This is a genomic window from Pedobacter sp. GW821-FHT01D05, assembly GCF_059422505.1.
This window is the reverse complement of record NZ_JBWKXA010000001.1, coordinates 748857-864199: the sequence shown is the minus strand read 5'-3', so window position 1 is coordinate 864199 and position 115343 is coordinate 748857. Positions and strand designations below refer to the sequence as shown.

General features: G+C 38.0%; 114 protein-coding genes (1 of these 114 only partly in view). 58 read left to right on the top strand and 56 right to left on the bottom strand.

All coding sequences use genetic code 11. From position 1 onward, the window contains the following. A protein-coding gene (locus AC07VK_RS03540; RefSeq protein ID WP_492958365.1) for a tetratricopeptide repeat-containing sensor histidine kinase crosses the window boundary here: on the top strand, positions 1-1004 show its 3' end. Its footprint begins 1930 nt before the window's first position; the window shows 1004 of its 2934 coding nt (coding positions 1931-2934); its start codon lies off the left edge, out of view; it ends in the stop codon at positions 1002-1004. 45 nt (positions 1005-1049) lie between these two features. Here AC07VK_RS03540 and AC07VK_RS03535 read toward each other — a convergent pair whose 3' ends face one another. The 3 genes from AC07VK_RS03535 to AC07VK_RS03525 form a co-directional block, all read right to left on the bottom strand. After that, positions 1050-1832: an alpha/beta hydrolase gene (locus tag AC07VK_RS03535; RefSeq protein WP_492953292.1), complete on the bottom strand. Its 783-nt coding sequence runs from the start codon at positions 1830-1832 to the stop codon at positions 1050-1052. A gap of 190 nt (positions 1833-2022) precedes the next feature. Next, complete coding sequence (locus AC07VK_RS03530; protein WP_492958363.1) at positions 2023-2703, bottom strand: metal-dependent hydrolase; 681 nt, start codon at positions 2701-2703, stop codon at positions 2023-2025. 18 nt (positions 2704-2721) lie between these two features. Beyond that, on the bottom strand, positions 2722-3528 hold the full coding sequence (locus tag AC07VK_RS03525; protein WP_492958361.1) for an MBL fold metallo-hydrolase: 807 nt from the start codon (positions 3526-3528) through the stop codon (positions 2722-2724). Between the two features lie 600 nt (positions 3529-4128). Between AC07VK_RS03525 and AC07VK_RS03520 the strand changes: the two genes are divergently transcribed. From AC07VK_RS03520 to AC07VK_RS03490, 7 genes are all read left to right on the top strand, one after another. Then, positions 4129-5169, top strand: coding sequence for an alpha/beta hydrolase (locus AC07VK_RS03520; protein WP_492953289.1), 1041 nt, complete (start codon positions 4129-4131; stop codon positions 5167-5169). A 61-nt stretch (positions 5170-5230) separates the two neighbouring features. After that, complete coding sequence (locus AC07VK_RS03515; RefSeq protein ID WP_492958358.1) at positions 5231-6160, top strand: alpha/beta fold hydrolase; 930 nt, start codon at positions 5231-5233, stop codon at positions 6158-6160. 46 nt (positions 6161-6206) lie between these two features. Continuing rightward, on the top strand, positions 6207-6782 hold the full coding sequence (locus tag AC07VK_RS03510; protein WP_492958356.1) for a protoglobin domain-containing protein: 576 nt from the start codon (positions 6207-6209) through the stop codon (positions 6780-6782). Between the two features lie 110 nt (positions 6783-6892). Next, positions 6893-7672, top strand: a complete 780-nt coding sequence (locus AC07VK_RS03505; RefSeq protein ID WP_492958354.1) for an alpha/beta hydrolase — start codon at positions 6893-6895, stop codon at positions 7670-7672. A 614-nt stretch (positions 7673-8286) separates the two neighbouring features. Continuing rightward, positions 8287-9084, top strand: a complete 798-nt coding sequence (locus AC07VK_RS03500) for an alpha/beta fold hydrolase (RefSeq protein WP_492958352.1) — start codon at positions 8287-8289, stop codon at positions 9082-9084. After that, a complete protein-coding gene (locus AC07VK_RS03495) occupies positions 9074-10210 on the top strand; it encodes a PAS domain-containing sensor histidine kinase (RefSeq protein WP_492958350.1) in 1137 nt (378 codons plus the stop codon). The genes AC07VK_RS03500 and AC07VK_RS03495 overlap by 11 nt, the downstream gene beginning before the upstream one ends. 263 nt (positions 10211-10473) lie before the next feature. After that, positions 10474-10908: a glycosyl-4,4'-diaponeurosporenoate acyltransferase CrtO family protein gene (locus AC07VK_RS03490; RefSeq protein ID WP_492958348.1), complete on the top strand. Its 435-nt coding sequence runs from the start codon at positions 10474-10476 to the stop codon at positions 10906-10908. A 104-nt stretch (positions 10909-11012) separates the two neighbouring features. Here AC07VK_RS03490 and AC07VK_RS03485 read toward each other — a convergent pair whose 3' ends face one another. Continuing rightward, the gene (locus AC07VK_RS03485) at positions 11013-11786 is read right to left on the bottom strand and encodes a sulfite exporter TauE/SafE family protein (protein WP_492958346.1); all 774 of its coding nucleotides are present in this window, start codon (positions 11784-11786) and stop codon (positions 11013-11015) included. 60 nt (positions 11787-11846) lie between these two features. Next, positions 11847-13619, bottom strand: a complete 1773-nt coding sequence (argS, locus tag AC07VK_RS03480; RefSeq protein ID WP_492958344.1) for an arginine--tRNA ligase — start codon at positions 13617-13619, stop codon at positions 11847-11849. Positions 13620-14210: 591 nt separating this feature from the next. Between argS and AC07VK_RS03475 the strand changes: the two genes are divergently transcribed. From AC07VK_RS03475 to AC07VK_RS03440, 8 genes are all read left to right on the top strand, one after another. Beyond that, on the top strand, positions 14211-15662 hold the full coding sequence (locus tag AC07VK_RS03475; RefSeq protein WP_492958342.1) for an arginine deiminase family protein: 1452 nt from the start codon (positions 14211-14213) through the stop codon (positions 15660-15662). Positions 15663-15858: 196 nt separating this feature from the next. Beyond that, a complete protein-coding gene (gene ctlX, locus AC07VK_RS03470; protein ID WP_492958340.1) occupies positions 15859-16776 on the top strand; it encodes a citrulline utilization hydrolase CtlX in 918 nt (305 codons plus the stop codon). 20 nt (positions 16777-16796) lie between these two features. Continuing rightward, complete coding sequence (locus AC07VK_RS03465) at positions 16797-17111, top strand: hypothetical protein (RefSeq protein WP_492958338.1); 315 nt, start codon at positions 16797-16799, stop codon at positions 17109-17111. 414 nt (positions 17112-17525) lie between these two features. Continuing rightward, positions 17526-18104, top strand: a complete 579-nt coding sequence (locus tag AC07VK_RS03460) for a PhnA domain-containing protein (protein ID WP_492958336.1) — start codon at positions 17526-17528, stop codon at positions 18102-18104. 363 nt (positions 18105-18467) lie between these two features. Beyond that, positions 18468-19856 carry an arginine decarboxylase gene (locus AC07VK_RS03455; protein ID WP_029277861.1) on the top strand — a complete coding sequence of 463 codons (1389 nt, stop codon included), beginning with the start codon at positions 18468-18470 and terminating at the stop codon, positions 19854-19856. A gap of 98 nt (positions 19857-19954) precedes the next feature. After that, entirely contained in the window at positions 19955-20191 is a 237-nt protein-coding gene (locus tag AC07VK_RS03450; RefSeq protein ID WP_083488731.1) for a DUF433 domain-containing protein, read from the top strand. Continuing rightward, positions 20184-20537 carry a DUF5615 family PIN-like protein gene (locus AC07VK_RS03445; protein WP_492958333.1) on the top strand — a complete coding sequence of 118 codons (354 nt, stop codon included), beginning with the start codon at positions 20184-20186 and terminating at the stop codon, positions 20535-20537. Before AC07VK_RS03450 ends, AC07VK_RS03445 begins: the two co-directional genes overlap by 8 nt. A gap of 12 nt (positions 20538-20549) precedes the next feature. Beyond that, positions 20550-21446, top strand: a complete 897-nt coding sequence (locus tag AC07VK_RS03440) for a DUF72 domain-containing protein (RefSeq protein WP_492958331.1) — start codon at positions 20550-20552, stop codon at positions 21444-21446. A gap of 122 nt (positions 21447-21568) precedes the next feature. Here AC07VK_RS03440 and AC07VK_RS03435 read toward each other — a convergent pair whose 3' ends face one another. Then, positions 21569-22066 carry a DUF1579 domain-containing protein gene (locus AC07VK_RS03435; RefSeq protein WP_492958329.1) on the bottom strand — a complete coding sequence of 166 codons (498 nt, stop codon included), beginning with the start codon at positions 22064-22066 and terminating at the stop codon, positions 21569-21571. 95 nt (positions 22067-22161) lie between these two features. Here AC07VK_RS03435 and AC07VK_RS03430 point away from each other — a divergent pair, with 95 nt between their 5' ends. From AC07VK_RS03430 to AC07VK_RS03405, 6 genes are all read left to right on the top strand, one after another. Further along, the gene (locus AC07VK_RS03430; protein ID WP_492958327.1) at positions 22162-22875 is read left to right on the top strand and encodes a 3'-5' exonuclease; all 714 of its coding nucleotides are present in this window, start codon (positions 22162-22164) and stop codon (positions 22873-22875) included. Then, a complete protein-coding gene (locus AC07VK_RS03425; RefSeq protein WP_492953274.1) occupies positions 22876-23139 on the top strand; it encodes an Imm32 family immunity protein in 264 nt (87 codons plus the stop codon). It abuts the gene before it with no gap. Then, positions 23139-24845, top strand: a complete 1707-nt coding sequence (locus tag AC07VK_RS03420) for an ABC transporter ATP-binding protein (RefSeq protein WP_492958325.1) — start codon at positions 23139-23141, stop codon at positions 24843-24845. The genes AC07VK_RS03425 and AC07VK_RS03420 overlap by 1 nt, the downstream gene beginning before the upstream one ends. A gap of 6 nt (positions 24846-24851) precedes the next feature. Continuing rightward, positions 24852-25886, top strand: a complete 1035-nt coding sequence (locus AC07VK_RS03415; RefSeq protein WP_492958323.1) for a sialidase family protein — start codon at positions 24852-24854, stop codon at positions 25884-25886. A 319-nt stretch (positions 25887-26205) separates the two neighbouring features. Beyond that, positions 26206-28338, top strand: coding sequence for a ribonuclease R (gene rnr, locus AC07VK_RS03410; protein ID WP_492958319.1), 2133 nt, complete (start codon positions 26206-26208; stop codon positions 28336-28338). Between the two features lie 46 nt (positions 28339-28384). Then, on the top strand, positions 28385-29359 hold the full coding sequence (locus AC07VK_RS03405) for a polyprenyl synthetase family protein (protein WP_492958317.1): 975 nt from the start codon (positions 28385-28387) through the stop codon (positions 29357-29359). 144 nt (positions 29360-29503) lie between these two features. On the opposite strand, the gene AC07VK_RS03400 is transcribed toward AC07VK_RS03405, so the two are convergent. The 3 genes from AC07VK_RS03400 to rplU form a co-directional block, all read right to left on the bottom strand. After that, entirely contained in the window at positions 29504-30349 is an 846-nt protein-coding gene (locus AC07VK_RS03400; RefSeq protein WP_492958315.1) for a hypothetical protein, read from the bottom strand. A gap of 291 nt (positions 30350-30640) precedes the next feature. After that, on the bottom strand, positions 30641-31069 hold the full coding sequence (gene rpmA / locus AC07VK_RS03395; protein ID WP_492958314.1) for a 50S ribosomal protein L27: 429 nt from the start codon (positions 31067-31069) through the stop codon (positions 30641-30643). Between the two features lie 52 nt (positions 31070-31121). Beyond that, positions 31122-31433 carry a 50S ribosomal protein L21 gene (rplU, locus tag AC07VK_RS03390; RefSeq protein ID WP_025146774.1) on the bottom strand — a complete coding sequence of 104 codons (312 nt, stop codon included), beginning with the start codon at positions 31431-31433 and terminating at the stop codon, positions 31122-31124. An 878-nt stretch (positions 31434-32311) separates the two neighbouring features. Here rplU and AC07VK_RS03385 point away from each other — a divergent pair. Both AC07VK_RS03385 and AC07VK_RS03380 read left to right on the top strand, forming a co-directional pair. Next, positions 32312-33268, top strand: coding sequence for a GLPGLI family protein (locus AC07VK_RS03385; protein ID WP_492958312.1), 957 nt, complete (start codon positions 32312-32314; stop codon positions 33266-33268). Continuing rightward, positions 33265-35925: a TonB-dependent receptor gene (locus AC07VK_RS03380; protein ID WP_492958310.1), complete on the top strand. Its 2661-nt coding sequence runs from the start codon at positions 33265-33267 to the stop codon at positions 35923-35925. The genes AC07VK_RS03385 and AC07VK_RS03380 overlap by 4 nt, the downstream gene beginning before the upstream one ends. Before the next feature lie 139 nt (positions 35926-36064). Here AC07VK_RS03380 and AC07VK_RS03375 read toward each other — a convergent pair whose 3' ends face one another. The 4 genes from AC07VK_RS03375 to AC07VK_RS03360 all read right to left on the bottom strand — a co-directional run bounded on the left by AC07VK_RS03375 (position 36065) and on the right by AC07VK_RS03360 (position 40209). Then, a complete protein-coding gene (locus AC07VK_RS03375; RefSeq protein ID WP_492958308.1) occupies positions 36065-37561 on the bottom strand; it encodes a M56 family metallopeptidase in 1497 nt (498 codons plus the stop codon). Positions 37562-37566: 5 nt separating this feature from the next. Continuing rightward, positions 37567-37929 (bottom strand): BlaI/MecI/CopY family transcriptional regulator, encoded by a 363-nt coding sequence (locus tag AC07VK_RS03370; RefSeq protein ID WP_108201046.1) that lies wholly within the window; start codon positions 37927-37929, stop codon positions 37567-37569. A 305-nt stretch (positions 37930-38234) separates the two neighbouring features. After that, complete coding sequence (locus AC07VK_RS03365; protein WP_086546640.1) at positions 38235-38735, bottom strand: hypothetical protein; 501 nt, start codon at positions 38733-38735, stop codon at positions 38235-38237. Between the two features lie 97 nt (positions 38736-38832). Next, on the bottom strand, positions 38833-40209 hold the full coding sequence (locus tag AC07VK_RS03360; RefSeq protein WP_492953260.1) for a dicarboxylate/amino acid:cation symporter: 1377 nt from the start codon (positions 40207-40209) through the stop codon (positions 38833-38835). A gap of 305 nt (positions 40210-40514) precedes the next feature. On the opposite strand from AC07VK_RS03360, the gene AC07VK_RS03355 reads away from it, so the two are divergent. The 3 genes from AC07VK_RS03355 (at position 40515) to AC07VK_RS03345 (ending at position 42284) form a co-directional block, all read left to right on the top strand. Next, positions 40515-41012, top strand: a complete 498-nt coding sequence (locus tag AC07VK_RS03355) for an RNA polymerase sigma factor (protein WP_010601992.1) — start codon at positions 40515-40517, stop codon at positions 41010-41012. Then, positions 40999-41598: a hypothetical protein gene (locus AC07VK_RS03350; protein WP_492953259.1), complete on the top strand. Its 600-nt coding sequence runs from the start codon at positions 40999-41001 to the stop codon at positions 41596-41598. The genes AC07VK_RS03355 and AC07VK_RS03350 overlap by 14 nt, the downstream gene beginning before the upstream one ends. Before the next feature lie 119 nt (positions 41599-41717). Further along, entirely contained in the window at positions 41718-42284 is a 567-nt protein-coding gene (locus tag AC07VK_RS03345; protein WP_492958306.1) for a DUF922 domain-containing protein, read from the top strand. On the opposite strand, the gene AC07VK_RS03340 is transcribed toward AC07VK_RS03345, so the two are convergent. From AC07VK_RS03340 to AC07VK_RS03315, 6 genes are all read right to left on the bottom strand, one after another. Then, on the bottom strand, positions 42273-42644 hold the full coding sequence (locus AC07VK_RS03340; RefSeq protein WP_492953257.1) for a diacylglycerol kinase family protein: 372 nt from the start codon (positions 42642-42644) through the stop codon (positions 42273-42275). The genes AC07VK_RS03345 and AC07VK_RS03340 overlap by 12 nt on opposite strands. A gap of 123 nt (positions 42645-42767) precedes the next feature. Then, the gene (locus tag AC07VK_RS03335) at positions 42768-43364 is read right to left on the bottom strand and encodes a hypothetical protein (RefSeq protein WP_492958304.1); all 597 of its coding nucleotides are present in this window, start codon (positions 43362-43364) and stop codon (positions 42768-42770) included. A gap of 55 nt (positions 43365-43419) precedes the next feature. Next, positions 43420-45330: a beta-N-acetylhexosaminidase gene (locus tag AC07VK_RS03330; protein WP_492958302.1), complete on the bottom strand. Its 1911-nt coding sequence runs from the start codon at positions 45328-45330 to the stop codon at positions 43420-43422. Between the two features lie 754 nt (positions 45331-46084). Further along, the gene (trxB, locus tag AC07VK_RS03325) at positions 46085-47041 is read right to left on the bottom strand and encodes a thioredoxin-disulfide reductase (RefSeq protein ID WP_113951968.1); all 957 of its coding nucleotides are present in this window, start codon (positions 47039-47041) and stop codon (positions 46085-46087) included. A 258-nt stretch (positions 47042-47299) separates the two neighbouring features. Next, complete coding sequence (locus AC07VK_RS03320; protein WP_492958300.1) at positions 47300-48463, bottom strand: dipeptidase; 1164 nt, start codon at positions 48461-48463, stop codon at positions 47300-47302. Between the two features lie 224 nt (positions 48464-48687). Then, positions 48688-50316 carry an acyl-CoA carboxylase subunit beta gene (locus tag AC07VK_RS03315; protein WP_492958298.1) on the bottom strand — a complete coding sequence of 543 codons (1629 nt, stop codon included), beginning with the start codon at positions 50314-50316 and terminating at the stop codon, positions 48688-48690. A 240-nt stretch (positions 50317-50556) separates the two neighbouring features. On the opposite strand from AC07VK_RS03315, the gene AC07VK_RS03310 reads away from it, so the two are divergent. After that, positions 50557-51000: a DUF2721 domain-containing protein gene (locus AC07VK_RS03310; RefSeq protein ID WP_492953251.1), complete on the top strand. Its 444-nt coding sequence runs from the start codon at positions 50557-50559 to the stop codon at positions 50998-51000. Position 51001: 1 nt separating this feature from the next. Continuing rightward, on the top strand, positions 51002-51466 hold the full coding sequence (locus tag AC07VK_RS03305; RefSeq protein WP_492958296.1) for an iron chaperone: 465 nt from the start codon (positions 51002-51004) through the stop codon (positions 51464-51466). Here the strand turns inward: AC07VK_RS03305 and AC07VK_RS03300 are convergent. The 5 genes from AC07VK_RS03300 to guaB form a co-directional block, all read right to left on the bottom strand. Beyond that, positions 51463-52002 (bottom strand): hypothetical protein, encoded by a 540-nt coding sequence (locus AC07VK_RS03300; protein WP_492958295.1) that lies wholly within the window; start codon positions 52000-52002, stop codon positions 51463-51465. The two genes, AC07VK_RS03305 and AC07VK_RS03300, sit on opposite strands and share 4 nt — an antisense overlap. A 60-nt stretch (positions 52003-52062) precedes the next feature. Next, the gene (locus AC07VK_RS03295) at positions 52063-52524 is read right to left on the bottom strand and encodes a MaoC family dehydratase (protein ID WP_492958294.1); all 462 of its coding nucleotides are present in this window, start codon (positions 52522-52524) and stop codon (positions 52063-52065) included. A 145-nt stretch (positions 52525-52669) separates the two neighbouring features. Then, positions 52670-53263, bottom strand: coding sequence for an LOG family protein (locus AC07VK_RS03290; RefSeq protein ID WP_492953248.1), 594 nt, complete (start codon positions 53261-53263; stop codon positions 52670-52672). Between the two features lie 376 nt (positions 53264-53639). Then, on the bottom strand, positions 53640-56219 hold the full coding sequence (locus AC07VK_RS03285) for a TonB-dependent receptor (RefSeq protein ID WP_492958292.1): 2580 nt from the start codon (positions 56217-56219) through the stop codon (positions 53640-53642). Between the two features lie 394 nt (positions 56220-56613). Further along, entirely contained in the window at positions 56614-58083 is a 1470-nt protein-coding gene (gene guaB, locus AC07VK_RS03280) for an IMP dehydrogenase (RefSeq protein WP_492953246.1), read from the bottom strand. Between the two features lie 228 nt (positions 58084-58311). Between guaB and AC07VK_RS03275 the strand changes: the two genes are divergently transcribed. Together AC07VK_RS03275 and ppnP are read left to right on the top strand one after the other, a co-directional pair. Beyond that, positions 58312-59319 (top strand): sterol desaturase family protein, encoded by a 1008-nt coding sequence (locus tag AC07VK_RS03275; protein ID WP_492953245.1) that lies wholly within the window; start codon positions 58312-58314, stop codon positions 59317-59319. 34 nt (positions 59320-59353) lie between these two features. Continuing rightward, positions 59354-59635, top strand: a complete 282-nt coding sequence (ppnP, locus tag AC07VK_RS03270) for a pyrimidine/purine nucleoside phosphorylase (protein ID WP_492953244.1) — start codon at positions 59354-59356, stop codon at positions 59633-59635. Positions 59636-59789: 154 nt separating this feature from the next. Here ppnP and AC07VK_RS03265 read toward each other — a convergent pair whose 3' ends face one another. Both AC07VK_RS03265 and AC07VK_RS03260 read right to left on the bottom strand, forming a co-directional pair. Next, positions 59790-61061, bottom strand: a complete 1272-nt coding sequence (locus AC07VK_RS03265; protein WP_492953243.1) for a M16 family metallopeptidase — start codon at positions 61059-61061, stop codon at positions 59790-59792. Further along, positions 61054-62298, bottom strand: coding sequence for a M16 family metallopeptidase (locus AC07VK_RS03260; protein ID WP_492958290.1), 1245 nt, complete (start codon positions 62296-62298; stop codon positions 61054-61056). The genes AC07VK_RS03265 and AC07VK_RS03260 overlap by 8 nt, the downstream gene beginning before the upstream one ends. Positions 62299-62450: 152 nt before the next feature. Here AC07VK_RS03260 and AC07VK_RS03255 point away from each other — a divergent pair, with 152 nt between their 5' ends. Then, a complete protein-coding gene (locus AC07VK_RS03255) occupies positions 62451-63575 on the top strand; it encodes a CofH family radical SAM protein (protein ID WP_492953241.1) in 1125 nt (374 codons plus the stop codon). A gap of 326 nt (positions 63576-63901) precedes the next feature. On the opposite strand, the gene AC07VK_RS03250 is transcribed toward AC07VK_RS03255, so the two are convergent. Both AC07VK_RS03250 and AC07VK_RS03245 read right to left on the bottom strand, forming a co-directional pair. Further along, positions 63902-64795: a ferritin-like domain-containing protein gene (locus AC07VK_RS03250; RefSeq protein ID WP_492958288.1), complete on the bottom strand. Its 894-nt coding sequence runs from the start codon at positions 64793-64795 to the stop codon at positions 63902-63904. 19 nt (positions 64796-64814) lie between these two features. Then, positions 64815-65540: a ferritin-like domain-containing protein gene (locus tag AC07VK_RS03245; protein WP_492953239.1), complete on the bottom strand. Its 726-nt coding sequence runs from the start codon at positions 65538-65540 to the stop codon at positions 64815-64817. Positions 65541-65664: 124 nt separating this feature from the next. Between AC07VK_RS03245 and AC07VK_RS03240 the strand changes: the two genes are divergently transcribed. The 5 genes from AC07VK_RS03240 (at position 65665) to AC07VK_RS03220 (ending at position 71733) form a co-directional block, all read left to right on the top strand. Continuing rightward, entirely contained in the window at positions 65665-66450 is a 786-nt protein-coding gene (locus AC07VK_RS03240) for a LytR/AlgR family response regulator transcription factor (protein WP_492958286.1), read from the top strand. Beyond that, complete coding sequence (locus AC07VK_RS03235; RefSeq protein WP_492958284.1) at positions 66440-69445, top strand: ligand-binding sensor domain-containing protein; 3006 nt, start codon at positions 66440-66442, stop codon at positions 69443-69445. The genes AC07VK_RS03240 and AC07VK_RS03235 overlap by 11 nt, the downstream gene beginning before the upstream one ends. Before the next feature lie 251 nt (positions 69446-69696). After that, entirely contained in the window at positions 69697-70263 is a 567-nt protein-coding gene (scpB, locus tag AC07VK_RS03230) for an SMC-Scp complex subunit ScpB (RefSeq protein ID WP_492958282.1), read from the top strand. Positions 70264-70350: 87 nt separating this feature from the next. After that, the gene (locus AC07VK_RS03225; protein ID WP_057935224.1) at positions 70351-70542 is read left to right on the top strand and encodes a hypothetical protein; all 192 of its coding nucleotides are present in this window, start codon (positions 70351-70353) and stop codon (positions 70540-70542) included. A gap of 72 nt (positions 70543-70614) precedes the next feature. Next, positions 70615-71733 carry a GNAT family N-acetyltransferase gene (locus tag AC07VK_RS03220; RefSeq protein WP_492953235.1) on the top strand — a complete coding sequence of 373 codons (1119 nt, stop codon included), beginning with the start codon at positions 70615-70617 and terminating at the stop codon, positions 71731-71733. A gap of 256 nt (positions 71734-71989) precedes the next feature. Here the strand turns inward: AC07VK_RS03220 and AC07VK_RS03215 are convergent, their stop codons facing one another. The 8 genes from AC07VK_RS03215 to AC07VK_RS03180 form a co-directional block, all read right to left on the bottom strand. Then, positions 71990-72919 carry an EamA family transporter gene (locus AC07VK_RS03215; protein ID WP_492958280.1) on the bottom strand — a complete coding sequence of 310 codons (930 nt, stop codon included), beginning with the start codon at positions 72917-72919 and terminating at the stop codon, positions 71990-71992. A gap of 4 nt (positions 72920-72923) precedes the next feature. After that, entirely contained in the window at positions 72924-73403 is a 480-nt protein-coding gene (locus tag AC07VK_RS03210; protein WP_492958278.1) for an Lrp/AsnC family transcriptional regulator, read from the bottom strand. A 119-nt stretch (positions 73404-73522) separates the two neighbouring features. Further along, positions 73523-73843 (bottom strand): helix-turn-helix domain-containing protein, encoded by a 321-nt coding sequence (locus AC07VK_RS03205; protein ID WP_492958276.1) that lies wholly within the window; start codon positions 73841-73843, stop codon positions 73523-73525. 114 nt (positions 73844-73957) lie between these two features. Next, on the bottom strand, positions 73958-75310 hold the full coding sequence (locus AC07VK_RS03200) for a UDP-N-acetylmuramate--L-alanine ligase (protein WP_492958274.1): 1353 nt from the start codon (positions 75308-75310) through the stop codon (positions 73958-73960). A gap of 121 nt (positions 75311-75431) precedes the next feature. After that, positions 75432-76271 (bottom strand): 50S ribosomal protein L11 methyltransferase, encoded by an 840-nt coding sequence (prmA, locus tag AC07VK_RS03195; RefSeq protein WP_492958272.1) that lies wholly within the window; start codon positions 76269-76271, stop codon positions 75432-75434. Then, entirely contained in the window at positions 76272-77033 is a 762-nt protein-coding gene (gene tpiA, locus AC07VK_RS03190) for a triose-phosphate isomerase (protein WP_492953230.1), read from the bottom strand. It abuts the gene before it with no gap. Positions 77034-77080: 47 nt separating this feature from the next. Next, positions 77081-78247 (bottom strand): putative sugar nucleotidyl transferase, encoded by a 1167-nt coding sequence (locus tag AC07VK_RS03185; protein WP_492958270.1) that lies wholly within the window; start codon positions 78245-78247, stop codon positions 77081-77083. A gap of 73 nt (positions 78248-78320) precedes the next feature. Further along, the gene (locus tag AC07VK_RS03180; RefSeq protein ID WP_025142617.1) at positions 78321-78569 is read right to left on the bottom strand and encodes a type B 50S ribosomal protein L31; all 249 of its coding nucleotides are present in this window, start codon (positions 78567-78569) and stop codon (positions 78321-78323) included. A gap of 319 nt (positions 78570-78888) precedes the next feature. Between AC07VK_RS03180 and AC07VK_RS03175 the strand changes: the two genes are divergently transcribed. Both AC07VK_RS03175 and AC07VK_RS03170 read left to right on the top strand, forming a co-directional pair. Continuing rightward, positions 78889-79056, top strand: coding sequence for a hypothetical protein (locus AC07VK_RS03175; protein WP_157258143.1), 168 nt, complete (start codon positions 78889-78891; stop codon positions 79054-79056). Between the two features lie 9 nt (positions 79057-79065). Then, positions 79066-79755: a hypothetical protein gene (locus tag AC07VK_RS03170; RefSeq protein ID WP_492958268.1), complete on the top strand. Its 690-nt coding sequence runs from the start codon at positions 79066-79068 to the stop codon at positions 79753-79755. 10 nt (positions 79756-79765) lie between these two features. Here the strand turns inward: AC07VK_RS03170 and AC07VK_RS03165 are convergent, their stop codons facing one another. After that, a complete protein-coding gene (locus AC07VK_RS03165; protein WP_492958266.1) occupies positions 79766-80050 on the bottom strand; it encodes a hypothetical protein in 285 nt (94 codons plus the stop codon). Positions 80051-80315: 265 nt separating this feature from the next. After that, positions 80316-80723 carry a methylmalonyl-CoA epimerase gene (mce, locus tag AC07VK_RS03160; RefSeq protein WP_492953226.1) on the bottom strand — a complete coding sequence of 136 codons (408 nt, stop codon included), beginning with the start codon at positions 80721-80723 and terminating at the stop codon, positions 80316-80318. Positions 80724-80840: 117 nt separating this feature from the next. Between mce and AC07VK_RS03155 the strand changes: the two genes are divergently transcribed. The 4 genes from AC07VK_RS03155 (at position 80841) to AC07VK_RS03140 (ending at position 85010) form a co-directional block, all read left to right on the top strand. Beyond that, a complete protein-coding gene (locus tag AC07VK_RS03155) occupies positions 80841-82052 on the top strand; it encodes an IscS subfamily cysteine desulfurase (protein WP_492953225.1) in 1212 nt (403 codons plus the stop codon). A gap of 112 nt (positions 82053-82164) precedes the next feature. Further along, positions 82165-82578 (top strand): Fe-S cluster assembly scaffold IscU, encoded by a 414-nt coding sequence (gene iscU / locus AC07VK_RS03150; RefSeq protein ID WP_025142622.1) that lies wholly within the window; start codon positions 82165-82167, stop codon positions 82576-82578. 78 nt (positions 82579-82656) lie between these two features. Beyond that, positions 82657-82983, top strand: a complete 327-nt coding sequence (locus tag AC07VK_RS03145) for a HesB/IscA family protein (RefSeq protein ID WP_025142623.1) — start codon at positions 82657-82659, stop codon at positions 82981-82983. Positions 82984-83093: 110 nt separating this feature from the next. Beyond that, entirely contained in the window at positions 83094-85010 is a 1917-nt protein-coding gene (locus AC07VK_RS03140) for an AMP-dependent synthetase/ligase (protein WP_492953224.1), read from the top strand. A 70-nt stretch (positions 85011-85080) separates the two neighbouring features. On the opposite strand, the gene AC07VK_RS03135 is transcribed toward AC07VK_RS03140, so the two are convergent. Beyond that, the gene (locus AC07VK_RS03135) at positions 85081-85770 is read right to left on the bottom strand and encodes a DUF2461 domain-containing protein (protein ID WP_492958262.1); all 690 of its coding nucleotides are present in this window, start codon (positions 85768-85770) and stop codon (positions 85081-85083) included. 232 nt (positions 85771-86002) lie between these two features. Between AC07VK_RS03135 and AC07VK_RS03130 the strand changes: the two genes are divergently transcribed. From AC07VK_RS03130 to AC07VK_RS03120, 3 genes are all read left to right on the top strand, one after another. Next, positions 86003-86329 (top strand): MGMT family protein, encoded by a 327-nt coding sequence (locus AC07VK_RS03130; protein ID WP_492958260.1) that lies wholly within the window; start codon positions 86003-86005, stop codon positions 86327-86329. Positions 86330-86607: 278 nt separating this feature from the next. After that, positions 86608-88317 (top strand): lysine--tRNA ligase, encoded by a 1710-nt coding sequence (gene lysS / locus AC07VK_RS03125; protein ID WP_492958258.1) that lies wholly within the window; start codon positions 86608-86610, stop codon positions 88315-88317. 136 nt (positions 88318-88453) lie between these two features. Continuing rightward, on the top strand, positions 88454-88666 hold the full coding sequence (locus AC07VK_RS03120; RefSeq protein ID WP_492958256.1) for a hypothetical protein: 213 nt from the start codon (positions 88454-88456) through the stop codon (positions 88664-88666). 85 nt (positions 88667-88751) lie between these two features. On the opposite strand, the gene AC07VK_RS03115 is transcribed toward AC07VK_RS03120, so the two are convergent. Beyond that, on the bottom strand, positions 88752-89306 hold the full coding sequence (locus tag AC07VK_RS03115; protein ID WP_492958254.1) for a pyridoxamine 5'-phosphate oxidase family protein: 555 nt from the start codon (positions 89304-89306) through the stop codon (positions 88752-88754). Positions 89307-89463: 157 nt separating this feature from the next. On the opposite strand from AC07VK_RS03115, the gene AC07VK_RS03110 reads away from it, so the two are divergent. After that, entirely contained in the window at positions 89464-89961 is a 498-nt protein-coding gene (locus tag AC07VK_RS03110) for a YdeI/OmpD-associated family protein (RefSeq protein ID WP_492958252.1), read from the top strand. 100 nt (positions 89962-90061) lie between these two features. On the opposite strand, the gene AC07VK_RS03105 is transcribed toward AC07VK_RS03110, so the two are convergent. Then, positions 90062-92083: a M3 family metallopeptidase gene (locus AC07VK_RS03105; RefSeq protein WP_492958250.1), complete on the bottom strand. Its 2022-nt coding sequence runs from the start codon at positions 92081-92083 to the stop codon at positions 90062-90064. A 116-nt stretch (positions 92084-92199) separates the two neighbouring features. Continuing rightward, positions 92200-92739, bottom strand: a complete 540-nt coding sequence (locus tag AC07VK_RS03100; protein WP_029280631.1) for a DUF2892 domain-containing protein — start codon at positions 92737-92739, stop codon at positions 92200-92202. 114 nt (positions 92740-92853) lie between these two features. On the opposite strand from AC07VK_RS03100, the gene AC07VK_RS03095 reads away from it, so the two are divergent. From AC07VK_RS03095 to AC07VK_RS03080, 4 genes are all read left to right on the top strand, one after another. Then, complete coding sequence (locus AC07VK_RS03095) at positions 92854-93372, top strand: thioredoxin family protein (RefSeq protein ID WP_215128348.1); 519 nt, start codon at positions 92854-92856, stop codon at positions 93370-93372. A gap of 203 nt (positions 93373-93575) precedes the next feature. After that, entirely contained in the window at positions 93576-94256 is a 681-nt protein-coding gene (gene ung / locus AC07VK_RS03090; protein ID WP_492958248.1) for a uracil-DNA glycosylase, read from the top strand. Further along, positions 94256-94903 carry an alpha/beta fold hydrolase gene (locus tag AC07VK_RS03085; RefSeq protein WP_492953215.1) on the top strand — a complete coding sequence of 216 codons (648 nt, stop codon included), beginning with the start codon at positions 94256-94258 and terminating at the stop codon, positions 94901-94903. Before ung ends, AC07VK_RS03085 begins: the two co-directional genes overlap by 1 nt. Before the next feature lie 65 nt (positions 94904-94968). After that, positions 94969-95382, top strand: coding sequence for a GxxExxY protein (locus tag AC07VK_RS03080; protein ID WP_494939777.1), 414 nt, complete (start codon positions 94969-94971; stop codon positions 95380-95382). A 121-nt stretch (positions 95383-95503) separates the two neighbouring features. Here AC07VK_RS03080 and AC07VK_RS03075 read toward each other — a convergent pair whose 3' ends face one another. Beyond that, the gene (locus AC07VK_RS03075; protein WP_025142637.1) at positions 95504-95974 is read right to left on the bottom strand and encodes an Lrp/AsnC family transcriptional regulator; all 471 of its coding nucleotides are present in this window, start codon (positions 95972-95974) and stop codon (positions 95504-95506) included. 127 nt (positions 95975-96101) lie between these two features. Between AC07VK_RS03075 and AC07VK_RS03070 the strand changes: the two genes are divergently transcribed. Together AC07VK_RS03070 and AC07VK_RS03065 are read left to right on the top strand one after the other, a co-directional pair. Next, positions 96102-96764 carry a metal-dependent transcriptional regulator gene (locus tag AC07VK_RS03070; RefSeq protein ID WP_492953213.1) on the top strand — a complete coding sequence of 221 codons (663 nt, stop codon included), beginning with the start codon at positions 96102-96104 and terminating at the stop codon, positions 96762-96764. Further along, positions 96751-98616, top strand: a complete 1866-nt coding sequence (locus AC07VK_RS03065; protein WP_492958244.1) for an Nramp family divalent metal transporter — start codon at positions 96751-96753, stop codon at positions 98614-98616. Before AC07VK_RS03070 ends, AC07VK_RS03065 begins: the two co-directional genes overlap by 14 nt. A gap of 127 nt (positions 98617-98743) precedes the next feature. Here the strand turns inward: AC07VK_RS03065 and AC07VK_RS03060 are convergent, their stop codons facing one another. After that, entirely contained in the window at positions 98744-99223 is a 480-nt protein-coding gene (locus AC07VK_RS03060) for a TlpA family protein disulfide reductase (RefSeq protein WP_492953211.1), read from the bottom strand. Positions 99224-99533: 310 nt separating this feature from the next. Here AC07VK_RS03060 and smpB point away from each other — a divergent pair, with 310 nt between their 5' ends. Beyond that, positions 99534-99983: an SsrA-binding protein gene (gene smpB / locus AC07VK_RS03055; protein ID WP_492958242.1), complete on the top strand. Its 450-nt coding sequence runs from the start codon at positions 99534-99536 to the stop codon at positions 99981-99983. Positions 99984-100063: 80 nt separating this feature from the next. Here smpB and AC07VK_RS03050 read toward each other — a convergent pair whose 3' ends face one another. From AC07VK_RS03050 to AC07VK_RS03040, 3 genes are all read right to left on the bottom strand, one after another. Next, positions 100064-100720 carry a protein-L-isoaspartate(D-aspartate) O-methyltransferase gene (locus AC07VK_RS03050; protein WP_029279871.1) on the bottom strand — a complete coding sequence of 219 codons (657 nt, stop codon included), beginning with the start codon at positions 100718-100720 and terminating at the stop codon, positions 100064-100066. A gap of 91 nt (positions 100721-100811) precedes the next feature. Next, positions 100812-103292 (bottom strand): replication restart helicase PriA, encoded by a 2481-nt coding sequence (gene priA, locus AC07VK_RS03045; RefSeq protein ID WP_492958240.1) that lies wholly within the window; start codon positions 103290-103292, stop codon positions 100812-100814. Further along, positions 103292-103678: a DUF423 domain-containing protein gene (locus AC07VK_RS03040; RefSeq protein ID WP_029279875.1), complete on the bottom strand. Its 387-nt coding sequence runs from the start codon at positions 103676-103678 to the stop codon at positions 103292-103294. Before AC07VK_RS03040 ends, priA begins: the two co-directional genes overlap by 1 nt. Before the next feature lie 90 nt (positions 103679-103768). On the opposite strand from AC07VK_RS03040, the gene AC07VK_RS03035 reads away from it, so the two are divergent. Next, positions 103769-105337 carry a hypothetical protein gene (locus AC07VK_RS03035; RefSeq protein WP_492958238.1) on the top strand — a complete coding sequence of 523 codons (1569 nt, stop codon included), beginning with the start codon at positions 103769-103771 and terminating at the stop codon, positions 105335-105337. Positions 105338-105366: 29 nt separating this feature from the next. Further along, entirely contained in the window at positions 105367-106776 is a 1410-nt protein-coding gene (locus tag AC07VK_RS03030; protein WP_492958236.1) for a DUF5723 family protein, read from the top strand. Between the two features lie 5 nt (positions 106777-106781). Here the strand turns inward: AC07VK_RS03030 and tsaB are convergent, their stop codons facing one another. The 8 genes from tsaB to AC07VK_RS02990 all read right to left on the bottom strand — a co-directional run bounded on the left by tsaB (position 106782) and on the right by AC07VK_RS02990 (position 112060). Continuing rightward, positions 106782-107477 (bottom strand): tRNA (adenosine(37)-N6)-threonylcarbamoyltransferase complex dimerization subunit type 1 TsaB, encoded by a 696-nt coding sequence (gene tsaB / locus AC07VK_RS03025; protein ID WP_492953207.1) that lies wholly within the window; start codon positions 107475-107477, stop codon positions 106782-106784. A 332-nt stretch (positions 107478-107809) separates the two neighbouring features. Then, on the bottom strand, positions 107810-108040 hold the full coding sequence (yidD, locus tag AC07VK_RS03020; RefSeq protein WP_108201106.1) for a membrane protein insertion efficiency factor YidD: 231 nt from the start codon (positions 108038-108040) through the stop codon (positions 107810-107812). Beyond that, positions 108024-108422, bottom strand: coding sequence for a ribonuclease P protein component (locus AC07VK_RS03015; RefSeq protein WP_492958234.1), 399 nt, complete (start codon positions 108420-108422; stop codon positions 108024-108026). Before AC07VK_RS03015 ends, yidD begins: the two co-directional genes overlap by 17 nt. 67 nt (positions 108423-108489) lie before the next feature. Further along, the gene (rpmH, locus tag AC07VK_RS03010) at positions 108490-108648 is read right to left on the bottom strand and encodes a 50S ribosomal protein L34 (protein WP_010601723.1); all 159 of its coding nucleotides are present in this window, start codon (positions 108646-108648) and stop codon (positions 108490-108492) included. A gap of 513 nt (positions 108649-109161) precedes the next feature. Beyond that, complete coding sequence (locus AC07VK_RS03005) at positions 109162-109896, bottom strand: LytR/AlgR family response regulator transcription factor (RefSeq protein ID WP_492953205.1); 735 nt, start codon at positions 109894-109896, stop codon at positions 109162-109164. After that, positions 109874-110935, bottom strand: a complete 1062-nt coding sequence (locus AC07VK_RS03000; protein ID WP_492953204.1) for a sensor histidine kinase — start codon at positions 110933-110935, stop codon at positions 109874-109876. Before AC07VK_RS03000 ends, AC07VK_RS03005 begins: the two co-directional genes overlap by 23 nt. Further along, a complete protein-coding gene (locus AC07VK_RS02995; protein WP_492953203.1) occupies positions 110925-111272 on the bottom strand; it encodes a DUF4288 domain-containing protein in 348 nt (115 codons plus the stop codon). The genes AC07VK_RS03000 and AC07VK_RS02995 overlap by 11 nt, the downstream gene beginning before the upstream one ends. Positions 111273-111295: 23 nt before the next feature. After that, entirely contained in the window at positions 111296-112060 is a 765-nt protein-coding gene (locus AC07VK_RS02990; RefSeq protein ID WP_492953202.1) for a LiaF transmembrane domain-containing protein, read from the bottom strand. Positions 112061-112192: 132 nt separating this feature from the next. On the opposite strand from AC07VK_RS02990, the gene AC07VK_RS02985 reads away from it, so the two are divergent. After that, positions 112193-113065 carry a ChaN family lipoprotein gene (locus AC07VK_RS02985; protein WP_492958232.1) on the top strand — a complete coding sequence of 291 codons (873 nt, stop codon included), beginning with the start codon at positions 112193-112195 and terminating at the stop codon, positions 113063-113065. A gap of 39 nt (positions 113066-113104) precedes the next feature. Here the strand turns inward: AC07VK_RS02985 and mscL are convergent, their stop codons facing one another. Continuing rightward, positions 113105-113554: a large conductance mechanosensitive channel protein MscL gene (gene mscL / locus AC07VK_RS02980; RefSeq protein WP_492953200.1), complete on the bottom strand. Its 450-nt coding sequence runs from the start codon at positions 113552-113554 to the stop codon at positions 113105-113107. 167 nt (positions 113555-113721) lie between these two features. On the opposite strand from mscL, the gene rpoN reads away from it, so the two are divergent. After that, a complete protein-coding gene (gene rpoN, locus AC07VK_RS02975) occupies positions 113722-115194 on the top strand; it encodes an RNA polymerase factor sigma-54 (RefSeq protein WP_029280404.1) in 1473 nt (490 codons plus the stop codon). Positions 115195-115343 lie beyond the last annotated feature (149 nt).

Genomic DNA, 115343 nt, shown 5'->3' with positions numbered 1-115343 from the left:
ATGATAATATCCGTTTTTTGAACCAAAGTGCAGAACTACTCAAACAAACCGCCCAAAACCAGGAGGCACAACTAAAGGAAGCCAGTTTAATTGCACTTAAAAACATTAGCGATTTAAAGTTAAAGCAAAAAGATATCGACCTTTTAAATCAAAAATCGAAACTGCAGTTAAGTAACATGCAAAAACAGGAGTTTCAACAAAAAGTGGCTATCGGGGCGGCAGTTATGTTATTGCTGCTCACCTTGTTGTTATATCGTTTATACCATTTAAAACGAACAGGTAATAAACAACTGGAAATACAGCAGCATAAAATTGAGCTCAGTAACAATAAACTGAGAACCCTACTGGAAGAAAAAGAGTGGCTGTTAAAAGAAATCCACCACCGGGTTAAAAATAACCTGCATACGGTAATGAGTTTGCTCGAATCGCAATCGGCCTATTTGGAAAACGATGCACTAGAGGCAGTCAGAAACAGCCAGCACCGCATATTCGCCATGTCACTTATCCATCAAAAACTATATCAAACGGATGATGTAAAAACCATTAACATGGCCCAGTACATACCAGAACTGGTTAATTATCTGAGCGATAGCTTTGATACAGGGAGCAATATCCAGTTTAACTTAGCTATTGAAAACATTGAATTTGGGGTATCAGAAGCTGTTCCGCTTGGCTTGATTATTAACGAGGCGATTACAAACTCATTGAAATATGCCTTTAAAAACGTTCCCGTTGGTCAAATCAGCATTAGTTTACAAGAGATCAGCCCGGAAATTTACGAATTAACGATGCAGGATAACGGAATTGGTCTGCCAGATGATTTTGAACTAAAAAATGTAAAATCACTCGGAATAAAACTAATTAAAGGCTTAACCGGGCAACTGGAAGCCGACTTACGGATAGAAAACAATAAAGGGACAAAAATTACCATTTCTTCGCTTTCCCTGCACAATCCGTTCATTAAATCGATGCAAAACAATGCAGACCTGGAGTCGGTAGCTTAAAATTAACAAAGCATAAGGCCGCCGCCCTATGCTTTGCTGGTTAATTTATTTGGCAGCGCCCTTTGCTGCTTCTTCAATTACCTTAGCCACGGCTTCGGGCTGTGACATAAACACCAAATGACTGCCTTTAATTTCGCTCACCTTAGCACCAGCCCTTTTTGCCATAAAGCGTTCGGCATCTGGCGGAATGGTATTATCTTCGGTGGCTACAATGTACCAGCTGGGCTTTGTTTTCCAGGCTGCATTTTTGATGGCATGGCCAAATACAGCTGCCGAAACCGGAATCTGTGAGTCGGCAAGAAATTCTGCTTTTTCTTTTGGCAGATCAGCACAAAAACCAACATGAAATTTAGCCTTATCGTACCAGATATAGCCATTTTCTGGTGGTAATATGCCCGACTTTGGATTTGGTGGTCCTGATTGCAACAATTTCAATAAGGTTTCGCCATTATCGGGCACAAAAGCTGCAATATAAACCAAACCAACTACATTCTCGGCGCTACCAGCTTCGGTAATAATTGCACCGCCGTAAGAGTGGCCAACCAGTAAAACCGGTCCCTGTTGTCTTTTTAATACCAGCGAAGTTGCCGCTACGTCTTCGGGCATCCCTGTATTGGGGTTGCCTACCACGCTTACCTGGTAACCTTTCTTTTTCAAGATTTTGTACACTGCTTCCCAGCCCGATCCATCAGCAAAAGCACCGTGCACCAGTACAATATTTTTGACTGGCGTTTGGGCATATGTGTTTAAGGCAAAAAACAGCAGCCAAACTAGTAAGGCAATGCTCATTAGCCATTTAATTTTCCTGGTAAACATTTCTTTTTCCATTTTTTTTAGTTTTTAGGTTTAACATTTTCATCAAGTTATACCATTTTTATACCGAATAAACAAAATACTGATTAACAAGTAATTACATTAAAAACAACAATTTAAGGACAACGATATATCACTAAAAAGCGAAAATACAATCAAGGATCGGCTATTCAGCTATCTGATATAAAGGCTTTTAATTTAGTTTTCAAATGGAAACAGTGTTCCCAATGGGCACTAAAAGTAATTCCATTCCTTTTGCGCTAAATTTTTGCAGTGCTGCTTCATGATCGAGAATTATATAGTCGAAGGTATCGTAATGTACGCCCATTACCTTTTTAACCCCTACCATTTCGGCAGCGATAATGGCATCATCAACACCCATGGTTAAATCATCGCCAATTGGAAAAACGGCAAAATCGAGCGCGGCCCATTTAGGGATCAGTTGCATATCCATGGTCAATGCCGTATCACCACTGTAATAAAATTTGCCTTCCGGGGTATCCAATACAAAACCACTGGCTACCCCACCGTAACTACCATCGGGCATACTGCTGGAGTGCTGTGCAATTACACATTTCACTTTTCCAAAATCAAAAGTCCATGTTCCCCCGGGGTTCATCGGGTGTGTATTTTCTACCCCGTTTGCATTAAGCCAATCTTTAACCTCCCAGGTGGCTATAACTTTTGCACCTGTATTTTTTGCTATCCTTTCCACATCTAAAATGTGATCGAAATGTCCATGCGAGATAAAAATATAATCGGCTTTAATGTCGTCGATCTTAATTTCTCGGGCCAGCTCATTTTCCGTAATGTAAGGATCGAATAGGATGTTTTTATTGCCTGCTTTTACCGAAAAGCAGGAATGACCGTAATAAGTAAGTTCCATGTTTTTGTTTATTTAAGATTAAAAATGGTTTTTCATTAATGGATAAACGGGTGTACGCTGCCCTGACGTCAGAAAAAAGGTTCTTTTATTCGTGCGCAAATCACCAGCGACGAGCCTTTTCAAATCGGTTTCGTTTTCTTTAAAGTGTGTCCATCCACGGGTATGCACCGGAAATACTTTCTTTGGATTCAATACACTTACGGCTTGCAACAACTCTTTACCATCCATGGTATATTTGCCCAAACCGGTCAGGTAGCGGAACTGCACTCCACCCACGTTTAAAATCGCGATATCAATTTTAAAGCGCCTTGCTATTTCTTCAATCCCCTTAAAAAATACGGTATCACCAGAAAGGTAGATTACCCCGTTTTCTTGCTCATCAAACTCAATAACAAAACCGATAACCTTGCCCGAAACAAACTCCGGTAGCCACCAGGGCCTATGTTGTGCCGGCGTTGCCGTAATTTTTAGTCCCTTTACCTTATTGTTGTAAATGTGGTAGGTATCCCAGTTGTTCAGCCCGGTCACTCCCGCCAAAACCTTACTGGCTGGCACGGTAGAAATAATTAAGCCTACATTTTCCAAAAATGCCTTCCCGGCAGTATCCAGATTATCTTTATGCTGGTGATGACTGAGCAATACCAGGTCGATATTCTCCAGTTGTGAGGCCGTGAGCCCTGGATTTTCTGTCTTTCGGGATACTGCCCCATAACCATGATAATAAAGTTTGCCTGCCAGGTCTAAAGTAGGATCGGTGAGAATCCGGTAGCCATTTATTTCTAAAAGGATACAGGCTGTATCGATATGGGTGATATTGATTTGCACGTGAGTAATATTAGCTGAATTGGACCATTGCAAAATGCCTACCAACAAAATAAAACGCTATATAACAACACTTTACAGAAATTACTCATCTTATACGCATAGCGATATTTAAACATTTATCGATAAGCCAGTCTGTAAACATCTACCTCTAGAGCTGCCGGTACCTTAAAGGTTTGTCTACCTACCCTATCTGTTCTTTCATTCATTGAAGGGTAATTATTGAATTGTTGATACAGCGAACTTTTTGTAAACATGGTGAAGCGAAACCAATAACAAAACACTCATTAACAAGCAAATACAACCATACAATCCATTCTAATGATATCGCCATATCGAAAATATGCTTGTGTATCGGTAATCAGCCTTTGATAGCCATTTAAATCGATCAGAGCAGTACGAACCAGTAGGTTTCTCCATACCTTAAAAGTCCATATTTCAACTTTTAGCGGAATTTCGTTTATTTCACAAAATGCTAAAATACAACAAACAATCTGACTATCAACAATTTAAGCAATCGGCATGTATTTGGCTAATTGGGCTGCACAGATTGACCTGAATGCAATTTGAAAACTTAAAACCTCCAATTAAACCATTACAAAAATGAAAATCCCAAACCACAACTTGCTAAAAAAGACCGCTTTCCTCATTACCTTCATATTACTAAGTTACAAGGTCCGGGCCCAGGTAGATTATTCAACCGACCCACACCTTTCGCCAGCGGTAAAGGCTTTTTTGAAGCCACTTAACAGCGGTGGCCAGCCGCTTGAAACCATGTCTGTAGCAGATGCCCGAAATGTTTTAGTCGGCGCACAGGCGGCTTTTAAAGTTGATTACTCCGGGATAACCGAATCTGAAAAAGTTATTGATATCAATGGCATAAAGATTACACTAAATATTGTCCGCCCTAAAAACAGCAGTGGCAAAATCCCGGCGTTTTTATTTATTCATGGTGGTGGCTGGGTGCTGGGCGACTACCCTACTCATAAACGCATGGTAAGAGACTTAGCTGTACTCACTGGTTTTGCCGGTGTATTTGTAAACTACACGCGGGCACCCGAAGCAAAATATCCACAACCCGTTAACGAGGTATATGCTGCAGCCAAATGGCTAAAACAACATGGTAACGAACTGAATATTGATGGCAATAAAATGGGAATAGTAGGCAACAGTGCCGGCGGGAATCTGGCCACAGCATCTACATTAATGGCCAAGGCCAACGGCGAAAATTTATATCAGGTACAGATTTTATTCTGGCCGGTAACCAATGCCGAATTTACCAACACCTCCTATCAACAATATGGTGCACAGCGGTTTTTAACTACCCCATTAATGAAATGGATGTGGGATCAATATATTCCGGCAGACAAGCGAAATGAAATTTATGCATCGCCATTAAAGGCGTCTTTGCAGGAACTTAAAGGCCTGCCTCCAACGCTGATCCAGGTGGCTGAGAATGATATCCTGCGTGATGAAGGTGAAGCCTACGGAGTAAAGCTTAGCGAAGCAGGTGTTGTGGTAACGACGGTACGTTATAACGATGTGATCCACGATTTCGGCCTCCTTAACGGGCTTGCAGAAATTCCCCAAACCAAATCGCTGTTTTTGCAGGCTGCTGCTGAATTGAAAAAATATCTTAAATAAAAATCAAAGCCCCGTTTAGCCGATGATGCACCGGTCAATGATTCAACAAAATTCAAAAATCATGTCAATCCAAAAATTTACTTCCCTGATCATTATTGGCCTCCTAACCCATGCGTTGGGAACGAGCGCCCAATTGCAAAAAACTGATGGAAAGCAGGCGCTTGCCGTTAATACACCCACGCGTTACATCAATACAGCAAACAGCAGGATTGCCTACCGAACATTTGGCCGCGGAGCACCAATGATTTTGTGCAACAGACTGAGGGGCATATTGGATACCTGGGATCCTGCCTTTTTAGATCATCTTGCAAAAAATAACACCCTTTATATTTTTGACTACCCGGGTATTGGCCTTTCCACAGGTAAACTTGCGCCAACCATGGCTGAGGTTGCCAGAGATGTTAAAAATCTTGCCACTGCATTGAAAATCAAAATGTTTAATTTGCTGGGTTGGTCTTACGGTGGCGCAGTTGCGCAGTCGTTTACGGCACATTACCCTGAAATGGTAGCTCACCTCATTCTGATTGGTGCGAATCCCCCAGGGAAAAACAACCAGCCTGTAGAGCAGGCTTTTCTGGACGCTGCTTTTAAGCCCGTAAACGATCTGCAAGATGAACAGGTACTTTTTTTTGAGCCCGCTTCTGCAAAGAGTGTCACAGCCGCTAAACGATCCCACCAGCGTATAGCATCCAGAACGAAAGATCTGAGCCAAATGGTTCCGCCGGATAAATTCGGAGACTATTTCATAGGAATTGGAGATTATCAGCAAGATGCCAACCAATCGAGAGAAAAACTGGCCGATACCAAAGTGCCAATCTTCATCTTAATGGGCGACCACGATCCCAGTTGTCCGGTTGAAAACTGGTATCCCATCATCAGGAAATGGAAAACAGCCAATTTATTGATAATTCCACAGTCCGGACATGGCGTACAACACGAATATCCCGGACTTTCGGCTCAATATATCCAGCTTTTCATCACCCGGCTATAAATAACAGACAAATACCGACCGCATTAAACCGAACTAAAAGAAAATTATGACAGAAAATATTAAAGGTTATGGCTACGGCCAGGCCGGTCAATCGCCCGTAAGTGAAGCAGAACTCCACCTTTTGAAGAAAACAATCTTCTTCACTGAAGAAGATGTAACCAACTTGAAACTGGCAGGAGAAATTTTACAAAACCAAACTGACAGGATTCTGGATCTCTGGTATGGTTATGTGGGTAGCCACGAGCACCTGCTCCTTTATTTTTCTAAAGGTGGTCAACTCAATTCCAGTTATCTTGCAGCAGTTAGGGAGCGTTTTAAGCAGTGGATCCTAGATCTCTGTTTTAAGCCATTTGATCAGACCTGGTTAAATTACCAGCACGAAATCGCACTGAGGCACCTGGTCAAAAAAAACGTGACGGATGGTGTAGATACTGAACCATTTGTACACTACCGGTATATGATTGCTTTTATTTTGCCTATAACCATAACGATAAAAGGTTTTTTAGGTAATAAAGGGCACGATGCCAATACTGTGGATGCCTTGTACAATACCTGGTTTAAAGCCATTGTACTAACCACCATTCTGTGGACTTATCCTTATGTAAAGGAAGGCAAATTTTAACTGGCTTAAGTTAAAAACTTGCTAATTAAGAACCACAGTAACTGAGTATATTTAGTAGCTGTTTAAAATGTTAATCCCTATTTACCACATTGAAATTAAATAACATTATCATGGCCAAATCGAAAACCATCATCCTGATTCATGGAAACTTTGTAAACAATAACTGCTGGATAGACTGGAAAAAATACTATGAGCAGAAAGGATACACAGTGTATACGCCTGCAAACCCGGGACACGGAGGTAACCCCACTGAACTCAGGAAAAAAGTACATCCTGATCTGGTTAAGACAGGATTTATTGATATTATTGAAAACATTGCCGAGCTGATCGGCACCCTCCCTGAAAAACCGCTGATTATTGGCCATTCCATGGCAGGGATGGCTGTTCTTAAACTCGTTGAAATGGGGCTTGCCGAAGCTGGTGTAAGCATAGACGGGGCACCACCAAAAAATGTCTTCCCGCCTTTTCAAACTTTGAAAACCGTTATACCCGCTTTTGGATTTTTTACCTTTAAGAAATATTTTATGGGAAGCCGGAAATGGTATGACTATGCCTTCTTCAATACCATTTCTGATGCTGAGAAAGAACTTGCTTTCGAAAAACTGGCAGTACCAGAAAGTTTTAAAGTAAGTAGGCAACTCGTTCTCAATTCTTTTTCGAACATTGATTTTAAGAAACCACACGCTCCCCTTTTATTTATCGGCGGCGGCAGCGATCACATTTTTCCACCTGTGCTAACCAAAACTATCGCAGGCCGATATAAAGATCAAGCAAGCCAGGTAGATTTGAAAATTTTTGAGGGCAAGAGCCACTTTATCTGTGGTGAACCAGGCTGGCAAAAAATCGCTGACTACATATTAGATTGGTTTGAAAATAAAGTACCTGAATAGCGCTCCAACATTATCAAATTCAGTTTATTCCAAAAAGAGACTGTCTATCTAAGACAGTCTCTTTTCTATATTTAAAACAGACCCTAATTCCTTGCCAGGAGTGATGATGAAATGCATATTAGAATTTATGGGATCTGCGAAAAAGCATATCCTGGATTCAAGATAAGAACTCAGTGCCTCACTTGAATCATCTCGATTTTGCTATAAGATACCAATAAAAAATAGGTTGACACTCGCAAAGCTTTGCAGTTCAGACAACACTACACGCCGAAGTGCTATTGACAGGAATTTCTGGATAGCAATAGAAACTGCACCTACTACAGCAATGCCCTAGCCTAAATGGATCAATAATCAGCAAGTTATCAACAACACGGGCGAGATAACTACCGATGTTATTTTAGTTTCCGCGTTGCAGCTTTTTCCATATAAAAAATTGATTTTAAGCGCGTTGCATTTCCTGTATAGGCAAATAATCGCCCAAAACAGCTATTAATTTCGACAACTGAAGCAAATTTTTAGATGATGCATTATACTGGCATTTTCTATTAATATCCTCCGTATATAACATAGCATATTCAGTTTGAAAAATTATTATCTTTACTGACAATCGAAATATGGACGTAATTGAAAGAAACAATGTAATTGTCAAAGGAGCTGGCGCAAATGTTATGATGTTCGCACACGGTTTTGGCTGTGATCAGAACATGTGGCGTTTTGTTTATCCTGCTTTCGAGGCTGAATACAAGATTGTATTATTTGACCATGTTGGCGCTGGCAGCTCAGATCTTTCTGCTTATTCTTACAAGAAATACGATAATCTTGATGGTTATGCCCACGATATTATAGAGATTGCAAACGTACTGGAAGTCAAGGATATGGTTTTTGTTGGGCATTCGGTCAGCGCAATCATGGGGCTTATTGCAACGAATATCGCTCCTGAACTGTTCAAAAGCATTATTCTGGTTAGTCCTTCCCCATCTTATATCAATGATGAAGGATATACCGGTGGTTTCGACAGATCCGAGATTGACGAATTACTCGAATCATTAGAAAATAACCACCTTGGCTGGTCCATGGCGATGGCTCCGGTCATTATGGGCAATCCCGATAGAAAAGAGCTTGGAGATGAATTATCTAATAGCTTCTGTAAAACAGATCCCGAAATTGCCAAACATTTTGCCCGTACCACTTTTCTAACCGATAAGCGTGAAATACTTCAACAGGCCAAGATACCGACACTGATTCTTCAATGCAGTGATGACGTAATCGCACCTGTGGAAGTGGGCCAATATATGCATGAGCGTATGCCAGACAGCAAACTTGTCATCATGAATGCTACAGGTCATTGCCCAAACCTAAGTGCTCCCGAAGAAACCATTGCTACCATCACTAGCTATCTCCATGGACTATAAACTGTTTCCCGATTTGTCACCATTGGCAAAGGATTTTGAAGATTTTTTTGAAACCTCGCTATGCGGTTTTGTGATCACCGACGGAGAAGGAAAAATTGTCAAAGTAAATAGGCGCACCGCGGAATGGCTGAACAGCACTCCGGATCAATTTCTGGGCAAACGTTTTTCTGATGTCCTGGCCGTTGGCGGCAGGATTTATTTTGAGACACACCTTTGGCCTTTACTTCGTATGCAAGGGTATTTTGATGAAGTAGCTGTTGAACTTGCCAATTCAGGTGATGGAAAAATGCCTGTCTACATAAACGGTTATGAAAGAAAAGGAGACAATAACAAACCTCTTTTCATGCGTTTTACCTTATTTAAGGCATCAGACCGAAGGCTGTATGAGGAAAATCTCCAGATTGCTAAACAGCTCGCTGAAGCCAAGTTAAACATTGAACAGAAAAATGCGCAGATTAGGGAACAGTTTATTGCGGTGTTGGGACATGACCTGCGTAACCCATTAGGTGGAATTATGAGCGCAGCTCAGCTGCTTGCAAGAACAGGACTTAACGAGCGCGAAGAAAGGCTTGTCAATATCATACAGTCAGGTTCTAAAAGGATGTATGAGATGATTAACAACATCATGGACTTTGCCCAAGGTCGCTTAGGTGGAGGCATTCCCGTAAACCCTGTGGCAGTTGATCTTGAAAAACTGCTTAACCAGATAAGTGATGAATTAAAGGTGGTATGGCCGGGTAGACAGATTGAGTCTGATTTTGAAATCGGTAAACCTATAGAATGCGATCCCGGACGAATCTCTCAGTTAGTATCCAACCTGCTCGCCAATGCAATTATACATGGATCAACCGAAACGCCTGTATTCTTGAAAGCGTTTGTAAACGAAACCTTCTGGGAGATTTCTGTTGCCAATAATGGAAGTCCAATCCCTAAAGAGGCAATGGCTCGGGTTTTCCATCCATTCCATAGAGAAGATGCACAATCAAGTCAGAATGGTCTTGGACTGGGATTATATATTGCCTCTGAAATAGCAAAGGCACATAATGGAACTTTGACAGTGACTTCAGACGACCAGCAAACCTGTTTTACATTCCGTGCTCCCTTTGGGATTTTGTTAACGGAGTAGAATGCGCAGCAGTAAAAGCCAAACTGGGTAAAAAAAATCAATGTACCTGTTAACCTGGCTAAGTCCACACTTTTCTATATGAGCAAGAACCGTTTAACAGGAATTGTATATACTTTGGCACACTGCTAATTGTATCCATAAATGTTTTTTGCAGTTTAAAATATCAATTAATCTCATACTTTTATATTTTAAACATTTTCGCTCCACCTTAAAAAAACAATGATAAAATATCTCACTTTTAGCTTTGCCATTTCTGTTATATCATGATAGTTGGTATGGTTGTGAATGCAGGCTTAATAAAGACACCATTTTATAAACAATACCTCACAAAGCTTAATTTCATTACAGATGAAAACCTGAATAGGTATATCGGGATAGGAATATTCAAATGGATCATTATTCATTCACTGTTTAAATATTTCAATCCCAAACTGTCACTTAAAAAAAAGATAATGGCATCGGAATTACCAGACCTGCGCAACGAAATGACAATTGCCGAAATCAGCCACCTCATCGGATTTGTTTTTGTGATAGGTTTTGTTTTAGTAAAAGTTGGACAAGGCTACTATTTATTTGCCTTGGTTATTCTGATCGTGAATATACTGATGAATTTGTACCCTACGTTGTTACAGCAGCAGAATAAAAGAAGAATCGATAAGTACCGTAAAATACTGGCGGTAAGAGGCCAATCTAAATAGAAAGTACCTCGACATCTTTCAATATAGATGTTGCCTTTATACCTCCTGACCAAGAAAATGATCTCACAACAAAAACTGGTGAATTTATTATTTTACATTTCCTTTTACACGGCATATGCTTTCAAAATATCGTAAGCAAAGCGCAGAATCGTTCCGAAAACAACGATCAGAAAAAATACACGGACAAATTTATTTCCTTTAAGTAAGGCTAGTTTTGTACCGAAGAAAGCACCTGTTAGGTTAAACAGCGCCATAGGGATGGCGTATTGAAACAGGATATGGCCTGTAGAACTGAAATAGATAATGGCAGCTAAATTAGTGGCCATATTCACGATTTTGGCATGTGCACTGGCTCCAATAAAATCGAAGCCCAATACCGCAATAAAAACCAAAATTAGAAAAGAACCAGTGCCGGGGCCGATTAAGCCATCATAAAAACCAATCAATATCCCAAACAAACCGGCCATTAAAACTTGTTGCTTAAGCGAATGGTCTTTCTCCTGATGGATACCAAACTGTTTATTAAAATAGGTATAAAGTGCAACTAAAATCAGCACCACGAGGATTACAGGTTTGATGACCGAATTATCGATCCTGCTGACCAGGAACGCACCCAGCAATGCTGCTAAAAATGCAGTTAACACACAAGCCGCAAGTACTTTGTAATTAAAACGAACCTGTTTTGAATATTTGAAAGCGGCTAGTGTTGTACCCGCCATTGATGGGATTTTGGTAGTGCCTAAAAGTGTGGCTACGGGATAATGCGGCAAAATAAGTAAAATGGCGGGCGTTTGTAATAAACCACCGCCACCTACAATAGCATCTATAAATCCGGCAGCAAAAGCCACCAGACAAAGTAAAATAAGTTCGTTAACCACTAATCAGATTTTTAAATCAATCCTTCCGAATTTATTAACGCTGGCTTCAGCAAACAGTATCTACATACGCTCTGGCGAAGTAATTCCTAAAATCAGCATTCCGGCATGAATGATATCAGCCGTTTTTTTGCTCAGGTTTAAACGGAACTGTTTTACCTCACCTTCTTCCGTTTTTACAATTGGCGGTACCTCATGGTAAAACTTGTTGAACAGCTTAGCCAGTTCGTATAAATAGTTAGCCAAACTTGCCGGACTATAGGCCTTAGCTGCAACAGCAATTTCTGCAGGGTATTTTGCCAATTGCAGAATCATTTCCAATTCTACATCCGATATTCCTGAAAACTGCTCACTGCCAACTGCAAACTTGTAATCCGACTTACTCAACAGCGATTTAATCCGTGCATGCGTATACTGGATAAATGGCCCGGTATTTCCTTGAAAATCGATACTTTCAGCAGGATTGAACAACAAACGTTTCTTAGGCTCTACTTTTAGAAGGAAATATTTTAAAGCGCCTAAACCTATATTTTTATACAGTTCTTCTTTATCTGCTTCACTAAAATCGTTGGTTTTACCCAATTCTTCTGTTTTTTCGCGAGCCGTAGTTACCATGCTTTCAATCAACTCATCAGCATCTACAACAGTTCCCTCACGGCTTTTCATCTTACCGTTTGGCAAATCGACCATTCCGTACGATAAATGGTATAAACCTTTTGCCCAGCTTTTGCCTAGCTTTTCTAAAATCAGGAACAACACTTTGAAATGGTAATCCTGCTCATTTCCTACCACATAAATCGACTCATCCATATTGAAATCATCGTGTTTCATTTCGGCAGTGCCTAAATCCTGTGTAATGTAAACCGAAGTTCCATCAGCACGTAAAACCAGTTTCTGGTCTAAACCATCGGCAGTTAAATCGATCCACACCGAACCATCTTCTTTTTTAAAGAAAACGCCTTTGGCCAAACCTTCATCAACCGTACCTTTTCCTAACAGGTAGGTATTGCTTTCGTAATAGAATTTATCAAAATCTACCCCAAGGTTTTTGTACGTTACATTAAAACCAGCGTAAACCCACTCGTTCATGGTTTTCCAAAGCGAAACTACTTCCTCATCTCCTTGCTCCCATTTCAAAAGCATTTGTTGCGCTTCTTTAATTAATGGTGCATTTTTTTTGGCCTCTTCTTCTGTTTGTCCTTCCGCTTTTAAGGCATCAATCTCTTTTTTATATTCTTTATCAAAAATGACATAGTATTTTCCAACCAGGTGATCGCCTTTTAAGCCAGTACTTTCGGGTGTTTCGCCATTACCCCACTTTTGCCAGGCCAGCATCGATTTACAGATGTGGATACCACGATCGTTAACCAGGTTTACCTTCACTACATCGTAACCGTATGCTTTAAGCAGTTCAGAAACCGAGTAACCCAATAGGTTATTACGCACGTGGCCCAGATGAAGCGGTTTATTGGTATTTGGCGACGAATATTCGACCATTACCTTTTTACCGTTCGGTGCATACACGCCGAAATCAGGCGATAAAATTTCTTCGTTAAACTGTTTTAAGAAATAACTTTCGGCAATACTTAAGTTCAAAAAGCCTTTAACCACATTAAATTTAGTAATATCGGTTACGTTGGCAACCAAATATTCGCCAATCTCAGTAGCAGTTTGCTCTGGCGATTTTTTTGAAATTTTAGTAATCGGAAAAACAACAATTGTTGCCTGTCCTTCAAATTCTTTACGTGTTTCTTGTATGTTGATTACACTTTCGGCTACTTCTTCCTTGTAAAGTTCAAAAATCGCTTTCTGTGTTTCGGCAATAATAAAGTTCATGCGCCAAAAATATGTAAAAAAGGTGGAAGGTGAAAGGTTTAAGGTGGAAGGTTTTCGAGCTTTTAAAGGGTTTGGAAAGCTAAGTAGTGCCAGTCGGTTACGATAGTCCTTCTTTCTGCTATAGTCCAGACGAAAGGAATCGGCTATGTTATTGAGTTAAGGGATAAATTGTAAAAAGATGTCACTCTGAGCGTAGTCTAAGGGCATTTATTTGCGTTTTATCAATCTCAAGAAGTCTTCGATTCCGCTCTCCACAGGAGTCCTTTGGACAGACTGACAACCGCGGTGCTTCATGCGTCAAAAATGAAAAAAAAGTCTCGGAGTCCGAAGTCCAAAGATTTTTTAGCCTAAATTTCAGTTTTCATGGTTTTTAAAGGGTTAGGAAAGCTGCTGTAGTGCCAGTCGGTTCCGATAGTCTTTCTTTCCGCAATAGTCCCGATAGAAGGAATCGAGAGCTGCCGCTTCAATAAGGTTTATTTAGTTGGTTCTATGCAATAAATAAACCTATCTACGTATTCGTCTATCTCAAATCTGCCATCTCAATTCTCATATCTGAATTTTTCTAATAGATTTGCAATAACTAACTTTTTTATGAGCGAGCAGAACCCAAATTTTAAAGTGAGCGTAAACACCGAAATCGGCAGGTTGCGTAAATTATTAATACATAGTCCTGATAGTGGATTAGGCAAAGTAGTACCCTCAAAGGCACAAGATTGGCTTTTCGAAGATATTGTACATTTAGATACCATCCGTAAAGGCGAATACGATTATTATATTAAACTGTTGATGTATTTTCTTGACCCTGAGAAGATTAAAGGAAAACTGGCCGAAATAGATTCGGAAGCATCTAACCGTAATTTTTATAAACCCAATCACCCCGATTTTCACAATTCTCAATCGGTAATTGAGATTCAGAACCTGTTAAGCGAAATGCTGGAGAACGAATCCATCCGTAAAAAACTGGTGGCTGCTGTTTGTGCGATTGAAGGCTGTACATATAAGGTTCAGTTGGAATTAACGAATACCGATCCGAAACAATTGGCAGAGATTTTTATCTCCGGAACATTGGCCAACGATATCATGATTTTTGCGCCCATCCCTAATTTAATTTTTACCAGAGATGTGGGCACAACCATTAACAACCATATCCTGTTAAACAAACCGGCAAAAAAAGCCCGTGTGCGCGAAACACTTTTAATGCGTTATATTTTCTTCAATCATCCTTTGTTTGAGGACTACCGCAATAATATTCTCGAAATTCCGGATGTGACCATGCACTTTTTAAGACCAGGTGACGAACCTGCTTTCAGTACCACTTTAGAGGGTGGCGATGTGATGATGGTGAGTCCTAAGCACGTATTAATTGGCTGTAGCGAAAGAACTTCTGAACATGGTGCCAACGAAGCGATTAAATTATTGTTCGACCAGGATGTGGTAGAAAAAGTTACCGTGGTAAAAATACCAAGCAAACGTGATTACATGCACCTGGACACGGTCTTCACACAAGTTAAACGCAATACCTGGGTAATCTTGAATTCAATTGCCCATTCGCCGAAATATAATCCTTACGAGCCGATCAACTTTTTAAAGGAACCAGAAAAATTGGAGGCTACCACAGCTATTCAGTTTACAAAAGCAAACCCAAGTGAGCCGAAACACTTCGAACACGTAGAAGCCTTATTGGATGATATTAGCCAGAATGATTTAAAAAGCAGTGAGCCAACTAAAATCATCTACAGTGGAAACAATCTCTTCCCTTACGATTCGCGCGAGCAATGGACCGATTCATGTAACCTTTTAGCCATTAAAGAGGGTGTTGTTTTAGGCTACGATAGAAACGATAAAACCGTTGAAGCCTTTAAAGCTGCCGGTTTTAATGTGGTAGATGTGAAAGATTTGATCCAGGATTTAGAAAGTGGCAAAGTAAATGCCGAAACTATAACCGATACTTTGATTTTAATGCCTTCGGCAGAATTATCGCGTGCCCGTGGTGGTTTCCATTGTATGAGTTTACCGATACTTAGGGATAATTTGGTTCAATAGTTCATTAGCCATTGGTTCATTTGTTTTGGTACAGATAATAAATAGCGATAACTTTATAATGCACCGGTGAATGAATGAACCAATTAACACATTATTTGGTTTGGGGCTTGGTGTTTAGCATCAATTAACCGATATCAACAATTAACCGATATCAACAATTAACCGATTTACGAATGACTAATGAACAATTGAACTAATGAATCAATCTACCAACCATATCCTCATGATCCGCCCTGTTGATTTTAAATTCAATGAACAAACGGCCGGAAATAACAAGTTTCAAATTGCATCTACTGAAACCAATGTACAAACAGAGGCCTTAAAAGAGTTTGATGCCTTTGTTGATTTATTAAGAAAAAACTATGTAGATGTAACGGTTGTAGATGATACTTTACAACCTGAAACACCTGATTCTATTTTCCCAAACAATTGGGTCTCTTTTCATGATGATGGCTCAGTATATCTTTACCCAATGTTTTCTGAGAACCGTAGGTTAGAACGGAGAAAAGAAATACTGGATGGGTTGAAAGAAAACTTCGACGTTAACCACATCAGCGATTTAAGCTTTTACGAACAACAACATGCTTTTTTAGAAGGTACCGGAAGCATGGTATTAGACCGGACCAACAAAATTGCTTACGCCTGCTTAAGTGTGCGCACTGATGAAGAAGTGCTGAACAATTTCTGCATGCTTACCGGATATGAACCAGTGGCTTTTCAAGCGGTAGACGGATCAAATTTCCCGATTTACCATACCAATGTAATGATGTGTATTGGCGATCGTTTTGCAGTAATCTGTCTGGATTCGATTAGAAATCCTGAAGAGAAATTAAATGTAACCATCAGTTTAAAAGGCAGTGGAAAAGAAATCATCGAAATCAGTCTGGAACAGATGAATAAATTTGCGGGTAACATGTTACAGGTTAGCAATGCAGATGGCGAAAGTTTATTGGTGATGTCAGAGCAGGCTTATCTATCCTTAACTGCTGAGCAGATTGCTACACTAGAACAGTACAGCAGAATCATTTACGCACCACTTTACACGATTGAAAAAAATGGTGGTGGCAGTGCAAGGTGCATGCTGGCTGAAATACATTTGCCGGTTAAGGAATAACAGATTGCATATCTATTTTAATGGAATCAGATTTAACAGAAAAAGAATTGCGTTTAGCAACATTTATGAGTGAAATTTCAGAATATTGTTATTCTGCATGTTGGATGCAGAATTTAGAATATGCCCTATGGAATGCGGTAATAAATGGTGAAAGGAAATATGGACAGTCCTACATCACCGAAGATGATATCTCCACATTGATTAAGCTTTCTACAGATGCAAATGCCTGGATCGTATATAATGACGATAAAGAGGAAACAGCTTTGAGCTTAAAAGAATGGATAGAAAAGTTTAAAAAGGATGTGGAGCAAAACAAAGGAATTATAAAAGGTTAATAGCTTTATTGGTTGGTGTCCCCTCGCCGTGGTTCGTGTCTCCAAGAACCATTTTTATTTTGCCACGGAAAACCCCATCTCACAAATCTACACTCGCTATTCAACCTTACATAGTAACACTCCCCCTAATTTAATAAACCTGATCCCTCGCCGTGGTTCGTGTCGCCACGAACCATTTTATTTTTGCCACGGAAACCCGGAGCGCACGGAAAACCCCATCGGACAGATGTACACTCGCTATTCAACCTTAAATAGCAGCACAACCTTAATTTAATAAACCTGCTCTCCAAATGATTAGCAAACATGCTCTCCTTCTCCAATGCCGTCGAAATGATAATCTATATTTACTTCTCCCCCTTTACAATCATCTATTCCAATTAGTTTTATTACTTTCGCCAAAAATCCAGTATCAATATGTCTTTAGCACAAGAATTACAGACCCGTTCGGGCAATAAATGCGAATTATGCACCGCTGAAACCAATTTATCGGTATACGAAGTTCCACCAACCAGCAATGCCAATAGCGATAACAGTATTTTAGTTTGTAAAACCTGCTTAGATCAGATTGAAAAAACGGAACAGCTTGCCCCAAACCATTGGAAAATATTAACAGAAACCATGTGGTCGGAATTTGCCCCGGTACAGGTTGTTGCCTGGAGAATGTTGAGCAGGTTAAGGAATGAAGGCTGGGCAGCTAATAGTCTGGATATTTTATACCTTGATGATGAAACTTTGGAGTGGGCTAAAAAAACCGGCGACCATGAGCAAGACGGAACTGTAGAATTTCATCAGGACAGCAATGGCACGCGTTTATTTGAAGGTGATACCGTGGTTTTGGTTAAAACGCTGGATGTTAAAGGCTCAACTTTGAGCGCTAAATTGGGTACTGTAGTTAAAAATATCCGGTTAGTTCATGATAACACCGAACAGATTGAAGGTAAGGTGGAAGGACAAACCATTGTAATTTTAACCAAATACCTCCGCAAAGGATAAAACATTATTTGATTATTTACTCATGCCTCATTAGGCCATTCGCTATCAAACCCCAAATAGCAGAACGGTCTTTGCCAACTAAACCTGATCGGAACGAACACGAGTGCAACGAGTAAAGTGGAGAGCAGGGCCAACCCTAACCTATAAAAACAGAAACCTGCTTTCCAAATCTTAAAACTTAAAAATATTATTTGCTCCTGTTTTCCAGATCATTACCAAAATAGAACCACCCACTTTCTCTTCAAAACAATTTACCGGCATTTTTTGTAGTTAGGCTAAGCGTTTCCTTACAGTAAAAATATTTTCAATACCGTTTAATTCTCGATTTAAAATTACATTTTTGCAAAAATTATTTAAAAGTAAATGCAGAGTTACTCAGAATTTCTTGATCTAAGTGTTGGTTTCCCTCAGGAGGGTTTCGATGTTATAGATGATGAATTATATTTTCAGGATTTAAACCTGATGGAAATGATCGAAACTTACGGTACTCCCCTACGTTTCACGTACTTACCCATGGTAAGTAAGAAGATTCAGCAGGCGAAGATTCTTTTCCAAACCGCTATTTTAAAGAACAATTATCGTGGCGATTATAAATATTGCTACTGTACAAAAAGCTCGCATTTTAAGCATATTGTAGAAGAAGCTTTAAAAAACAATATCCACCTGGAAACTTCTTCGGCTTTTGATATGCCGATGGTTGATGCTTTGGAGAAAAAAGGTGTGTTAACGAAAGATACCACCATTATCTGTAACGGCTTTAAAACCTACCAGTACAAACAATATATCATTGATATGTTGCACGATGGCTATACCAATATTATCCCTGTTTTAGATAACAAAGAAGAGTTTAATCTTTTTGATGATGAGGTTGATATCGATACTCCTTGTAACTTAGGTATCCGTATCGCTGCTGAAGAGCAGCCAGATTCGCAGTTCTATACTTCGCGCTTAGGTGTGCGTATGGAAGATATTATTGATTTTTATAACAACAAAATCGTTCACAACCCTAATTTCAGGGTTAAATTATTGCACTTTTTCATTAACTCTGGTATTACCGATTCGCCATATTATTGGAACGAGTTAGAGAAATACGTAACGTTGTATTGCAAATTCAAAAAAATCAATCCTGATTTAGATACCCTCGATATTGGTGGTGGCATGCCATTTAAAGATTCGTTGGTTTTCGATTTCGATTACGAATACATGGTAAACGAAATTGTAAAAAGGATTAAAGAAATCTGTGCCATTCACGATGTAATGGAACCAGATATTATTACCGAATTTGGTAAATATACGGTTGCTGAGGCTTCTGGTATCCTTTATAAAGTACTGGGCCGTAAACAACAGAACGACCGTGAGCGTTGGTTAATGCTGGATGGTTCTTTTATTACCAACTTACCTGATGTTTGGGCATTAAATCAAAAATACATTTTATTACCAATTAACAATTGGGATGCTGAATATGAGCGGGTTAACTTAGGTGGCATTACCTGCGATGGGCAGGATTATTACAACCAGGAGGCCCATATGAACAGTGTATTTATGCCAAAAACGCGTAAGGTGCAGTATTTAGGCTTCTTCCACACGGGTGCTTACCAGGAAGTATTGAGCGGTTATGGCGGTATCCACCACTGTTTATTGCCAAGCCCGAAACATGTTTTGATCCGCAGAAACCGCGATGAAAGTTTCAATTTCGAGGTTTTTGGAGAAGAACAGAACAGTAAGCAGGTATTGAAAATTCTGGGTTACTAATTCAATTCTCAATTTGAGATACGTAAAAATAAAATCACATATTACAACATACACATACCTCAGTTTTTTTACTGAGGTATTTTTTTTTATATTTGAGTATGGCACATGAACAAATTAAGTTATTCGATCGGATCATTGCTACAGATGGTTTGATGGGAGGAAGACCTACAATACGTGGGTTGAGATTTCCAGTTTCTGATGTACTTGAATTATTAGCAAGCGGCATGAGTGAGGAACAAATTCTAGAGGAACATCCTATCCTAGAAAAGGAAGATATTAGAGCTGTTCTCTTATATAGTGCACAAAAAATAAATGAGGACTTAATGTATGAATAATTGGGAAATTTGGACCGACACCAATATATCCCCTATAATTGCCAAATGGCTTTCAGAATACACAAATTTTAAAACAAGATCTTCTTTCACTCTAAATTTACATTCAGTAGATGACTTGACCATTTTTAGAATGGCTCAAATTAAAAAGAATGTCATAATTGTTTCTAAGGATTCAGATTTCAAAGAATTAATCGATTGGTTTGGTGCTCCTCCAAAACTTATTCTTATTAAATTTGGGAATTGTTCAAATAAACTATTTTGGCAAAAGTTAGAACCAAAGATTAACTCAGCATTAGAAGTTCTTTTAAATAAAAAAGAGGAAGTTAATGTAATTAGTATCACATAACATATTTTAAAAATGCAATTCGGTAAAGTAGACGACCCTTCGATTATAGATTATACCCTTCCTGCTGATGCTCCTGAAACAGCAGCAATTTTAGCAGCAAATAAACCTAAACAATCTTTCCAGGCCTATGTGGGTTGCGCCAAATGGAATAAAGCCGATTTAAAGGGGTTTTATCCAAAAGGAACTAAGGATGAATTGACTTATTACTCTACTCAATTTAATTCTATTGAGCTTAATGCCACATTTTATGGTATGCCAAGCCGTGAACAGGTAATCACCTGGACGCAAAAAACACCTGTAGATTTTAAGTTTTTCCCAAAACTGACCAATACCATCAGTCACTTTAAAAGGTTGATCAACGTTAAAGAGCCTGTAGAACAGTATTGCGATGCTATCAGTAATTTTGAAGATAAATTAGGAATGGCTTTTCTTCAATTGCACGATAACTTTAAACCTAAAGATTTTGAAAGGTTAAAAATCGTAATCAACGAATTTCCTAAAGTAATTCCTTTGGGTGTTGAAGTGAGAAATGAAGAATGGTTTTCAAATCCGGCCATTGCCAACGAATTTGCACAATTATTTCAGGAAAATGGTGTAGCCAATATTATTGTTGATACTGCAGGTAGAAGGGATATGCTGCATATGCGTTTAACTTCGCCAACGGCCTTTGTACGTTTTGTTGGTGCAAACGATGATGATATAGATAAAAAACGCTTAGACGATTGGATTGAAAGAATTGTAAGCTGGAAAGAACAAGGCTTGCAAAACTTATATTTCTTTGTCCATCAAAATGTTGAGCTATCTTCTCCGTTATTTTCGGCTTATTTTACAGCGAAACTGAATAAAGCTGTTGGAACTGATTTAAAAATCCCGGTAATGGCCAATCAGTCTTCGCCAAGTTTATTTTAGTTTTTTTGTACGTCATTCCCGCGTATGCGGGAATCTTAATGCATTTTACGTCAGGCATTAAGATTATCTTCGATGAGCACTTCGTGGTTCCCAATCAAGTTGGGAATGACGATCCTTCTAATTTATTTCCTTCTATAAACCGTTTCCGTAGCTTTTGCTTCTTCCCCTTCTGGCGAAACATTATAAGCCGTTAATACGATTTCATTTTCGTTAATTATTTCAAGCGCTGTTCTCCAGCCCCAAAGCTGCTCGCCATATTCCGGGCTACCATATTCTCCAAACACAGAAAAACCATTGGCAATAGCTTCACCGCTCGAAAGCATAATCTGTGTGCCCATATGGAAACTATCGATCCAGCTTGTGGTAAATCTTTGGTAGGGAATATCGAAACCGACAATCATTTTGCCCTCAAAAGCTTTTCCTTCCAAACTTCCCTGGTAATCGATAGAAATAAAACGGTTACCCAAAATTGAAGTGATTTTTGCTTCAACTGGAGATTCATCTGCCAGCACATCCTTTTCGAACCAGGTTTTGGTTATTCCATTCCAGTTACCAGTTAAACCATGAAGCTTTTGGTGAGCACCATCTGCTAAAGATTGCTCGAATTTACTTATCGCCATAACCCAAACTTATAAAATATAGTTTAATGTTTAATGGTTTGCATAGAAGATTTTTGAATTGAAAATTGTAAATTGTTATTGTAAACTATCTGTGTATGCTAAAGGCGTTAGATCTCAATCAGGTAATGGTTATCGATATCGAAACCGTGCCTCAATATTCATCTTTTCAAGATGTACCTCCCCATTTTCAGGAACTTTGGGAGCAGAAAACACATTATCAAAGAAGTTCAGACCAAACTGCCGAAGAATTTTATGAAAAAGCCGGCATTATGGCCGAATTTGGTAAAATTATCTGCATTAGCATGGGCATTTTCAATGTTCAGGGCAAGTCATCCGCTTTACGCATCAAATCTATTTTTGGCCATGATGAAAAAGAAATGCTATTACAGTTTTCTGCTTTGTTGGGTAAACAAATGCCCACCCTAATGTTCTGTGCGCACAATGGAAAAGAATTCGACTTTCCCTATTTGTGCCGACGGTTATTGGTTAACGGCATAGAAATCCCGGTTCAACTACAACTTTCGGGTAAAAAACCCTGGGAAATAAACCATATCGACACAATGGAACTTTGGAAATTCGGCGATTACAAACATTTTACTTCTTTAAACCTGCTGGCTGCTATTTTAGATATTCCTACACCTAAAGATGACATCAACGGTGCGCAGGTAAGACAAGTTTATTATGAGGAAAAAAATATCGATAGAATTGTTACCTATTGCCAGAAAGATGTAATTACCACCGCACAGGTATTGTTAAAATTTAAAGGTATGGATATAATTCCGGCAGAAAACATTACAATTGTATCCTAAATGATAGTCGAAGTAAAACTGGAAATTCCAAAATATAACGATGAAGTAGGATTGCAATCTAGCTGGGTAGATGGGTTCATTCTCCAAACAGATATAATTGAAAATCAAATCCAAATTCATGCGAATAAAGCAGGGCTCATTTCCCTTGCAAAACAACTACTTTACTTAGCTCAAGATGAAACTCCAATTGGCTGTCATTACCATTTAGATGATTACAATAGCCTGGAAACAGGCTCAAATGAACTTATTATTTCAAAAATTTGATGCTAAACGTAGAAAACCTAAATATCGATTTCTATAACCAGGACGAAAAAACCTGGTTTAAAGCTGTAAAACAGATCAGTTTTAATGTAAAAAAAGGAACCGTTTTAGGTATTGTTGGCGAATCTGGTTCTGGAAAATCGGTTACATCTTTCTCCATTATGCGCTTGCATGATGAACGTGCGGCAAAAATTACCGGAGAAATAGATTTTGAAGATATTAGTCTGCTCAATCTCAGCTCAAATGAAATCCGCCAGATCAGAGGAAACCAGATCTCGATGATTTTTCAGGAACCCATGACTTCGCTCAATCCTGTTTTTACCTGCGGATACCAGGTGGCAGAAGCCATCATGTTACATCGAAAGGTAGATAAAGCGGAAGCAAAAAGACATACTATTGCATTGTTTAACGAGGTGCAATTACCCCGACCAGAAAAAATATTTGATAGTTACCCACACCAAATATCAGGCGGGCAAAAGCAAAGGGTGATGATTGCCATGGCCTTAAGCTGTGATCCGAAACTATTAATAGCCGATGAACCCACCACAGCATTAGATGTAACCGTTCAGAAAACAATTTTACAGCTCCTGTTAAAACTGAAACAGGAACGGAATATGGCGATGATCTTTATCTCGCATGATTTAGGCGTGGTAAATGAAATTGCTGATGAAGTTGCTGTAATGTATAAAGGCGAAATCGTAGAGCAAGGTCCAGCAAAATCTATTTTCGAAAACCCACAACATCCCTACACCAAAGGTTTGCTTGCCTGTCGCCCCTCGCCTAGTCTACAATTAAAAAAATTACCGGTGGTGGCCGATTTCCTTACCGGAAAAATTGATGATGCTTCAGCACATTTACAGGCTTCAAACCAACTAACAAAGACAGAAATAGCCACGCGCAGAGCGCAACTTTACGCCCAGAAACCTTTACTTCAGGTTAAAGACCTATGTACCTGGTATCCTATCCACAATGGTCTTTTTGGCAAAACGACTGATTACGTTAAAGCTGTTGATCAGTTGAATTTTGAGGTTTTTCCTGGTGAAACCTTAGGTTTGGTTGGCGAATCGGGTTGTGGCAAAACCACGCTTGGCCGTACCATTTTACGGTTGATACAACCTACTTCTGGTGAAATTATTCTTAATGGAGAAAACATTACACACATCGATAAAACGGCCTTACGGAAGTTAAGGAAAGATATTCAGATTATTTTTCAGGATCCTTACGCTTCATTAAATCCAAAATTAAGTGTCGGTCAATCAATTTTAGAGCCATTACAGGTGCATAAATTATACCGTAACGATAGCGAGCGTAAACAAAAAGTGCTGGAATTACTTGATAAAGTAGGTTTAAAAGAAGAGCATTTTAACCGGTATCCGCATGAATTTAGTGGCGGACAAAGGCAGCGTGTGGTTATTGCCAGGGCTTTGGCTTTACAACCTAAATTTATCATCTGCGACGAATCGGTATCTGCTTTAGATGTTTCCGTTCAAGCGCAGGTTTTAAACTTAATCAAAGATCTCCAACGCGAATTCGGACTCACTTATATATTCATTTCTCACGATCTTGCTGTTGTAAAGCATATTTCTGACCGTATTTTAGTGATGAATAAAGGAAAAATCGAGGAAGAAGGTTTTCCAGAACAGATATTTTATGCGCCAAAAGCAGCTTATACCCAAAAACTGATCGAGGCTATACCAGGACACCAATAATAGAAAATGCATAAACATCTTTCAATTGCTTTTATACTGATTATTCTTTCTTTAAACGTTTTTGCGCAAAAAGTAGAAATCATTCAGCAGACTAGTATTTTTGAGAAGGCTCCGTTTGAGGCCTGCCATGCCTCAACGCTGGTTGATTTGGGTAAAGGAAAAATAATGGCAGCATGGTTTGGCGGTAAACACGAAGGAAGTAAAGACGTAGTAATCTGGTCGTCAATAAAAACCGGAACGCAATGGAGTTTACCAATCGAAATCGCGAATGGGATAATAAATGATACGAACAGATTTGCCTGCTGGAATCCTGTTTTATTTAAAGCCAAAAACGGCACATTATTTCTGCATTATAAGGTTGGTGCAAATCCCAGGACATGGTGGGCAGAATATAAAACATCTGTCAATGATGGAAAAACATGGTCGAAAGCACAGAAATTGCCTAAAAATTTCTTAGGTCCAATTAAAAACAAACCTCTTCAATTACCTAATGGAACAATCCTTTATCCATCAAGTACGGAAAGTTTGGATGAAAAAACATGGGCAATCCACATTGAGAAATCAGATGGCAAAGGGAAAAACTGGAAAAAGATTGAAATTAACTGCGATACCTTTGGTGTAATCCAACCTTCTATTCTCACCTATCCAAAAGGGAGGTTACAGTTATTATGCAGAAGCAGACAGAATGTGATTGTAGAAAGCTGGTCGAAAGATAATGGTGAAACCTGGTCAAAACTTAAGGCTACTCAATTGCCTAATCCAAATTCGGGTAGCGATGCCGTAACCTTAAAAGATGGGCGGCAATTACTTGTTTACAACCCGCTAACAGCCGGCAAAAACTGGTGGGAAGGCAGATCAGTATTAAAACTGGCTATATCAATCGATGGTGAAAACTGGCAGGATATTTACACATTAGAAAACCATGCTAAAGGCGAATATAGCTATCCGGCCATTATTCAGGATAGAAGCGGCAACATACATTTGAGCTATACCGCCGGGCGGAAGAAAATTACTTACACGGAAATCAGGGTTAGTCCATAGTCCATAGTCCATAGTCCATAGTCCATAGTCCATAGTCCATAGTCCATAAGGTGGAATGAAGGTCAGAAATAAGGTTTAATCTGGAATATTATTTATTTGGTTAATGGTTAATCCCTAATAGTTAGTAACAATTTTCTCTACTCCGCCTTGGCTATCAACCATGCGCTATTAAGCCATCAGCAGGTAACTTGTTACCTTACTAATAAACCAATGGCCAATGAACAAATGAACTATAAACCATCATCCATTTTACATATTGTGCCCTATATTTTCCATCCTGAGCATCTTTTCTGTATCTTCGGTAAATTCAGTTTAGCATATGGCAAAGAAAAAATCGGCAAATATAAAATTGGTTCTGAATCAATTGGTTAGTGATGTTTTTGAAAAAAACAATAATCAGCTGCTTAATTACAAGCAGGTTTCGGCCAAATTAAATTTGAACGATCAAGAATCCAGAGAAACCATTCTCGAGATCTTAAAAGAAGGAAAAAGTGCAGGGATTTTCTTAGAACCAGAAAAAGGTAAGTTTAAACTTAAAGAACTTCAAAACTTTATTATCGGTACGGTTGATATGACTGCCGATGGATCTGCATATATCGTTCCCGAAGATGAATTTGAAAAGGATATTTTTGTAGCCCCACGAAAACTCAAAAATGCATTGCACGGTGATACCGTAAAGGCTTATGTTTTCGCGAAGAAAAGCGGCCGTAAAAATGATGGCGAAGTTGTCGAAATTATTAAAAGGGCAAAATCAGATTTCACAGGTGTAATCAAAATATCAGATCGTTTTGCATTCGTTATTGCGGATGATAAAAAAATGATGCACGATATTTTTGTGCCGCTGGCCGATACCCACGAAGCCAAAAATGGTCAACGCGTATTGGTAACGCTATCAGACTGGCCTGAAAGTGCTAAAAATCCGATCGGGATTGTTAAACATGTACTGGGTAACCAGGGCGAAAACAATACCGAAATGAATGCTATTTTAGCGCAGTATGGTTTTCCATTAGAATTTCCACCTCAGGTAGAGCGCGAAGCCAACGCCATTCCTGAAGAAATTCCTGCAGCTGAAATTGCCAAAAGAAAAGATTTTAGGAACGTATTAACTTTTACCATAGATCCGGCAGATGCGAAAGATTTCGATGATGCCATCTCCTACCAAAAACTTCCTAATGGAAACCATGAAATTGGCGTGCACATTGCCGATGTTTCACATTATGTAATTCAGGGGACCGAACTGGATAAAGAAGCCTACAGCCGTGCAACCTCTGTTTATCTGGTAGACCGTGTAATTCCGATGTTGCCAGAGCGTTTGAGTAATGGTGTATGTTCATTACGTCCACATGAAGATAAATTGTGTTTTGCAGCAGTTTTCGAACTGGACGAGCAGGCCAATATTCAATCAGAGTGGTATGGTAGAACAGTAATCCATTCTGACAGAAGGTTTAGTTATGAAGAGGCTCAGGAAGTAATCGAAAATAAAGCAGGCGATTACGCTCAAGAAATATTGAAACTGAATGAATTGGCTTACATCCTTCGCGATCGTAAATTTAAAAACGGTGCCATCAGTTTCGAAAGTACCGAAGTTAAATTCAAACTGGATGAAGCTGGTAAACCAATTGGTGTTTATGTAAAAGAGCGTAAAGATGCCCATAAACTGATTGAGGATTACATGCTTTTGGCCAACCGTAAAGTTGCCGAGTTTATCGCCAAGAAAACTAAAGGAAAAGACAAACTGACCTTTGTTTATCGCGTGCACGATTCACCAAATATGGAAACCCTGAATACTTTCGCAACCTTTGCTTCACGTTTCGGTTATAAAATCAATACCAAATCGGATAAAGAAATTGCCAAATCGTTAAATAACCTAATGAATGATGTTGAAGGGAAGAAAGAACAGAATATTCTAACTTCGCTGGCCATCAGATCAATGGCAAAAGCAATATATTCTACTAAAAAAACCAGCCATTATGGTTTGGCTTTCGAATATTACACCCATTTTACTTCCCCTATCCGCCGTTATCCGGATGTAATGGCGCACAGGCTTTTACAGACTTACTTAGACGGCGGTAAATCGGCAGATATGGAGTTTTACGAAGTGGCCTGCGTTCATTCTTCAGCTATGGAGAAAAGAGCTGCTGATGCCGAACGTGCCTCTATTAAATACAAACAGGCCGAATACTTAGAAAATAATATCGGTACGGAGTACAAGGGTATTATTTCGGGTGTTACCGAATGGGGCATGTATGTAGAGATTGAAGAAAACAAATGTGAGGGTATGATCCGTTTAAGAGACATATCAGACGATTTTTATGTACTCGATGAAAAAAATTACTGCATAGTAGGCCAACGCAAAAAGAAAAAATACCAATTGGGTGATGAAGTGATGATCAGGGTGAAAAAAGTAGATCTTTCTAAACGTCAAATCGATTTTACCCTAATTCCAGATTAAAAATTTAAAATTGTGCCTTAAACACAGTGTTTACGCAATAATTACAATGCATACTACAGAAGAATTACAACAAATTTTAGATACTGCAATACAAAATTTAAAGTTTCCGGATCATCCTAAACAGCTTTACGATCCGATAACTTATATCATTAATCTAGGTGGTAAACGGGTAAGGCCACTACTGGTTTTAATGGCGACAGAGTTGTTTGGTGAAGATGCCAATAAATCGATCGATGCCGCTATGGCCATTGAGATCTTTCATAATTTTACGCTGGTTCATGATGATATTATGGACAATGCGCCACTCCGCCGCGGGAAAGCCACTGTACACGAAAAATGGAGCACCAATATTGCCATTTTAAGTGGTGATGTGATGATGGTGGAAGCAAATAAAAACCTGGCAAAAGTAAATCCAGCTTTTCTTGCTCCTGTGTTGAATACCTTTAATGCAACCGCTCAAGGGGTTTGCGAAGGTCAGCAGCTGGATATGGAGTTTGAAGACCGTGATGATGTAAGTATTGAAGAATACATCAACATGATCAGGTTAAAAACGGCAGTGCTTTTAGGTGGTGCCTTAAAACTTGGGGCCATTATCGCTGGCGCCTCAGAAAAAGATGCTGATTTAATTTATCAGTTTGGCGAAAATATCGGCATTGCTTTTCAGCTACAGGATGATATTTTAGATGTATACGCTGATCCTGAAAAATTTGGGAAACAGGTTGGCGGTGATATTATTGCAAATAAAAAAACCTTCCTGCTGCTAAAAGCTTTCGAACTTGCCGATGGAGAAACCAGGGCATCATTAGATACCTGGACCGCATATAAAGAATTTAATGTGCAGGAAAAAGTAAATACTGTGCGCCAGGTATACGATACATTGGATATCCAGGATATTGCTAAAAAAAGCATGAACAATTACCTCAACAAAGCTTTAGCTGTATTTGCGCAGATTAATGTGAGTGAGGAGAGAAAATCAAATATTTTAATGCTCACCGAGCAATTGATGGCCAGGGAGTATTAAGGTATTCGTCATTTCGACTGAAGCATAGCGGAATGGAGAAATCTATAAAATTGATTTTTATTAAAATAGATTTAGCTTCGCTGAGCCTTCGGATTCTCGGATTCGTTGCACTTCGCTCGAAATGACGCACTTATATATCCTAGCTTATGCCTTTACCAACTTGTACTTGATCCAAAAATCAGAAGATTTAGCTGCCGATTCGCCGCCTTCTGATGGCCGTTGACCGCCTCCCCCCATTCTTCCTCCACCACCCATACCGCCACGGCCGCCACCGCCCATACCCCCGCCTCCCATTCCACCTCTACCACCCAATCTGCCTTTACCACCACCTGCACCTTCAGGCCTAGCTTCTCTTTTAAAGCCAGATTTATTCGGCTCATTAATTTTAATATTGTAAACCAACGGCTTTTTAAGGTCTAATCCTACCTGTAACTGGGTTAATGGAATACTTAATTCGTAAATAAGGTCTCTGTTGGGATGAATGCTCATTCCCGTTTCAATACCGTACTGGTTTATTGCTGGCAGTTCACCATCAGCTATATTTTTAAAACCAGAAACACGGATACTTTTGTTCATCGTTACAGGATCTTGTGCGGCTCCATCTGGCGATAAAGCAGCATGACCATGGTGTTCCTCTCCTTCTTTAGCCATTGGTGGTCTTTCCATCAAAGGAAAGGTTAACTTAATACCATCTTTCTTTTTACCCTCAGTGTTGATATTCAAGGTAATGCTACCTCTTAGCACGCTAAAAGTGGTTTGCGGATCTAACGATTCGATAATGATGTACAGGTTTTTGTCATCGTTGGCCAGGGCGAAAGCCAGTTTGGTGGCGTCGTTGTATTGGTTAAGCGGTTCGTTCCACTCGTTCGATATACCATCGGCCTTAAAGGGTTTCACCATGCGGATATTCTCTTCTACATCTTGTGCTTTAACCGAAAAGCCGACTAACATAATAGAAAAAACAGGTAAGCTGAGTATTTTAAAATTCATCGCAAATAATTAAATAATGATATACGAATGTATCGCGATGAATTGTTAAATTTTGTTATTTAACAGGCTTTAACAATTGGTTGGAGTTGGGGGATTTGGTTAGGAGCTGATTAATCGGTCCCCACAATATGTCACCCTGAGCGGAGTCGAAGGGCAATTAACCGGTTTTGAGTTGAGCGCCAATTAACCGAATTGACCAATGAACGAATGACCAATGAACCAGTGTGAACCACATAAAAACAAAAAAGTCCCGATTTGCATCGGGACTTTCCTTTATAACTTTGATACTAATTATTCTGCAGGTGCAGCTTCTTCAGTAGTTTCGTCTTTTTTAGCTGCTTTTTTTGCAGGTGCTTTTTTAGCAACCGGAGCTGCTTCAACAACCTCTTCAGTTACAACTTCTTTTTTCGCAACCGCTTTTTTAGCAACTGGTGCTTTAGCTACTGCTGCTTCAATTTCAGCTTCAGTGATAGGAAGAATAGAAACATAAGATTTGTTATCTTGTTTCTTTCTGAAAATTACAGTACCATCAACTAAAGCAAATAAAGTGTGGTCTCTACCAATACCAACACCTTTATCAGGGTGGTGTTTTGTTCCACGTTGACGTACTAAAATGTTTCCAGCGATAGCTAATTGCCCACCGAAAATTTTAATACCTAAACGCTTACTATGCGATTCACGTCCGTTTTTCGAACTACCGGCTCCTTTTTTGTGTGCCATGATTTTATATTTTGTAACTCGCTAAAAAGCGAATTATTGGGTTAACAATTAATTATAGAGTGATGTCAGAGATCTGAATCTTAGTGAAAAACTGGCGGTGACCATTTTTCTTTTTGTAACCTTTTCTACGTTTTTTGTGGAAAATAATTACTTTATCACCTTTTAAATGAGATACGATCTTAGCTGAAACTTTAGCACCTTTAACTGCAGGAGCACCTACAGTAATTGCACCACCGTTGTCAACCAACAATACATTATCAAATTCAATACTAGCGCCTTCATCTCCTTGTAATCTGTGTACAAAAAGGTGCTGGTCTTTAGCAACTTTAAATTGCTGCCCTGCTATATTTACTATTGCGTACATTGTTTAAATATTAGTTTTTTAATTTTTATTTAACGAGGTGCAAATATAGAACAAATTCAATTAACACACAAATACATAACGAAAATATTTTTCACTAAAATCATACAGGATCAGGATTCGGAGAAATTAAGGATTTCAAGATCGATTTGCCAAGTATTTTAATTGCATTTTCCGAAAATCAGGCTCAATAATTCTTAGGTTAAACCTACCCTACTGCCCAACGTCGTTAAGTTAAGTCATACGGCACAAGCAAAAATATTTAACCACAGATAAAAAGGATGCACACAGATATGAAAATCCGTGTTTATCTGTGATTAACAGCGCTGAACTTAATAACATTTGGGGTAACGCTGCAACCGGGGCTATTGGACCAAAACAGTATTTCATTTTCGGGGTTGCCGGGTGCAGAAACCCTTGTTCCTAAACCCGATTGCAGTGGTTCCGATTCTTTACCGATAACTCGGTACTAAATTAGCATCAGAAAGAACGGAAAGCGGGACTGAAGCCTGCCAAGAACCACCACCTCTTCATTTTCAAATAAGAATTAAACATCTACGAGCATACTATTAGGTTTCGGTCGGTGAGACACTAACCGATAGATTTAAACCCGACAGCAGCGACAGCCTCCGATTCTTCCATCGGAGCTACAGCGAATGGCGGGGCTAAAAACCTCCAAGAACCACAAGCCGCTCATTTCCGAATCGTAAAAAACTTTCTGTGTATTTGTCTTAAAAACTAAATACGTTATCATCCCATTATCCATCATCCATTTCACATCTCTCACCTTCTCTTCGTTAAAAAATGTTAAAGCACTTTTCTTATTACGAATATTTCGTAGATTTACGAAAATTAAATAGATAACTTTAAAAATAAAACTCATGAAACTAACCCTAACCATCTGTTTAGCAACCGCCTTAACCATTTCGGCAAAAGCCCAAAGCCCTGATAAGGCTTTAGCAAGAGTAAGGTATACTTTTACACATATCCAGGATACTACGCAGCGTGATAAACCGAAAACCGAAAACATGTTACTTGTAACCGGAAAAAATGCTTCTGTTTACACCAGTTACGATAAGCTGAACCAATCACTCAATACCCAAAAACAGATACAGGAGCAGATGAAAAACCAAACAGGCAACTCCAATATCAAAATCGAGGTGAAAAGTGAAATGAAAGTTCCATTAACACAGGAAGATTATTTCTTTTTTGCCAATGAACATAAAATGATTACCAAGGAGCGCCTGTTTAACAATTATCTTATCGAAGAAACTGCTGCGCAAATTGACTGGAAGATTTTAAAGGACACCATGAGCTTTTCGGGAATAGCCTGCCAGAAAGCTACCACGAACTTTAAAGGTAGAAACTGGATTGCATGGTTTGCTACAGAAATACCTTTTCAAAGTGGTCCGTGGAAATTAAACGGGTTGCCAGGCTTGATTATAGAGGCTTATGATGAGAAAAAAGAAGTGAAATTTACATTCGCTGGCCTTGAAAACGTAAAAGACGATGCCAACCAAACAAACTCAGGCGAGGATGGCAAAATTGTAATGCCAAATGGCACAGGTGTAGTTAAAATGGTGGGAATAGATGTAAGCACCTCTTACCTTGGATCGGAGATTAAATTACCTGCAGATGCCATCAAAACCACCAGAAAAGAATTAGATAAACTTAAAGCAGCAAGAGATAAAGATCCTCAAGGTTTTATGCAGGCTCAAATGGCCGCAAGTGGTATGCAAGGTTCTTTTAAGGCTAATCCTGCTTCCCGCCCGGCTGGAGGCACAACGATAAGCAAACCTGAGATCAACAATCCAATCGAAATTCCAGAGAAAAAATGAGAAAATGTGCTATAATGCTGATGTTTTTGCTCACTACTTTTTCGGCTTTAGCACAAAAACCGATCAAGGGTTTGGTTAAGGACAGCAATGGAAAAGCGATCGAGTCTGTTAATGTCAGTTTAAAAGATCCTGAGGGGAACATGATCAATTTCACCAGGACTAACCGCAATGGCGAGTTTAGTATTCCAATAAAAAACGATCAGATTACCGGCTATAAAATAGAAGCTTCGAGCATTGGTTATAAAAAACTGAGCACGGTTGTGGCAGATGTAAACAAAAGTTACGATCTCGTTTTACAAAACAGTGAAACAGCGTTAGAAACCGTGACGGTAAAAAACCGGCCTTCGTTAACAGCAAATGGCGATACTTTAAATTACAGGCCATCTGATTTCGCCGATAAGCAGGACCGGAGCATTGGCGACGTACTCAAAAAAATGCCGGGGATCGAAGTTGCAGAGAATGGAAAGATCAGCTATAACGGAAAAGCCATTTCTAACCTCTATGTAGATGGCGACAATCTTTTGGACGACAAGTATAACATCGGCACTAAAAGTATCCCACAGAGCGCTGTAGACAAAGTACAGGTGATCCAGAATGATCAACCGATTAAAATGATGCGCAAAAACAACATGAGCGATGATGTTGCACTCAACCTCGTGATTAAAGACGATGCTAAACTGAAGGTAATGGGCGATGCCACCATTGGCGCTGGGATGCCGGCTCGCTTTGACGAAAACCTAACGGCCATGTTATTTAATAAAAAGCTGAAGTTTATCAACAATATCAAAGGCAATAATATCGGTAACGATCCGGGGATCGACCTTACCTCGCATAATTTATCGGATTATTTAAAACGCCTCGATAATGATAAACCAAGTGGATTGCTATCAACAGGGGCTGCTGGTGTACCTTCTTTACCGCAAAGCAGGTATCTTTTTAATAAAGCTGGATTGATCAATCTAAACAACTTATATAAGTTTAACCAGGACCTGCAATTGAGGGCAAACCTTTCGTACTTATATGATCAGCGCGACCAGCAATACAGCAAATTTTCGGAAACTTACCTTTCAGGCCAAAACATCAGTTATTCAGAATCGCAGAACAATGCCATCAATCCGCAAAAACTCCGTACGCAGTTTAACCTGAATGGAAATGCAGATAAATATTACCTGAACAATAATTTTGTATTGGATTATGTACCTTATAAAACCTCTTCAGGCTTTGTAATCAATAATGTTGCGGCAAATCAGGTACTTCGGCAGGAAACACTTGATATTTCCAACGAATTTAATTACCGAAAAAAATTGAAGTCGGAAGATGTAATCAACCTCTACTCCTATTTAAACCGCACAACACAGCCCGAAACGCTAAACATTACACCGGGACTTAATGCCGATATCTTAAACAACGGAAACAGTTACCTGGGTTTAAACCAGTACATTAGAATACCAACCTGGTACACCAATAATTATGTATCATTCGCTTTTGTAAAAAACAATTTCGTACAAACTTACAAGGCAGGTTTTAACGTACAGCAGCAACAACTACTTTCAGAGCTTTACCGTACACAAAATAACCAGCAAACAGAACTGGTTTCGGGTAATGCGGTAAATGACCTGGACTGGCTTAAAACTAAGCTCTATACAGATGCGACCTATGAATTTACAAACGACAAATTGAAAGCAGGATTGAGTTTACCCTTGAGTTACAACCAGATCAATTACAGTGATGAGGTAAATCAACTAGACAAAAGCTTGCATAAATTATTCCTAAACCCTTCATTTAATTTAAAATATCAAACCAGTCCGGAGAATTATGTAACGGCAAATTATGCCTTCCGAAATGATTTGGGAGGAATTGACGATGTTTACCGCGGTACAGTTTTAAAAAATTACCGCTCGCTTTTCGCCAATAATGCCCCTATTTCAGAATCGAAAACCCATAATATCGGAGCTGGATTTAATTTTAGAAAAGCGATGCAGATGTTGTTTATTAATTTAACCGCTAACTTTAGCGATGCCGAACTAAACACCATTTCTTCATACAGTTTAAGCAATAATATTCAGCAAAGGGTTGTACTGCCGCTAAGCAACCATATCCGTACGCTTTCGTTTAGTGCAAACGCAAGTAAATATCTTTTCGATCTGAGAAGTACAGTGAGTGGAGGCGTAACTTTTTCGCAGAGTAAATACGATCAATTGCAGAACAACGAACTGTTTGCCTTTAACGCCCAAACCGTCTCTTATAAAGCAGGCATAGAAGCAAAACTTACCAATTTCATCAATTGGTCTTACCTTGCCAATTTCTCGGTAACCGATAATAAAGCTCAAGCTGCTAATGCGATAAAAACAAATTTCCAACAGCTTAGACAGCAATCTACCCTGGCCATTACCACCGTTAGAAATGTGTATTTAAATTTATCGGCCGAGCATTTATTTACGCATCAATCTACCCAGCCTAGTCTGAAATATCTTTTTGCAGATATGAACATCAGATACAAACTCTTAAAAATGAAAACAGATTTAGAATTTGGCGTAACGAATCTTGCCAATATCAAAAGGTTTGATGCGATTTATCTTTCAGCAAATTCACTGACCACTGGAACGTATTATATACCGGGAAGAGTGGCTATGCTGAAAGCTACTTTTAATTTTTAATAAATAGATTCGTCATTGCGAGGAGGAACGACAAAGCAATCTTTCATGCTAGTGATTCTTGCCATAAAGATTGCTTCGTCGGCTGAAAAAGCCTTCTCGCAATGACGACTTTTTTTAGAATTTAATTATTTCAAAACGATTATAGCTTCGTACTAATCTGAATCGCCTGATTATTTCTATCAACTTTGAGATCAGAAATCTTATTCGCATTTAATTTATCAAGCTCCTCTTTCGAGATTTTATTACCATTTAAAAAATAGGTTGTGGTTTCATTAACCATAGTCCCATTGCCTGTTACATCTTGGTTTCCATCTTTAGCAGCTGGGGTTTTGCCCGTTGATTTTAAAAAATAAAACATCGCAACACCATTTTTCCCGGGCATTGGCAAATGCTCAAAGCCAGCTTCTTTATCAGCTAATACATTGATTACAATATTTCTATGGTCTGCATTTGTGGTATCGGTAAAGCTGAAATGTTGTTCAAAAGTTTTGCCTTTAAAATTTCCATTCGTTTTAAAGCTCATGATCTTTACTTGCTTACCTAAACCTTTTAAGGTCTCTTCTATCGATTTACGCGAAGAATCTGCACCGTCTACAATGCTTTTAAAAATAAAAGTCATTTTGGTAGCAGTATCAGGTCTTTTCAGTGTATCAATAAAAATTTTATTTTTGAATTTAGGCTTTAAAACTGTTTTTGGCTGTACAGCTACTTCAGCAACCTTTTCTGGTAAAACATCATTTACCATTTTGGTTAGGGGCGCTAAACTTTCCTTTACCTCCTTTTTATCGATGGTGAACGCTAAAGTAACGCAAAGCAATACAGGTAATACGAATAAATAGCGGGTTAAATTTACTTTTGATGAACGTTTCGCGTTCATCATTTTAATGCGTTTTTTAAGATCGGATAGATTAAAATTATTCACAATAGCTACGGATGGTTGTAACGCTCCAACACCTAACAAACTGTATTGATAAGCTTTTTTATCGATTCCTTTTTTTAAAATTTTGGCATCGGTAATAAATTCAATGTTTTCTCTGACGGCCTTTTTCATCAACCAAACACCTGGATTAAACCAATAGAAAACCACACAGATTTCGGCCAGAATAATATCTAAAGTATGCCATTCTTCTACATGTACATGCTCATGCTCGAGGATATTGCTTAAATCTTGTTTCTTATGCAAACGCGGATTGATATAAATGGTCTGCCAAAAACTAAATGGACTTACTTCATCATTTAAAATCCGTACTTTATAATCGTTTAACTGGTCTGGTGAAGACTTTTTATGCATTCTGTAAAGTGAAATAAACTGCACCAGTAACCTTATGGCCATTAATACCACACCAATATAAAAAAGCCCGGTTAAACCTTGCCAAAATATCGAAGTGGCATCCCGTTGTACCAATTGACTTACCTGCTGATTGAGTTGCGGAACAAAGGCAGGTACGGCTTTTTGAGCAGAAAAAAACTCCGTAAGGTTTATAAATGGATAGGCAGAAGAAAAGATGATCCCAAACAGCAAAAATATCCGGTTGATGGAGTAGAAAGTTAGCCTCCGCAACACCACGTAATAGGTTGCTGAAAATAAGATCAGCACCAGGTTAATTTTCAATAAAATGATAAAGAAATGTGGCATGGCATTTACTTTTCAGGGTTCTCAATTAAATTTATAATCTCTTTAAGTTCCTCCGCACTGATTTTTTTATCCTTTGCAAAAAAAGCAACCAGTTCTTTATAAGAGCTTTGGAAATAATTATTTACAAAACCACTCATAAAACGCTTTTTATACTCTACCTCCTTAACCTTTGCACTATAGCGGTTAGCATTGGCAAAACGTTCGCTCATCAGATAACCCTTACGCTCTAAATTCTTAATGGTAGATGCCAATGTAGTATATGGTGGTTTCGGATCGGGAAGTACATCCATAAAATCTTTGATAAAGCCCTTTCCTATCTGCCAAACAGCCAGCATGGCCTCCTCTTCCTGTAATGTTAATTTTTCCATTATTACGAATATATCGTAAATATACGAAAACATCCTAAAAGAAAAGAACTAATGAGTTGCGGTTCATTAGTTCCTTTGTTAATGGTTCATGATTGATAGCCTTGCTGTTAGCCGGTTAATTATCTTAGTCTGTTTAAGGATCTAATTGTCGAGTTTTAAACTCAGAACTATTCATCCAGCCCTTCGACTCCGCTCAGGGTGACATATTGAGTGGACAGCTTAATCGACTCCAAACCTCAACATCAGACTAATTTAAATGCAATTTGGCTTCGGACCCCGGACTCCTAACCTCAGACTAACTCCAACTACTTCCCGCTTCTTTTTTCGGCTTGTAATAAAGTTTCCTGAATGATTTTTCTCATTTGAACAGCTGCATCCAATAATTTTGGATTGCCATCAAAGTCGCCATAAATGGTTACATGTTTTGATTTTTTTTTATAATTGAAAGTTATATCATAACGCGGCACCAACCTGGATTTATCACTTTTTTTACCAATAGTATCTGGAAAATTCCAAAGGCCGATTTCATTTGCCTTTCTATGCATATATAACACATCATTGCTCTTTAAAAAGAACTTTTTGGTCACCACAGAGTCCTTATTATTTACATACTGATAAACACCAGTCTTTGAATCATATGTGTTTTCCAAAGTATCTTTTAAGCCATAACTATACTGCATTGACACAAAATCATCCTTGCGGAAAGGTGCATTCTGTATAATCGGTTTATAATAGATGTAGCAATAAATGATCATCGGAACAATAATGGTAATGGCTAAGAATATTTTTTTTCCTCTACTTGACACTTGATATTGAGTTATTGAATGAATATTTAATTATTGAATGAGAGAATTGTTGAATGATTGAGTGAGACTATTGGACTCAAGACTATTGACTACAGACTCAGGACTCCTTAAGCTCCCCTTCCCACTTACTTACCACTGCTGTTGCGATGCTATTTCCAACAACATTAGTTGCAGAACGGCCCATATCCAATAATGGATCGATACCGATTAACAGCGCTAATCCTGCTTCCGGAATATTAAAGCTCGCGATAGTACCGGCAATTACCACTAATGATGCCCTTGGCACACCAGCAATCCCCTTACTCGTTAACATGAGGATTAAAAGCATAGAAATTTGCTGTTCAAAACCTAAATGAATACCATACGCCTGTGCTATAAATAAAGAAGCAAAGGTCATGTACATCATCGAACCATCCAAATTAAATGAATAACCCAAAGGCAGTACGAAACTTACGATTTTATCTTTGCAGCCAAAACGCTCTAAAAGCATCATTGTTTTTGGATAAGCCGCTTCACTACTTGCCGTACTAAAAGCCAGGAGCGCAGGCTCCTTCATATCGTTTACCAAGCGGAAAATACGTTTTTTCAATACCAAAAATCCTAAGAAAATTAACAACGCCCAGAGTATGACTAATCCCAGATAAAATTCGCCTATAAATATGGCATAGGTATTTAATACGTTAAGTCCTTGTTTGGCCACAATGGCGGTCATGGCTCCAAAAACCGCCAGAGGCGCGAAATTCATCACATAACCGGTCATCTTTAAAATTACGTGAGCAATGGCATCAAATGCTTTAATCACAATCTGGCCTAAATCGCCAATGGCAGCTGTTGCTACACCAAAGAATAAAGAGAATACAACAATCTGCAAAATTTCGTTGGTTGACATCGATTCGGCAATACTTTTTGGAAAAACGTGCGCAATAAAATCTTTCACACTCATCGATGCTTTCTGGATACCGGTATTTACCAATTGATCTGGCAATGATAATTTCATATGTCTTCCGGGTTCGAATAAGTTTACTAAAATCATACCCAACACCAGCGACATTAACGACATGGCCAAAAACCAGCCCAGTGTTTTACCGCCAATTCTGCCCACTGCTTTAATGTCGCCTACTTTGGCTACACCGACCACTAAGGTTGTAAATACCAATGGCGCAACAATCATTTTAATCAGGCGAAGAAAGATATCGCTCAATAACGTAAAATATTCTAATTTTTTTTCTCTGATATCTTCGTTTTCTTTCTTGATTTTAGCGTTTGCTTTTCTTTCGGCCTTAAGTTGTGTATAGCCAATACTTGTGGTATCGGTAGTTTTGGCAATGCTTACCTCTATACTTTTAACTTTCGCATCGGCGGTGAGTATTTTCTGGTTATAGACATCGATTGAATTGACATTTAAAATATAGCCCAATGCAATACCCGCAATCAGCGCTAAGAAAATGAAAAGCGTGAGTTTGTTTTTTTTCATGAATAATAAAAAGTTTGTGGTACTCTTAATTTGGTAAAACTACGATATTTACGGCGTGTAACAAATTTTGATATCAGGTGAGATTAAAAAATATAACAACGTGGTTAAGTTAAACCATTCGACAGCGCAGAAATAATTTAACCACAGACAGAAAGGATGCACTCAGATGTGAAAATCCGAGTTTATCTGTCTGCATCTGTTGCTAAAAACTTTTAACTCAATGACATTAAAAAATATATTATTTTTGATTTCTGTTGTAACAAAAAACGCACATCACTATCTAAAACGCAACTATAAACCCCTAAATGGAACAAAAAGACAAGTTATTTAAAGAGATCTTCGATTCAAATTCCAAAAAGATATTCCATTTATGTTATGGTTATACTGGCGATACCGACGCTGCAAATGATCTTCTGCAAGAAACTTTTTTAAAGGTTTGGCAAAATCTGGATAAGTTCAGAAACAAATCTTTAATTTCTACGTGGATTTATAGAATTGCCGTGAATACCTGTTTAACTTATTTGAGATCGGAAAAAAGACAGGCGAAAGATGAATTAACAGAGAACATCATAGAAAATAAAATAGAGGAATTTTCAGAGAAAAATGAACAGGTTGCCCTACTTTATAAATGTATATCCAAGCTCGAAGAGAATGACCGTTTGATTATTACAATGGTACTTGATGAATTACCATACCATGAAATTGCCGATATATCTGGAATAAGCGAAGGCAACCTGAGGGTAAAAATTCACCGCATTAAACAAAAATTAACAGAACTATATAACCAGTATGCAAGCGTTTGATCAAATACAGGAGTTGTGGCAAAAGCACGAGGTAGAAGTTAAGGTTTCTGCTGATGAAATGCTGCAACAAGCGAAGAAAGAAGTAAATGGATTAAAGCTAAAATCTGCTTTAAACATTTTGGGGATGCTGGCATCCTTTATTGCCATTGCTGCGTTATGGATATTTTTTCACTTCGAATCGTGGACTACACACGTCGGAATCAGCATCACCATTATTGCCATTGGCGTATATACCTTAATTCTGTACCGCGATTACAGGTTAATTTCGAAAACCGATTTCACCGCTCATCCGCACAAATATTTAAACAACTTAAAAACCTATCAATTAAACCGTTATAAACTTTACAACTCTTTATATTGGTTTTATATGATTGCACTTTCATTGGGCATCATATTTTATTTTGTAGAAATTCTTGCACACTTTAATCTTGTTCAAAAAGTTTTAGCTGTAGGCTTAACGGCACTATGGATTTTATTTTGCTCAACAATATTAAGAAAGGCTGTAATGAGTAGGGAAAAAGAACGGATAGCTTTATTAATCGAGAAATTTGAGCGCATTAGCGGACAGATTTCTACTCCTGAATAATTTTAGGCACGGTTTTTTCATTGTAAAAATCAACACACGAAACCATCCTGATTTATCATTCAACAATGGTATAGATAAATCAAGATAGTTTCAACACCGTTGAAACTAAAATTACACAGGTGAAAACACGAATAATTGCCCTTTTATTTTTGCTGGCATTGCCATGCACATTTGCCTTTAAACAGGATTTTTCCGGGCCCATTCAATTGAATTGGGAAACGCATTTTAAAGGTAAAGCCGATATGCGGTCGCCATTTTTTGCGCTGACTGCAATGACATGGAAATACAGTTACTCCAGCACTGTTTACCGTAATCGCGTTGCCATTAAGCTTAAAAATGATGTGAGCATTGATAAAACGAGATCATGGGTTAAGTGGGACAAAATTAAAGACCCTGAAATTAGGGCAAGTCTTTTACACCACGAACAGGGGCACGCCGATATCCATTATATTTTATTATTGGAGGCCGAAAGGGTATTAAAAAACCGGAACTATGCCGTAAGCAACTATAAAGCCCAGATATCAGAACTCGCCAATCAGATCAGCAATTATTTCGATACCATGCAACGTAACTATGATGAAGAAACCGAGCATGGCAGCAACCATAAAATGCAGGCCCGATGGGATGACATTATACAGGATAAGATTGAAGAATCGAGGACAGCAATGGCCGAATTACAAGAATAGTTTTGGAATAAAGACAAAAAAACCAACGGCTACCGCCAGAAATGCAGCCACCAAAACCGCAGCAGCAGCTAAGTCTTTTACCATTTTAATTTTGGGATGATACTCCGGAGAAACCACATCGGCCAGTTTTTCTATAGCTGAATTTAAAATTTCGGCAACAAAAACAGCCGAGATAACAGATAAAATAGCAATCCACTCTGAACTGGAAATTTTCAGGTAAAAAGATAGGCCAATAGCGATGATTGCTGCAAACAGATGAACCCTACCGTTATGGTCGTTAACGAAAAATAGTTTCAGGCCATTAAAAGCATATTTAAAGCTCTTGATCCGATCGATGATAGAAAATTTTTCGTTGTTCATTGTTTTTTTAAATTGCATGATAGATCCTGAATCAAGTTCAGGATGACGATTCTTCAAGAAATAACTCCTCGCCTTACTCCACACGCGCTACGCCTTCCACCCTTATACCTTCCGCCCTCTACCTTACTTCACCTCGCTTGTAGAAAAACCATTTCCGCTTAATTTATATTGATAGGTCCTGGTAATTGTTTTAGTACTATCTGCTGCATCTTTTACGGGAAAAGAGCGGAACAGGTCACCATTTTTGATAAAAAACTGATCATTACCTGAATAACCTTTTTTCTGATTTGAACTTAATGATGGAAAACTGATTTTGTTAAAATCGCCTCCAGCATATTCAAAAACATTTAGATCTGAAACTGTCTTTTTGCTCAATAATTGAATGTACAATTCAGGATTTCCGTCATTGTCTAAATCCATATTCCAGGCATCGGTGATAATGCCTTTGCGATCTACAGCGGCCGACCTATAGTTATTACGAACAGAATCAGACATTAAAATCTGATAGCCTCCGATAGAGTCTACCCCTTTTCCCCAGCTTACAATTTCAAAATTTAATCCGGGTTTTACTTCTATATCCCTGTAAAAACGAAAAGGGTTCTTTTCAACTTTTGCGGTCTCAGCTTTAACTTCTTTCGGTTTTTCTTCTGTGCATGCAAAACAAAACAGCATCCCTGTAATTAACAAGAGATGCTGTAATGTATATTTCTGTAATTTCATTTATTTAGGACATTTTGGTTGCCCCAAATTAAGGATTTTAGCTTTTTAAAGCAATTTATTTCTTACCATCCGTTTTAACTTCAGGTGCTCCGTTATTTAAAACCGTTTCTGTAGTTACACTTCTTCTGCCGCTTGGTGCAATAACAATGGTTTTTAATACCCTCTTTTCGCCTTGAGGTACTGTAATTTTAATTGGCGAGGTGTACAAGAATGCATTTTCTGATGGACGTGACAGATCAATCGAATAATAAATTTTAGCTCCGGTAACAGGCGCTTTTAAATCAATTGTAAATTCTCCGCCTGTTAAAGGTTTATCGCTCTGACCAATTGGTGTAGGTACCCAAAAATTTACATTCATTTTATCTAAACGGGCCAAATGAGCTGGTAAACGTTGTTCAGAAAAATTCTTTAAATCTTTACGGTCAACCGGCGACCATGCAATTTCAGATAGAGCCAATAAACGAGGGAAAGCATGATTTTCTGCTTTTGCCGTGGTTTTAATATACTCAGACCACATGTTTGCCTGCACACCTTTTATGTATTTTCTTTCATCAGCGGTTAACACTTTCGGAATCGGATCGTAAGCATAAATCTTTTGATATGGCGCGAATCCGCCAATGGTTACCGGCTCATCAGGAGAATTAGATTGTTTATGGTCGATATATAAACCCATAGATCCTGGGGTCATAATTACATCGTGTTTCTGCTGTGCAGCTGCAATTCCGCCATCTTCACCTCTCCAGCTCATTACGGTTGCATTAGGCGCCAAACCACCTTCTAAAATCTCATCCCAACCAATAATCGAGCGTCCTTTTCCGTTTACATGTTTTTCTATCGTCTGGATAAAATAGCTCTGTAATTCATGCTCATCTTTCAAACCTTTCTCCTTCATCAGGTTCTGGCAGAAGGTAGATTCTTTCCAATAGGTTTTAGGTGCCTCATCACCACCGATATGAATGTATTTTGATGGAAAAATAGCAATAACCTCATCCAGAATATTATTCAACATGGTAAAAGTATTTGCTGATGGCACAAAAATATCATCAAAAACACCCCAGGTTTGCTGTACCTGTTTACCTTTTCTGCTGCCCGCCCATGGCGTTTTATCGCTGATAAAAGTATCACGATCAGGGAAACAGCTTAATTCAGGATATGCTGCAATTGCTGCTGAGGCATGGCCCGGCAATTCAATTTCGGGTATTACCGTAATGTATTTAGCAGCTGCATATTTAACAATGTCTTTGGCTTCTTCTTGTGTATAATAACCTTTAACCGGTGTAAGATAATTGCCATTACCTGGGTAATTACCAATAATCGATCCATTACGTGAAGAACCGATTTCTACCAGTTTTGGGTATTTTTTAATCTCCAATCTCCAGCCCTGATCGTCAGTTAAATGCCAATGGAAAGTATTTATTTTATAATAAGCTAACTGATCGATGTATTTTTTGATAAAAGAGATCGGGAAGAAATGGCGGCTTACATCCAACATCGTTCCACGGTAAGCAAAACGTGGATAATCGTTAATATCAACTGCCGGGATGGTAATTTTATCAGCCAATTTATCAGGCATCATCTGCATAGCAGATTGAACCGCATAAAAAAGGCCTGCGCCTTTTCCTGTTAAAATAATTTGTTTTGGGGTAACTTTAATCGTGTAACCTTCAGCTGGCAATTGATCTGCTCCAACAGATGTTAAAACAATTGCTTTTTGGTTTGGTTGGGTAATTTTAGTTTCACGTAAGGCAAAACCTGCCTTGGTAACGATAAAAGCATTTAATAAATCAGCCATCTTTGCGCCGTCGATGCTCTGATTTACTAAAACTGTGGTTTTATCTAAAATGAAATTTCCGTTTGCCCTGGTAATGGTTACAGGTGCAGGTATGATACCCAGGTTAGGATCACTCTGCGCAAATGCACTCGTGCTGATTAATACTCCAATAAAAATCGATAATGCTTTGTTCATGTTGTGTTTAGGTTTTTTATAGACTTATTTGATTGTTGGAACCAAGATAGAGATTATGGCCAGATTCCGAATCTCACATTCTTGTTACAATCTAGATCAACCGTTTGACTATGCTGCATAACGCATATAAATCTTAATATTCAGAAGTCTATATTTTATAGCTTCCACACAACAGATTTCTCCATTTCACGGCGTTTCAGTCGAAATGACGACTACTTTTATGAAAATCAGGCGCAGAAGCGTTTGGGTTACGATAGCCCTGTCATCCGTTATAGTCCCGATGAAATATCGGGAGCTGCCACTACTGCCAGGTTTAAGTGGCACGGCCATTTTAACTATTTGGGGTTGCAAAGCGTAGAAGAACTATTCTAGGCAGCATGCTGTTCAATTTTAAATAGTAGCAGAAACCTAAGTATTTAAACCTGATTGAAGTGGAAAGCACGCAAGCGAGGAACGAGTGCGAACTTGTAATGAAAAGCAGGACTAACAATAAAAAGAGCTGCTGCACTTGCTTTCCAAAAAACATCAATCACAAAAAAAGAGAAACCATCTCTTAGAACTCCTACTGATAGATCTCTCCATTTCACTGTGTTCCAGTCGAGATGACGATTTTAACAAAAAAAGAGAAACCATCTCTTAGAACTCCTACTGATAGATCTCTCCATTTCACTGCATTCCAGTTGAGATGACGATTTTAACAAAAAAAGAGAAACCATTGCTGATTTCTCTTCTTCAAAATATTTTGAAATTATTTTTATGCTTCAACAGGATGTTCCTTAGCAGCCAAGTACCTTTCGGCATCGAGCGCTGCCATACATCCAGAACCTGCAGCAGTTACCGCCTGTCTATAGTACATATCCTGCACATCGCCACAGGCAAAAACGCCTTCGATATTGGTTAAAGTAGAACCTGGCTTGGTAGCTAAATAACCTGTTTCATCCATATCCAACTGACCTTTAAAAATATCGGTATTCGGTTTATGACCGATAGCTACGAAGAAACCTTCTACTGCGATATCAGATTCAACACCGGTTTTGTTATTTAAAACTTTAACTGCAGTTACATTTTTACCGTTACCTAAAATCTCCTGGGTTTCGGTATTGTAATGCACCACAATATTCGGTGTAGCTAAAACGCGACTCACCATTGCTTTAGAAGCCCTGAATTCATCTCTACGCACCAATAAATGAACGGTTTTACATAATTTGGCTAAATATGTTGCTTCTTCGGCAGCAGTATCTCCAGCACCTACAATGGCAACATCTTGTCCTTTAAAGAAGAAGCCATCGCACACGGCACAGGCCGAAACTCCAAAACCATTGTATTGTTGCTCACTTGGTAAACCCAGCCATTTTGCTGTAGCGCCTGTAGCAATAATTACGGTATCAGCTGTAATGGTTTTAATTTCATCAACCACTACTTTATGTGGTGTTGAAGAGAAATCTACCGAACTTACATAACCAAAACGGATATCGGTACCAAAACGCTCAGCCTGCTTACGGAAATCTTCCATCATTTCTGGCCCCATAATTCCTTGCGGGTAACCTGGAAAATTTTCTACATCTGTAGTCTGAGTAAGCTGCCCACCGGCTTGCATTCCGGTATACATAATTGGTTTTAAATCAGCTCTGGCAGCATAAATTGCAGCAGTATAACCTGCAGGACCTGAACCTATAATTAAACACTGAACGTGTTCGTTTTCTTGTGACATTATATTGTGTGTTTGAAATTCATTAATCGTAGCGCAAATTTAATGCTTTAAATATTTGTTGGCAAGTGCACATTGTCAACATAGTTTACTTATTAACACCTAAGCTTAGCGCAGAGTGCCTGGTGAAGAGATTCGTGGTGTCAGATGTTTCCATCTGATACTGATTACCTATTTCGTGATTGTTTTTTCGCCTGTCAGATGGTAACATCCGACAGCACAATAAAGTAACATCTGACCGCACGATAACAGCACAATAAATCATTTCCCTTTATTCGCTCTGATCAACCGAATTATATTGTCTCCCAGAATTTTCTTGATATCGTTTTCCGAATATCCGTTTTTAATCAGCTCATCGGTAATTTTAGGATAATCTGCTACGCTGTTTATACCTAAGGGAAAAGATTCGGCGCCATCAAAATCTGCGCCCAAGCCAACATGATCTATGCCGATTAATTTCACTACGTGGCTAATATGTTTAACCAAAAGTGCAATTGGTGGTCGTGTGGCATCGGCATCAGCCTGATGGTTGAAAATCAACGTATCAATGGCATTGCTCCTGCCATATTTAGTGCTCAACGTTTTTAGTTCACCATCATATTTTGCAAAGAAAGCTTCTTGTTTCGTATTAAAAGTAGAATCTAAAAAACCGCTATAAAAATTAATACATACTACACCCCCATTTTTACCTACAGCTTTAATCTGATCATCTTTTAAATTTCGTGGAACCGGATTTAGCGCGTAAACACAGCTATGGGAAACAATTACGGGTTTAGCAGATGCAGCAATGGCATCATAAAATGTTTTTTCGCCTACGTGCGATAAATCGACCATTACGCCAAGTTTATTCAAACGTTTAACTACCTGTTTTCCGAATTTGTTTAAACCCGCGTTTTCGGGTTTCACTTTACCAGAAGTTTCTTCGGCTGCCGAACTGGACCATGGATTACTGTTGTTCCAGGTTAAAGTAAGGTAAGCCATTCCCCGCTTGGCTAAGCTATCAATATAATCCAAACGGTTTTCGATCATATGGCCACCTTCTACCCCTATCATCGCAGCCAATTTTTGTTGCTTAACAGCCTGCTCCAAATCTTTGGCGGTGGCAACCAACTGGATTTTATCGGGGTATCGTTTAATTAAACTATAAAGTGAATCTATTTCCTGGTTAGCTACAGCATATCCACCCTTTTCATCACACCAGATGGAAAAAAACTGAACATCCAATCCGCCTTGTTTGGCCCTTACCAAATCGAAATTACCTTTAAGCTGAAGCTTGCCAATATCGATACCCGATTTGATCTGATTGAACAGTATATCTCCATGCGTATCGATTACAATCGCATTTTGATGAATTTTATCTGAATTTTGGGCAAAGAGATTGATCTGCAATAGTGTAAGGACAAGAAAAAGATAAAGATTTTTCATGCGCTAAATATAATATTAATTGTTTTGATCACTTCAGGCACTCAAGTTCATTTATTTTTTCACCACCAAGAAAGAAAGGCACAATATGTTTTAAATGTTTTGACCGCCTTGGATAATTAGTTCATCATAGATGGTTAATTATGCTCAAAACTCAGGTACTTCCAGCGGTAAAAAAATGATATAACGTAACTGTCAGATGGTAACATCTGACAGCACATTGGACCCTAAGTTTGTATAATCCCAACATTAAATTTCTTTGTAATCGGCGATTGGTTGGCGGCCTCAATCCCCATCGAAATAACCTTTCTGGTTTCTAACGGGTCGATAATACCATCTACCCAAAGGCGCGATGCAGCATAATAAGGTGTGGTTTGGCTATCGTATCTATCAGTGATTTCTTTTAACAATTCGGCTTCTTTTTCCGCAGTAATCACCTCTCCTTTAGCTTTTAAAGAGGCTTCCTGAATCTGAAGTAAAGTTTTTGCAGCCTGCGAGCCGCCCATCACTGCAATTTTAGCCGTTGGCCAGGCATAAATCAATCTAGGGTCGTAAGCCTTACCGCACATGGCATAGTTGCCTGCACCATAAGAATTGCCCAATACAATTGTAAATTTTGGCACCACAGAATTGGCCACAGCATTAACCATTTTAGCACCATCTTTAATAATGCCACCATGTTCTGATCGGCTGCCTACCATAAAGCCAGTAACATCTTGCAAAAATACCAATGGGATTTTCTTTTGGTTACAGTTCATAATAAAACGGGTAGCTTTATCGGCGCTATCAGAATAAATTACACCGCCAAACTGCATCTCTCCTTTTTTCGACTTCACCACTTTACGCTGGTTGGCTACAATACCTACTGCCCAGCCATCAATACGGCCTAAACCACAAACAATGCTTTGTCCATAGCCTTTTTTATACTCTTCAAATTCAGACTGATCAACCAAGCGGTTAATGATATCCATTATTTCGTAAGGTTTATCTCTGTTTTCGGGTAAAATACCATACAGTTCTTCTTCGTTTTCTTTTGGTTTTGCTGGTTTAATCCGATCAAAACCTGCGTTTTGAGGCGCACCCAACATACTCATGATGTTCCTTATGCTGTCTAAGCAGGCCTGATCATTAGGATGTTTATAATCGGTAACACCCGATATTTCGCAATGAGTTGTGGCTCCGCCCAAAGTTTCATTATCAACCTCCTCACCTATGGCCGATTTTACCAGGTAAGAACCCGCTAAAAAAACCGATCCGGTTTTATCAACAATCATCGCTTCATCGCTCATGATGGGTAAATAGGCTCCACCAGCAACACAAGCGCCCATGATGGCCGAAATCTGTACAATTCCTTCCGACGACATAATGGCATTGTTACGGAACATCCTTCCAAAGTGTTCTTTATCGGGGAAAATCTCATCCTGCATCGGAAGATATACACCAGCGCTATCAACCAGGTAAATTACCGGCAAGCGGTTCTCCATAGCAATTTCCTGCGCGCGCAGGTTCTTTTTTGCAGTCATCGGAAACCAGGCACCTGCTTTTACAGTGGCATCGTTGGCTACAATCATACATTGCCTTCCGCTTACATAGCCAATACCGCACACCACTCCGGCCGAAGGACAGCCACCTTGTTCGGCATACATGCCATCAGCTGTAAAAGCACCTACTTCTAAAAAGTCGGTATCTTTATCAATTAAATAAGCAATGCGCTCGCGGGCCAATAATTTTCCCTTTTCCTTTTGTTTGGCAGCATTTTTTTCGCCACCACCTAAATATATTTTTTTGAGTCTGGTTTTCAGTTCGTATACCAACTGTTTATTTACATCCTCATTTTTATTGAATTCGATATTCATGGTGGCAATTTAAATTTAATTTTAGAAAAACAATATTGACCAAAACGGTTTCTGGTCTAACGGTAGCTTAACCGCAAAGTGCGCTATGCTTTTTAACCACAAAGTACACAAAGAAAAAGCAATGAAAAAATACAGATTTATACTTCAGCTATAATAAATCTCTTTGCGAAAACTTTGCGTCCTTCGCGGTTAATGTGAAAGATATCCGTTTAAAATGATATTTTTGGGTAAATCCGAAAAATGGAACTAACCATCAATATTCCTGCGCTATTGTTTCCTGCCATCAGCTTAATTATGCTGGCTTATACCAATCGTTTTTTGGCTTTGGCCAGTTTAGTGAGAAGTTTAAAATCGAAATATGAGAATGGCGATAAAAATGCAGCCCTTCATAAACAGATCGAAAACCTGCGTTACCGCTTAAGACTGATCAAAAACATGCAGGCTTTTGGTGTACTTAGCTTTGCCAGCTGCCTTTTTTGTATGTTTTTTATTTATTTGGAGTGGAATACCTTTGCTGAAATTCTTTTTGCACTGAGTTTGATATTTTTTATGATATCGTTAATCATTTCGTTAATAGAAATCCAGATCAGTACAAAAGCACTGGAGCTGGAATTGAGCAGTTTAGAGGAGCTCGATAATCCATCAATTGTAAGTAGGTTTAAAAAGAAATTTGATAAAGATTGATATGCAACCATCTGTTATTAATACACCTGAGGAATATTTCAACAACCTCCCTGAAGAAAGGAAAGCGTCTGTTTCGAAATTGAGAGATACTATTTTAGAAAACCTGCCAGCTGGTTTCGAGGAACAGATTACCTACGGCATGCTGGGATATGTTATTCCACTCGGGCTTTATCCTCCAGGTTACCATTGTACACCAGAACAGGCTTTACCTTTTATCAATATTGGTTCGCAAAAGAATTTTATTGTTATGCATCACTTAGGGTTGTATGCTTTTACTGATTTACTGGAATGGTTTCAGGCTGAATATCCTAAACACGCTATATACAAACTCGATATGGGCAAAGGCTGTGTTCGTTTTAAAAAGCCTGATGATATTCCGTATGCACTAATTGCCGAGCTCACCAGAAAGGTTACACCAGCACAATGGATTGAACAATATGAAAAAGTATATAAACGTAAAGGCTAATTTTGATAAACTACACCATCAATCTTCAGCTTTTTAAACTTTTCGGCCCAGCCTTTACCTTTTATGTATTTTACCTGCGATGGGTATCCTTTTAAATTTGGATGATAAATCGGATCAAACGAAAAAGTAATTTCCGTATCCGATTTTTGAATAACAGTTACTTCGTTATCATTTTCATCCTTTTCTCCTGTCGTGAAAAACTTATCGCCAATTTTTGCATTGAAATCAGCTCTGGTATAAGTTTTCAAAGGACTATCGGGATAGCCCTCAATTAATTTATTCTGCTCGTCTATCCTTAAATAAACTGTACTCACTGCATCGCCACCAACCAAAGAATAAAACTGGTAAAAAAGCTTTTTATTGATGCGAACAGTATCCTTGATTTCGGTGTAGGATTGGGCATTCATATACCATAAATTGCCAATCTGCATGGGCAAAAATGAATCAGCAGCCCTGTTTTGAGCCTTATTCTTCTGGCAAGAAAGGATAGCGAAACTAATTAAAATAAAACTTAAAGATTTCCAGTTTACGATCATGATGCATTTGTTTTGCCTTATTTAATTTTAAAGATAAACAATGCGCTGCATTGTAAACTATTAATTCACAAAATGATACAAGAAAACGACCTCTCCACTAAAGGCAGGCTTCTTTTGATTTTCAATTTCCATTTCGATAGCCATATTTACCTTGGTTACTCCCCGAAGATTAATAATAGAAGCCAATTTTGCTTTTAACCTTACCTTACTGTTAACGGTAACTGCTTGCGCAAACCTTAAACTTTCGATACCGTAATTGATCTCCATTTTTAATTTTTGGATATCAACAATTTCTTTCCACAAGTAAGGGATTAACGAAAGCGTTAAATAACCATGCGCTATGGTTGCTTTAAAAGGGCCTTCATTTTGGGCTCTTTCTTCATCGACATGAATCCATTGATGATCTAATGTGGCATCGGCAAATTTATTAATCTGTTCTTGTGTAATGGTATGCCATGAAGAAACGCCTAATTCCTTGCCAAGGTATTGTTCAAATTCTGCGTGGGAGGTAATGATTTGCATTTTGATATATATTTTAGTGCCAAGCGTTATGCGGCTGGCGAATTAATAATTATTTTTTAATTCTGTTTAAAAGGCATTTTTGGGTTAATCGTTTATAGTAGATGGCCAATGGCCTAACGATTAACCATAAGCACCTTGCTGTAATTTAACTCAAGTTCCGCTCCCTAAACCAGACCTCATCTGGAATGGCAGAAAAATCATCCATTTTATCGATTAAAGTTTCGGCATTTGCTTCATTAAAAACTAAATCACGATTGGCCGGTTTCAAAAATTTACTTTGCACCATCATATCCATTTGGGCAAATAAGGGATCGTAAAAACCATTTACATTTAATACGCCGATTGGTTTTGTGTGCAGGCCGAGCTGCAACCAGGTTAACACTTCAAAAAACTCTTCAAGGGTACCGAAACCTCCTGGCAAAATTACAAAACCATCACTTAAATCGGCCATTTTCTGTTTTCTTTGATGCATATTTTCAGTTACGATCATTTCGGTTACCCCTTTATGACCAACTTCTTTATCCATTAAAAACTGTGGTATTACACCGGTAACTAAACCGCCTAACTCGAGTACATCATTGGCTAATACACCCATCACGCCTACACTTCCTCCACCATACACCAATCTGATCTGCTGTTTTACAAGTGTTTCTGCCAGTTGCTTTATTGCGTTACGAAGCGCTACATCGCCATTAAAGTTTGAGCCACAATACACACAAACTGATTTAAGCTTATTCATTTAGTTAAAATTTACCGAAGTTAAGACTTTATCGGCTTTCTGTAAATTTTAATTCTGCACAAAGCTGTTACAGGACTTATTTTAATTAAACCTCGCAGGTTTTAAAAACCTGCGAGGTTTGATCGTATAATTTTCTTTCCAAGAACCACCGCCTTTGTTAAATAAACCTGATAAAACGGAAAGCCCGGAGCAAAGCAATGAGCGAGGACTTGGAGGGATAGCAGGACTGACTCTAAAATGGAATTCTGTCTTTGCTTTTCTAAATAATATTGACCACTTGAGGATACTTAAGTATTTTTTAGCACAAAAAAGGAGCAGCATTAACGCCACTCCTTTTAACCAAATATAAGAGAAAAGATTTTTTAGTTAAACGATCTTAGAAAGCATAACGGATTGTTGCACCGTAAGTTCTTGGATCTCCGAGTACACCTGCATATAAGCCTGAGTTACCTGCTGCAGCCTGCAATTGTTCATAATAGTTTCTATTTGCAATATTTCTGCTCCAAACAAATAAAGAGAACTTATCTGATTTGAATCCTAACCTTGCATTAAATAAAGCATATCCTTTAACATTTAAGATGCTTGATGGTGTAGGGTTTGAAGAATATTCTGAACGGTAACTCGCATCGCCTGCAATAAAATATCTGCCAGCCCTGGTTGCTAAATTACCAGGGGTACTAAATTCAGAACCTCCAGAAATATTCCATTTAGAAATACCTGGCAATCTGCCTCCCGAAGCATCTTTAAATGCCACTTGGGTAGCTACACCGTTTATTAATTCAGTATGGCCGGTTTCTTCTAAAGGAAGTGGTGCATTGGTGAATTTCACATATTTACCATCAAGGTAAGCAACGGCTGCATTTAAAGTTAAGAACCTTTCCAATTGATAAGTTCCATCAATTTCTAAACCTTTTACTTTAACCTTTTCAGCATTAGCAAGATAACCTCTGTTTACACCCAGCTGTGGAGATTGAACATTGGTTTGGTAATCTTTAATATCGGTATTAAAAGCGGTAATATTTAATATGGCACCTTTAACCGGTTTTGTTTTTAAACCTAATTCGTAATGTTGAACATATTCTGGCTTTACAACAGCAACTGATAAGTCTGCTTGTCCGGTTGAAGTAGTTGGCAACCCACCTACGTTAACACCAACTGGTTTGTAGGCGGTAGAGAAAGTTCCGTAAACATTTAACTTCGTGTTAGGGCGGTATGAAGCCGTTAAGTTACCCGATAGGTTATTGTTATCTACATTGGTAGTGAATTGCTGGTTGCTGTATACGGCAGCTTTAAGTGCAAGTAAAGCGGCATCTGTAGTCTGCAATCCGCCATAAGTTACCCTGTCGTAATCCACATCTTTTTTATCGTAGGTGTATCTTAAACCAGGTAATACGTGAAAGTGTTCTAAAAATTCCCAGTCAACCTGAGCAAAAATAGCTGCACTTAACGATTTGATGGTCGAATTGGTTTTGATCCCAAAGCCATCTAATAAACCCGGTGTTGAGTATAAAGCCTGACTACCCGTATTGCTGGTTTGTACAAATCTCCATTGATCTTTACCTACTTCTTCGGTTTGAGCCAAACCTTTTAAGTTCTGAGCAAGGGCAAACACACCAATTACACCACTTAATTTATCGGTGATATTACCAGCATATCTAATTTCCTGTGAATATTGATCATGACGGGAGTTACCTTGAGACTTGGTTAATGCAGACAGTTCAGAGAAATCCCTGTCGTTGGTAGGATCCCAGTTCCAGAATCTCCATGCAGTAGTAGAAGTTAATGTTCCGCCACCAATCTTATAATCCACATTTAAAGATATACCTCCGATCGACTGATTGTGTCTCCAAGGGGTATTGGTATTGATCTCTCTGGAAAAAGGATCAATTTTTGGTTGTTGGTAGCCTAAATCAGAAACAATTTTGGCATACTGACGGTAAGCGCTTCTTTCTGTCTGCGCTACACCAGCAATTACCAATGGGTAACCTGCAGGATGTTGAATACTTACATCACTACTCAACAATATCTGTAACCTATCTGAAGGGGTAAAATATAACTGACCTTTAAAGCCAAGGTTGTTTTGTCCGCTATATCTACGTTCTTCTCTGGTATTCCATATTGTACCATCGCGTTGGGTACCGGAGATTGATATTTTTGCAGCAAGATTTTTTGCTACTCCTCCCGAAACTGACGTTTTTGCCTGGATAAAATTATAATTTCCTACACTTAGTTCTACTTTGGCACTTGGTGTTTGTGTTGGTTTTGAGGTAGTAATGTTAAATGCACCTGCGGTAGTATTTTTACCAAATAACGTACCTTGAGGACCACGGATTACTTCTATTTGTTCTATATCCAGGAAATCGGTTGAGGTAGCAGCCGGACGCGCATGGTAAACACCATCTACGTAAAAACCTACACCCGGATCGATACCATCATTAGTTAAACCGAATGTTGACCCCAAACCTCTAATATTAAGTGTTGTATTTCTGGCATTCGAGGCATACAATTGTACAGACGGTACCAACTCTTTTAAACGGTTAACGTTAAAAGCACCCGCATTTTCTGCTGCCTGGCCGCCAATTACAGTAATTGGAATAGGCACATCCTGTAAAACCTCCGAACGTCTTCTCGACGTTACAACGATCTCATCTAATAATGCATTTTCTACGAGAACCAATTCTATTGGGCTTTCCTGAAGTTTTAAAATCTGAAAATCCTGCGGTTTATAGCCAACTGAGCTCACTTGAAGGTAAAATGGAGTCTCTTGTCTTACATTTATGCTGAAAACACCATTATCATCGGCCACTACGGCTTGGTTTGTTCCTCTTACCTTTACAGTAGCATGTGGTATTGTACTGCCATTTGTTGTTTTAATTACACCTGTTACTGGGCTTTGGGCAAAGGCAAAACTTGCCGAAAGTAAAAATGAAAAGAGAATTAGTAAACTTTTGTTCATGATTAGTTATATAGTTTGTTTAAATGTTGTTGATTAATGACTCGTTCGAAAGTATTCGATTACTGTTTTAGAGTGGCTACAACAACAATACGAGCGTGTTTTTTGATTTGTTTTCATAATTATTATATAAATCCTATAGATTTAGTCGACAAATATATTAAAAAATTTTAGGTGCCAAATTTTATTTTGTGATTTTTCTATTTTTAATTAATTCTCCAGACCTTATAGGTTTTAAAACCTAAGGTCTAAAAACAAAAACGGGGCTATCGTAAACGATGCCCCGCTGTAATTATCCTTAAATCCCCTAAAGGGGACTTTAGCTATTATATTCTTTTCTTAAAATTTTGAGTAGTTAGATCTTCTTCACTAAGTTCTCGACCTTACACCCTAAACCCTATCTGGTATAATTAGGTGCTTCTTTAGTAATTGTAATATCGTGCGGATGGCTTTCTCGCATACCTGCAGCCGTAATCTGCACAAATTGTGCTTCTTGTAATGCCTCGATATTTGCTGCACCGCAATAGCCCATACTTGCACGTAAACCACCAATGTATTGATACATTACTTCCGCTAAGGTACCCTTAAATGGCACACGGCCAACAATTCCTTCAGGAACTAACTTTTTAATATCATCTTCCACATCCTGGAAATAACGGTCTTTAGAACCTTGCTCCATTGCTTCAATTGAGCCCATTCCACGGTAAGATTTAAATTTACGTCCTTCGTAGATAATGGTTTCGCCCGGTGATTCTTCAACTCCGGCAAATAACGAACCTGCCATTACCGTACTTGCTCCAGAAGCAATTGCTTTGGCAATATCACCTGTGTGTTTAATACCACCATCGGCAATAACAGGAACACCTGTACCTTTTAAAGCTTTGGCACATTCGTAAACCGCATATAATTGAGGAACACCAACGCCGGCAATAATTCTGGTGGTACAGATAGAACCAGGACCAATACCAACCTTAACGGCATCAGCACCGGCATCGGCTAAGAATTTTGCAGCAGCACCAGTTGCTATATTTCCAACGATAACCTGCAAATCAGGATATTTAGCTTTAACTTCTTTTAATTTATCAACTACGCCTTTAGAGTGACCATGAGCAGTATCAATGGTAATTACATCAACACCGGCATGAACTAAGGCATCAACACGCTGTATAGTATCAGCCGTTACTCCAACCGCAGCACCTACACGTAAACGGCCACGTTCGTCTTTACAGGCTGCAGGATAATTTTTAACCTTCGAAATATCTTTAAAAGTAATTAAACCGCTTAGGTAACCATCTTTGCTCACTACAGGAAGTTTCTCGATTTTATGGTTCTGAAGAATTTCCTCTGCCTGAACCAAAGTAGTTCCTTCTGGTGCAATGATTAAATTTTCTTTAGTCATTACCTCAGAAATCGGTCTTTTCATATCCTTTTGGAAACGTAAATCCCTGTTTGTAATAATACCTACCAATTTATTATCGCTGCTTACAACAGGAATACCACCAATTTTATGCTCTTTCATAATCTTGAAAGCATCAGACACAACAGCTGTTTCCAATAAGGTTACTGGATCCTGGATCATACCGCTTTCAGAACGTTTAACCTTACGTACTTCTTCGGCTTGTCGTTCTATAGTCATGTTTTTGTGTAACATACCAATACCACCGTTTTGCGCGATGGCAATGGCTAGTTCGGCTTCTGTTACAGTATCCATCGCGGCAGAAATCAATGGAACATTAAGTTTAATTTTTTTTGTTAAAAAAGTGGCTGTATTTACTTCACGGGGCAGAATTTCGGAATATGCGGGTACTAGAAGTACGTCGTCATACGTTAAACCTGTGGCAATAAACTTTGTGGAATCGAGTTGCATAGCAAATAAATTAGGATTTATTATTTGCCAGGCAAAGATACGAAAATTGCGGGAATATAAAAGTATAATGATAAAAATGCTTAAATATTGAGCTTGCCTGACAATCGCTATCACCACTAAACAAAACCAGGGTTTAATGAATATACTGCAACAAAGCCCTACTATTTAGCGAATTTATTTGAATAAAATTTTAGTTTTATATAATTTCAACAAACCAAATATAATAAGATGATAGATTTTCTTGAAGGCGTAAAGGAATGGCTCGTTGGATTCTTCGGCTTACCAGCGCTATTAAAACTACTGCAGACCAATGATTATAGCCAGTTTATGAGCTGGAATGGCATTAGTGCACTTATGGGGCCTTTGATTCCTTTTTTATTATTTTTTGAAATCATCAGGATGGCATTTTACCGCCGTTTTAAAGTGGTTGATTACCGGATTTCTTTCTTTTCACTGGTGATTAATTCTTTTATTGGCCGCATTATTTCTATCGGCATGGTGTCTATCTGTATCGGTTTATTTGGCAAATATGCCATTTTTAAAACGGAGATTACATGGTACTGGCTATTATATGGTTATGTGATCTGGGAATTTGGCCATTTTATTTATCATTTTTTAGCACATAAAGTAAGGCTTTTCTGGTGTTTGCACTCCACCCATCACGCACCCGAAACCATGAATTTATCGGTAAATTTTGCGCATTTTTTTCTTGAAGCACCTTATGCAGACCTGATTAGAACTACAACATGCATTCTTTTGGGTGTAAGCCCTGCCCTGCTTTTTTTAATCATGTTTATCGACGGTTTTTGGGGATCTTTTATCCACATTGGAGAAAACATTTCTAAAGATGGCCGGTTTGGATTTTTAAATAAAATCATCCTTACGCCTTCTCATCATCGTGTACACCATGCCAAGAATGCACTGTATATGGATACCAATTTCTGCAACCTGCTACCCATCTGGGACCATGTTTTTAAAACCTACCAGGAAGAAGACAAAACAATAAAAATTGAATATGGTATTACCCGGGAAATGAAAAAAAATAGTTTTTTAGATGCTTATTTCGGCGAAATTGTTCTTTTGGCTAAAGATGTTTGGCGCGCGCCCGGTATTAAAAACAAGTTTCTATATATCTTTATGCCTCCGGGATGGAGCCACACCAAAGACCATAAAACAGCTAAAATAGTGAGAACAGAATACCTGAAAAATTACAAAACTGAAATGGTCAACTCATAAGATGAGTTAATGGGAATTCTTTATAAATTAGCATATGATTACTGAAAACCAATATTTTGATGGCAACGTTAAATCGTTAGGCTATGAAACCGCTGAAGGAAAATCGACTGTCGGCGTTATAAATCCGGGAGAATATACTTTTGGCACCGCTCAGAAAGAAATTATGCATGTTATAGAGGGTGAACTAACTGCACTTTTACCAGGTACTGCAGATTGGCAAAACATTAAAGCTGGCAGTAATTTTGAAGTGCCTGCAAACTCATCTTTTAAAGTAAAAGCTAGTGTTCAAACGACATATTTATGCCAGTATAGGTAGTTAATAAAAGAATAACAAACCGAAAAAGTCGTCATTTCGAGCGGAGTGTAACGAAGCCGAGAACCCGAAGGCTCTGCGAAGCAAAATCTATCTGGATAGATCTTCCATTTCGCTACGCTTCAGTCGAAATGACGAATAGCGGGGATATTTACACTTATTTCTTCCCAATTACTACCTCGGTAAAACTATCAGTAGTAAGGTATTTATTTGCCAAGGCCAATAATTCTTCGGGAGTAATGGTTTTAACCTTCTCTATATATTTAGTATAATAATCGTAATCCAATCCTGCGAAATAAATGTTCTTGAATTTATCGGCGTGTGAGAATACATTTTCCAAACTGCCCAACATCGAACCCAACATGTAGTTACGAACAAGATCCAGTTCTTCTTCCCCTACCAGTTCGTTTTTCAATATCTCTATCTCCTTGTAAATCTCAGTTAATGCAGCCGAACAAACATCGGCACCAACTTCAGTAGCAATAAAAAGATAACCAGCCTGTTGTAGCGAAGAAATCCCAGAACCAATACCGTAAGTGTAGCCTTTATCTTCACGGATGTTATTCATTAAACGCGAGCCAAAGTATCCACCTAAAATGGTATTTAAAATCTGAAGACCAGAAAAATCTTCATGTTTACGGTTAATAGCTAACTGACCAATTCTGATTGCTGACTGTAAAGCTTCTGGTTTTTCAGTATAAACAAACTGTTTTTTTGTTGAGGCAAAATTGAAACTGTTTTTTACTGCATTACTTTTTTCCCAATCTTGTCCAAAAGCGTCGTTCAGCAGGTTAAAGCTGGCATCATCAAACTTACCTGAAACGATTATGGTACAATTATTAGGCGCATAGGCAGCTTTAAAATATTCAGTTAAATCTTCGCGTTTTAATGCATCATAATGCTCAGCTTTAATATTTACGCCGTAAGCTGTATCGCCAAATAAAGCCTGTGCAAACTCTTTTCTCGAAAGAACATCGTTTTTCTTTAGGTTTACCTGTAGCTTTTGCTTTTGGTTTTGAATGTAAATATCAAGTTCGTGCTGTGGAAACTGGCTTTCTGATAGAACATCCTTCACAATCGGCAGTACCGAGTGTAAATGTTTATTTAAAGTGTATAGTGTAACCGAAGATTGATCCTGGGCATACTCTGTTTGAAAGAAAGCACCATAAAAATCAATTTTTTCGGCTATTTCTTTCGCCGATAATTTATTTGTTCCATTATTGATCAATGCGCTTACCGCAATGGCCTGTAATGGTTTTTCGAGCTTCCAGTTTACGTTTTCAAAAATAAATTCGATACGTACCAGATCCTGTTCTCCGGAGTAGATTGTAAAAACGGGCACACCGTTATCCAGTACTTTTTTTTCTGGATGGATAAAATTTATAGTCGACACCTGCTTAAAATCAGGCGCCTGTTGTCTGTTAAGCATTTTCTTCAGTTAAATAATATAAAGTTGATGATGAATTTGGTTGGAAAGTTTCATTGGATATCCGTTTAATATCTTCTGCTTTAACCTTTAGAAATTCTTCAGTTTCCTGGTTTAATAAAGCGGCATCACCTAAAAGCTCATAATAAGCCAGGTTCATGGCTTTATCCAATAAACTCATTTCGGAAAAAACAAGTACAGATTCTACCTTGTTTTTTACCTTGGTTAATTCGTTATCAGAAACCAGTTCGGCTTTTAATTTTTCCAGTTCAGCCCAGATTGCTTTTTCTGCAGTTTCGGTTGTTATTCCTTCCACCAATTTACCTTCAACAATAAACAAACCCGGATCTAAACTGCTCGAAATGTAGGCATTGATATCGCTAAAAAGTTTCTGCTCTTTCAACAAGCTGTTGTACAAGCGCGAAGACTGCCCACGTGATAAAATATCCGATAATAAATCAAAGGCATAATAATCCTGATTTAATCTTCCTGGCATTTTAAAAGCCATATAAATCGCATTTAAAGGCACATTAGCTTTAACAGTTTCTGCCCTGGCCTCGGTTTGAGGTTCTTCCTGTACCAAATCGCGATGATATTTATCTCCAGCCGGAATAGGTTCGAACCATTTTTCGGCCAGTTTTTTTACGTCTTCAGTTTTCACATTTCCACCCACAACCAAAATTGCGTTTTGTGGTGTATAGTGTTTTTTGAAAAACGCCTTTACATCATCCATAGTGGCATTTTCGATATGCGAAAGTTCTTTCCCTATAGTTGCCCAGCGGTACGAATGCTTTTTATAAGCCAACGGACGCAACTTTAACCAAACATCACCATAAGGCTGGTTAAGATAACGTTGCTTAAACTCCTCACTCACCACATTTCTTTGCGTATCTAAACTCTTTTCAGAAAAAGCAAGGCTCAGCATACGGTCGCTTTCCAACCAAAATGCGGTTTCTATGTTTTCTGCAGGCAGCGTGATGTAATAATTGGTAATATCATTGCTCGTAAAAGCGTTGTTCTCACCACCTACACGTTGCAAAGGCTCATCATAATTCGGAATATTTACCGATCCGCCGAACATTAAATGTTCAAATAAATGCGCAAAACCGGTTTTTTCAGGGTCCTCGTCACGGGCACCCACATCATATAAAATATTTAAAACTGCCATTGGCGTTGTCGCATCTTCATGCACCAAAACTTTTAAGCCATTGGCAAGTGTAAAACGATTAAAATCTACCATATTAATTTTTAGAACCGTAAAGATATAATAAATGATTTCACTGATGAGGAAGATTTAATAGATTTTGACGTATTAACTGTGTTTGTTATTTTTTTGACAAACCTTAAACCTTAGCCCCTCAACCTTCCCTCCCTTTTCCTTATCTTTGTAGTATGAATACAGCCGATTTACTGCAACGGGCATTACATTTCGATTTTTTGAGCCTTGAAGAAGGCGTACATTTATACCATCATGCCGATACGGCATCGTTGATGTTTGTAGCGAATGAATTAAGGAAAATCCAGGTACCCAGTGGCAAAGTAACCTGGCAGATCGACCGTAATGTAAATACGACCAACGTTTGTATTGCCAACTGTAAATTCTGTAATTTCTTCCGCAGGCCTGGCCATGATGAAAGTTATATTACTGATATCGAAACCTATAAGATAAAAATTGAAGAAACTTTCCGTTTAGGTGGAGATCAATTGTTATTACAGGGCGGGCACCACCCGGATTTAGGTTTAGCCTTTTATGCGGATCTTTTCAAAAAACTAAAAGAATTATATCCTGATTTAAAATTACATGCTTTGGGTCCTCCTGAAATTGCACACGTTGCAAAGCTGGAAGGAATGACGCATACTGAAGTGTTAAAAGCGTTAAAAGAAGCAGGAATGGATTCGCTTCCTGGTGCAGGTGCCGAAATTTTAAATGACCGTGTAAGGCGTTTAATTTCAAAAGGAAAATGTGGTGGGCAGGAATGGCTTGATGTAATGCGTGCATGCCATCAATTGGATATTACCACATCAGCAACCATGATGTTTGGACACGTAGAAACCATCGAAGAGCGTTTTGAGCATTTGGTATGGATCCGTCAGGTACAGAGCGAAAAACCTGCTGATGCAAACGGATTCCTGGCTTTCATTCCCTGGCCTTTCCAGGATGACGGAACTTTATTAAAAAGACTCCGCGGCATCAGCAACAATGTAACGGCTGATGAATATATCCGCATGATTGCCTTGAGCCGCATTATGTTGCCTAATATTAAAAATATTCAGGCCAGTTGGTTAACCGTTGGTAAAGCTACCGCACAGCTTTGTTTACACGCAGGCGCAAATGATTTTGGATCGATTATGATCGAAGAAAATGTGGTATCGGCTGCTGGTGCACCACACCGTTTTACGGCAAGTGGCATTCAGCAATCCATTAAAGCAGCAGGTTTCGAACCTCAGTTACGCGGACAGAAATATAACTACAGAGATTTGCCTGAGCATTTGGAAGAACAGGTAATCACCTATTAATAAGTAATTTAATTAGATATTGATAGAATTAATGAATGTTTAAGTTTATTCAGTATTACTTAGGTAAGTAAATCCGATTGCAGCGACATACTCTTTAGCTGTCACCCTGAGCGTAGTCGAAGGGCAGTTAATAAGATCTAGCGCTAAGCGGGATTAACGTTAATTGAAAAACAGAACTTTGCTTTGCTTTCCAAATCACTTAGTGCTGAATTTGGATCCTAAAATCCTGTCAGCCTGATAATCTTATGCAAAAAAGGGAAGTAAAACCAAGTTCTACCTCCCTACCTTAAACTAAACATTACCTAATTAATAATGTGGAACTTTTGCTATGATAGCTTTTTACCGTCTTTAAGGAATAAGTTAGCAATTGTGATTACACTGGCTTTATCCAAAGGCTCATCAAAACTTTCTACAGCTACAGCTTTGGTTATGCCTGTATTGCTACCAATACCTACAATATTTACACCAGCTTGTACGGTTAAATCTTCGGCAGCATATACTGCATCTACCTGAGGAACTCCAGAATCATTCGCCTGCCCTGAAGCACCAAGACTAACCCATGGCTTATATACTGCTGTACCAGCTGCTGTACGCATTTGACGGATGTGCGAAGCATGACGTGCCTCTACCGAGTGGATCTGTAAAGCGGTTTGCAATACCCCCGGACTAACCAATAGATTTCCTGCCTGACCTTTGTATGCTCTCACTCCAGTATCTTCGAAACCTTGCGCTACTGCTAAAAAAGTACCATAATCAGAATATACAGTAGAAAACGTTCCACCTGCTCTAAAATCGGTATCCGCATAGGCAATTGGTGCACGTGCAGAACTTCCCAAAGCACCTACCAATAAATCAACGTGCGCTTTTTCGTGATCGCGAATAGTAGTAATGGCGGCTTGACTGGCTGCATTTGGAAAATTAAAAGTAACATCAGTTACTGCCGATCCCGGAGTTTTGCCAACAATACAGTGATTATAAAAATGATATTCCAAATACTCTAGCGATAAAGCAAAGTTTAATACATCAACAACCGCTGCAGGTAAAGCTGTTTGTCCATATGCTTTTTGAAACATTGAACCTAGGGCCAGCGGCATAGCAGCCAAAGAGATTTTTTTGCCCATGTTGAAAAAGCTTTTCATTGCGGCTCTTCTCGGATTTAATCTCTCATAGATTTCACCGTCAACTTTTTCAATTTCTTCTAATATATTTACGATATTCATGATTTTCTGATTTTAAAAATTAAAGGTTGATTACATTAATTTTGGTTTTGATATATTTTCCGGCAATTGCAAGCACCTTATCTGGCGTTAAAGCTGCATCTAAACCACCTGCGTTGTTGGCACCTAATGAAGTAAGGCTATTTAGATCAGCAAATGACCCGTTTGAAATTAAATCGCGAACATAAGCTGCGTGACGGGCCTCAACGGAAACTATTTTACCGGCTAACAATAGATATGTACCATTTTTAATTCTTGGTCCGGCACCATTGTATGCAGCCACACCTAAATCTTCAAAAGCCATTGCCGTGCCTAAAACACTAGCAGAACTGGTAAAATCAATTGATGAAAAATCTACCTCCAAACTTCCAATTGCAGCGGTACTTAAAGCAGCTTTAAAAAACTCCCTGTGTGCAATCTCATGGAACTGGATATCCTGGAAATATGCTTTTTGGGCAGCTGTGAAACTTGCAGGAGGTGCTGAAGCAACTTTTATGTAAAATGCGGCTTCTAATTGCTCTAAAGCATATGCATAATTTAATACCCCGAAATCATCTTTAAAATCTAATGTTGCGCCACCCATAGTAGGATTGTCGTAACCACGATCTTTTTTACAACCTGCTGCTACCAAGGCAATGCCAGCAGCGCCTGCACCTGCATACTGAAGAAAAGACCTTCTGCCTACAGTTTTGTCAAATAAACTTTTTTCCTGAAGTTCATTTTTTGTTTCTAGTTCATTGTGTTTCATAGTAATCTATGTTTAGTGGTTTTGAATTCGTTTGATGATACATACGTGACAATCAGAACACTGGTTTTTTTGATTTGCATTTTTTTTTGTAAGTGCATTTTAATACATTCACCAACCTATAGTTATGACAACATTAAAAGCCATTATTGTTGATGATGAGGAGTTTGCCCGGTCATCATTATTTTTTTTACTGCAACAGAACTGTCCACAGGTAGAAATTACCGGTATTGCAAGATCTGTAGCGGAGGCAAAAGATATTCTGGCACATCATCCTATTGATTTAATCTTTCTCGATATAGCAATGCCCGGAGGGAATGGTTTCGAATTAATTCCTGATGCCCAAAAACATAATGCGGCAGTTATATTTACTACCGCTTATGATCAATACGCCCTGAAAGCAATTAAGGCCAATGCACTCGATTATTTATTAAAACCAATTGATATTGATGAGCTTAAGATAGCTGTAGATAAGGTTTTTCAGCACATTAAGCGCTTTAAAGGTCAGAATGAAAATGATGAAAGAATCAACAATCTGGCGTCCAGTTTGAACTCAAGATCCGAAATCAGGAAGCTTACCCTTCCCTATGGCCAAGGTTTTAAAATGATCGATATCGATGACATCATTTATATCGAAGCCGATAGTAATTACTCTATTGTACACTTAAATAATCATGATAAAATAACGGTTTCGAAAGTTTTACGGGAATTTGAGGAGCTTTTACCGGGCGACCAATTTGTACGGATCCATAAATCTAGCATCATCAACCTTAACCATTTAAAAGAATATAATTCTAAAAACGGACTCCAGGTGTTCTTAAAAAATGGAGAAAGTATTAATATTTCGAGAAGAAGAGCAAGCGATTTTTTTGAAAAAATAAAATCATTTACAAAGGCGAACAGTGATCATTAAACCAGGCAAAAAAGCACTTTTATTTGCTGAAAAAGCAATCCTGAAGTTAAACTTCGGCCGCTCTTTTATTGCTTTTTTATTCGGGCTTATTATTTTTAGTGCGCCAAAAATCCTGTTTGCTCAAACTACTTACCTTCCCCATTATAATACTAAAAATGGACTGGCCAGCAACAACTGTTATTATATTTTACAAGACAAAAAAGGATTTATCTGGATTGCAACAGATAATGGATTGAGCCGTTTTGATGGTACTAATTTCCAGAATTTTACGATCGAAGATGGGCTGCCCGATACCCAGATCCTTCAGATGAAAGAAGACAAAGAGGGCCGCTTGTGGTTTTTTGCCTTAAACGGTCAGCTCAGCTACTTAAAAGAAGGAAAGTTTTACAACCAGGATAATGACGAACTGCTTAAAAAACTGAACTTTAATACGGTAATTGTTTCCTTTTTAGTAGATAAATCAGGGCGGATCTGGCTCGGAACAAATGCCAACCTAATTGTTTGCTGGGACGGAAAAACCATCAAAAAATACATTTCTCCAAATCTCAATGATAAGTTTATCAATGCCTTTATTCATGAAGATGAGCAAGGTAACATATTTGCGTATAGCGATTTAAGTGTACAGAAATTTAATGGAAAAACCTTTACCATTATCAATTCAAAAGTGCAGCCCCTCTCCTACATGACTGCTGTCAATTCTACGCACAGATCTTTATTTTATCTAGATGCCGGCGGCTTAAAACAATATAGACATGGAAGCATCAACGATCTCATATCGATTCCTCAGAACCTGATCAAGAACATGTCGGGATATTTTTATTACGACGTTACTACTAAAGAGGTTTGGTTGTCGAATGCAAATGGCGCTTTTGTTCTTGATAAAAGCGGAAAAACAGTGCAGTACCTACAGGATATACCTGTTAACCAAGTGATTAAAGACAATAACCAAAACATGTGGTTTGCCACTAATCAGGGCATTTATATGCTTCCTAATACCAATAACCGTTTATCTATTATTGATGCAGAATCGGGCCTGAGCAGCAACGTAATTAAAAGCATTACAAAAGATGGAAAAAACCGCCTGTGGCTGGGCACCGATGATGCCGTAATCGATGTGTTAACCATCAACAATTACCAGGTAGATGAAATTGGTTTAGACGATTTCAAGAAATACAAAACCATTAAACAGGTTACTTTCGATCCAAAAGATCAATCTATATATTTTGCATCCGATTATGGAATGGGCGTTTTCAAAAACATCTATAACAGCAGGAATGAAGTAAGTTATTTAAGAGAATCGAACAACTCCATGTTCGTAATTAAACACTTTAGCGTGGGCGAAAATAACAATCACCTCGCCTTAGCCCTTTCATCGGGTGTTGTTTTTTTATCGGACAGAAGAAACAAATTCGAATTTAACGCTGCTAAGTACCGCGAAAAGGAAGATTTTTTTAAAGACCGATCCTATCACGTTTTTTACGACCACGAAGGCAATTTGTGGTTTTCGAATATTAATGGCCTGTCTCAATTTTCGAAGGGGAAATTAATTAAACATTACGAAAATCACCCCCTCCTTACCAAAAGAATAAACGATATTCAGCAGCTTGCAGACGGCACTTTGATTTTGGCAACAGATGGTTATGGTTTAATTTTCTACAAGAACAGGCAGATTACCCGGCAGATTACCCAAAAAGATGGCCTAACCAATAATATCTGCACCAAAATATTTGTAAAAAACAACGAAATATGGGTATTAACAAACAAAGGTGTAAACAAAATAGCCGATTATCCCAATCAATTCACTGTGACCAATTTCGACTATGGAAAGGACCTTTTGAGTGATGATATCAACAGCTTGTTTATTGATGATAGCACGGCTTATTTTGCAACAAACAAAGGCCTGATCTTATTTAAGTACAATAATAAAAACATAGTTAAGAATCTTCCTAAAGTTTACGTTACTTCTATTATCAAAGACAATGAGCGTTTGCCGGTTGATCAGGGTAATTTTACTTTCGAAACAGGTAACAATACCATTCTATTTACCTTTAGTGCAGTCGATTTTACCACGAGCGACATCACCTATCGTTACCGTTTAAATGAAAATTCAGCTTGGGTAGAAACCCGCACAAGGCGGTTAGATTTTTCTTCACTACAATCAGGCGATTACATATTTGAGGTAAGTGCCAAAAGCCAGAATGGTAATTGGGGCGAGTCGGCAAAAATAGCTTTTACCATTAAAAAGCATTTTTGGCAAAGCCTATGGTTCTTATCTATTTTGATACTGCTGGTCGCCTATATTTTTTATAAAGTGGCTGTTTACATTACCCGTAAGCAAAAAGATAAAGAGCAAGAGCAATTGTTGTTAAAAAACAAAGTGCTGATGCTCGAGCAACAAGCCTTACAGGCGATGATGAATCCACATTTTGTTTTTAACGTGATGAATTCGATTCAGCATTATATCAACACGCAAAATACAGCTTCAGCAAATAAGGTTTTAACCGGCTTTGCCAGATTGATCCGAAAGAACCTGGAGATTTGTACCAAGAGCTACATATCACTTGAGGAAGAGCTAGAATACCTAAACCTCTACCTGAAACTGGAAAAGAACCGTTTCGGCGATAAATTAAAATACATTTTTAACATTGATGAAGAAATTGATAAAGAAGAAACTTTTATCCCATCTATGTTGTTGCAGCCTTACGTAGAAAATGCAATATGGCATGGCATTATGCCAAAAGAAACAGGTGGTGAAATCCTGATCAACATTAAACTGAAAGATGAATTCTATCTTAACATCGAAATCATTGATGATGGGATTGGAATCGACAACTCTTTAAAGGATAAAAAGGAAACACACATTAGTAAAGGAATGCAGTTAACCAAAGAAAGATTGCACCTTTTAGGTCAGATTGGAGCAAAACCTATACACTTAAATGTTAGGCAAAATACCACAAATGGTACAACAGTATCCATTTCTATACCATTAAAATAGAAAATTTACCGTTTACTCAATTATTAATACCACTCACTAAATAGAATCTTGATCCAACCCTGTTTAGCCTTAAACTTGTGTTAGAAATAAACGATAGTGTTTATCAAAGACGTTCTTATAGAATTGATATAGATATTTAATAACCTAACCTAAAACTATATCTTAATTCAGGTTTCATTTGTGTGTTGAAAGCGGTCTTGTTTTTAAAAGCGAGACCGCTTTTTTTATGCCCAAAAATTCTATTTTTGTATATGCCCAATCAGAACACCACCAGGCACATCGAAGCCCTCGTATTTTCTTCCAGCCAAAGCATCGGTACACAAGAAATTATACTTGCCCTAAATGCCGTTTTCAATGAAGAATTTACCGAAACACAGGTTTTCGAAAGCATAGAGCAGATTAAGGAAAAATACAGCCACGATGATTTTGCCATCGAATTGGTATTCTTAAACAATGGTTACCAGTTTCTCACCAAAAAAGATTACCATGAAACGGTTAATCAACTTCAGTTACACCGCTCGAAGAAAAAATTAAGTCAGGCTGCAATGGAAACGCTTGCCATTATTGCCTACCGCCAACCGATAACCAAATTGGAAATCGAACAGATCAGGGGTGTAAATTCAGATTATTCGGTGCAACGCCTGCTGGAAAAAGAGCTGATCAGTATTGATGGAAAAGCAGAAACACCCGGCCGCCCCATCCTGTACAGCACAAGCACATTATTTATGGATTATTTTGGTTTAAATAACCTAAACCAACTCCCTCAGTTAAAAGACATCGTAAAAGAGGAAAATACTGTTGGAGAAAATGTGGAATAAATAAATTAATTTCTTTGCTTCCAGATTGTTATTAAAAAAAGTTTTTTTGTATTTTTAAACTATAAAAGCAATTTTTATTTTTGTGTTATGAAAGCGCCAAAGAAACTCCCAACTAAGCCGACTACCAAGAAACAGGTAGACGAAGATGATGATCTTGAAGATGACGATATTCAAACAACGAAAAAGAAGCCTCAAGATGATGACGATGATGATTTTGATATGCCATTAGATGATCTTGACAACTTCGATAATTTCGACGATGACGACGACGACTATTAATATTTAAAAAACATATATTTGAAAAAGCATCCGCCCGCTTGGTAGGATGCTTTTTAATTTTAAAATCTGCCCATGCAAATCATTCCTGTAAGCAATTCATCACTAAAAAAAGACTTTCTAAACACACCCAAAATCCTATATAAAAACGACAAAAACTGGATCTGTCCGCTGGATAGTGAGGTTGAAAATGTTTTTAACCCAGAGAAAAACACCTTTTTTGCACACGGTAAATGTACACGCTGGGTTTTAAAAGATGATGCAGGAAAACTGATTGGCCGTGTAGCAGCTTTTATTAATGAGAAAAAAGCCTACCACTACGATCAACCCACCGGTGGTATGGGATTTTTTGAATGTATTGATGATGAAAAAGCTGCCTTTCTTTTATTTGATACTGCCAAAACCTGGTTAAGCGAAAACGGAATGAAAGCCATGGACGGCCCGATTAATTTCGGTGAAAACGATAGCTTCTGGGGCTTACTGGTTGAGGGCTTCACCCCTCCTTCTTTCGGCATGAACTATAATTTTCCTTACTATCAGAAATTTTTCGAGAAATATGGCTTCATTACCGAATACGAACAATTAACCAACCATATTAACCTAACTATCCCCTTCCCGGAGCGTTTTACAAAAATTGCCAACTGGGTAAGAAATAAACCTGGTTATACTTTCGAATATTTCAGCAAGGCCAATTCGAGCAAATACATTAATGATTTAATGGAAATCTACAACGATGGCTGGCAGGATTTTGAAAACTTTGTGCCTATTAAAAAAGAAACGCTTGAAGAAAGCTTTAAAAGCATGGAACCCATCATGGATGAACATTTGATCCAGTTTGCCTACTTTAATGGCGAACCAGCATCTTTTGTCGTATTGATTCCCGATGCGAACCAGATGATTAAAGGTTTTGATGGAAAACTTGGCTTAATTGAAAAATTAAAGTTTGCTTACCGCCGCTGGGTGGGTGTTACCCGCATGAGGGCAATTGTAATGGGCACCAAGCCTAAGTTCCAAAAACATGGACTGGAATCAGTTCTTTTTATCCGTTTAGGTGAATACGTACTCCCTAAAAACCAGTACAAAGAGCTTGAATTGAGTTGGGTAGGCGATTTTAACGAACAGATGATTGCCATCCATAAAGCCACCGGTGCTACTTTTGGTAAAAAGCACCTTACCATGCGGAAAATATTTTAAATTAATCGTCATTGCTAGAAGGCTTTTTTACCCGATAGCCTGTTACGACCTTTCGGGGAAGCAATCTTTATTCGGTAGTATTTATCTAATCAAAAGATTGCTTCGTCGTTCCTCCTCGCAATGACGATCCTGCTATAATGTTATTTTATTTTGCCACGGAAACGCAGAAAACACGGACCAATTAACTTCTAAGCCTTACAGCAGATTTCTCCATTCCGTTGCACTCCAGTCGAAATGACGATTTTACTATCAGAATCTATGCTGTCTTATATTTCGGCAGATTAATCAGGAGTACACTTCCCAAAATAATCACCAAACCGATTACCTGTGTTAAACCAATCACTTCATTGGTAAAAGTTAAACTTAGTAAAACGGCTACTACCGGGTTTACATAAGCATAGGTACTCACCTGTGTAGCCGGACGCACTTTAAGCAACCACACATAAGCACTGAATGCGGCAATTGAACCAAACAGAATAAGGTAAACAATAGATAACCAGGCATCAAGTGGAATACTCCCCCAATCCAACAACTTAAATTCTGATTTCAAAAAACCTCCAGGCAAAAAAGCCAAACTGGCCATCAACATCTGCCAGCCTGTGTTAACAGAAACAGAACTGCCGGTAGTGGGATGATATTTCGAATAAAGCGATCCTCCAGCCCAGGCTATTGGCCCGAAAACGAGTAATACCATACCTATAATCTGCAGATTACTTTGTGGTTTATCAAGCGCCTGTACAATCTGGCCACCAAACAAGAGCACCACACCTAAAAAACCAATTACTAAACCTGATACAATGTATTTATTGCTCAGGTTTTCTTTCCAATGCGATTTATCTAAAATAACGAACCATATTGCTGCCGAAGCTACCATAATGGCTACTAAACCGCTTGGGATAAACTGCTCAACCCAAATCACGATACCGTTGCCAAGGCCCAACATTAAAATACCACTTACTGCTGCAATTTTAATGGTTTTTAGGTCAAAAATATCTTCTCCATTAATTTTGCACCAGCCTAACATTAGCACCCCCGCAATAGAAAAACGGAATGCGCCTAAAATAAAAGGAGGGAAACCGGCCAACGCTTTCTGGATAAAAAAATAGGTGGAGCCCCAAACGATGTATACGATAGCAAATGCCAGGTAAACCATTACCGGCGATGCTGTTTTATTTAAATTTGACATATGCTTATTTTTCAGGGATTACTAATTTTTGCTGCTCTTTCACGGTCTCCAGCACAATAGTGGTTTTAACCGATAAAATATTCGGAATCTTACTAAATCCATCCCGTAGTAAGGCCATTAATGAGGCTGAATCTGCTGTTCTCACTTTAATCAGAAAGCAATCATCTCCCGCAATTACATGCACTTCTTGCACATCGGGTATTTTTGCCAGTTCGTTTGCGGTATCACTACAGCCCAAACTTTGTGACGATTTCATTGAAATAAAGGCTAGCAGTTTTAGATCGAGTGCCACAGGGTTTATCCGGGCATTATACTGGGTAATTACATTTTTCTTTTCCAACTTCTTTACCCGTTCCAACACCGCTGAAGGAACCAGATCCAATGCCTTTGCTAAATCCACATTCGAGATCCGGGCATTATCCTGCATAAGCCTGAGTATAGCCAGATCGATATGATCTAAACTAAAGTTGTTTTCAATTACCATTCTATAAAAATATAAATATTTAGAATAAAATTCATAATTATCTATTTAAAAATGAATTTTATTCTTATTTATTGTTTTATTATGATAATTAGTCGGCTAAAGAACAGATAAACCGATTTTTATACTCCGAGCTTATCGTACAGATCGATAACCTTTTTACGAAGTTTGTTAATTTCTTCTTCCTTTTCGATCAGTTCTTTTTTTAGCGCAAGGAGTTCTTCCGATGAATCTGATATTACAGACTGCCCAGATATCAACTGCGTTACAGAAACTTTAAACGTTTTGGAAATCTGGAGTAAACGGGAAATATTGAGGTCGGTTTGTCCGGTCTCTATTTTACAAAAGGCCGGAGTAGAAATATTAAGTTTTTTAGCCGCATCCGCCTGACTTAAACCCAAGGCCAATCTACTTTGCTTAATGTGATCTCCAATGCTTTTCATAGTTTTTTAGATATGAGATACTAGATTTGAGATATGAGACAAACATATTAAGAGACGTATCAAAGAAACGAGATTTGAGCAAATGGATTCGTCTCAAATCTCATGTCTCAAATCTCACTTCTCTAAAGCAGCCGCCAGTTCGGGCAGATCGAAACCTGCGTAATTGCCAGAACTCATCATGAGTAAATTAGTATCTTTATAATTCAAGCTTAACAAATACGCTTTTAATTCTGCTGCGTCATTAAAAAACTTCAGTTTTGGATTAGCAAATGCCTGCTGAACATCGTCTTCAGAAAAAGGCTCCATCCGCTTTTGTTCGAAAGATTTGATATCGATAAATACAATTGCCTCATCGGCTTTATCCATCGCACCTGTATATTCTTTCAGAAAATCTTTGTTCAAACTGCTAAAAGTATGCAATTCGATGCAAGCAACCAGTTTTCGGTTGGCAAATTGTCCTTTAACCGCATCGATAGTGGCTTTTAGTTTTGATGGCGAATGTGCAAAATCTTTGTAAACATTGGTCGATTCGTCAGCTGATATTACCTCTAAGCGTTTAGCTGCACCAGTAAATGAAGAAATAGCTACATCAAACTCGGCTTCACTGATTTCCAATTGTCTACATACCAATTTGGCTGCATTCAGGTTCATCAGGTTATGATCGCCAAATATCTTTAAAGCTGTTTCTTCTGGAAGCAGATAGGTTATTCCATTTCTAATCTCATGCGCTGGAATGGCATAAGCAATTTTTGAAACATTGGCTTTCGATTGTGTTACAATTTCATTTAAATCAGCGTCTGCTTCACAATAAATTAAAGTTCCATTTTCCTCAATCGTATCGATAAATTTATCAAACTGTGAAGTATAATCGGCATAGGTTGGAAAAACATTGATGTGATCCCATGCAATACCACTGATTACTGCCACATTTGCCTTGTAAAGATGAAATTTAGGCCTTCTATCAATCGGTGAAGATAAATACTCATCTCCTTCTATAATCATTACGGGTGCTTCTTCGGTAACCTTTACCATCGTTTCGAAGCCAGTCAGCTGTGCACCAACCAAATAATCGAAATCGCGTTTATAGTAATTAAGCACGTGCAAAATCATACTGGTGATGGTTGTTTTACCATGACTACCGCCAATGACTACGCGTAATTTATTTTTACTTTGCTCGTAAATATATTCAGGATAAGAATAGATTTTAACGCCTAATTCTTGTGCTTTCAATAACTCTGGATTATCAATCCGGGCGTGCATGCCTAAAATAACTGCATCCAGATCGTTTGAAATGCGGTGTTCATCCCACCCCATTTCAGCAGGCAATAGTCCGTATTTATCTAAACGGGATTTTGCTGGCTCGAAAATCACATCATCAGATCCCGAAATTTGATATCCTTTTTTATGTAAGGCGATGGCCAGATTATGCATTGCACTCCCACCAATCGCAATAAAATGTATGCGCATATTTTTTATTTTAGATGTTAGATTTGAGATAGGAGACACAAGATTGGAAACCGGAGATGTGAGAACAAACTGCGCCTTAAACCTTAATCACTTTACCTTAAACCCTAAACCTTCCGTCCTTCTACCTTTTTTCAAACTGAGCCGCAACCCAGTCGCCATTTTGTTTATGATCGACGTATTTAATGCCGTATTTAGCACATTCAGCAGTAATCATTCCTAAATCAGGATCTAAATAAAATCCACTGAAGAAAATTTTACCTCCAGCTTTTAAAACCTCGGCATAACGATGAATCTGATCGAGCAGGATATTTCTATTGATATTAGCAAAAATAACATCGTATTCATCGTTAGGAATTACCTCTTTACTACCGCAAAGCGCCTTTAGATTATCTACCTGGTTAAGTGCAGCATTTTCAATGGTACTTTCGTAGCAGATATCGTCATAATCGATGGCCATTAAGCTTTTAGCACCTAGTTTTGCTGCCAGAATAGCCAAAATTCCAGTACCACAGCCCATATCAAGGATATTTTTATCCTTTAAATCGGCAGCTAAAATATACTGCATTACCATTGTGGTCGTTTGATGATGACCAGTACCGAAAGCCATTTTAGGATCGATTACGATCTCATAGGGATATGATGGCTGAGGCTCGTGAAAGGTTGCCCTTACATAACATACATCATCAATAATAAGCGGACTAAAATTTTTCTCCCATTCGGCATTCCAGTTTTCGTCGGCAACATCTTCTAAAGTATATGCTGCTGCAAATTCTTCGCTATAATTTGCCAGGAGGTCTTTTAATTCCTGCTCGTTAAAATTGTCTTTGATTACGAAAGCCGTAAAACCACCCTCACTATCTTCGAAAGTATCGAAGCCTAAATCGGCAAGATCGCTGATGAGCAGATCCTGTTGATAATCTTCGATACTTTTGAATGTAAATATTGCTTTTGTGTATTGCATTTAGCTATTTAATGCTTTAATAATATCTGTAAAATCGCGTGATTTTAACGATGCACCACCAATAAGGCCGCCATCTATATCGTTCTGAGAAAATAAGCTTGCAGCGTTGCCTGGGTTACAGCTACCACCGTATAAAATGGTTGTATCATCAGCTACATTAAAACCATAGTTAGCTTGAATTTCACTGCGGATAAAAGCATGAATATCTTGCGCCTGCTCTGGTGAGGCAGTTAAACCGGTACCGATAGCCCAAACCGGCTCGTAAGCAATAACCAGTTTTTTGAAGTCTGCTTCAGCTAAACCAAAAATACCTTCTACCAATTGTTTTTTTAACACTTCATAATAGCTGCCGTTGTTGCGCTCGTCTAAAGTTTCGCCAATACAGAAAATTGGTGTTAAACCATTAGCTAAGGCAACTTTAGTTTTTTCAGCTAATAAAGCATCGCTTTCAGCGAAATACTGTCTGCGTTCAGAGTGCCCTAAAATAACGTATTCTGCACCAACAGATTTTACCATCTTAGCTGAAGTTTCGCCTGTATATGCACCACTTTCTTTATCACTAATATTTTGAGCGCCAATTTTAACATCGTTACCACCCAATTTTGCCAAGCTGTTTAAATGAATAAACGGTGAGCAAATAATAGCGAGCTGATCGCCTTTGCGCTCATCTTTAACCATATTTACGATTTCGCTGAATAACGAAACACCATCGTTATAATCTAAGTTCATTTTCCAGTTACCGGCAACAATCTTTTTTCTCATTTTGTATTATTTAATGCTTGGTTGATCTTTCCAGATCGGGTTTTATATTAAAATCGCCTATACGATTCAGTTAATTCAAATACTTTAGTAATGATATCTTTTTCTACTTCATCAAAAACTATATTTTTCCGGGCAAATACCTTCTCGGTTGTTTCGAACATTTTATTCAGTTTATAGGTATCGAAACCACTGGCGCCTCCCCAACTAAAATCAGGTATATGGTGTGAAGGAAAGCCCGCACCAAAAACATTGGCACCGATGCCAACCACACTACCGGTGTTAAACATGGTATTTATGCCCGATTTAGCATGATCGGCCATAATTAAACCACAAAACTGCAGGTTAGTGTTCCGCATTTTTTTACTTTCGTAATCGTAAAGTTTTACTTCGGCATAGTTATTTTTCAAATTCGAGTTGTTTGTATCTGCACCTATATTACACCACTCGCCCATTACCGAATTGCCCAAATAACCCTCATGGCCTTTGGCCGAATTGCCCCAAATGACCGAGTTGTTAATTTCGCCTCCGGCACGGCTATTCGGACCTATGGTAGTACCTGAATATATTTTGGCCCCCATTTTTATAGACGAGTTATCACAAAGTGCAAAGGATCCCCTTATTAAACTGCCTTCCCACACTTCAGCATTTTTACCGATGTAAATAGGTCCGTAGGTACTATTTAAAACACTGCATTCCGCTTTAGCACCTTCTTCAAGGAAAATATCATCTCCGAGTAGCTGATTGCTACTGCTTAACTTTGCCGAACTGCGCCCTTCGGTCAACAATTTAAAGTCTTTTCTGATCTCGCCAGGATTATTACCAAAAATATGCTCTGGATAAACAATTTGTATAAAATCTCCTGTGTATTCTACCGGCTTTAGCGATTTAACCGATTCCAAATCATGCTGATCTGAAATATAAGCGATAATAACATCTCTTTTGTAAAGCACTTCCCCCCCTTTAAGTTTATCTATGGCATTTAGCAAAGCTTCGTCCGGACAAACAGAACCGTTTATAAATAAATCGGCATTAGGCTTAGGCGCAAATTTTACAGAGAGGTAATCTTGGGTATGAAAGCCAAAATCGGCTTTTAAATGTTTGGCCCATTTCTCTGCAATGGTTAAAATACCAATGCGTAAATCGGCCACTGGCCTGGTAAACGTAAGTGGGCGGAGAGATGCCCAGCAAGAATCATCAAAAAGATTGATTGTCATAAGCAACAAAAATAAAAAAAGTCCCGATGCTTTTGGCAAAGGGACTTCAAAAAATGCTTTTTTGTTGCTAAAATTATTTCTTAGCGTAACGGTTTTTGAATTTATCGATACGTCCTGCTGTATCAACCAATTTCATTTTACCAGTATAAAAAGGGTGAGAAGTGTGAGAAATCTCTAATTTATAAAGAGGATACTCATTACCATCTTCCCATTTAATTGTTTCTTTAGTATCTACACAAGATTTTGTTAAGAAAGCATATTCGTTAGACATGTCTTTAAAAACAACTGGTCTGTAGCTTGTTGGGTGCAAATCTTTTTTCATTTGAATATTATTTTAAGTTATTTGTGTGAAAGCATCAAGAACATTTTTGCAATTTGCTGGCAACAACGCTTATGACATTTCCTATTAGTCTTTCTACCTCTATTTTAGAGGATGCAAATATCTTAATTTTATTTTTGATTTACAAGCCTAAATTAAAATTTTAATTATAAGATTTTTAGCATCTGTTTTAGTAAAAACTGATTTAAACAATGTTTATTGTAAAACGACTGCTACATCCACATATAATACAACAAACCTAAAATTTTTGGACTGAATATTGTTTTTCAGATATTTTAAAAAATATGTGTAAATTTGATATATGAGAAAAGATAGCGAGTTTGATGGAATTATCCATTCTAGCAGTAGCGGAAAGCTCTACATTAAAAGCCCCGATTTCTTTGCACAGCCAAGGATCAGACAAATGGTGGGCGCTCTAATGGAATCGAGTATTTTCAAAAAGATAGAAAAGGATAAAAACAAGAAATAGTCAATATAGATGCCTTTTAACCTGCTCCTATTCCCTCTTGTAGGCGGCTATTATATCCTTATCAGGTTCAGGTACCTCAGATACGTACAATACCGGCTAGAAAACCAACGTGTGCTGTTAAATTCTGCTTTTGCAGGCATCCTGCTTTTGGGTATATGCTTTTTATTAAGAGGATTATTCATTGCCATCTTTCCTGAAACCGTTGAGCAATTAAGCAAATTACTTCCCATCCACACACCTTATTTCGGAACCACCAGCATGTCGTTACTTGTAGCTGTAGGTGCAACAGAAACCGCAAATCTTTTTATTAATCGCCTTAAAGCAATAAAAAGGGCAATTGCTACTTCGGGAAATGAATTTGAACTTCTACTGAGTTCGTCTTTTTTTGACGCACACCTCTTGCAGTTTACCATGGATAGTGGTAAATTTTACATTGGCTGGGTTAAAGAGCTGCCCAAACCCTTTACCACCAGTTATATCCGCATTACGCCTGCTTTTAGCGGCTACCGCAAGGCTGACGATAAAGAACTGGTTTTTACCACCCAGTATTTAACGGTTTATGCGAGTTATATTGAAGATGGTTCTGTTGCAAACACAGATGAGTTAAAAACCGACCTCGTACTAAAAGCCGATAAGATTAATTCCATTTCGTTTTTTGATATGGATATGTACAACCGTTTTAACCCTTCGCAAGCATAAGCTTCTATTCCTAATCCTTCTTTTGACTGTATTTTTTCCAGGTTTCTATTTTAGCCATTTGGCGGGCAATATAAGCATCAGCAATTACTTCAGCCGAGCTTGAGCCTTCTACCTTTTCTAATAATTCTTTTAATTTATACTGATCTACATCGGCCTTATACAAGATCTGGATCAGTTTAGGGAAGTCGTTATCGATTAAATAAGCAAAGGCATCAACCATTGCATCGCGCAACTGATTCTCAGAAAGATCATCTGGTATATCGAAATCTTTGTTGATGATACTAATTAATGACATAGAATAGGATTTTTGAGATTACAGGATTTTAAGATCAGCTTTTTATGCGATTAGCGCTAAACCAAGAACCACAGGCCAATTTAAATAAACCTGATAAAAGCGGCAGCTCCCGATTCTTCATCGGGACTATAGCGGTTAGCAGGACTGAAGAGGCTATGGAATACGGAACCAATCATTTTCAAAAACAAATCATGGATCAATTGACACCCCGCCTTGCAGGCACCCCCTCTAAAAGAGGGGAATGAAACAATCGCATTAACATCTTCTAAATCCATTTAATTTCCTGGCAGATCTCGATCAACACACCATTGGTATCTTTCGGATGCACAAAACACACCATTTTATTATCTGCGCCTTTTTTGGGCGACTCGCTAAGCAACACAAATCCTTCTTTATGCAGGCGTTCCATTTCGGCCAGGATATCATCAACCAGAAAAGCGATATGATGAATCCCCTCTCCTTTTTTTTCGATAAATTTAGCAATTGCACTATCTGGAGCGGTAGCCTGAAGCAGTTCTACCTTGTTTTCGCCAGTTTTAAAGAAAGCTGTATTTACAAATTCAGATGCAACTTGCTCAGTTTTATAGCAATCGGTATTCAATAGTTTCTGATAAATATCTATAGAACTGTTAAGGTCTTTTACCGCGATGCCGATGTGTTCTATCTTATTCATAGATTATAAGGTTATGTGAATGTAAAAATGCAGCTTTTCTCTATAAGGTCATAGCTATTATTTATAATTGTTAAATAAGTTTTTTCGTATCTTTGTGTTATAATTAACAGAATAGAGATGAAACAGCCGATATATTTAGATAATAATGCAACCACCCCGTTAGATCCCAGGGTGCTGGAAGCAATGCTACCTTACTTTACAGAGAAATTTGGAAATGCCGCAAGTCGTAATCACGCGTTTGGCTGGGTGGCTGAAGAGGGTGTAGATTATGCCCGTGAGCAGGTAGCCAAATTAATCGGCTGTACTGAAAAAGAAATTATTTTTACATCAGGTGCAACTGAAGCCGATAACCTGGCTATTAAGGGTGTATTTGAAATGTATAAAGAAAAAGGTAACCACATTATTACTGCGGTTACTGAACATAAAGCGGTTTTAGATACTTGCAAACACCTGGAGAAAAACGGTGCACGTGTAACTTATTTAGGCGTTAAAGAAGACGGTTTAATTGATTTAGCTGAATTAGAAGCTGCCATGACTCCTGAAACGATTTTAGTTTCGATTATGTATGGCAACAACGAAATCGGTGTAATTCAACCCGTTAAAGAAATTGCGGCAATTGCACACAAACACGGTGCTTTATTTATGACTGATGCTACGCAGGCAGTTGGTAAAATTCCTGTTGATGTAAATGCTGATGGTATCGATTTAATGGCTTTCTCGGCACACAAAATGTACGGCCCGAAAGGTGTTGGTGTACTTTACGTTCGCCGTAAAAACCCAAGGGTTAAAGTTACTGCACAAATGGACGGTGGTGGCCACGAGCGCGGAATGCGTTCTGGTACATTAAACGTTCCAGGTATTGTTGGTTTAGGTAAAGCATGTGAACTTTGCCGTTTAGAGATGGAAAGCGAATCGATCCGTTTAGCTGCTTTACGCGACAAATTAGAGTCTACTTTAAGCAAAATGGAAGAGAGTTATGTTAATGGTAATACACAACACCGTTTACCACACGTAGCCAATATCTCTTTCAAATATGTTGAGGGTGAAGGTTTAATGATGGCAATGAGTGATTTAGCGGTATCTTCGGGATCGGCTTGTACTTCAGCATCTTTAGAACCATCATACGTTTTAAAAAGCTTAGGTTTATCGGATGATTTAGCACACTCTTCTATCCGTTACGGTTTAGGCAGGTTTACAACAGAAGCAGAGATTGATCAGGCTATTGAAGTGACTCAAAAAGCAGTTAACCACTTAAGAGAACTTTCTCCACTTTGGGAAATGTTTAAAGAAGGAATTGACCTGAGTAAAATTGAGTGGGCGGAACACTAGTTCAGTTTGAAGTTGGCAGTTTGCAGTTTTGAGTAGGCAAACTGATAATTGAAAATTGATAATTGAAAACTAAAAATAAAATTGCTCCGGAAGGAGATAAAAAAATAAAATCATGGCATATTCAGAAAAAGTAATTGACCATTACAATAACCCACGTAACGTAGGTACTTTAAATAAAGACAGCAAATTTGTAGGAACAGGATTAGTTGGTGCACCTGAGTGCGGCGACGTAATGCGTTTACAAATTGAAGTTGGAGAAGATAACGTAATCACTGATGCTAAATTTAAAACATTTGGTTGTGGTTCGGCTATTGCTTCTTCTTCTTTAGCTACAGAATGGTTAAAAGGAAAAACAATTGATGAGGCTTTATCTATTGACAATATGGATATTGTTGAAGAATTGGCTTTACCTCCGGTAAAAATTCACTGCTCGGTTTTGGCAGAGGATGCAATTAAATCGGCCATTAACGATTACCGTGTTAAAAATGGTTTAGAGGCAATTGTGTTAGAAAAATCGCACCATTAATAAGTAACAAGACATAAGTATGTAGTATCAAGACTATAATAATTCAATCTTGATACTAGATGCTAAATACTCGATACGATGATCACAATAACAGATAAAGCAAAAGAAAAAATCACCCACTTAATGCAGGATTCAGAAATGGGTTCTGATTACTTTTTACGCGTTTCAGTAAAAGGTGGTGGCTGTTCGGGCTTATCATACAATTTAGATTTTGATAACGAAGAACAAAAAGGCGATCAGTTTTTTGAAGACAGAGGAATCAAAATTGCTTTGGATATGAAATCATTTCTTTATTTGGCCGGAACTGAATTAGATTTCACCGATGGCTTAAATGGAAAAGGTTTTAACTTTATAAACCCAAATGCCAGCCGCAGCTGTGGCTGTGGCGAAAGCTTCTCTGTTTAAAATCTTATAAAATATATTATTTAAGGGCCCCGAAAATTTCGGGGCCCTTTTGTATTTTTAAACCAAAAAGCCTTATAATTGTTAATTATAATTAGCGAACCAATACGAGCATGCCACTAATAAACGAATTTTCAACTGTTCCTACCTTGTTGCGAAATGTTGTAAAAAACATCCATAAACCTCAAGAAACCTTTTTGATTCATAAACAAGGTACAGAATGGACTGAAATTTCTTATGAAGATACTTTAAAAAGAGCCGACGCTGTTTCTGCTTTCTTTTTAGAGAAAGGAATAAAAAAAGGCGACCGATTAGGATTAATGATCGAGAATTCACCTGAATACGTATATTATGATCAGGGAATCCAGCAGATTGGTGTAATTAACGTATCCATTTACCCTACACTTTCTGAACAGGAAGTAGCTTACATCATTAACGACTCTGGCATAAAAGCTATTCTTATTGGAAATAACTTTCTATACCGTAAAGTATTAAAGGTAGCAGCCAATTGCAAACAGTTAAAATATATTATTCCTGCTTTTAAAGATTTTGAAAAAGTTGTTATTCCAGAAGATGTACATGTAGAAGTTATTGCCTTTTCTGATATCCTGGCGCTTAAACATCAGGTTACGGCTGCCGAAAGGGCTGACATTGACCAATGCAGAAGTTTGGTTTTACCTGACGATGTTTCCTCTTTAATTTACACCTCGGGAACAACAGGAACGCCAAAAGGTGTAATGCTTACCCATTATAACTTTGTTAAGAATGTGGAGGTTTGCTTGCAGCAGATCCCTGTGATTGATCAAACGGAAACTTTCCTTTCTTTTTTACCCTTATCGCACGTATTCGAGCGTACAGCAACTTACCATGTTTGCTGCGCACAAGGCTGTAAAATTGCCTTCGCACAGAGTTTAGAGTTATTGGCCAAAAACATGGGCGAAGTTCGTCCAACGGTAATGAGCTGCGTTCCGCGTTTATTGGAACGCATACACGATAAAGCGATAAAAGGAGGAACTGCTGGTGGAGGTACAAAAGCAAAAATATTTACCTGGGCCTTAGAAACCGGAAATAAGTACCGCGTAGCAAAAGAAGCCGGCAAAAATCCTGGCCTCATTTTATCAGCAAAAAAAGGGATAGCAGAGAAATTGGTTTTTAGTAAAATTAAAGAGAAAACCGGCGGACGTTTAAAGTTTATGATTTCTGGCGGTGCCGCCCTACCTAAAAATGTGGGTGAATTTTTTGGCGATCTGGGCATTAAAATATTAGAAGGATTTGGCTTAACAGAAACTTCGCCGGTAATGTCGGTTACCGAATACCACAGACAGGTTTATGGCACTGTTGGCCGCGTAATTCCAGGAATTGAAGTGGGTATACAAGATGTCGAAACTAAAGAAATGCTCAGTATCCAAACGCACAATACTTTTAACGAAGAATTTGAATGCGCCGAAGGTGAAGTAATTGTACGCGGTCATTGCGTGATGAAAGGTTACTTTAACAAACCAGCAGAAACAGCCGAAGCGATAGATAAAGACATGTGGTTCCATACCGGGGATATTGGCCGTTTTTATAAAGGTAACCTGCAGATTACAGACCGTTTAAAAAACATGATCGTAAATGCTTATGGCAAAAATGTTTACCCTACCCCGGTAGAAAACATTTACCTGAAAAGCCCAAAAATTGATCAGCTTTTTTTAATCGGAGATAAACGTGAGTTTATTACGGCAATTATTATCCCGAACAGGGAAACTTTGGAAGAAACCTTTAAACTCAAACCATCGTTTTTTGAAGAGGCAGATCCTTTTATCCGCGATCAGGAAATTATAGATTGGATGGAACAGGATATTAAAAAAATATCAAACGAACTGGCCAAATTTGAGCGCATTAAAAACTTTAAGATTAAGCGTAATCCTTTCAATATAGATGAAGGAGAAATTACCCCTACCATGAAAGTTAAACGCCGGATTGTAGAAAAGAAATATGCCGAAGCCATTAACGAAATGTATGAGGAAGGTATAGAGGCTGAATCATAATTAAATAAAGGGTCATCATTACCAATCTTGTAATCGTGGCCCTTTATTTTTCTGAATACCTAAAAATCAACTACAGTTCCAATCCATTTGCGTCGGTAGTCAATATTTCGCTCATGTAATCAAAGAAAGGGCGCATATTTTTAAATTCCTGATTACAATATCCTACGTATTCTCTACTTAAAACTTCCTGATCGGTAAATCGATGAACTAACAAAAATTGTTTATAACGTAGCAGATCGATATCCGGATGATCTCCATCAAAACCCTTTGGAGCAGTCTTTAATTGTTCGCCTTTCAAAGTCTCGAAGGAAGCAATAAATGTCTTATCACTTAATATTTCTCTCAAGGGCTGGGCATCAAAACTTATATTTTCCCTTATTAATCTCAAATCTTGAGGAGAAGGCCCGAAAAAGCCGCCGGCCACAAAACTATTACCTGGTTCGATATGAAAATAGTAGCCACCCCTTCTTTGTTTACCTGCCCGTTTAAAACTTCCGCTCCAATGGGTTTTATAGGGCGTTTTATCATTTGAAAAACGCGTATCCCGATAAATCCGGTATAAACTTTTCTTTCCCGATGGTGTTTCAATTACATCATGGGTATTCATCAGATCTAATAAATCCTGTGCAAAAGATTCTATATATGCATGTTCTTTCAGGTAAGCTATTTTATGGTTGTTAAACCACTCACGTTCGTTGTTATTTTTTAACAACCTTAAAAACTCAAAACTAGAAGGTGGTATTTGTTTTATATCGGGCATCGTTTTTAAAATGGCTATTCACGTCCAAACAAATATAACATCTGTGAAACACTAAATTCATATCACTAAAAAAAAATATCCGATGAAATACTTAAAAACTTCAGCGGGGTTCTGACCATGGAGTAGCTATCAGACCAATAAAACGATAGAAAAGTCATTAATAAATTAAATTCACAATAACGAATTATGAAACAGCTATATTTAATAGCTTTATGTATCATTTGCTAAAACGATGAAACACGATTTATTTTTTGAACAAGTTTGGGATTTAACCAGAGAAATACCCAAAGGCAGGGTAACGTCATACGGAGCAATTGCAAAAGCCATTGGCACCCCTAATCTATCGAGAATGGTTGCCAGAGCCATTGGTGCTTGCGGAGCAGCACAGCCTCCTGTTCCTTATTATAGGGTAATCAGCAGCAATGGCTTGCTCAGTGGCGATCCATCATCTACAGCCAAAAGACAAGAGCTGCTAGAACGCGAAGGTCTGGAAATTAAAAACCTGAAAGTTCAAAACCTTAAAAAGGTATTCTGGAATCCTTTAACCGACATGGAATAACTACGGCTGGCAAAGTTTCTGATCATCCATTTTTTATCTCATTGGCTTTTAACATGCTAAAATGAGGTTTTATATCAAATAAAGCATTTAGTAATTACAATAGCTTTCTTATCTTTGCAACCATCTGTTTTAAGTGGATAGCTAATTGGTACTGAAAATTGATTTTTTTCCAATATTAATTCAAAATTTAATCAGCTAATTATTTCTTTTTCATTAAAGCACCAAAATTTAACAATAACAAAAATGCAAAAGCATTACTTTTGCAAAAAATACCTGAAATGAGTATAGGATTATCAGAACAAGAAGTATTACGACGTGAGTCGCTAAAACAATTACGTGCGTTAGGCATCGAGCCTTATCCTGCAGAAGCTTATGAAGTAAATGCTTATGCGGCAGATATATTAGCCAATTATGAAGTAGATAAGACAGCATACAAGACCGTAGTATTAGCAGGTAGAATTATGAGCCGCAATATTATGGGTGCTGCGTCTTTTACAGAGTTACAGGATTCTACCGGCAGAATTCAGATCTATTTAAAGCGTGATGAACTTTGTCCTGGTGAAGATAAAAACCTATACAATACGGTATTTAAAAAACTTTTAGATATTGGCGATTTCATCGGGGTTAAAGGATATGTATTCACTACGCAAACAGGAGAAATCTCTGTACATGTTACTGAATTTAAGGTACTTTCTAAGTCACTGCGTCCACTACCAATCGTTAAACGCGATGATGAAGGCAATGTTTACGATGGATTTACCAATCCGGAATTGCGTTATCGTATGCGTTATGTAGATTTAACGGTAAACCCTGATTTTAAACAGATCTTCATTAAACGTAGCAAGGTGATTAATACCATGCGCAATTATTTTGATAACCAGGGTTGGATGGAAGTAGAAACACCTATTCTACAGCCTATTCACGGCGGTGCTGCTGCACGTCCGTTTGCCACACACCACAATACTTTAGATATGCCGCTTTATTTGCGTATTGCAAATGAGCTTTATTTAAAAAGATTAATCGTTGCAGGTTTTGATGGCGTATATGAATTCGGTAAAATGTTCCGTAATGAAGGGATGGACCGTACACATAACCCTGAATTTACTTCAATGGAAATTTATGTTGCCTACAAAGATTATATCTGGATGATGGCAATGGTTGAAGAATGTTTAGAAAAAGTAGCGATTGCTACAACTGGTGCAAGTGTAGTTAAAGTTGGTGCCAACGAAATTAATTTTGAGGGACCGTATGAAAAACTAACCATGTACGAATCGATCCAAAAATATACAGGAATTGATGTTTCGGCAATGACCGAGGAAGAAATTGCACAAACCTGTAAAGATTTAGGTATCGAAATTGATGATACAATGGGCCGCGGTAAATTAATTGATGAAATTTTTGGTGCTAAAGTTGAAGCGAATCTAATTCAGCCAACCTACATTACCGACTACCCTATCGAAATGACACCGCTTGCTAAAAAGCACCGTACCGCAGAAGGATTGGTAGAGCGTTTTGAGCTATTTGTTAATGGTAAAGAGATCGCGAATGCTTATTCAGAATTAAACGATCCTATAGACCAAAAAGAGCGTTTAGAAGATCAGTTAAAGTTAGCTGCCCGTGGTGATGACGAGGCCATGGCCATGGATGATGATTTCGTACGTGCATTAGAATATGGTATGCCACCTACTTCAGGTTTGGGCATTGGTATTGATCGTTTGGTGATGTTAATGACTAACCAAAGTACCATTCAGGAAGTTTTATTCTTCCCGCAGATGCGCCCAGAGAAAAAGAAAATAGAAATGACACCTGAAGAAACAGAATTATATGCATTGGTTTCGGAAGGCGAACAATACCTGTTAACTGAAGTAAAAGGGAAACTGGCCGATTGGAGTAATAAGAAATGGGATACAACTTTAAAAGCTTTAACTGGAAAAGGAATTTTAAAAGTTGCCAAAACAGACGACGGCTTATTCTTATCGCATAAATAATTAATCTGAGACCCGAAAAAGGGAATTCTGGATTTGATTTTAACAAAAACATAACATAAACTTAAAAGGCTTGCTAACAATTGTTTAGCAAGCCTTTTCTATATTTACAGCAATCGATAATTAAAATCATTGCGATATGAATACGTCAAGTTTAGAAATCAACGAAAGAGAATACTGCATTAAATTAAGCAAAGATGCTTTTGATTTAACGCTGGTACGTCAGTTAATAAAAAGAATCCAGGCCGAAGCTTTATTCTTCTCAAGAGTACAAGCCGATGAAGAAGATATCTTAAGCAAAAGAGCTCAAAGAGAAGAATTTGAAGGATTCGATTATTTAGGGGATAAATAATTGAGAATCATCATGCTGTCCCGAAAGATTCGGGATCAAGCATCTATAAGACCCTGAAATAAATTCAGGGTGACGCCCTAGTTGACTAATCCACCTCCAAAGTTCCCTCTACCGAATCATCCATTGTTTTTCCTGTAATTACCGACGCTGCCATCTTTAAAAATGCAACGGCAGTGCCGTGTTTGGTATCCCAATAATATCCTTCAGAAGGGATAACCTTGATTAAGGTAAGATCAGGATCGTCTTTTCCTCCCTGAAACCATGTTTTGATAAACGGGCTCCAAAGCTCATCAATTTTAGCCTGATCTCTGCTGATTTCAGAAATTCCATAAATATTTACAAAACCCGAGTGTGCACCGGCCTGAAACAACAAATGAGTAAAAGGATCAGTTGAAATCTCATTATTTTTATGACTGTCTTTCATGCTCATAAACCAAATATTCCCGTCATCATCGACCTGCTGAATGGCCATTGGCCTCACCGACAAGGGTATGCCAGTTTTAATATTGGTACAGAAAAAACAGCTTTCTGCCTTTTCGGCTAGTGTTCTCAGTTTTTCGATGGCTGCTTTACCGTCCAAATCTTTAATGTTATTTTCTTCCTGAGTATTGTTGGTACTCCCTTCTTGTGATGTTGCCATAGGTATAAGATTTTATATAAACTACAATAGAAAATAGCTTTTGGTTTTGATTTTTTTTGCGATGAGCAATAGGTGAAGGGCATTAAGTAGCGCGCATATCGTCTGATTTATTGGCCAAAAATTATGGAGTTTTAATCAAAGGCAATATCTTTAATTAATGGATATCAAAAAACCGAAAGCCTTTACTGCTGAAATTAAGATTATTGGCATCAATCCTTTTGTATTTGTACCGGGAGAAGCATTAAACTATGTTTTCCATCAGGCAGGGAAAGATAAAGGTCAGCTTCCAATTACAATGAAAATTGATGGACATGAGTTTAAACAAACTCTGGTAAAGTATGCAGGCGATTGGCGTTTGTACCTGAATACCCCTATGCGAAAAGCGGCAGGCAAAGATGTTGGAGATACTGCAAGCTTCGAAATTGAATTTGATGCTGAAGAACGAACAATAAGGATAAATCCTAAGCTGGAGCAAGCTTTAGTAGAAAATAAACAAGCTAAGGATATATTTGACAGCCTTGCCCCCCATTTACAGAAGGAGATTATACGTTATATTGCCAACCTTAAAACGGAAGAATCGGTAAACCGCAATGTAAAAAAGGCTATTCAGTTTCTTTTGGGTAAAGAAAGATTTATTGGAAGAGATGGAATTTAAAGAAAAACGGTATCATAACTACAGCACCGCCATCCTCAACCTGTTATTGATTATTGTACAAAGGCCACTTGTTAAATGTCCTTTGTACTATAATTTTGTTTTACAACAATCCGCGTTTTTTAAGCATTGGTTTAATATCAGGATTATGTCCTCTGAAATTAAAAAACATTTTGCCAAGATCTTCGGTATTTCCTTTGGACAGAATCATATCCCTAAAACGCTGACCATTTGCCCTGGTTAATCCTCCATTCTCCTGAAACCAAGAAAAGGCATCATTTTCAAGCATAGAAGTCCAGCTATAGGCGTAATAACCTGCGGCGTAACCATTACTCCAGATATGCAGAAAATAACTGGAGCGGTAACGTGGCGGCACATACGATAAATTTAGATTGGTTTTCTTTAAAGCTTCGGCTTCAAATTTGTCTACATCCTGTAATGGTGAACCCGGAGAAATCGTATGCCACTGCATATCCAGATCGGCTGCTGCCAATGCTTCAGTAAAAATATACCCCTGGTTAAACGAACTCGCCTTTTTAATTTTATCTAACAAAGCCTGTGGCATCTGTGCCCCGGTTTGATAGTGAAGCGCATAATTCTTTAATATTTTTGGATCGGAAGCCCAGTGCTCATTAAACTGTGAAGGGAATTCTACATAATCGCGGGCTACGTTCGCACCAGAAAGACTGGGATATTGCTGGTTGGCAAACAGGCCATGTAAACCGTGTCCAAATTCATGAAACATGGTTGTAACATCATCAAAACTAATTAATGCTGGTTTTCCTGTTTCGGGTTTGGTAAAATTGCAGACATTATAAATAACCGGTATCGTACCGAATAGCTTAGATTGGGGAACAAGGTTATCCATCCAGGCACCACCATCTTTATTATCACGCTTATAGTAATCACAATAAAACAGACCTAGCTGTTTCCCATCTTTGTCTATCACATCAAAAACACGAACATCTTCCTGGTAAACAGGTAAATCTTTACGTTCTTTAAAAGTAATGCCATAAAGTTGTGTTGCAGCATAAAAAACACCGTTGATGAGTACTTTATTTAACTCGAAATAGGGTTTAACCTCGTTTTCATCTAAATCGAATTTTGCTTTGCGAACTTGTTCGGCATAAAAGTCCCAATCCCAGGGAGCCAATTTAAAGCCACCTTTTTGCTGATCGATTATGGCTTGTATATCTGCCGCTTCACTTTTTGCTTTAGCGGTAGCAGCCGGAATAACCTTACCAAAAAAATCTTCTACTGCTTCGGGTGTTTTAGCCATCTGATTTTGCAATTTCCAAGCTGCATAATTTTTAAAGCCAAGCAATGCAGCCTGAGCAGAACGGATCTGCGCAATTCTTGAAATTATTTTACGGGTATCGTTTGCGTCGCCTTTTTCTGCCCTGTTCCATGATTTGTTAAAAAGTTCTTCTCGCTTGGCACGATCGGCCATTGATTGCAATTCGGGCTGTTGGGTAGTATTTTTTAGACCTTTACCTGCCGCCTGTAACTGTGCGGTAAACTTTGCACTCAAGGTAGCTTCTTCCTTATTCAGCTCTTTAAGCTTGTCTTTATCAGCATCAGATAGCTTTGCTCCTGCCAGTTCAAATTTTTGGTAATAATACTCCAGTAAGCGCAATGATTCGGCATCCAGTTTCAGCTGATCCTTCTGTTTGTAAAGGGCTGCTACCCGATTAAAAAGTTTGGTATTTAAATAAATCGCATCAGTATTTGCAGTTAATTTAGGCGCCTCCTCTTCTTTAACCTTTTGCAATTCGGGATTGGTATTGGCGCCTGTAAGTAGGTTAAAAACCACACTTGTCCGGTTCAGCAATTGTCCGCTTTTTTCGATGGCCAGAATGGTATTTTCAAAATCAGGTGCTTCAGTCTGATCAGCAATTTTCTGGATTTCGTTCATCTGCTGCTTCATTCCTTCTTCCAGTGCGGGTTTAAAATCGCCATTTTTAATTTTGTCGAAGGCAGGAGCCTGAAAGGCAAGTTCGCTTGCTTTAAAAAAAGGATTTGCGGATGAAAAGCCTTCATTGCTTTCTTCAGCATCTTTTTTGTTATTGCAAGCACCTAGAATGGCTAAGAAGGCCAGCATGGGTAAATAAGATACTTTTTTCATGAATATTTAAAAGTTAGATTATTCATAAAAATAGTAATTTATACAGTGTAATTTTCAACAAACAAAACTGAGCTGAAACAAAAAAGCCATTCCGGTTAAGAAATGGCTTTAAAATTTTATCTGTAACGAACTTGCTGCTGCTTATCCATCATGCCCATCTGATCTTTCATTTGTTTAATCTGATCGGCCAGTAATTTATTTTTATCTGCTTTTTTCGCTTCGGCAAGATACATGGTCGCTTCGCGTTTGTTACGCTTAGCCATTGCAATACCCGCTAAACTTAATTTTGCTAAAGCAATGTTATGATCCATTTGCATGCCCAATGCAAGTGATTTTTTGAAATACTTCTCACTTTGCATCGGTGCCGTTCTGCTTTCAATTAATCCGATCAATAAATTATAATAACCATGTTGAACTTTAATCAACTGCGTTTCGTAATTGGTAATCCGATCTAAAAACATTTTTGCTTTAGGCATGTTATCTTTTCTAAGAAACCATTGTGCTAAAAGCATATTCTCGTTAAAGAAATAAGTTACCAGTACAATTATTCCCAATAAAATGGCAACAATACCCCATGGCCAAAAGCCGAAAATAAATAAAGCTACTGCGCCACCCAGTAAAGCAAACCCCGCAATTAATCTGATAATATTTGGCATAATTTTATTCTAATTATTTTTTTTTGCAAATATCGTGTTTAAATGGCAGAAATTAGATTTTAAAACAATAATTTCATTAAAAATTTAAAAGCTCAAAAAAACCGTCTCTTAAATATGAAAATCCTATTATCCATCACCCTAATTGTACTTGCAATGAATGTTTCTGCACAAGAAGTTAATAAAAAAATCCACGATCAAGTCCACAATAAAGATATTCTGATTAACGCCTGTACGCGTGAAGGAATTACTGCTTTTCCTGAGTTTAAAGAAATGTATGATCCACTTTACGCGGCATATATACCCGATGCAGCAACCATGATTGAGCTAAAAAAACTGGTTAAAAACGAAAAAATAAAAATCGTTCTAGGCACCTGGTGTGGCGATAGCAAAGCTAACGTGCCAAATTTCTTTAAAATTTTAGATGCCCTACACTTTAAAGGGAAAAACGTTGAAATTATTGCGGTTGATGGAAATAAGAAGGCTGAAAATGGCATTCTGGATGGTCTGGATATTGTAAGGGTACCAACTTTTATTGTTCTTGATAAAAAAGGAAAAGAACTTGGACGGATTATAGAAGGACCAAAAACAACACTGGAGGGTGATTTACTGGCAATATATAAGAAGAAATCTTAAACTTTTTGAGAAGATTTGGGTTCATGGTTTAATGGTCCATGGTTGATCGCCAAAGAGTTCAGAACCTAATAGCTTAATACTTACGGACTCATAGTTTAATAATTTACAGCTAATGGTACATGGTCTAAACTGAACACCCAAACCATTGACCATAAACTATCAAACCATCAACCATATTACATACACATCTTACATAAAAAAACATGTCTGCAGCATTAGAACCAGGTTGGTTAGCCGTTTTAGAAGAAGAATTTGAAAAAGACTACATGAAAAGCCTTAAGTCTTTTTTACAGGAGGAGAAAAACAATGGCGCAACGGTTTACCCAAAAGGCAGTGATATTTTCAACGCATTAAACACCACGCCATTTGATCAGGTAAAGGTTGTGATTTTAGGTCAAGACCCCTATCATGGTATTGGCCAGGCGCATGGTCTATCTTTTTCGGTACAACGCGGTGTAGCCATTCCGCCATCGTTAAAAAATATTTACAAGGAGTTAGAAACTGATATTGAAGGTTTTAAAGCACCAAACCATGGGCACTTAACACATTGGGCAGAACAGGGCGTACTGTTGTTAAATGCAACTTTAACCGTTCGTGCTTCGGAAGCAGGCTCGCACCAAAACCGTGGCTGGGAAATTTTCACGGATGAAATTATTAAGGCTTTATCTCAAAAACGCGAACATATTGTGTTTCTTCTGTGGGGTAAATATGCGCAACAAAAAGCGGCTTTAATCGATCAGAAAAAACATTATGTACTTACGGCTGCCCACCCATCACCATTTTCGGCTTACAATGGCTTTTTTGGATCGAAACATTTCTCTAAAGCAAATCAGCTTTTAGTACAGAACAATTTAAGCCCCATCGACTGGAACTTACCAGCCTAATGAATACTTACTTTATCAGCGGTTTAGGTGCCGATAAAAGGATTTTTTCAAAGCTGAAGCTTAATGAAAATATCAATATGATTCATATCGATTGGATTATTCCGAATAAAAATGAGTCATTAGCTTCTTACGCCCAACGATTAAGTAGCGTAATAGACTTAAGCCAACCCTTTGCTTTGGTTGGCGTTTCTTTTGGAGGGATGATTGCTGTAGAAATGGCTAAATTATTAACCCCTGCAGCAACGATTATCATTTCGAGTACTATGTTAAGTACTCATCTGCCTGCATTATACCGCTTTGCAGGGAAACTTGGACTGTTAAAATTTATTCCTGCTAGGCTCTTAAAATCATCGAATAAACTTACTCAGAATTACTATTTCGGCACACGTTCCAATAGTGAGAAAACTTTGTTGGGCAAAATTATAAAAGATACCGATCCTTATTTTTTGAAATGGGCAATCGGAAGTATTCTAAGCTGGAGCAATAAAATCAAACCTAAAAGCATCTACCATATTCACGGCACCAACGATAAAATTTTATATTCAAAAATTGCTCAGCCAGATTTTATTATAGAACATGGAACGCACTTTATGGTTTATCAAAATGCTCAGGAAATTTCGGGAATTATTGATAAATTGCTCTTGTAATTCTACCAACTAACGAATTACTTAAAAATCATCCTAAAAACATTATTAACTAATTAATGGATTTTATGGTGATCAATAAAACTTTTCTCGACCAATTAGAATACAAGGTTACAGGTGCTTGTATAGAAGTAAATAGAATTCTCGGCCCTGGCCTTCTCGAAAGTGTTTACCAGAAGTGCTTAATGAGAGAACTACAGCTACAAAACATAAATTTTACCGCTGAACATCCTATTATACTTTCTTATAAAGATGTGCTACTAAATACAGAACTCAAGGTAGATTTAGTGATTGAAAACTGTCTGGTATTAGAACTAAAAGCGGTTGAGCGTATATTACCCATTCATGAAGCACAGATTTTAACCTATATGAAATTATTAAAAATACCAAAAGGACTGTTGATCAATTTCAATTCAACCAATATAGTTCATAACGGAAAAAAGAGTTTTGTTAATGAACTTATGTACGATATAAACCCTTAAACATAAAAGCATGAACTCCCAACTTAGATGATCTCAGGTGGCTTAGGTGGTAAAAAAAATATGGACCACCTTAGTCATCTTAGGACACCTTAGCATTTTAGGTTGCCATAATTACTTAATGTTAATACTCCAGCGGTACTATCGGTTCTTTTTTCGTGGTCGACATGATCATCATCGTTTGGAAAGTTTTAACCACGGAAATCTTACTGATCTTATCCATAATTAAACGTTCGTACGCTTTAATGTCTTTCACATAAACCTTTAATAGAAAATCGGCCTGACCAGTAACGTGGTGACACTCAGTAATTTCCTTGATTTGGTTTACTTCATCCAAAAAGATCTGAATGGTATTATTTTTATGAAAATCGAGTTGAATCTGAATAAAGGTTTTTATACCTAAACCCAGCTTTTCTTCGTCTACCAACGCATGATAACTTTTAATATATCCTGCCATTTCAAGCTTGCGTACACGTTCTAATGTTGGTGCAGGTGATAAACCAATTTCTTGGGATAAAAGCAAGTTGGTAATTCTTCCGTTCTCTTGAAGAATTCTTAAAATTTTAAAGTCAATTTTATCTAATTCAGATGCCATATGGTGTTAAAGGTATTTGAGAATACAAACATAACCAAATTATATTCTAAATTTTAACATAATTTATCATATATATTTTAAATAAAAATTTTTAGATTTACCTAAAAATAAAATTAGATAAATATAAATGCAAAGTTACACGGAAGAGAACTATCTAAAGACTATTTATCATCTGGCAGAGCAAACAATAAACGTTCAAACCAATGCCATTGCAGAGCAAATGCAAACCAAACCGGCATCTGTAACCGACATGATTAAGAAATTAGCCGATAAAGGTCTGGTTGATTACATTAAATATCAAGGCGTTACTTTAACCGAAATAGGAAAAAATACAGCGATAGATATCGTGCGTAAACATCGCTTATGGGAAGTTTTTCTGGTTGATAAATTAAACTTTAAATGGGATGAGGTACATGATGTGGCAGAAGAATTAGAACATATTAAATCAATTGAGCTGATTGAAAGACTAGACGAATTTTTAGGCTTTCCAAAAGCCGACCCCCATGGCGACCCCATTCCCGATAAAAACGGAAGATTTGCCAAAACCCAGTTTATTAAATTAATAGAACTAAAAATAGGCGATCAGGGCACCATTACAGGTGTTACCCAGCATAGCTCGGCATTTTTAAAACATTTAGAAAAACTAGGCTTAACCTTAGGCAAAAAAATCCAGATCAGCGATGTGACCGATTTCGATGGCTCGGTAGAAATCGTTTTATCCGATAAACAAGTTAATATTAGTAGAGAAGTTGCAAAACATATTTTAATCAGCAGTAATGGCAAAAACTGAATCGTTAAGTGAAGTACATCAAAGTGTAAATACAGATAAAAGAAAAGGCTGGAGGAGAATTCTAGCTTTCATTGGTCCTGCTTATTTAATTAGTGTTGGTTACATGGATCCCGGTAACTGGGCAACCGATTTAGCGGGTGGTAGTAAATTTGGCTACCAATTAATCTGGGTTTTATTGATGTCGAACCTCATTGCATTACTATTACAATCGTTAAGTGCCCGTTTGGGAATAGTAAGGGGACTGGATTTAGCGCAGGCCTCTAAACAGGCATATCCGCGTTGGGCCAATATTCCATTATTTTGCTTAGCACAAACCGCAATTATAGCCTGCGATTTAGCCGAAATTATCGGGATGGCCATTGGTTTACAGCTCCTTTTTGGATTGCCACTAATCTGGGGTATTTCAATTACTATTTTCGATACCATTTTACTGCTCTTTTTACTCAATAAAGGCATGCGGGCCATGGAAGGCTTTATCGTTTCGATGGTTTTTATTGTTGGGATTTCCTTTCTTGTTGAAATGTTTATTGTAGAGCCTTCACTTAAAGAGGTAGCCAAAGGTTTTGAGCCCTCTATACTAAATGGTGATGCACTTTATATTGCCATCGGGATTATTGGTGCCACCGTAATGCCGCATAACCTGTATCTGCATTCATCTTTAGTACAAACCAGGAAGATTGAGCGTAGTAATAAAGGAATTAAGGAGGCCTTAAAATTTAACCTCATTGATACAACCGTTGCATTAAACCTTGCTTTTTTTGTTAACGCCGCTATACTGATTCTTGCTGCAGCTGCCTTTTATAAAAATGGACTACACGAGGTAGCCGAAATTCAGGATGCACATAAACTACTTTCGAACATTTTTGGCAATGTTGCCCCAACCCTATTTGCCATAGCGTTAATCGCCGCCGGGCAAAGCTCTACTGTTACCGGAACTTTAGCAGGACAGATTATTATGGAAGGCCACATTAACTTAAGGATTCAACCTTGGTTACGGCGCATGATTACACGTCTTTTGGCGATTATTCCTGCATTTTTCACGATATTACACTATGGCGAAGACGCCCTTGGTGGCTTGCTGGTACTGAGTCAGGTAGTATTAAGTTTGCAATTGGGTTTTGCCATTATTCCGTTAATTCATTTTACATCAGATAAAAAACTGATGAAAGATTTTGCAATTAAACCCTGGGTTAAGGTATTGGCATGGGCAAGTGCGCTAGCTATTATCGCATTGAATGTAAAACTGGTAATTGAAGAAATAAGTGGCTGGGCAAAAGAGGCTAACAGTTGGTGGATTTATGTGATTGTAATACCGGCATTAATCCTGATCGTTTTACTCCTGCTTTATATTTTCTTCCACCCGTTATTAGAAAAGAAAAGAAATGCTTCAAAACAGCTTGTGCCCCATGGGAATGCTCTGGATATTGGAAAAATAGACAAAATCAGTTACAAGCGGATCGGAATTGCCGTAGATTTCTCTAAAAACGATCGAAACACGATCCGGCATGCTTTAATTCAGGGTGGTAAAGAGGCACACTATTACCTGATCCATATTGTAGAAACTGCTGCTGCCCGCTATCTTGGTAATGAAGTAATGGACCATGAAACGCAGAGCGATGCTGCTAATCTGGAGAAATACAGGACTAACCTGGAAGATCTTGGATATGATTCTACACCTTTTATCGGTTTTGGCAGTACTGGTAAAGCCATAGCCGATATCAGCAACAGAAATGAGATGGAGCTACTGGTAATGGGTGCACATGGCCATAAAGGCTTAAAAGACCTTATTTTCGGCACCACGGTTGATTCAGTACGGCATAAGGTAAATATTCCGGTTTTGATTATCCGGTAATTTTTTAGACCTGTCCTTCAACTTATAACTTACTCATGGTTATAAATAATTAACCACAGATCAAAAGAATGAATACTGATATCAAAATCAGTGTTTATCTGTGTAATCTGTGGCTAAAAAATTAAGATTATTTACCTACTACCGTCATTAGCTTTTTTACGCCACCATCTCCCGATTGGTACATCAGTAGTTTACCAGCTGAAGAATATAAGTACATTGATGGGTATTGCTTTGGCAAAAAGGTTGGGATAAACATGCGTTTTTTATCCTGCAATACCAGTACATTGGGCTTGGTGTTTAAGCCCTTGGCATAAGAATTGAAAAACTGCGGAATGATATACTCCTCATCCATGGTAATCATGTAAATATTAATGTCTTTAAATTTGGCGTAATTGGCATTCAGATTTTTACTTTCCCGCTGGCAATGCTCACAAGTACAATCAAATAAGATAAATAGGTTCTTTTTTCCTTGTTTAATATCATTATTTGAAAACGGTTTTCCATCCAGTTTGTAAAAGGTGAATTGTGGCAATAAAGTAGGTTGCTGTGCTTCTACCCGAAAAGTAACGGCTAACAATAAGATTAAAAGTAGGTTCCTGAATTTCATTTTTGAGATTTAAAGTCCAAACTTAAACGAATAAATACGAACATAATAATATATCCTTAGCTTTTACAAACAGATGAACATTTTTATCCAAGAGAAGTCAAATATGCACATTGTTCAGAATCGTCACCCTGAATTTATTTCAGGGTCTATTTATATGAAAGATGCTGAAATAAATTCAGCATTACGATCGCATTAAACACGAAATAAATTAAAACTAAATTATCACATCATTTTTTAGGATATTTGCAACCCGGCATGTATATTTTATACCATTGCTGAATATTACAACAACATATACTTTATTAAAATTTTGAAAAACGACATCAACATAAAGAATAAAAGAGCATATTTCGACTACAATCTTTTAGATAAATACGTAGCAGGGATTGCGCTTTTAGGAACTGAAATAAAAGCAATCAGACAAGGTAAAGCCAACATGACCGATGCATTTTGCATGTTTATTGGGGGTAACCTTTATGTGCGCAACCTTCATGTTTCGGAATACTCACACAGCTCTTTCTATCATCACGATATTAAACGCGACCGTGCTTTACTACTGCAGAAAAAAGAAATTAGAAAATTAAAGCTTAAAGGCGAAGAAAAAGGTTATACCATAGTTCCATTACGCATTTTCATCAATGAAAGAGGTTTCGCTAAAATAGAAATTGCACTGGCTCAAGGTAAAAAAGAATTCGACAAACGTGGTAGCATTAAAGACAGAGATACCAAACGTGAGTTGGATAGAGCGATGAAGAGATAGGTTAGTCTACAGTCATGAGTCTTTAGTCCTGAGTCCAAATCGACTAAAGACTGAAGACTTCGGACTAGGGACTTAAACTACTACCACGCCTGGTCGCCCACTAAAGGCACAAACCTAAAGGTATCTAACACAATTTTTTCGTAATCGGTTTCGCTTACGCGGATAACAGTAACCATTTTCTGGGTTTTCTCATCTCCTACCGGGATAACCAGAATGCCGCCTATTTTTAATTGTTTTAATAATATCTCCGGAACCAAAGGAGCACCTGCAGTAACGATTATTTTGTCGTACGGCGCGTGGGCAGCAATTCCTTTCGAGCCATCACCACAGTAAAAAGTAGGCCGGTAACCCATTCCTGGTAAAACCTGAATGGTTCTATTGTAGATATTTTCTTGTCTTTCGATGGTAAAAACATTTGCGCCTAGTTCCATTAAAATACAGGTCTGATAGCCCGAACCCGTTCCGATTTCGAGTACCTTATCGCCCTTTTTAATATGCAAAAGCTCACTTTGGTAAGCAACAGTATAAGGCTGGGATATAGTTTGCCCATCACCTATTGGAAACGCAATATCTTTGTAGGCTTGGTTCCAAAAAGTTTCATCAAAAAAGAAATGACGTGGAACTTTACCTATGGCCGTTAACACATTTTCATCTTCAATTCCGCGAGATTTTAACAACTCAACCAGTTTTTTTCTCGCTCCACGTTCTCGGTAATTATCAACAAATTTATACGCCATGAGCTTCAAAATTAGCTTTTTTTAACGGTGATACAAGATAAAGAAATCCACATTACCGTAAGTAACACTAAATCAAAACTTAAATTAGTAATTAATACGGATCTACATCTATTTGTGTAAAAACCCCTTTAAATTCTTTGGTCGCATTAAATTGGGTCAGGGTTTCTCTTAATGCATCTTTAACTTTTTGAATGGCAGTATGCTTATCAGCCTTGATAATGATCTGTTTGATATAAAGATTCCGTACACGACTTACTAAAGGTTGCTCCGGACCTAAAACCCGTTTACCAAATTTCCCTTTAAGGATATTGGCCAGCGTGAATGCTGCGTGATCTAATACATGAGAATCTTTATGTTTTACATACAAGAATATCATTCTGGAAAAAGGCGGATACAAGAATTTCTCACGCTCAACGATTTCGTCGTTGTACATGCCCTCATAATCGTTGTTCACCACTTGCTTGATAATACGGTTTTCGGCATCATAAGTCTGAATACAGACATTCCCCTGATCGGCCCTTCTACCTGCCCTACCTGCAACCTGCGCCAACAGCTGGAAACTCCTTTCGTAAGCACGGAAATCGGGGTAACCTAAAAGCGTATCGGCATTAATTACCCCAATAAGATTCAGGTTATCGAAGTCCAATCCTTTAGCCACCATTTGCGTACCGATTAAAATATCGGTTTTCTTCTCTTGGAAGTCATTTAGGATCTGTTGGAGCCCATTCTTTGTCCTTGTACTGTCCATGTCCAACCTGGCAATGGTAACTTCTGGGTAAAGTAACCTGAGCTCTTCTTCAATCCTCTCGGTACCAAATCCTTTTTGCTCTACATGCACCGAGCCGCAGGCCGGACAGATATTTACGCTACTTTGTTGATAGCCACAATAATGGCAATGTAATTTGCCGCTGCTTTTATGATAGGTTAAACTTACATCGCAGTTTACACATTTTGGTGTATAACCACAGGTAGCACAGATTAAAATGGTGGCATAGCCCCTTCTGTTCTGAAATAACACAATCTGTTCGTTTTTAGAAAGCGCCAGATCGATATCTTTGATCAATACACTCGAAAAATACGAGCTCATTGTTTTTTTCTTCGTTTCTTCCGAAATACTTACCACTTGCTGGTTTGGAAGCTGAACACCGCCGAAGCGCTCTTTCATCTCTACAAGTCCATATTTGCCTTGTAAAGCATTATAATAACTCTCTAAAGATGGTGTAGCCGAACCTAAAACAACCTTAGCCTGATGCAGATAACCAAGATAAATGGCCGCATCCCTGGCCTGATAGCGTGGTGCCGGGTCGTATTGTTTGTAAGAGGGTTCGTGTTCTTCATCAACCACAATTAATTTAAGATGTTGAAAAGGAAGAAAAACGGCTGAGCGGGCACCAAGAATTACCTTGTAAGCACCTGTTCGCACTTTATTCCAAATTTCTACCCGCTCACTGTTGTTGAATTTAGAGTGGTATACCCCTATTGAATTACCAAAATAACGCTTAATCCGTTCTACAATTTGGGTTGTCAAAGCAATTTCGGGCAACAGGAACAATACCTGACCATCTGTATTTTGAATGATTTTTTCAATCAGCTTGATATAAACCTGTGTTTTTCCCGATGCGGTAACACCATGCAGCAAAACCACCTCCTTCTCTTCAAAGTATTGGTTAATCTGGCCTAATGCTTTCTGCTGGCCTTCATTCAGCTCAAAATTCACACTAAACTCTTCATCATGAGCGGCCAGGCGACTAACCGGTCTTTTCATCACCACAAAAATATCTTTATCGGTTAAAGCTTTTAATGCCGCTGGTCCACAATTGCTCTCTTCCAGAAGCTGTTCTTTAGAGATCGGCAGATTTGATTTTTGTAATTTCAGGTAAGCCAGTAAAGCGTCTAATTGTTTAGGCGCCCTATCCAAAACATTAAAAAGCTGTTTCAGATTTTCTTCATCGCTATAAAAATCATTTAATATGATGAACGATTTAAGCAAAGGTTTATATTTCTGCACCACCTCCTCGGCTACCAGGATCAATTCTTTATCGAGCAAGTGATTGATGATCGGGTATACGGTTTTCTGCCCAAGAAGCTTGGAAACATCATTAACAGTAAGTTTCTGCTGCTGTTTCAGTGCATTGATAATGATTTCTTCCTTATCGGTAAGTTGGGTATCTTCATTGTAATCATCGCGAAGAATCAAGATCGTTTCGCTGGCCAGCTTTAAACTTGCAGGCAAAGCAGCCGCCATTACATCACCTTCATTACACATGTAATAATTGGTCATCCATGTCCAGAATTTAAGCTGCATGGGTGTAATTACAGGCTCAGCATCTACTATATCGATAATATATTTTGCCTCATAAACCGTTGGTGGTACGGTGCTGATGCCGCTGATTAAAGCGGTATAAATTTTATGTTTGCCAAACTGAACCACCACACGTTTTCCGACGGCAACCTGGTCGTTTAAATCGAAAGGTACCCGATAAGTATAGTTTTTCGCCAAAGATAATGGCAAAATAACTTCAACAAAAAGTGTTTCTCTTTCTGCAAAAATATCGTTTTCGAAAGTATTCATTATTTATCTTTAAATGCAGCAAAAAAGAGCATTATCCATCCCAATACAAATAAAAGCCCACCAATTGGTGTTATTGGACCAATAAATTCAGTAAATCCTAAGTGTGATATGCTTCGGGTGGCCAATAAATATAATGACCCAGAAAAAAGGATGATTCCAAATGTAAAGCAGAAATAAGCGATATTAATGAGCTTGTTTCTGTAACGTGCGAAGGTAGAAAGGTACAATAGTGCAAATGTGTGATAGAACTGATAATCAACACCTTTTTGCCAAATTTCTAATGATGGTCCATCAATTAGGGCCTTTAGGCCATGCGCACCAAATGCCCCCAGCAAAACAGCAACAGCCCCAAAAAAAGAAGCAGTAAGGATTATTCGTTTATTCATAGTTATTTGCAAGTAGCAATCGCTAAATTAATAAATTGACAAAGAACTTCTCACTAATCAATGTAATAAATTAAATTTGTTGCACAGCAGATGAAAAAAATCATAATTCTAACAAGTGCATTATTTTTAGGTGTAGCCTTTATGGCCTACCTCTATTTTTCGAAATTGGGAATTGATAATGATGCGAAAGACCTGGCGCTGCAATCGGCAACCAATAATGCCGCATTGGTATTTTCTTTTCAGAACGACAAAGGTTTTTACGATATCATTGAAGGGCAACAGCTTATCCAACAGGTTTTAGGGAAGGATAAAATAAACCTGTTAAAACAGCTAAAAACAAGTATCATCGACGATAATCTGCTAAACAGATACCTGAAAGATCAGCAAGTTTATATTAGTGTGCTGCCCGACTCGAATAAAACCCTGAACTTCTTAATTACCGTACAGATACAACGTGATAATGACATCGAAAAATTCTACGAACAGTTAAAATTAAAAAAAGCAATCAGCAAAAAGGCTAAAGACCTGTACCTGGTGAAACTCAATGACAGTTTATCGGTTTATTTAGGTATTCATGACCAGGTATTAACAGCTTCAACATCACTCAAACTGATCAATGATGCCAATGTACGTTTAACAGAAAATCCATTTACCGAATATATTAAGGAGAATAACCGCCAAATTAAAAATGTACTTACCCATGTTTATATCAATTTTAATCAGGCGCCATTACTGCTCAGAAATATTATTGCTGGCAACATTAACGGAGAAATTTCAATTTTTAATAAACAGAACAGTTTTGCTGTACTTAATTATAATTTTAGCAGAGAAAAGATTCTTTTCAGTGGAAATACAGAGTTAAAAGATCAGTATAACTACCTTAAACTATTCGAAAACACCGCTGCACAAAATACATTTATCCAAAATATCCTCCCTGATCATACAGCAAACTATGCACTTTATGCTTACGATGATTACGGCAGATGGCTCAAAAAATTGAATAGCTGGCAGGAGCAAACGAAAATACTTCCCGAAACTAATGCAGTAATAAAAAAGGTAAAAGATGAATACAGAACAGATTTAAATTCGATATTCACCACTTACACGAAAAATCAATTTATTCTTTTTCAGTTAAACACCAGCGAAAAACTAGGTGCAATTTCATTATCAAATGGGGAAAAAGTAAAACAGTTATTGCTCGATGTAAGTGCAGATTACAATGAAGACATTAAACTCTTTAAATCATCTGATATCCTGTATAGTTACTTTGGCGAACCATTTAAAAAATTCGGCAGGCCATATTATACCATTGTAGATAATAATTTGGTTGTGGCCAATAATGCCAGTACAGTTCAATCATTTTTAAATGATTATAAGCATAACAGGCTCTTAATACAGGTCCCACAATATTTAGATGCAGTAAACCAGATTTCAACTACTTCGAATGTGAGTTATTACATTAACACCAAAAATTCGGCAGATATTTTCAGGAACAATATTCAGCTTCCATTTTATAAACATTTGAGGGCCGATAGCGGTTTAAAAAGTTTCGATACTTTTTACTACCAGATGAGTGCAGACAAAAACAAATTTATCACTAACTTGCTTTTAAACAAATATTTAAAGCCAGAAATACCAGATTCGTTAAGTAACCGTTAATAAGGAAACAAGCCCAGAAACTATTATACATGAAGAAACTTTTACTTGCGTTACTGGCATTAGCCAGCTTCGGGGTTGCAAATGCACAACAATATGCACTTTTTGGTACCAAAACCATGTTTGATGCCTTCGAAAACCCATCTCAAAAATCTTTCACCTTAGATTCATCAAGAAGATTTTCTTCCAATTTTTTCCTCCCCTATTTTGGAACAAATGCCATTAACAAAGGGGACTCTAAGTTTGCCATAAGAAAATTAACACAGGAAGGTATTTTTGATACAAGAAGTTTACCGATTGGTACTGGAGAAGTGAACCATTTTTTCGAAAACAGCAATATTTATGTAGCTGCATTCAGACTTTTCAAATCTTATAAGTATCAAAAGGAGATGGGCTTTTCCTGGCAGATCAGGTCTGATGCACATATCGATTACACAAATGAAAGTCTTGCCATTTTCGATTCTTTTGAAAGATTTAATACCAACCAACAGTATACCGGAATATTTGATAGCAAGGGTTATGAACAAAGTTACCATCAGTTTAGCTTTACCTATCGCGAAAACTGGAACAAAAGGTTGGCTTTTGGCTTAAAAGCAAGTGTACTGAGCGGGATACTTTATAACAAATTAAATGTTGCTGACTCTTATTTATATATCGATCCTGAGTCGGATGCCCTCTTAATTGGCTTAAGAGGAACCTATTCCAGCAATTTTTCTGACTTTAATGAGGTAGATAAGAAAAATTTCTTCCCTAACTTTAAAAACCCAGGACTATCATTAGGTTTTGGAGCCAATTACACCACTAAAAAAGGCTTATTTTTAATGGCGAATGTTAAAGATCTGGGTTTTATCTGGTGGCGAAGTAATACGCAACGTACTACTGTAGATCAAACGAAAATTATTGAAAACATAGAAAACAACCAATCTAATACCAACCAGGAAATAAAAGACATTTTCCTTCTTTCAGAGCAGAGCAAAAAGTTTTTAGCACCGACTAACGCCAAACTGGATGTTTACTTATCTAAACGATATGGCTTTTATAAACCAGGCCTGGCCGTTTCGAAAAACCTGTTTTACAAAGGCGGAGATATTGCTTTTGTAAACACTTTTATAGCTAATGATTTTTCGGGAAGTATTACTCCCTTGTACAACTTAAACGGTGTTTTTATGGTTGGACTGCAGGCAAAATACCAAACTCCGAATTTCGAATTATTTATGGGGACCGACAATTTAGTAGCTACCAGTTTCCAAACCATGGGCATGATTAAAAATGATGCTACGGTAGGTAGCGGTCCAAATGGTGCTTCTTTTTATATGGGTGTAGGCATTAAATTCGGCAACGTGGTTAACCATCCGCAGTTTGCCGATGTAATACCTGGCATCAATGATAATGAAGGCGGAAGTTTTTTTAAAAGTTTGTTTTCGATCTTTAAAAGAAAATAACCGTTTTAACCTTGTGCCTGTTGTTTTTTAGATTGCGTAACGACAAAATCTTTCAGGTAAAAAGGTTCGAAATAGGCTACATCTTCAAATTTACTATTACTGAAAGCTTCGTTAGCTAACCGCGACATATATGTTGCAGCATTGAAATTAGCCTCATTAAACTTTGCGTTTTGGTGTGTTAAAACTTCAGCACACTTAGCTGCTCCATCGCCTAAAAAAGTAACCGTTTGCTTTGCGAGATAATCAGTAAAGCTTGTTTCATCAATAATTTTTGCTTCAGTTGGTGTGATTACGTTTAACGAACGATCGAAAATTGAGGTATACACTTCCATTCTGCGGGCATCAATCATTGGACAGATTAAACCTGAATAATCAGGGTTTTCCGTTAAAAAACCTGCAGCCATCATCTCTAGCGTTTCAATAGCGATTAATGGCTTATCTAGTGCATAACAGAGTCCTTTCGCCGTAGAAACACCAATGCGAAGCCCTGTATAAGACCCTGGGCCTTTACTTACCGCAATGGCATCTAACTCGGGGTAACTTAGCCCTACAGTTTTAAGCACTTCATCAATGAACAAGGTTAGATTTGCAGCATGCAGATTCTGCCCTTTCTCTTCTTTAAATGAAAATGTTTTGCCGTTAACAGATAGTGCAACAGAACAAATTGCAGTAGCGGTTTCTATTTGAAGTATTTTAGCCATTGCGCAAAGATAAGTAAAATGAAAGAGAAGATAAGTTTGGAGTTGAGCGTTTAGGCGTTGATTAACCGATTTAAACAATTAACCAGTTTAGCATTGGGCGTTTGGAGTCAATAACCGATTTAAGCAATTAACTGGGGCAATTATCCCTCGTGGTGTATCATCCTGAGCGTAGTCGAAGGATCGTTATAATTGAAATGAAATAGATTTCTCCGTTCCGCTACGCTATAGTCGAAATGACGGCCGCGTTAACCAATAATCAAATGACTAATGAATCAATAACTAATGAGCGATGGCAACAAATGAATTAATGACCATTGAACTAATGAACGCCGCTATGGAACCGGATCGTGACCATGTTTACCCCATGGATGACAACGGCCAATGCGTTTCAGTGCCAGCCAACCACCTTTAAATGGTCCGTGTTTTTTAATGGCTTCTATCCCATACTGCGAGCAAGTTGGCGTAAACCTACAATTTGCACCCAACATTGGCGAAATGGCATATTGATACACTTTGATTAAACCTAAAAAGAACCATCCGAAAATTTTATTGATGAATTTCATTTAGCTGGATTAAATTTTGAAAGCGTTTAAAAGTAGCAATCAGTTTTTTCTCGATAAAGGCAAAATCATATTTTTCTTTCCCCACAAACTGAATAGAAATCAAAAGCAATCCCCTCTCAGTAGGCAAAGGCATGTATAATTTATCTTGTTTATTTAGGCGATAAGCTTCGCGTATGCGACGCTTGAGCAGATTGCGGTCTACTGCCCGTTTATATCTTTTTTTAGGGACGTTGATTACCACCTGTGCCTGCACATCAGCTGGTTGATCGACAAAAAGATAAGAAATCCGAAAAGGGTATAATAAAAAAGAAGAACCGTTTTTAAACAACAGGTCTAAATGTTTCCTGCTGCATAACCGTTCTTCTTTCCTGAATGTGTACATATATTTTTGATTGATGACTGCAGATTTTGATCTGCCGATCCCGAATTAACGGAAAAGCAATCAAAAATTATGCTTTATGCTTGCGTTCGTCAGAAACTGTTAATCTTTTTCTTCCTTTAGCACGACGTGATGCTAATACTCGTCTGCCGTTAGCTGTTGCCATTCTTTCGCGGAAGCCGTGTTTGTTTCTTCTCTTTCTTTGCGAAGGTTGGTATGTTCTTTTCATGACTGTATATTATCTATTGTAAAATTAAGAGGTGCAAATATAAAGCGATTTCTCTACAAATGCAAGAGTGATTAATTATTATTTTTTCTATTTAAGTGCAAATGTAAAAAATCTTTTGAAAAAAAGGGCTAATGTTCTCCTTTCACTCGATTACCTGTGTTATTTATTTCATCAAACGTTCCTACGGAACGAAAATATGCATATGGCATTTTTTCTACCAATGATTCGTTCCTATGGAACGAAATAAGCAGCCCGTGGCAATATCCCTTGTTATTAGTATAAGGCGCTAGAAAGGCGCAAACCATTAATAGCAGCATAGCAGGTGTAAAATAAACCTGATTGCAGTGATCCCGATCCTTCATCGGAACTCGTACAAAAAAGCAGGACTACCCATAACTTTAGCAGTTGATTGCTTTCCAAAAAAACTAATGACTACTTAGTGAGCTAACATCTTCCTTGCAATGAAGACCCTGAAATAAATTCAGGGTGACGCCAGTTATAAAACATTACTTTTTACAAGCCCAACGCAGCCTTCAATTTTACATAACCAGTTTTACTCACCGGCAACCAGATATCAGACTTTAACAGCACTACATAACTATCTTTCTCTTTTAGCTCTATTTTGGTTACCTGGGCCAGGTTAATGATGTAAGACCTATGTATGCGGATAAACTGGCTTACATCAAGCGTTTGTTCGAAATAAGCCATGGTTTTGTTCTTATAGAAAGCACCATCAACGGTACTTAACTTCACATAATCATCATCAGCCTCTAAATAGTTGATATCGGCAACAGGAATAATCTTAATTACACCATCTTTTTTAACCACTACCCTATTATTTTGGGCCGGAGTTAAAGCTGCTGCATCCAAAACGGCCTCGGTATTTTCGGTTTGATTTAATTTGTTGGGCAGTTTTTTAATGGCCGCATCGAAGCGCGATTTATCGATGGGTTTAAGCAAATAATCTACGGCATTAACCTCAAAAGCTTTAATGGCATATTCATCAAAAGCTGTAGTAAAAATTACTGCTGGTTTATCTTCAACCAGCTCGAGCATTTCGAAACCACTTATTTTAGGCATTTGGATATCCAAAAAAATTAAATCAGGCTTATGCAGGGTAATGGCTTTTAAACCTTCGAACCCATCACCACATTCGGCTACAATCTCTATTTCTGCATGATCTGAAAGGTAATATTTTACAATATCTCTTGCTAAAGGCTCATCGTCAATTAGTATTGTTCTGATCATTTTTTTGTGGAATTTTTAGGGTGGTAATATATAAATTATTTGCCTCAATATCGGTTTGCAACAGATGGGTATTCGCAAATAACAGATATAACCTGCGTTTAATGGCACTTAAACCAAATCCTGTTCCTCCTGTAGCCTTCATTTCCGGATCAAAAGGATTTTGTACCCGGAGCTGCAAAATATTATGCTCAACGGTAACATCTATCTTGATGGTAATGCCTGCGGAAGTATTATAAAGTCCGAATTTAATAGCATTTTCTACAATGGGCTGCAACAAGGTACCTGGCAAACAAAGGTTTAAAGTATCTTCAGCCACATTAACTTCGATATTTAACCTGTGGCTAAACCTCACCTTCTCAATATCCAGATACAATTGAATATACTCCATTTCTTCTTCGACCGAAACCCACAATTCGTCATCACGTTTTAAGGTTCCGCGAAGAAAAGAAGCTAATTTCATGATCATTACACCTGCCTCTTTCGGATTAACCATGGTAAGTGCAAATACCGAGTTTAAGCTATTGAAAAGAAAATGTGGCTGTAATTGATGTCTTAGCTTATTTAACTCGGCCTCTTTGGCTAAACTTTTAGCTGCCGATAGTCTTTCGTGTGTTTCTGATTGTTCCTCTAGTCTATACCATAAAATATTAGCTAAAGCACACCAGGCTAAACACATAAAAGAAATTAAGCCCCTGAAGGCAAAAGAGAAATTGTAAAAATCTTTATACTCCTTATAATCAGAAAAAATAAAGAGTACAACATATTTTGATGCAAAAATAATCACAAAAGTAAGCGCAAGGGCGATGATCAGTACGTACAACATCCGCTCATTTTTTGGCTGGTAATACCCAAGCATGTTACTGATACCAATGCAGGCCAAAGCCAATAAAAAATTATTGGTTAAGCTATCGGTTATTGATATCCACCAAGAAAAATTAACTACATAATGTAATCCAACACCACACAATACAGTCCACACTATTGCAATGGTAAGCGATATTTTCTGTATCTGCGGAACGGATAAAGGTCTAGTTGTCAAAATGGTTTTGATTAGTTAATGATTTATTGCGGTGCGCTAGCTTTTCCAGATATTGCGCAACCGATTTGGGTTCAACAATCCTGGAACTTACTTCCACACCATCAGCAAGTTCTTCTACTGCCGATATTCCACCTACACCTATAAACTTCCATACTACTTTATCGCCGTTACAATTATTAAAAGAAGGGTTAAAATGTACAGCATTCAATTTCGCTTTGTCTAAAGCCTGCACAATCCCATCTGCGTGGATTAAACGCGTCTGTTCATTAAACTGGGGCGTATGTTTTCCCTCACCACAAACTACCTGATAGATACAATTTACTGCAAACCATTTCATAGGCGATGTTTTATAATAAATTTTTAGAAACTTTTAATTTCGATCCCTCCAAATAAAGCCGTCCCGTCTAAAATCAATATTTTTTTCATCTCCGCTACCGGCATTACATGCGATCTTTTATCTTCAACGCTACCAAATAATGCCGTTACGTTCGATTTTATTGCCCAGTTTTGTGGTACAATTAATTTAATTCCTCCAAAAACTGCTGTTACATCAAGTGATACCGTTTCAGGAAAATCAGCCTGAGTCATTACAATATCCGCTCCGCCAAACACTGCAGTAATATCGCCCCCTTGAAAGTTTTTAGAGTAAACAGTCTGGTTGCTGCCCCCAAAAACGGCCATTACATCAATAACATCATTGTTATTTACAGTCTTTTTACCGCTAGCTTCGTCAAAATCGAAATCGGCTTTATTCTTATCCTTACGTTTTTTTCTAAAGGCCAAGGTATCCTTTGGTCTGAAAATTAAAAAGCCCCCCACTATAACCAAACCAATACCTAAAGCGTATTTAGATAAATCAAGATCTAACCCGGGAATATTACCTAAGGTATTGTAAGCACCAATCAAAATCAGGATCAGCCAGGCTATTCCTTTAAAGTTACGACGAACGCCGATAAATACACCAAGTGCAATTAAAAAATTAGACCAGCTGAATATCCATCTTGGAATATTTAGTCCCATATTATTCAATAGAAATGCAAATCCGATGATGACTATGATGAAGCCACTCCAACTCCTTCCCGAGTTTTTAATGTGGTTGTTATCATTTTTATTAAGATTATCCATGTGTGTTCATATTTAATAATCCAAAAGTATCAATAAGCACTCCACCATCATATATGCATGGTGTAAGAACTCGGTAAAAGGCGGTAAGCAGCCTTATTTCGTCGGTGAAAATATTTTTGTTATTTTGATGGCATGAAATTTTCCCTTTTGATATTTGCTTTCGCTATTTCCACCGGCTTGTATGCGCAGGAAATAAGTAATCATTATAAGATTTATGATGTAAAAAAACAGAAATCCATATCAATAGACAACATTGTTGCCGATATGGACCAGGCAGATGTTTTATTCTTTGGCGAAGACCACAACGATTCTGTAGGCCATTACCTGGAAGCAGCGCTTTTTAAAAAACTTCACTCAAAGTACCCGTTAAAAACGGCACTATCTTTAGAAATGTTTCATACCGATGTACAACCTGAGGTAGACGAATATTTAGCAGGCTTAATCTCAGAAAAGAATTTTGTAAAAGAAGGCAGGGCCTGGGGCAATTACAAAGATTATAAACCTTTAATAGAATATGCAAAACAAAATAAGCTAAAAGTTATCGCTGCAAATGCGGCTACGCGTTACAGCAATGCAGTCACCCTAGGCGGACTTAAAGTTTTAGAAAATTTCCCCAAAACATCATTCATTTTTTTACCGCCCTTACCTATTGATACCGCTCGGGGCAGGTATTATGAAAAATTTATAGAAACTTTGGGTGGCCACAGCATGGGCTCAATGAAGATTTACCAGACCCAAAATTTATGGGATGCTACCATGGCCTGGTCAATAAATAAGTTTATTAAGGCAAACAGGGGCTTTAAGGTTTTTCAGCTTAATGGGCGTTTCCATAGTGATGAAAAACTGGGAACATTGGCAAAACTTGTACAATCAAATCCAAAATTAAAAGTCCTGAACATTTCGTCATTTTCCGATGAAAGCTTTGCCAATCCAGATTGGGAAAAGTTTAAGAATCTTGGCGATTATATCATTATAACCGATCCAGGCGTAAAAAGAAGTTATTAAAAAAAGCCGTCCCTTTTACATCAGGACGGCTTTTATATGTTATGCTTTTGTTTTTAACAGATCTCTGATTTCGGTTAAAAGCGTTTCTTCTGCTGTTGGCACTACCGGTGCTGCAACTGCCACTGCTTCCTCTTTCTTTTTCATTCTATTAATCGCTTTAACCATCATAAAAACAATTAAAGCCAGCAATAAGAAATTAATGGCTACTGTAATAAAATTTCCATAAGCAAATATAGCTGCATCTGGTGCAACCTTTTTAGCATCTGCCAGCGAAGCACCCTTAGGAATCAGTTCGGCACCTTTACCCATTGCAAAATAAATGCTGCTAAAATCTGGTTTACCAACCATTGCAGCTACAATAGGCATCACTAAATCGTCGATTATACTGGTAACAATTTTACCAAAAGCGCCACCTATAATTACGCCGACCGCCAAATCGAAAGCATTACCTTTTATGGCAAATTCTTTAAATTCTTTTACAAAGCCCATATTTTATTAAGTTTTAGTTTTTTTATTCACTAAAGTAGCAAACATTAAACTCAATACAAATGTTTATGAAATAATTTTAAAACCAAACATATCGATAGCATTTAAGTCAATTCAGCAGAATATCTGAAATCTATTGTTTATTTTTGCTCCATTCTTTTATATTTACTATGCTAAAGCAACACTTACAACAAAAATTATTACAAAAGTTATCACCGCAACAAATACAGTTTATTAAACTGCTGCAGGTGCCAACCGTTGCTTTAGATACCCGTGTAAAAGAAGAACTTGAAGAAAACCCGGCACTTGAAGATCCAAGCTTAATGACTCAGGATGAGCCAAAGAGCGAATACGATGATTTGAATGACGGGCCTGAAGATTACGAACAATCATCAGAAGATACCAGTATGGATGAATTTAATGTAGATGATTATTTACAAGACGATTCTACCAATGATTATAGTACCAACTACAATAATGGTGATGACGATGAGGAGAAAAAAGAAACTCCAATTGCCATTGAAAGTACTTTTTTTGAAAGTTTACAGGAACAATTAGACCTTATTCCCCTATCCGATCAGGATTTTATTATCGGCAAACAGATTATCGGTAGTTTAGATGATGATGGTTATTTACGCCGTCCGCTGGGTTCCATGATTGATGATCTTGCTTTTTCTCAGAATGTTATGGTTGAGGAAGAGGATGTATTGGAAATGTTAAAACTGATCCAAAGTTTCGATCCTCCAGGCATTGGCGCAAGAGACCTGAAAGAATGTTTACTGATCCAGTTAAAAAGGAAAGACCCGAACAATCCGATTATAGTTAAAGCAATGAATGTTGTAGAAAACTATCTGGATGAGTTTACGCGTAAACATTACGATAAATTAGAAAAAAGTTTAGGTTTAGATAGTGAAGAACTTAAAGAGGTTGTAAACGAAATTTTGCGTTTAAACCCGAAACCAGGTGATGCCAATCAGGTTACCACCAAACAAATGCAGATTATTCCTGATTTTCACATCAGCAATAATGATGGCGTATTGATTTTGACGCTAAATTCGAAAAACGCTCCTGAACTAAAGGTAAGCAGATCTTACCAGGAGATGTTTGAGCATTACGACAAAGCTTCATCAAAAGATAAAAAGCTGAAAGAGGCCGTGCAGTTTGTGAAGCAAAAACTAGATTCTGCGCGATGGTTTATCGATGCGATTAAACAAAGACAACAAACTTTGTTAAAAACCATGAATGCCATTATGCACTATCAATATGAATATTTTTTAACGGCCGATGAGCGTAAAATGCGCCCAATGATCTTAAAAGATATTGCCGATAAAATTGATATGGATATTTCAACCGTATCAAGGGTGGCAAACTCTAAATACGTACAGACTGAATTTGGTACTTTCTTATTAAAATCCTTCTTCTCAGAAGCTATACAAACAGAAAACGGCGAAGAAGTTTCGAATAAAGAGGTTAAAAAAATATTGGAAGACTGTATTGGCAATGAAGATAAACGCAAACCTTTGGCTGATGAAAAATTAACCGAAATTTTAAAAGAAAGAGGTTATAACATTGCCAGAAGAACCGTTGCAAAATATCGTGAGCAAATGAATATTCCGGTAGCCAGACTCAGGAAAGAGCTTTAGATCAGTTGGCAGTTTACAGTTATCAGTTTGCAATTATCAGTTATTAGTTTCCAGTTAGCCATAAATTAGCAATTGCCAAATAGAAGCTTTATTGTTACTGAGAAATGAAAAGTTAACTACTTTTGGGAGCTTCAGTCCCGCTTTCCATT

Excerpts from the sequence above, each read along its gene's own strand:
- AC07VK_RS03030 (WP_492958236.1), top strand. The coding sequence starts at position 105,367 with ATGAAGAAACTTTTACTTGCGTTACTGGCATTAGCCAGCTTCGGGGTT.
- AC07VK_RS03515 (WP_492958358.1), top strand. The coding sequence starts at position 5,231 with ATGTCAATCCAAAAATTTACTTCCCTGATCATTATTGGCCTCCTAACC.
- AC07VK_RS03070 (WP_492953213.1), top strand. The coding sequence starts at position 96,102 with ATGCAAAGTTACACGGAAGAGAACTATCTAAAGACTATTTATCATCTG.
- AC07VK_RS02995 (WP_492953203.1), bottom strand. The coding sequence starts at position 111,272 with ATGAAATGGTTTGCAGTAAATTGTATCTATCAGGTAGTTTGTGGTGAG.
- ppnP (WP_492953244.1), top strand. The coding sequence starts at position 59,354 with ATGATTACTGAAAACCAATATTTTGATGGCAACGTTAAATCGTTAGGC.
- AC07VK_RS03120 (WP_492958256.1), top strand. The coding sequence starts at position 88,454 with ATGAATACGTCAAGTTTAGAAATCAACGAAAGAGAATACTGCATTAAA.
- AC07VK_RS03145 (WP_025142623.1), top strand. The coding sequence starts at position 82,657 with ATGATCACAATAACAGATAAAGCAAAAGAAAAAATCACCCACTTAATG.
- AC07VK_RS03285 (WP_492958292.1), bottom strand. The coding sequence starts at position 56,219 with ATGAACAAAAGTTTACTAATTCTCTTTTCATTTTTACTTTCGGCAAGT.
- AC07VK_RS03050 (WP_029279871.1), bottom strand. The coding sequence starts at position 100,720 with ATGGCGTATAAATTTGTTGATAATTACCGAGAACGTGGAGCGAGAAAA.
- AC07VK_RS03040 (WP_029279875.1), bottom strand. The coding sequence starts at position 103,678 with ATGAATAAACGAATAATCCTTACTGCTTCTTTTTTTGGGGCTGTTGCT.
- AC07VK_RS03200 (WP_492958274.1), bottom strand. The coding sequence starts at position 75,310 with ATGCGCATACATTTTATTGCGATTGGTGGGAGTGCAATGCATAATCTG.
- AC07VK_RS03400 (WP_492958315.1), bottom strand. The coding sequence starts at position 30,349 with ATGAATTTTAAAATACTCAGCTTACCTGTTTTTTCTATTATGTTAGTC.
- AC07VK_RS03315 (WP_492958298.1), bottom strand. The coding sequence starts at position 50,316 with ATGAATATCGAATTCAATAAAAATGAGGATGTAAATAAACAGTTGGTA.
- argS (WP_492958344.1), bottom strand. The coding sequence starts at position 13,619 with ATGAACTTTATTATTGCCGAAACACAGAAAGCGATTTTTGAACTTTAC.
- prmA (WP_492958272.1), bottom strand. The coding sequence starts at position 76,271 with ATGCAATACACAAAAGCAATATTTACATTCAAAAGTATCGAAGATTAT.
- tsaB (WP_492953207.1), bottom strand. The coding sequence starts at position 107,477 with ATGGCTAAAATACTTCAAATAGAAACCGCTACTGCAATTTGTTCTGTT.
- AC07VK_RS03460 (WP_492958336.1), top strand. The coding sequence starts at position 17,526 with ATGTCTTTAGCACAAGAATTACAGACCCGTTCGGGCAATAAATGCGAA.
- lysS (WP_492958258.1), top strand. The coding sequence starts at position 86,608 with ATGAGTATAGGATTATCAGAACAAGAAGTATTACGACGTGAGTCGCTA.
- AC07VK_RS03260 (WP_492958290.1), bottom strand. The coding sequence starts at position 62,298 with ATGGTAGATTTTAATCGTTTTACACTTGCCAATGGCTTAAAAGTTTTG.
- AC07VK_RS03295 (WP_492958294.1), bottom strand. The coding sequence starts at position 52,524 with ATGCAAATCATTACCTCCCACGCAGAATTTGAACAATACCTTGGCAAG.
- AC07VK_RS03205 (WP_492958276.1), bottom strand. The coding sequence starts at position 73,843 with ATGAAAAGCATTGGAGATCACATTAAGCAAAGTAGATTGGCCTTGGGT.
- AC07VK_RS03360 (WP_492953260.1), bottom strand. The coding sequence starts at position 40,209 with ATGAAAAAAAACAAACTCACGCTTTTCATTTTCTTAGCGCTGATTGCG.
- AC07VK_RS03080 (WP_494939777.1), top strand. The coding sequence starts at position 94,969 with ATGGTGATCAATAAAACTTTTCTCGACCAATTAGAATACAAGGTTACA.
- AC07VK_RS03005 (WP_492953205.1), bottom strand. The coding sequence starts at position 109,896 with ATGATCAGAACAATACTAATTGACGATGAGCCTTTAGCAAGAGATATT.
- AC07VK_RS02985 (WP_492958232.1), top strand. The coding sequence starts at position 112,193 with ATGAAATTTTCCCTTTTGATATTTGCTTTCGCTATTTCCACCGGCTTG.
- iscU (WP_025142622.1), top strand. The coding sequence starts at position 82,165 with ATGGCATATTCAGAAAAAGTAATTGACCATTACAATAACCCACGTAAC.
- AC07VK_RS03140 (WP_492953224.1), top strand. The coding sequence starts at position 83,094 with ATGCCACTAATAAACGAATTTTCAACTGTTCCTACCTTGTTGCGAAAT.
- AC07VK_RS03265 (WP_492953243.1), bottom strand. The coding sequence starts at position 61,061 with ATGCTTAACAGACAACAGGCGCCTGATTTTAAGCAGGTGTCGACTATA.
- AC07VK_RS03510 (WP_492958356.1), top strand. The coding sequence starts at position 6,207 with ATGACAGAAAATATTAAAGGTTATGGCTACGGCCAGGCCGGTCAATCG.
- AC07VK_RS03455 (WP_029277861.1), top strand. The coding sequence starts at position 18,468 with ATGCAGAGTTACTCAGAATTTCTTGATCTAAGTGTTGGTTTCCCTCAG.
- AC07VK_RS03180 (WP_025142617.1), bottom strand. The coding sequence starts at position 78,569 with ATGAAAAAAGATTTGCACCCAACAAGCTACAGACCAGTTGTTTTTAAA.
- AC07VK_RS03355 (WP_010601992.1), top strand. The coding sequence starts at position 40,515 with ATGGAACAAAAAGACAAGTTATTTAAAGAGATCTTCGATTCAAATTCC.
- AC07VK_RS03185 (WP_492958270.1), bottom strand. The coding sequence starts at position 78,247 with ATGACAATCAATCTTTTTGATGATTCTTGCTGGGCATCTCTCCGCCCA.
- AC07VK_RS03335 (WP_492958304.1), bottom strand. The coding sequence starts at position 43,364 with ATGAAATTACAGAAATATACATTACAGCATCTCTTGTTAATTACAGGG.
- AC07VK_RS03165 (WP_492958266.1), bottom strand. The coding sequence starts at position 80,050 with ATGTCATTAATTAGTATCATCAACAAAGATTTCGATATACCAGATGAT.
- mscL (WP_492953200.1), bottom strand. The coding sequence starts at position 113,554 with ATGGGCTTTGTAAAAGAATTTAAAGAATTTGCCATAAAAGGTAATGCT.
- AC07VK_RS03225 (WP_057935224.1), top strand. The coding sequence starts at position 70,351 with ATGAAAGCGCCAAAGAAACTCCCAACTAAGCCGACTACCAAGAAACAG.
- AC07VK_RS03110 (WP_492958252.1), top strand. The coding sequence starts at position 89,464 with ATGGATATCAAAAAACCGAAAGCCTTTACTGCTGAAATTAAGATTATT.
- AC07VK_RS03430 (WP_492958327.1), top strand. The coding sequence starts at position 22,162 with ATGCTAAAGGCGTTAGATCTCAATCAGGTAATGGTTATCGATATCGAA.
- AC07VK_RS03245 (WP_492953239.1), bottom strand. The coding sequence starts at position 65,540 with ATGAAACACAATGAACTAGAAACAAAAAATGAACTTCAGGAAAAAAGT.
- AC07VK_RS03475 (WP_492958342.1), top strand. The coding sequence starts at position 14,211 with ATGAGCGAGCAGAACCCAAATTTTAAAGTGAGCGTAAACACCGAAATC.
- AC07VK_RS03310 (WP_492953251.1), top strand. The coding sequence starts at position 50,557 with ATGGAACTAACCATCAATATTCCTGCGCTATTGTTTCCTGCCATCAGC.
- AC07VK_RS03130 (WP_492958260.1), top strand. The coding sequence starts at position 86,003 with ATGAAACACGATTTATTTTTTGAACAAGTTTGGGATTTAACCAGAGAA.
- AC07VK_RS03105 (WP_492958250.1), bottom strand. The coding sequence starts at position 92,083 with ATGAAAAAAGTATCTTATTTACCCATGCTGGCCTTCTTAGCCATTCTA.
- AC07VK_RS03275 (WP_492953245.1), top strand. The coding sequence starts at position 58,312 with ATGATAGATTTTCTTGAAGGCGTAAAGGAATGGCTCGTTGGATTCTTC.
- AC07VK_RS03330 (WP_492958302.1), bottom strand. The coding sequence starts at position 45,330 with ATGAACAAAGCATTATCGATTTTTATTGGAGTATTAATCAGCACGAGT.
- AC07VK_RS03240 (WP_492958286.1), top strand. The coding sequence starts at position 65,665 with ATGACAACATTAAAAGCCATTATTGTTGATGATGAGGAGTTTGCCCGG.
- AC07VK_RS03520 (WP_492953289.1), top strand. The coding sequence starts at position 4,129 with ATGAAAATCCCAAACCACAACTTGCTAAAAAAGACCGCTTTCCTCATT.
- AC07VK_RS03340 (WP_492953257.1), bottom strand. The coding sequence starts at position 42,644 with ATGAACAACGAAAAATTTTCTATCATCGATCGGATCAAGAGCTTTAAA.
- priA (WP_492958240.1), bottom strand. The coding sequence starts at position 103,292 with ATGAATACTTTCGAAAACGATATTTTTGCAGAAAGAGAAACACTTTTT.
- AC07VK_RS03255 (WP_492953241.1), top strand. The coding sequence starts at position 62,451 with ATGAATACAGCCGATTTACTGCAACGGGCATTACATTTCGATTTTTTG.
- AC07VK_RS03440 (WP_492958331.1), top strand. The coding sequence starts at position 20,550 with ATGCAATTCGGTAAAGTAGACGACCCTTCGATTATAGATTATACCCTT.
- AC07VK_RS03290 (WP_492953248.1), bottom strand. The coding sequence starts at position 53,263 with ATGAATAAGCTTAAATCAGTTTGTGTGTATTGTGGCTCAAACTTTAAT.
- AC07VK_RS03490 (WP_492958348.1), top strand. The coding sequence starts at position 10,474 with ATGATAGTTGGTATGGTTGTGAATGCAGGCTTAATAAAGACACCATTT.
- tpiA (WP_492953230.1), bottom strand. The coding sequence starts at position 77,033 with ATGAGAAAAAAGATTGTTGCCGGTAACTGGAAAATGAACTTAGATTAT.
- AC07VK_RS03535 (WP_492953292.1), bottom strand. The coding sequence starts at position 1,832 with ATGGAAAAAGAAATGTTTACCAGGAAAATTAAATGGCTAATGAGCATT.
- AC07VK_RS03015 (WP_492958234.1), bottom strand. The coding sequence starts at position 108,422 with ATGTACACATTCAGGAAAGAAGAACGGTTATGCAGCAGGAAACATTTA.
- AC07VK_RS03375 (WP_492958308.1), bottom strand. The coding sequence starts at position 37,561 with ATGCCACATTTCTTTATCATTTTATTGAAAATTAACCTGGTGCTGATC.
- AC07VK_RS03385 (WP_492958312.1), top strand. The coding sequence starts at position 32,312 with ATGAAACTAACCCTAACCATCTGTTTAGCAACCGCCTTAACCATTTCG.
- AC07VK_RS03495 (WP_492958350.1), top strand. The coding sequence starts at position 9,074 with ATGGACTATAAACTGTTTCCCGATTTGTCACCATTGGCAAAGGATTTT.
- AC07VK_RS03305 (WP_492958296.1), top strand. The coding sequence starts at position 51,002 with ATGCAACCATCTGTTATTAATACACCTGAGGAATATTTCAACAACCTC.
- AC07VK_RS03060 (WP_492953211.1), bottom strand. The coding sequence starts at position 99,223 with ATGAAATTCAGGAACCTACTTTTAATCTTATTGTTAGCCGTTACTTTT.
- AC07VK_RS03320 (WP_492958300.1), bottom strand. The coding sequence starts at position 48,463 with ATGAAAAATCTTTATCTTTTTCTTGTCCTTACACTATTGCAGATCAAT.
- AC07VK_RS03530 (WP_492958363.1), bottom strand. The coding sequence starts at position 2,703 with ATGGAACTTACTTATTACGGTCATTCCTGCTTTTCGGTAAAAGCAGGC.
- AC07VK_RS03065 (WP_492958244.1), top strand. The coding sequence starts at position 96,751 with ATGGCAAAAACTGAATCGTTAAGTGAAGTACATCAAAGTGTAAATACA.
- ctlX (WP_492958340.1), top strand. The coding sequence starts at position 15,859 with ATGAATCAATCTACCAACCATATCCTCATGATCCGCCCTGTTGATTTT.
- AC07VK_RS03380 (WP_492958310.1), top strand. The coding sequence starts at position 33,265 with ATGAGAAAATGTGCTATAATGCTGATGTTTTTGCTCACTACTTTTTCG.
- AC07VK_RS03155 (WP_492953225.1), top strand. The coding sequence starts at position 80,841 with ATGAAACAGCCGATATATTTAGATAATAATGCAACCACCCCGTTAGAT.
- AC07VK_RS03300 (WP_492958295.1), bottom strand. The coding sequence starts at position 52,002 with ATGATCGTAAACTGGAAATCTTTAAGTTTTATTTTAATTAGTTTCGCT.
- AC07VK_RS03405 (WP_492958317.1), top strand. The coding sequence starts at position 28,385 with ATGCATACTACAGAAGAATTACAACAAATTTTAGATACTGCAATACAA.
- AC07VK_RS03370 (WP_108201046.1), bottom strand. The coding sequence starts at position 37,929 with ATGGAAAAATTAACATTACAGGAAGAGGAGGCCATGCTGGCTGTTTGG.
- rpmH (WP_010601723.1), bottom strand. The coding sequence starts at position 108,648 with ATGAAAAGAACATACCAACCTTCGCAAAGAAAGAGAAGAAACAAACAC.
- AC07VK_RS03415 (WP_492958323.1), top strand. The coding sequence starts at position 24,852 with ATGCATAAACATCTTTCAATTGCTTTTATACTGATTATTCTTTCTTTA.
- scpB (WP_492958282.1), top strand. The coding sequence starts at position 69,697 with ATGCCCAATCAGAACACCACCAGGCACATCGAAGCCCTCGTATTTTCT.
- mce (WP_492953226.1), bottom strand. The coding sequence starts at position 80,723 with ATGAATAAGATAGAACACATCGGCATCGCGGTAAAAGACCTTAACAGT.
- AC07VK_RS03465 (WP_492958338.1), top strand. The coding sequence starts at position 16,797 with ATGGAATCAGATTTAACAGAAAAAGAATTGCGTTTAGCAACATTTATG.
- AC07VK_RS03445 (WP_492958333.1), top strand. The coding sequence starts at position 20,184 with ATGAATAATTGGGAAATTTGGACCGACACCAATATATCCCCTATAATT.
- rplU (WP_025146774.1), bottom strand. The coding sequence starts at position 31,433 with ATGTACGCAATAGTAAATATAGCAGGGCAGCAATTTAAAGTTGCTAAA.
- AC07VK_RS03175 (WP_157258143.1), top strand. The coding sequence starts at position 78,889 with ATGAGAAAAGATAGCGAGTTTGATGGAATTATCCATTCTAGCAGTAGC.
- rpmA (WP_492958314.1), bottom strand. The coding sequence starts at position 31,069 with ATGGCACACAAAAAAGGAGCCGGTAGTTCGAAAAACGGACGTGAATCG.
- AC07VK_RS03500 (WP_492958352.1), top strand. The coding sequence starts at position 8,287 with ATGGACGTAATTGAAAGAAACAATGTAATTGTCAAAGGAGCTGGCGCA.
- AC07VK_RS03135 (WP_492958262.1), bottom strand. The coding sequence starts at position 85,770 with ATGCCCGATATAAAACAAATACCACCTTCTAGTTTTGAGTTTTTAAGG.
- guaB (WP_492953246.1), bottom strand. The coding sequence starts at position 58,083 with ATGCAACTCGATTCCACAAAGTTTATTGCCACAGGTTTAACGTATGAC.
- AC07VK_RS03075 (WP_025142637.1), bottom strand. The coding sequence starts at position 95,974 with ATGGCATCTGAATTAGATAAAATTGACTTTAAAATTTTAAGAATTCTT.
- AC07VK_RS03220 (WP_492953235.1), top strand. The coding sequence starts at position 70,615 with ATGCAAATCATTCCTGTAAGCAATTCATCACTAAAAAAAGACTTTCTA.
- AC07VK_RS03425 (WP_492953274.1), top strand. The coding sequence starts at position 22,876 with ATGATAGTCGAAGTAAAACTGGAAATTCCAAAATATAACGATGAAGTA.
- AC07VK_RS03210 (WP_492958278.1), bottom strand. The coding sequence starts at position 73,403 with ATGGTAATTGAAAACAACTTTAGTTTAGATCATATCGATCTGGCTATA.
- AC07VK_RS03435 (WP_492958329.1), bottom strand. The coding sequence starts at position 22,066 with ATGGCGATAAGTAAATTCGAGCAATCTTTAGCAGATGGTGCTCACCAA.
- AC07VK_RS03115 (WP_492958254.1), bottom strand. The coding sequence starts at position 89,306 with ATGGCAACATCACAAGAAGGGAGTACCAACAATACTCAGGAAGAAAAT.
- AC07VK_RS03035 (WP_492958238.1), top strand. The coding sequence starts at position 103,769 with ATGAAAAAAATCATAATTCTAACAAGTGCATTATTTTTAGGTGTAGCC.
- AC07VK_RS02990 (WP_492953202.1), bottom strand. The coding sequence starts at position 112,060 with ATGGATAATCTTAATAAAAATGATAACAACCACATTAAAAACTCGGGA.
- AC07VK_RS03420 (WP_492958325.1), top strand. The coding sequence starts at position 23,139 with ATGCTAAACGTAGAAAACCTAAATATCGATTTCTATAACCAGGACGAA.
- yidD (WP_108201106.1), bottom strand. The coding sequence starts at position 108,040 with ATGAAATTCATCAATAAAATTTTCGGATGGTTCTTTTTAGGTTTAATC.
- AC07VK_RS03100 (WP_029280631.1), bottom strand. The coding sequence starts at position 92,739 with ATGCCAAATATTATCAGATTAATTGCGGGGTTTGCTTTACTGGGTGGC.
- AC07VK_RS03170 (WP_492958268.1), top strand. The coding sequence starts at position 79,066 with ATGCCTTTTAACCTGCTCCTATTCCCTCTTGTAGGCGGCTATTATATC.
- ung (WP_492958248.1), top strand. The coding sequence starts at position 93,576 with ATGTCTGCAGCATTAGAACCAGGTTGGTTAGCCGTTTTAGAAGAAGAA.
- rpoN (WP_029280404.1), top strand. The coding sequence starts at position 113,722 with ATGCTAAAGCAACACTTACAACAAAAATTATTACAAAAGTTATCACCG.
- rnr (WP_492958319.1), top strand. The coding sequence starts at position 26,206 with ATGGCAAAGAAAAAATCGGCAAATATAAAATTGGTTCTGAATCAATTG.
- trxB (WP_113951968.1), bottom strand. The coding sequence starts at position 47,041 with ATGTCACAAGAAAACGAACACGTTCAGTGTTTAATTATAGGTTCAGGT.
- AC07VK_RS03095 (WP_215128348.1), top strand. The coding sequence starts at position 92,854 with ATGAAAATCCTATTATCCATCACCCTAATTGTACTTGCAATGAATGTT.
- AC07VK_RS03215 (WP_492958280.1), bottom strand. The coding sequence starts at position 72,919 with ATGTCAAATTTAAATAAAACAGCATCGCCGGTAATGGTTTACCTGGCA.
- AC07VK_RS03450 (WP_083488731.1), top strand. The coding sequence starts at position 19,955 with ATGGCACATGAACAAATTAAGTTATTCGATCGGATCATTGCTACAGAT.
- AC07VK_RS03505 (WP_492958354.1), top strand. The coding sequence starts at position 6,893 with ATGGCCAAATCGAAAACCATCATCCTGATTCATGGAAACTTTGTAAAC.
- AC07VK_RS03250 (WP_492958288.1), bottom strand. The coding sequence starts at position 64,795 with ATGAATATCGTAAATATATTAGAAGAAATTGAAAAAGTTGACGGTGAA.
- AC07VK_RS03350 (WP_492953259.1), top strand. The coding sequence starts at position 40,999 with ATGCAAGCGTTTGATCAAATACAGGAGTTGTGGCAAAAGCACGAGGTA.
- AC07VK_RS03085 (WP_492953215.1), top strand. The coding sequence starts at position 94,256 with ATGAATACTTACTTTATCAGCGGTTTAGGTGCCGATAAAAGGATTTTT.